General features: G+C 65.0%; 102 protein-coding genes and 1 tRNA gene (2 of these 103 cut by a window edge). 52 read left to right on the forward strand and 51 right to left on the reverse strand.

The features are described 5' to 3' along the window. A protein-coding gene (locus tag EAE28_RS14620; protein ID WP_127107543.1) for an ABC transporter permease crosses the window boundary here: on the reverse strand, nucleotides 1–111 show its start. It extends 1572 nt beyond the left edge of the window; 111 of the gene's 1683 nt are visible here — the first part of the coding sequence; its start codon is at nucleotides 109–111; its stop codon lies off the left edge, out of view. A gap of 188 nt (nucleotides 112–299) precedes the next feature. Here EAE28_RS14620 and EAE28_RS14625 point away from each other — a divergent pair, with 188 nt between their 5' ends. Continuing rightward, complete coding sequence (locus EAE28_RS14625; RefSeq protein WP_127107545.1) at nucleotides 300–1307, forward strand: extracellular solute-binding protein; 1008 nt, start codon at nucleotides 300–302, stop codon at nucleotides 1305–1307. 125 nt (nucleotides 1308–1432) lie between these two features. Further along, nucleotides 1433–2272, forward strand: coding sequence for a glutathione-dependent disulfide-bond oxidoreductase (gene yghU / locus EAE28_RS14630; protein WP_127107547.1), 840 nt, complete (start codon nucleotides 1433–1435; stop codon nucleotides 2270–2272). 312 nt (nucleotides 2273–2584) lie between these two features. On the opposite strand, the gene EAE28_RS14635 is transcribed toward yghU, so the two are convergent. From EAE28_RS14635 to EAE28_RS14680, 9 genes are all read right to left on the reverse strand, one after another. Next, a complete protein-coding gene (locus tag EAE28_RS14635) occupies nucleotides 2585–6250 on the reverse strand; it encodes a vitamin B12-dependent ribonucleotide reductase (protein WP_127107549.1) in 3666 nt (1221 codons plus the stop codon). A 443-nt stretch (nucleotides 6251–6693) separates the two neighbouring features. Further along, nucleotides 6694–7683 carry an ABC transporter substrate-binding protein gene (locus tag EAE28_RS14640; protein ID WP_181954494.1) on the reverse strand — a complete coding sequence of 330 codons (990 nt, stop codon included), beginning with the start codon at nucleotides 7681–7683 and terminating at the stop codon, nucleotides 6694–6696. A gap of 44 nt (nucleotides 7684–7727) precedes the next feature. Then, nucleotides 7728–8528, reverse strand: coding sequence for an ABC transporter permease (locus tag EAE28_RS14645; protein ID WP_246022368.1), 801 nt, complete (start codon nucleotides 8526–8528; stop codon nucleotides 7728–7730). A gap of 305 nt (nucleotides 8529–8833) precedes the next feature. Further along, entirely contained in the window at nucleotides 8834–9655 is an 822-nt protein-coding gene (locus tag EAE28_RS14650) for an ABC transporter permease (protein WP_127107800.1), read from the reverse strand. A 313-nt stretch (nucleotides 9656–9968) separates the two neighbouring features. After that, entirely contained in the window at nucleotides 9969–10772 is an 804-nt protein-coding gene (locus EAE28_RS14660) for an ABC transporter ATP-binding protein (protein ID WP_127107553.1), read from the reverse strand. After that, a complete protein-coding gene (locus tag EAE28_RS14665; RefSeq protein ID WP_127107555.1) occupies nucleotides 10769–11188 on the reverse strand; it encodes a VOC family protein in 420 nt (139 codons plus the stop codon). The genes EAE28_RS14660 and EAE28_RS14665 overlap by 4 nt, the downstream gene beginning before the upstream one ends. Beyond that, nucleotides 11188–12642 carry a dihydropyrimidinase gene (hydA, locus tag EAE28_RS14670; protein ID WP_127107557.1) on the reverse strand — a complete coding sequence of 485 codons (1455 nt, stop codon included), beginning with the start codon at nucleotides 12640–12642 and terminating at the stop codon, nucleotides 11188–11190. Before hydA ends, EAE28_RS14665 begins: the two co-directional genes overlap by 1 nt. Before the next feature lie 20 nt (nucleotides 12643–12662). Further along, nucleotides 12663–12992 carry a hypothetical protein gene (locus EAE28_RS14675; protein WP_127107559.1) on the reverse strand — a complete coding sequence of 110 codons (330 nt, stop codon included), beginning with the start codon at nucleotides 12990–12992 and terminating at the stop codon, nucleotides 12663–12665. Between the two features lie 127 nt (nucleotides 12993–13119). After that, complete coding sequence (locus EAE28_RS14680; protein WP_127107561.1) at nucleotides 13120–14370, reverse strand: Zn-dependent hydrolase; 1251 nt, start codon at nucleotides 14368–14370, stop codon at nucleotides 13120–13122. Nucleotides 14371–14648: 278 nt separating this feature from the next. Between EAE28_RS14680 and EAE28_RS14685 the strand changes: the two genes are divergently transcribed. Continuing rightward, complete coding sequence (locus EAE28_RS14685; protein ID WP_127107563.1) at nucleotides 14649–15302, forward strand: TetR/AcrR family transcriptional regulator; 654 nt, start codon at nucleotides 14649–14651, stop codon at nucleotides 15300–15302. Beyond that, a complete protein-coding gene (locus EAE28_RS14690) occupies nucleotides 15299–15892 on the forward strand; it encodes a TetR family transcriptional regulator C-terminal domain-containing protein (protein ID WP_127107565.1) in 594 nt (197 codons plus the stop codon). Before EAE28_RS14685 ends, EAE28_RS14690 begins: the two co-directional genes overlap by 4 nt. Nucleotides 15893–16094: 202 nt before the next feature. Here the strand turns inward: EAE28_RS14690 and EAE28_RS14695 are convergent, their stop codons facing one another. Together EAE28_RS14695 and irr are read right to left on the reverse strand one after the other, a co-directional pair. Further along, on the reverse strand, nucleotides 16095–16877 hold the full coding sequence (locus EAE28_RS14695; protein WP_127107567.1) for a 23S rRNA (adenine(2030)-N(6))-methyltransferase RlmJ: 783 nt from the start codon (nucleotides 16875–16877) through the stop codon (nucleotides 16095–16097). Continuing rightward, nucleotides 16878–17318 (reverse strand): Fur family transcriptional regulator Irr, encoded by a 441-nt coding sequence (gene irr, locus EAE28_RS14700; RefSeq protein ID WP_127107569.1) that lies wholly within the window; start codon nucleotides 17316–17318, stop codon nucleotides 16878–16880. Nucleotides 17319–17463: 145 nt separating this feature from the next. On the opposite strand from irr, the gene fabA reads away from it, so the two are divergent. From fabA to mbfA, 5 genes are all read left to right on the forward strand, one after another. Then, nucleotides 17464–17973 carry a bifunctional 3-hydroxydecanoyl-ACP dehydratase/trans-2-decenoyl-ACP isomerase gene (gene fabA / locus EAE28_RS14705; protein ID WP_127107571.1) on the forward strand — a complete coding sequence of 170 codons (510 nt, stop codon included), beginning with the start codon at nucleotides 17464–17466 and terminating at the stop codon, nucleotides 17971–17973. A 281-nt stretch (nucleotides 17974–18254) separates the two neighbouring features. Next, nucleotides 18255–19481: a beta-ketoacyl-ACP synthase I gene (gene fabB / locus EAE28_RS14710; RefSeq protein ID WP_127107573.1), complete on the forward strand. Its 1227-nt coding sequence runs from the start codon at nucleotides 18255–18257 to the stop codon at nucleotides 19479–19481. Nucleotides 19482–19486: 5 nt separating this feature from the next. Beyond that, nucleotides 19487–20275, forward strand: coding sequence for an enoyl-ACP reductase FabI (locus EAE28_RS14715; RefSeq protein WP_127107575.1), 789 nt, complete (start codon nucleotides 19487–19489; stop codon nucleotides 20273–20275). A 3-nt stretch (nucleotides 20276–20278) separates the two neighbouring features. Next, the gene (locus EAE28_RS14720) at nucleotides 20279–20989 is read left to right on the forward strand and encodes a hypothetical protein (RefSeq protein WP_127107577.1); all 711 of its coding nucleotides are present in this window, start codon (nucleotides 20279–20281) and stop codon (nucleotides 20987–20989) included. Nucleotides 20990–21139: 150 nt separating this feature from the next. Then, complete coding sequence (gene mbfA / locus EAE28_RS14725; RefSeq protein WP_127107579.1) at nucleotides 21140–22117, forward strand: iron exporter MbfA; 978 nt, start codon at nucleotides 21140–21142, stop codon at nucleotides 22115–22117. Nucleotides 22118–22205: 88 nt separating this feature from the next. Here the strand turns inward: mbfA and EAE28_RS14730 are convergent, their stop codons facing one another. The 7 genes from EAE28_RS14730 to pcaD form a co-directional block, all read right to left on the reverse strand. After that, a complete protein-coding gene (locus tag EAE28_RS14730) occupies nucleotides 22206–23009 on the reverse strand; it encodes an ABC transporter permease subunit (RefSeq protein ID WP_127107581.1) in 804 nt (267 codons plus the stop codon). After that, nucleotides 23006–23890, reverse strand: a complete 885-nt coding sequence (locus EAE28_RS14735; RefSeq protein ID WP_127107802.1) for an ABC transporter permease subunit — start codon at nucleotides 23888–23890, stop codon at nucleotides 23006–23008. Before EAE28_RS14735 ends, EAE28_RS14730 begins: the two co-directional genes overlap by 4 nt. A 170-nt stretch (nucleotides 23891–24060) precedes the next feature. Next, nucleotides 24061–25197: an ABC transporter ATP-binding protein gene (locus tag EAE28_RS14740; protein ID WP_127107583.1), complete on the reverse strand. Its 1137-nt coding sequence runs from the start codon at nucleotides 25195–25197 to the stop codon at nucleotides 24061–24063. A 61-nt stretch (nucleotides 25198–25258) separates the two neighbouring features. After that, on the reverse strand, nucleotides 25259–26350 hold the full coding sequence (locus EAE28_RS14745; protein ID WP_127107585.1) for a polyamine ABC transporter substrate-binding protein: 1092 nt from the start codon (nucleotides 26348–26350) through the stop codon (nucleotides 25259–25261). A gap of 164 nt (nucleotides 26351–26514) precedes the next feature. Then, on the reverse strand, nucleotides 26515–27825 hold the full coding sequence (locus EAE28_RS14750; protein ID WP_127107587.1) for an NAD(P)H-dependent oxidoreductase: 1311 nt from the start codon (nucleotides 27823–27825) through the stop codon (nucleotides 26515–26517). After that, on the reverse strand, nucleotides 27822–29054 hold the full coding sequence (locus tag EAE28_RS14755) for a TCR/Tet family MFS transporter (protein ID WP_127107589.1): 1233 nt from the start codon (nucleotides 29052–29054) through the stop codon (nucleotides 27822–27824). Before EAE28_RS14755 ends, EAE28_RS14750 begins: the two co-directional genes overlap by 4 nt. Beyond that, a complete protein-coding gene (gene pcaD, locus EAE28_RS14760; protein WP_127107591.1) occupies nucleotides 29038–29835 on the reverse strand; it encodes a 3-oxoadipate enol-lactonase in 798 nt (265 codons plus the stop codon). Before pcaD ends, EAE28_RS14755 begins: the two co-directional genes overlap by 17 nt. A gap of 106 nt (nucleotides 29836–29941) precedes the next feature. On the opposite strand from pcaD, the gene EAE28_RS14765 reads away from it, so the two are divergent. Both EAE28_RS14765 and EAE28_RS14770 read left to right on the forward strand, forming a co-directional pair. Then, on the forward strand, nucleotides 29942–30517 hold the full coding sequence (locus tag EAE28_RS14765) for a nitroreductase family protein (protein WP_127107593.1): 576 nt from the start codon (nucleotides 29942–29944) through the stop codon (nucleotides 30515–30517). Then, nucleotides 30514–31203 (forward strand): EI24 domain-containing protein, encoded by a 690-nt coding sequence (locus EAE28_RS14770; protein ID WP_127107595.1) that lies wholly within the window; start codon nucleotides 30514–30516, stop codon nucleotides 31201–31203. Before EAE28_RS14765 ends, EAE28_RS14770 begins: the two co-directional genes overlap by 4 nt. A 10-nt stretch (nucleotides 31204–31213) precedes the next feature. Here the strand turns inward: EAE28_RS14770 and EAE28_RS14775 are convergent, their stop codons facing one another. Both EAE28_RS14775 and mce read right to left on the reverse strand, forming a co-directional pair. Further along, entirely contained in the window at nucleotides 31214–31498 is a 285-nt protein-coding gene (locus tag EAE28_RS14775; protein WP_342773104.1) for a DUF1467 family protein, read from the reverse strand. After that, nucleotides 31498–31902 (reverse strand): methylmalonyl-CoA epimerase, encoded by a 405-nt coding sequence (mce, locus tag EAE28_RS14780; RefSeq protein WP_127107597.1) that lies wholly within the window; start codon nucleotides 31900–31902, stop codon nucleotides 31498–31500. The genes EAE28_RS14775 and mce overlap by 1 nt, the downstream gene beginning before the upstream one ends. 135 nt (nucleotides 31903–32037) lie before the next feature. Between mce and EAE28_RS14785 the strand changes: the two genes are divergently transcribed. Next, complete coding sequence (locus EAE28_RS14785) at nucleotides 32038–32739, forward strand: response regulator (protein WP_127107599.1); 702 nt, start codon at nucleotides 32038–32040, stop codon at nucleotides 32737–32739. A 295-nt stretch (nucleotides 32740–33034) separates the two neighbouring features. On the opposite strand, the gene EAE28_RS14790 is transcribed toward EAE28_RS14785, so the two are convergent. From EAE28_RS14790 to EAE28_RS14800, 3 genes are read right to left on the reverse strand one after another with little or no spacing between them, the layout of a single operon-like run. Continuing rightward, the gene (locus tag EAE28_RS14790; RefSeq protein ID WP_127107601.1) at nucleotides 33035–35581 is read right to left on the reverse strand and encodes a GcvT family protein; all 2547 of its coding nucleotides are present in this window, start codon (nucleotides 35579–35581) and stop codon (nucleotides 33035–33037) included. Continuing rightward, nucleotides 35578–36342: a phosphate/phosphite/phosphonate ABC transporter substrate-binding protein gene (locus EAE28_RS14795; protein WP_220443938.1), complete on the reverse strand. Its 765-nt coding sequence runs from the start codon at nucleotides 36340–36342 to the stop codon at nucleotides 35578–35580. Before EAE28_RS14795 ends, EAE28_RS14790 begins: the two co-directional genes overlap by 4 nt. Beyond that, the gene (locus EAE28_RS14800; RefSeq protein ID WP_164736641.1) at nucleotides 36339–37232 is read right to left on the reverse strand and encodes a fatty acid desaturase; all 894 of its coding nucleotides are present in this window, start codon (nucleotides 37230–37232) and stop codon (nucleotides 36339–36341) included. The genes EAE28_RS14795 and EAE28_RS14800 overlap by 4 nt, the downstream gene beginning before the upstream one ends. Nucleotides 37233–37372: 140 nt before the next feature. On the opposite strand from EAE28_RS14800, the gene EAE28_RS14805 reads away from it, so the two are divergent. Then, a complete protein-coding gene (locus tag EAE28_RS14805) occupies nucleotides 37373–38209 on the forward strand; it encodes a helix-turn-helix domain-containing protein (RefSeq protein WP_127107605.1) in 837 nt (278 codons plus the stop codon). 291 nt (nucleotides 38210–38500) lie between these two features. Continuing rightward, nucleotides 38501–40060 (forward strand): trimethylamine methyltransferase family protein, encoded by a 1560-nt coding sequence (locus EAE28_RS14810; protein ID WP_127107607.1) that lies wholly within the window; start codon nucleotides 38501–38503, stop codon nucleotides 40058–40060. Between the two features lie 24 nt (nucleotides 40061–40084). Here the strand turns inward: EAE28_RS14810 and EAE28_RS14815 are convergent, their stop codons facing one another. From EAE28_RS14815 to EAE28_RS14850, 8 genes are all read right to left on the reverse strand, one after another. Then, nucleotides 40085–41218 (reverse strand): GSCFA domain-containing protein, encoded by a 1134-nt coding sequence (locus tag EAE28_RS14815; RefSeq protein WP_127107609.1) that lies wholly within the window; start codon nucleotides 41216–41218, stop codon nucleotides 40085–40087. A 10-nt stretch (nucleotides 41219–41228) separates the two neighbouring features. Continuing rightward, nucleotides 41229–41969 (reverse strand): hypothetical protein, encoded by a 741-nt coding sequence (locus EAE28_RS14820; protein WP_127107611.1) that lies wholly within the window; start codon nucleotides 41967–41969, stop codon nucleotides 41229–41231. Nucleotides 41970–42017: 48 nt separating this feature from the next. Further along, nucleotides 42018–42878, reverse strand: coding sequence for an alpha/beta hydrolase (locus tag EAE28_RS14825; RefSeq protein WP_127107613.1), 861 nt, complete (start codon nucleotides 42876–42878; stop codon nucleotides 42018–42020). Then, nucleotides 42878–43888, reverse strand: a complete 1011-nt coding sequence (locus tag EAE28_RS14830; RefSeq protein ID WP_127107615.1) for an LLM class flavin-dependent oxidoreductase — start codon at nucleotides 43886–43888, stop codon at nucleotides 42878–42880. The genes EAE28_RS14825 and EAE28_RS14830 overlap by 1 nt, the downstream gene beginning before the upstream one ends. Nucleotides 43889–43977: 89 nt before the next feature. Next, nucleotides 43978–44313 carry a carboxymuconolactone decarboxylase family protein gene (locus EAE28_RS14835; RefSeq protein ID WP_127107617.1) on the reverse strand — a complete coding sequence of 112 codons (336 nt, stop codon included), beginning with the start codon at nucleotides 44311–44313 and terminating at the stop codon, nucleotides 43978–43980. A gap of 90 nt (nucleotides 44314–44403) precedes the next feature. Then, complete coding sequence (locus EAE28_RS14840) at nucleotides 44404–45060, reverse strand: DUF938 domain-containing protein (RefSeq protein WP_127107619.1); 657 nt, start codon at nucleotides 45058–45060, stop codon at nucleotides 44404–44406. A 33-nt stretch (nucleotides 45061–45093) separates the two neighbouring features. Further along, nucleotides 45094–46737, reverse strand: a complete 1644-nt coding sequence (locus EAE28_RS14845) for a pilus assembly protein TadG-related protein (RefSeq protein WP_127107621.1) — start codon at nucleotides 46735–46737, stop codon at nucleotides 45094–45096. 65 nt (nucleotides 46738–46802) lie between these two features. Then, nucleotides 46803–47243, reverse strand: coding sequence for a TadE/TadG family type IV pilus assembly protein (locus EAE28_RS14850; RefSeq protein ID WP_127107623.1), 441 nt, complete (start codon nucleotides 47241–47243; stop codon nucleotides 46803–46805). Between the two features lie 392 nt (nucleotides 47244–47635). Between EAE28_RS14850 and EAE28_RS14855 the strand changes: the two genes are divergently transcribed. Further along, nucleotides 47636–48274, forward strand: a complete 639-nt coding sequence (locus EAE28_RS14855) for a lysoplasmalogenase family protein (protein ID WP_127107625.1) — start codon at nucleotides 47636–47638, stop codon at nucleotides 48272–48274. Here EAE28_RS14855 and EAE28_RS14860 read toward each other — a convergent pair. Further along, nucleotides 48271–49041: an arsenate reductase/protein-tyrosine-phosphatase family protein gene (locus tag EAE28_RS14860; protein ID WP_164736642.1), complete on the reverse strand. Its 771-nt coding sequence runs from the start codon at nucleotides 49039–49041 to the stop codon at nucleotides 48271–48273. The genes EAE28_RS14855 and EAE28_RS14860 overlap by 4 nt on opposite strands. 128 nt (nucleotides 49042–49169) lie before the next feature. On the opposite strand from EAE28_RS14860, the gene EAE28_RS14865 reads away from it, so the two are divergent. Further along, nucleotides 49170–50003 (forward strand): MBL fold metallo-hydrolase, encoded by an 834-nt coding sequence (locus EAE28_RS14865; protein ID WP_127107629.1) that lies wholly within the window; start codon nucleotides 49170–49172, stop codon nucleotides 50001–50003. A 91-nt stretch (nucleotides 50004–50094) separates the two neighbouring features. On the opposite strand, the gene hemE is transcribed toward EAE28_RS14865, so the two are convergent. Further along, complete coding sequence (gene hemE, locus EAE28_RS14870) at nucleotides 50095–51135, reverse strand: uroporphyrinogen decarboxylase (protein ID WP_127107630.1); 1041 nt, start codon at nucleotides 51133–51135, stop codon at nucleotides 50095–50097. 203 nt (nucleotides 51136–51338) lie between these two features. On the opposite strand from hemE, the gene dusA reads away from it, so the two are divergent. From dusA to lipA, 6 genes are all read left to right on the forward strand, one after another. Then, the gene (gene dusA, locus EAE28_RS14875; RefSeq protein ID WP_281279601.1) at nucleotides 51339–52325 is read left to right on the forward strand and encodes a tRNA dihydrouridine(20/20a) synthase DusA; all 987 of its coding nucleotides are present in this window, start codon (nucleotides 51339–51341) and stop codon (nucleotides 52323–52325) included. Further along, entirely contained in the window at nucleotides 52322–53701 is a 1380-nt protein-coding gene (locus tag EAE28_RS14880; protein ID WP_127107634.1) for a DUF2927 domain-containing protein, read from the forward strand. Before dusA ends, EAE28_RS14880 begins: the two co-directional genes overlap by 4 nt. 20 nt (nucleotides 53702–53721) lie before the next feature. Then, a complete protein-coding gene (locus EAE28_RS23790; protein WP_164736643.1) occupies nucleotides 53722–53886 on the forward strand; it encodes a hypothetical protein in 165 nt (54 codons plus the stop codon). Next, nucleotides 53886–55070: a vWA domain-containing protein gene (locus EAE28_RS14885; RefSeq protein WP_127107636.1), complete on the forward strand. Its 1185-nt coding sequence runs from the start codon at nucleotides 53886–53888 to the stop codon at nucleotides 55068–55070. The genes EAE28_RS23790 and EAE28_RS14885 overlap by 1 nt, the downstream gene beginning before the upstream one ends. 199 nt (nucleotides 55071–55269) lie before the next feature. Beyond that, a complete protein-coding gene (locus EAE28_RS14890; protein ID WP_127107638.1) occupies nucleotides 55270–55818 on the forward strand; it encodes a peroxiredoxin in 549 nt (182 codons plus the stop codon). Between the two features lie 134 nt (nucleotides 55819–55952). Then, entirely contained in the window at nucleotides 55953–56906 is a 954-nt protein-coding gene (gene lipA / locus EAE28_RS14895) for a lipoyl synthase (protein ID WP_127107640.1), read from the forward strand. Between the two features lie 31 nt (nucleotides 56907–56937). Here lipA and EAE28_RS14900 read toward each other — a convergent pair whose 3' ends face one another. Beyond that, nucleotides 56938–57456 (reverse strand): MarR family winged helix-turn-helix transcriptional regulator, encoded by a 519-nt coding sequence (locus EAE28_RS14900; protein WP_127107642.1) that lies wholly within the window; start codon nucleotides 57454–57456, stop codon nucleotides 56938–56940. Nucleotides 57457–57670: 214 nt separating this feature from the next. Between EAE28_RS14900 and EAE28_RS14905 the strand changes: the two genes are divergently transcribed. Together EAE28_RS14905 and EAE28_RS14910 are read left to right on the forward strand one after the other, a co-directional pair. Beyond that, entirely contained in the window at nucleotides 57671–58135 is a 465-nt protein-coding gene (locus tag EAE28_RS14905; protein ID WP_127107644.1) for a hypothetical protein, read from the forward strand. Between the two features lie 247 nt (nucleotides 58136–58382). After that, entirely contained in the window at nucleotides 58383–59345 is a 963-nt protein-coding gene (locus EAE28_RS14910) for a hypothetical protein (protein WP_127107646.1), read from the forward strand. 90 nt (nucleotides 59346–59435) lie between these two features. Here EAE28_RS14910 and EAE28_RS14915 read toward each other — a convergent pair whose 3' ends face one another. Further along, entirely contained in the window at nucleotides 59436–59687 is a 252-nt protein-coding gene (locus EAE28_RS14915; RefSeq protein WP_127107808.1) for an FAD assembly factor SdhE, read from the reverse strand. A gap of 25 nt (nucleotides 59688–59712) precedes the next feature. Then, a complete protein-coding gene (locus EAE28_RS14920; protein WP_342773107.1) occupies nucleotides 59713–60108 on the reverse strand; it encodes a helix-turn-helix domain-containing protein in 396 nt (131 codons plus the stop codon). A gap of 118 nt (nucleotides 60109–60226) precedes the next feature. On the opposite strand from EAE28_RS14920, the gene EAE28_RS14925 reads away from it, so the two are divergent. The 8 genes from EAE28_RS14925 (at nucleotide 60227) to EAE28_RS14960 (ending at nucleotide 71861) form a co-directional block, all read left to right on the forward strand. Then, the gene (locus tag EAE28_RS14925; RefSeq protein WP_127107650.1) at nucleotides 60227–61429 is read left to right on the forward strand and encodes a pyridoxal phosphate-dependent aminotransferase; all 1203 of its coding nucleotides are present in this window, start codon (nucleotides 60227–60229) and stop codon (nucleotides 61427–61429) included. A 283-nt stretch (nucleotides 61430–61712) separates the two neighbouring features. Then, nucleotides 61713–62858: an FIST N-terminal domain-containing protein gene (locus tag EAE28_RS14930; protein ID WP_127107652.1), complete on the forward strand. Its 1146-nt coding sequence runs from the start codon at nucleotides 61713–61715 to the stop codon at nucleotides 62856–62858. Next, on the forward strand, nucleotides 62855–65074 hold the full coding sequence (locus tag EAE28_RS14935; RefSeq protein ID WP_127107654.1) for a hybrid sensor histidine kinase/response regulator: 2220 nt from the start codon (nucleotides 62855–62857) through the stop codon (nucleotides 65072–65074). Before EAE28_RS14930 ends, EAE28_RS14935 begins: the two co-directional genes overlap by 4 nt. Before the next feature lie 93 nt (nucleotides 65075–65167). Next, nucleotides 65168–66082 (forward strand): AAA family ATPase, encoded by a 915-nt coding sequence (locus EAE28_RS14940; RefSeq protein ID WP_127107656.1) that lies wholly within the window; start codon nucleotides 65168–65170, stop codon nucleotides 66080–66082. 85 nt (nucleotides 66083–66167) lie between these two features. Next, entirely contained in the window at nucleotides 66168–67424 is a 1257-nt protein-coding gene (locus EAE28_RS14945; RefSeq protein ID WP_127107810.1) for a vWA domain-containing protein, read from the forward strand. 424 nt (nucleotides 67425–67848) lie between these two features. Continuing rightward, entirely contained in the window at nucleotides 67849–69690 is a 1842-nt protein-coding gene (locus EAE28_RS24365) for an OmpA family protein (protein WP_127107658.1), read from the forward strand. Nucleotides 69691–69909: 219 nt separating this feature from the next. Beyond that, nucleotides 69910–70872: an XdhC family protein gene (locus EAE28_RS14955; protein ID WP_127107660.1), complete on the forward strand. Its 963-nt coding sequence runs from the start codon at nucleotides 69910–69912 to the stop codon at nucleotides 70870–70872. After that, entirely contained in the window at nucleotides 70872–71861 is a 990-nt protein-coding gene (locus tag EAE28_RS14960) for a molybdopterin-binding protein (RefSeq protein ID WP_127107662.1), read from the forward strand. Before EAE28_RS14955 ends, EAE28_RS14960 begins: the two co-directional genes overlap by 1 nt. A gap of 154 nt (nucleotides 71862–72015) precedes the next feature. Here EAE28_RS14960 and EAE28_RS14965 read toward each other — a convergent pair whose 3' ends face one another. After that, nucleotides 72016–72513, reverse strand: coding sequence for a YciE/YciF ferroxidase family protein (locus tag EAE28_RS14965; protein ID WP_127107664.1), 498 nt, complete (start codon nucleotides 72511–72513; stop codon nucleotides 72016–72018). 225 nt (nucleotides 72514–72738) lie between these two features. Here EAE28_RS14965 and EAE28_RS14970 point away from each other — a divergent pair, with 225 nt between their 5' ends. The 4 genes from EAE28_RS14970 to EAE28_RS14985 all read left to right on the forward strand — a co-directional run bounded on the left by EAE28_RS14970 (nucleotide 72739) and on the right by EAE28_RS14985 (nucleotide 77028). Then, complete coding sequence (locus tag EAE28_RS14970) at nucleotides 72739–72927, forward strand: DUF3008 family protein (protein ID WP_127107666.1); 189 nt, start codon at nucleotides 72739–72741, stop codon at nucleotides 72925–72927. A 431-nt stretch (nucleotides 72928–73358) separates the two neighbouring features. Further along, nucleotides 73359–73874 (forward strand): 2Fe-2S iron-sulfur cluster-binding protein, encoded by a 516-nt coding sequence (locus EAE28_RS14975; RefSeq protein WP_127107668.1) that lies wholly within the window; start codon nucleotides 73359–73361, stop codon nucleotides 73872–73874. Next, complete coding sequence (locus EAE28_RS14980; RefSeq protein WP_127107670.1) at nucleotides 73871–74845, forward strand: FAD binding domain-containing protein; 975 nt, start codon at nucleotides 73871–73873, stop codon at nucleotides 74843–74845. Before EAE28_RS14975 ends, EAE28_RS14980 begins: the two co-directional genes overlap by 4 nt. Further along, entirely contained in the window at nucleotides 74842–77028 is a 2187-nt protein-coding gene (locus EAE28_RS14985) for a xanthine dehydrogenase family protein molybdopterin-binding subunit (RefSeq protein ID WP_127107672.1), read from the forward strand. The genes EAE28_RS14980 and EAE28_RS14985 overlap by 4 nt, the downstream gene beginning before the upstream one ends. Nucleotides 77029–77040: 12 nt before the next feature. Here the strand turns inward: EAE28_RS14985 and EAE28_RS14990 are convergent, their stop codons facing one another. The 4 genes from EAE28_RS14990 to EAE28_RS15000 form a co-directional block, all read right to left on the reverse strand. Next, nucleotides 77041–77565 (reverse strand): sigma-70 family RNA polymerase sigma factor, encoded by a 525-nt coding sequence (locus tag EAE28_RS14990; RefSeq protein ID WP_127107812.1) that lies wholly within the window; start codon nucleotides 77563–77565, stop codon nucleotides 77041–77043. A gap of 304 nt (nucleotides 77566–77869) precedes the next feature. Then, entirely contained in the window at nucleotides 77870–78028 is a 159-nt protein-coding gene (locus tag EAE28_RS23800; protein WP_164736645.1) for a hypothetical protein, read from the reverse strand. Between the two features lie 165 nt (nucleotides 78029–78193). After that, entirely contained in the window at nucleotides 78194–78781 is a 588-nt protein-coding gene (locus EAE28_RS14995; protein ID WP_127107814.1) for an exopolysaccharide biosynthesis protein, read from the reverse strand. Nucleotides 78782–78917: 136 nt separating this feature from the next. Further along, nucleotides 78918–79187, reverse strand: a complete 270-nt coding sequence (locus EAE28_RS15000) for a hypothetical protein (protein WP_127107674.1) — start codon at nucleotides 79185–79187, stop codon at nucleotides 78918–78920. Between the two features lie 206 nt (nucleotides 79188–79393). On the opposite strand from EAE28_RS15000, the gene EAE28_RS15005 reads away from it, so the two are divergent. After that, the gene (locus EAE28_RS15005; protein ID WP_127107676.1) at nucleotides 79394–80614 is read left to right on the forward strand and encodes an MFS transporter; all 1221 of its coding nucleotides are present in this window, start codon (nucleotides 79394–79396) and stop codon (nucleotides 80612–80614) included. Nucleotides 80615–80683: 69 nt separating this feature from the next. On the opposite strand, the gene EAE28_RS15010 is transcribed toward EAE28_RS15005, so the two are convergent. Both EAE28_RS15010 and EAE28_RS15015 read right to left on the reverse strand, forming a co-directional pair. After that, entirely contained in the window at nucleotides 80684–81259 is a 576-nt protein-coding gene (locus EAE28_RS15010) for a response regulator (protein ID WP_164736646.1), read from the reverse strand. Nucleotides 81260–81529: 270 nt separating this feature from the next. After that, nucleotides 81530–81880: a PRC-barrel domain-containing protein gene (locus EAE28_RS15015; RefSeq protein WP_127107680.1), complete on the reverse strand. Its 351-nt coding sequence runs from the start codon at nucleotides 81878–81880 to the stop codon at nucleotides 81530–81532. Nucleotides 81881–82090: 210 nt separating this feature from the next. On the opposite strand from EAE28_RS15015, the gene EAE28_RS15020 reads away from it, so the two are divergent. The 9 genes from EAE28_RS15020 (at nucleotide 82091) to EAE28_RS15060 (ending at nucleotide 95239) form a co-directional block, all read left to right on the forward strand. Further along, nucleotides 82091–84199, forward strand: coding sequence for a catalase (locus tag EAE28_RS15020; protein WP_127107682.1), 2109 nt, complete (start codon nucleotides 82091–82093; stop codon nucleotides 84197–84199). 97 nt (nucleotides 84200–84296) lie between these two features. After that, nucleotides 84297–84650, forward strand: coding sequence for a PRC-barrel domain-containing protein (locus tag EAE28_RS15025; protein ID WP_127107684.1), 354 nt, complete (start codon nucleotides 84297–84299; stop codon nucleotides 84648–84650). Between the two features lie 150 nt (nucleotides 84651–84800). Beyond that, complete coding sequence (locus tag EAE28_RS15030) at nucleotides 84801–85796, forward strand: DNA topoisomerase IB (RefSeq protein ID WP_127107686.1); 996 nt, start codon at nucleotides 84801–84803, stop codon at nucleotides 85794–85796. Between the two features lie 159 nt (nucleotides 85797–85955). Then, nucleotides 85956–86960 carry a PRC-barrel domain-containing protein gene (locus EAE28_RS15035; RefSeq protein WP_127107688.1) on the forward strand — a complete coding sequence of 335 codons (1005 nt, stop codon included), beginning with the start codon at nucleotides 85956–85958 and terminating at the stop codon, nucleotides 86958–86960. Between the two features lie 534 nt (nucleotides 86961–87494). Beyond that, complete coding sequence (locus EAE28_RS15040; protein ID WP_127107690.1) at nucleotides 87495–87722, forward strand: hypothetical protein; 228 nt, start codon at nucleotides 87495–87497, stop codon at nucleotides 87720–87722. 85 nt (nucleotides 87723–87807) lie between these two features. Then, nucleotides 87808–90054, forward strand: a complete 2247-nt coding sequence (locus EAE28_RS15045) for an acyl-CoA dehydrogenase (RefSeq protein ID WP_127107692.1) — start codon at nucleotides 87808–87810, stop codon at nucleotides 90052–90054. Further along, on the forward strand, nucleotides 90051–91334 hold the full coding sequence (locus tag EAE28_RS15050) for an acetyl-CoA C-acetyltransferase (protein ID WP_127107694.1): 1284 nt from the start codon (nucleotides 90051–90053) through the stop codon (nucleotides 91332–91334). Before EAE28_RS15045 ends, EAE28_RS15050 begins: the two co-directional genes overlap by 4 nt. Further along, nucleotides 91334–93400 carry a 3-hydroxyacyl-CoA dehydrogenase NAD-binding domain-containing protein gene (locus tag EAE28_RS15055; protein ID WP_127107696.1) on the forward strand — a complete coding sequence of 689 codons (2067 nt, stop codon included), beginning with the start codon at nucleotides 91334–91336 and terminating at the stop codon, nucleotides 93398–93400. Before EAE28_RS15050 ends, EAE28_RS15055 begins: the two co-directional genes overlap by 1 nt. 3 nt (nucleotides 93401–93403) lie before the next feature. Continuing rightward, a complete protein-coding gene (locus EAE28_RS15060) occupies nucleotides 93404–95239 on the forward strand; it encodes an acetyl-CoA hydrolase/transferase C-terminal domain-containing protein (RefSeq protein WP_127107698.1) in 1836 nt (611 codons plus the stop codon). On the opposite strand, the gene EAE28_RS15065 is transcribed toward EAE28_RS15060, so the two are convergent. Beyond that, nucleotides 95210–103606 (reverse strand): glycoside hydrolase family 94 protein, encoded by an 8397-nt coding sequence (locus tag EAE28_RS15065; RefSeq protein ID WP_246022363.1) that lies wholly within the window; start codon nucleotides 103604–103606, stop codon nucleotides 95210–95212. The genes EAE28_RS15060 and EAE28_RS15065 overlap by 30 nt on opposite strands. Nucleotides 103607–104117: 511 nt before the next feature. Here EAE28_RS15065 and EAE28_RS15070 point away from each other — a divergent pair. Then, nucleotides 104118–104873 (forward strand): cytochrome c oxidase assembly protein, encoded by a 756-nt coding sequence (locus EAE28_RS15070; RefSeq protein WP_127107702.1) that lies wholly within the window; start codon nucleotides 104118–104120, stop codon nucleotides 104871–104873. Continuing rightward, complete coding sequence (locus EAE28_RS15075; protein ID WP_127107704.1) at nucleotides 104870–105346, forward strand: CopD family protein; 477 nt, start codon at nucleotides 104870–104872, stop codon at nucleotides 105344–105346. Before EAE28_RS15070 ends, EAE28_RS15075 begins: the two co-directional genes overlap by 4 nt. On the opposite strand, the gene EAE28_RS15080 is transcribed toward EAE28_RS15075, so the two are convergent. Then, nucleotides 105310–105831 carry a DUF2231 domain-containing protein gene (locus EAE28_RS15080; protein WP_127107706.1) on the reverse strand — a complete coding sequence of 174 codons (522 nt, stop codon included), beginning with the start codon at nucleotides 105829–105831 and terminating at the stop codon, nucleotides 105310–105312. The two genes, EAE28_RS15075 and EAE28_RS15080, sit on opposite strands and share 37 nt — an antisense overlap. Nucleotides 105832–105912: 81 nt before the next feature. Between EAE28_RS15080 and EAE28_RS15085 the strand changes: the two genes are divergently transcribed. The 4 genes from EAE28_RS15085 (at nucleotide 105913) to EAE28_RS15100 (ending at nucleotide 110962) form a co-directional block, all read left to right on the forward strand. Further along, entirely contained in the window at nucleotides 105913–106584 is a 672-nt protein-coding gene (locus EAE28_RS15085) for a cytochrome c oxidase subunit II (protein WP_127107708.1), read from the forward strand. Further along, nucleotides 106581–109019, forward strand: a complete 2439-nt coding sequence (gene ctaD, locus EAE28_RS15090) for a cytochrome c oxidase subunit I (RefSeq protein ID WP_127107710.1) — start codon at nucleotides 106581–106583, stop codon at nucleotides 109017–109019. The genes EAE28_RS15085 and ctaD overlap by 4 nt, the downstream gene beginning before the upstream one ends. After that, a complete protein-coding gene (locus EAE28_RS15095) occupies nucleotides 109016–109339 on the forward strand; it encodes a hypothetical protein (RefSeq protein WP_127107712.1) in 324 nt (107 codons plus the stop codon). The genes ctaD and EAE28_RS15095 overlap by 4 nt, the downstream gene beginning before the upstream one ends. A 408-nt stretch (nucleotides 109340–109747) precedes the next feature. Beyond that, nucleotides 109748–110962 carry a glycosyltransferase 61 family protein gene (locus EAE28_RS15100; RefSeq protein WP_127107714.1) on the forward strand — a complete coding sequence of 405 codons (1215 nt, stop codon included), beginning with the start codon at nucleotides 109748–109750 and terminating at the stop codon, nucleotides 110960–110962. A gap of 150 nt (nucleotides 110963–111112) precedes the next feature. Here the strand turns inward: EAE28_RS15100 and EAE28_RS15105 are convergent. The 5 genes from EAE28_RS15105 to EAE28_RS15125 form a co-directional block, all read right to left on the reverse strand. Then, nucleotides 111113–111189, reverse strand: a tRNA-Arg gene (locus tag EAE28_RS15105). Between the two features lie 70 nt (nucleotides 111190–111259). Next, complete coding sequence (locus EAE28_RS15110) at nucleotides 111260–112480, reverse strand: cysteine desulfurase (protein WP_127107716.1); 1221 nt, start codon at nucleotides 112478–112480, stop codon at nucleotides 111260–111262. After that, nucleotides 112473–113048 (reverse strand): YIP1 family protein, encoded by a 576-nt coding sequence (locus EAE28_RS15115; protein ID WP_127107718.1) that lies wholly within the window; start codon nucleotides 113046–113048, stop codon nucleotides 112473–112475. The genes EAE28_RS15110 and EAE28_RS15115 overlap by 8 nt, the downstream gene beginning before the upstream one ends. Nucleotides 113049–113057: 9 nt before the next feature. Next, entirely contained in the window at nucleotides 113058–113549 is a 492-nt protein-coding gene (locus EAE28_RS15120) for a YIP1 family protein (RefSeq protein ID WP_127107720.1), read from the reverse strand. 3 nt (nucleotides 113550–113552) lie between these two features. Beyond that, nucleotides 113553–114106 carry the final stretch of a SufB/SufD family protein gene (locus tag EAE28_RS15125; RefSeq protein ID WP_127107722.1) on the reverse strand. It continues 757 nt past the right edge of the window, so the window shows 554 of its 1311 coding nt (coding positions 758–1311); the start codon falls outside the window, past its right edge — the gene reads right to left on this strand; the stop codon is at nucleotides 113553–113555.

The following is a 114106-nucleotide window of genomic DNA, read 5'->3' on the forward strand; positions in this document are numbered from 1 at the left end:
GGGCAGGGCGATCAGGGCGGCGATGAGCAGCGCCCCCAGGCTCCAGGCACTCAGGGGGCGGCGGCGCGTTTTGACGGGCGCGCGGGTGTGCACGGCAGCTGTCTGTGCCATAGGCTTCCTCTACTCTCGCCTTGGCCGTAGCCGATCAGCGGCACAGTGTCCAGTTATCCGATTCTTATTGTCAGAATAGCGCCTGTCGGCTATCCACGACCCGTCGCGCCATTCTAGGGCGCGTGCTTGACGCCACCCAACCGCCCCCGCGCGGTCCAGGCAGGCAAGACACAACCGGAGTTAACCCCATGTTTCGTTCCCTGACCGCCCTCGGCATCGTCCTGATGGCCTCGGCCCCTGCGATGGCCGAAGAGCTGAACCTCTATTCGGCCCGCCACTATGACACCGACCTGCGGATTTATGAGAACTTCACCAATGAGACCGGCATCCAGATCAACCTGATCGAAGGCTCGGGCGAGCAGCTGATGGAACGCATCCTGACCGAGGGCGCCAACAGCCCGGCGGATCTGTACATCACCGTCGATGGCGGCCGCCTGCACCGTGCCGTCGAAGCGGGGATCTTCCAGCCGGTTGAGAGCGCCGTGCTCGACGCGCGGATCCCGGCCAATTTCCGCCACCCCGACAATCTTTGGTTCGGCCTCTCGGCCCGCGCCCGGGTGATCTTTACCCGCACCGGCGAGCGTCCCGACTGGTTGAACGATTACGAGGATCTGGCCGATCCCCGCCTTGAGGGCGAAATCTGCATCCGCTCGTCGGGCAGCATCTATAACATCTCGCTGATGGCCGAGCTGATCGAGGTTCTGGGCGCTGATGCGGCGCAGGACTGGGCGGCGGGCGTCAACAACAACCTCGCACGTGCGCCACAGGGCGGTGACCGCGATCAGCTGCGCGCGCTGGCTGCAGGCGAGTGCTCGGTTGCGGTGTCCAACACCTACTACTGGGGCGCGCTGGCAGCTTCGGATAACCCCGATGACGTCGCCGTCGCCAATGCGGTCGAGTTCTTCTACCCCAACCAGGAAGGTCGCGGCGCGCATGTGAACATCTCTGGTGCCGGTGTGGTGGTGAATGCCCCCAACCGGGACAACGCCGTGCGGTTCCTCGAATATCTGGTGTCCGATGAAGCGCAGGCGATCTTTGCCGACAGCAACAACGAATTCCCGATCGTGCCGGGGGTCGAGATCCACGGGCCGGTGGCCCCGTTCACCGAGTTCAAGAACTCGGGCGTCAACGTCTCGGTCTACGGGCTGAACGCGGCAGAGGCGACCGAGATCTTCGACCGCGTCGGCTTCCCGTAAGCCCTGCGGCTTTGAGTGGATTTCAGCGGGCCGGGGTCAACCCCGGCCCGTTTTTTATCGCTATGGCATCTTGACCTTTTGGTGCACAGGTTCAGGTTCAGGGAGCCAAAAAAAAAGGAAATCCGATGCCGACTGATACAGCCTACGTGCCGCCCAAGGTCTGGACCTGGGACCAGGAAAGCGGCGGACGCTTCGCCTCAATCAACCGGCCCGTTTCGGGGCCGACGCATGACAAGGTGCTGCCGGTCGGCGAGCACCCGTTCCAGCTCTACTCGCTGGGCACGCCCAATGGCGTCAAGGTGACGATCATGCTCGAAGAGCTGCTCGCCGCTGGTCATAAGGGCGCGGAATACGACGCGTGGCTGATCAACATCGGTGATGGCGATCAGTTCGGCTCGGGTTTTGTCGAGATTAACCCGAACTCGAAAATCCCGGCGATGATGGACCGCTCGGGCAGTGAACCCGTGCGCCTTTTTGAGAGCGCCTCGATCCTGTTCCATCTGGCCGAACGCTTTGGTGAATTCCTGCCCGCCTCGGGCCCCGCGCGCGCCGAGGTGATGAACTGGTTGTTCTGGCAGATGGGCGCGGCACCCTATCTGGGCGGCGGTTTCGGGCATTTCTACGCCTATGCGCCCGAGAAGATGGAATACCCGATCAACCGCTTCGCGATGGAAGTGAAACGCCAGCTCGACGTGCTGGACCGCACTCTGGCGGATCGCAAGTTCATCGCGGGCGACGCGTATTCCATCGCCGATATCGCGATCTATCCATGGTACGGGCGGCTGGTCGAGGGCGGGGCGTATGACTCGGCCGAATTCCTCGCCGTGCATGAATACACCAACGTGATCCGCTGGGCCGCCGACGTCGCTGCCCGCCCGGCTGTGCAGCGTGGGAAACGGGTGAACAAACCCGGCGACAGCGCGGATGCGGTGAAAGAACGGCACGCAGCCTCTGACCTCGACTGAGGCTGAGATCGGTGCAAGGGGGGCTGTCAGCCCCCCTCTTCGCTTTCAGCGAATTCACCCCCCGAGGATATTTTCAGACAGAAAATGCGCGGTTAACCTTTCGTTAACGCCCCTCTTTGCTCTGTTAAATATCCTCCAAGAGGGTCCGGGAGGATGGAAAATCCTCCCGGGCGGGTGCGGGTGGCAACCCGCGCGGGCCGAGGGGGCTCGATGCCCCCGAGGCCCGCCACCACCGCGCCGCAGAAACTGCGCCACAGAAAAGGGCCGGGGTTTCCCCCGGCCCTTTCGCACGTCACCGCCTTGGGTTGCGGATCAGCTGCAACCGCTCGTCGACCCGCAGGTGTTGCACTTCATGCAGGTGCCGTTGCGCACCAGCGTGTAGTTGCCGCACTCGCCGCAGGGGTCGCCCTCGTAGCCTTGCATCTTGGCCTTGGTGCGCGGGTCCATGCTGACCGCGACCGCCTCGACCGAGGTCTCTACGCGCGCAGCGACCGCGAGGTTCCCGGCGACTGCGCTGACCGCCGCGCCGCTGTCCAGCGCGCGGGGTTGCGAGCCGCCTTGCAACACCAGCAGCTCTTGCGGCAGGCGTTTGCGCAGGTAGCCCGTCGACGAGATCTGGCGCAGCACTTCCAGTCCGCGCGTGGCCGCTTCGTCGGACACTTGCGAGACGTTCTTCTGGCCTTCTTTCTCGCCAGCGCCCAGATCGTCGAACGCAGCACCCGTCGGTTTGACATGGGCCAGATCGGTGCGGTCCAGATACGAGATCGCCAGTTCGCGGAAGATATAGTCAAGGATCGAGGTGGCGTTCTTGATCGCCTCGTTGCCCTGCACCATGCCCGCCGGTTCGAACCGGGTGAAGGTGAAGGCGTCGACGAATTCCTCCAGCGGCACGCCGTATTGCAGGCCAACCGACACCGCGATGGCGAAGTTGTTCATCATCGCGCGGAAGCCAGCACCTTCCTTGTGCATGTCGATGAAGATCTCGCCCAGCTTGCCGCCGTCGTATTCGCCGGTGCGCAGATAGACCTTGTGACCGCCGACGATGGCTTTCTGGGTATAGCCCTTGCGACGCTCGGGCAGCTTTTCGCGGCCGCGGGCAACTTCCTTGACGATGATCTTCTCGACGATTTTCTCGGCGATCAGCGCGGCTTTTTCCTGGGTCGAGCCGGTGGCGAGGATCTCTTCGGCCTCTTCATCGTCCTCGATCAGCGCCGAGGCCAGCGGCTGCGACAGTTTCGAGCCGTCGCGGTAGAGCGCGTTGGCCTTGATGCCCAGCGACCAGCTGAGTTCATAGGCTGCCAGCGTTTCTTCGATCGAGGCCGAGTTCGGCATGTTGATCGTTTTCGAGATCGCGCCCGAGATGAACGACTGGGCCGCCGCCATCATGCGGATGTGGCTGTCTACCGACAGGTAGCGTTTACCCTTCTTGCCGCAGGCATTGGCGCAATCGAAGATCGAATAATGCTCGCCCTTCAGGTGCGGCGCGCCTTCCAGCGTCATGGTGCCGACGACGTGGTCATTGGCATCCTCGACCTGGGTCTTCGTGAAGCCGAGGTGGCGCAGCAGGTCGAACGACGGGTCGTTCAGCTTGGCCTGCGGGATGCCCAGATTTTCGCGGCAGAACTCTTCGCCCAGCGTCCACTGGTTGAACACGAAGCGGATGTCGAAGGCCGTTGCCAGCGCGGTTTCGATCTTCTTGATCTCGGCCGGGCCAAAGCCGTGGCCGATCAGCGAGGTATGGTTGATGCCGGGCGCTTGCCCCAGCGTCCCGTGGCCCACGGCATAGGCGACGATCTCTTCGATCTGTGCGGGTTTGTAGCCCAGCTTGGTCAGCGCGGCCGGGACCGACTGGTTGATGATCTTGAAATAGCCGCCGCCGGCCAGTTTCTTGAACTTCACCAGCGCGAAATCGGGCTCGATGCCGGTGGTGTCGCAATCCATCACCAGACCGATGGTGCCGGTCGGCGCGATCACGGTGGATTGTGCGTTGCGGTAGCCATGGGCTTCGCCGAGGGTCAGCGCCTCGTCCCAGGCGGTGCGGGCCAGAGCGACAAGGCTGGCATCGGGGCAGTTGGCCGCGTCGAGCACGACGGGGTTAACGTTAACGCCTTCGAAATCGGTCAGGCCTTGTGCGGCGCGGCGGTGGTTGCGGATGACGCGCAGCATATGTTCGCGGTTGCGGGCGTAGCCCGGGAAAGCGCCCAGCTCAGCCGCCATCTCGGCCGAGGTGGCATAGGCAACACCCGTCATCAGCGCGGTCAGCGCACCGGCCAGCGCGCGGCCCTCATCGCTGTCATAGCCAAAGCCCATGTTCATCAGCAGACCGCCGATGTTGGCATAGCCCAGACCCAGCGTGCGGTAGTCATAGGACCGCTGGGCGATTTCCTTGGAGGGGAACTGCGCCATCATCACGCTGATTTCCAGCGTCACGGTCCACAGGCGGGTGGCGTGCATGTAGGTTTCGGCGTCGAACTGGCCGTTGCCGAAGAATTTCAGCAGGTTCATCGAGGCAAGGTTACAGGCCGTGTCATCGAGGAACATGTATTCCGAACACGGGTTCGAGCCGCGGATCGGGCCGTCTGCCGGGCAGGTGTGCCACGCGTTGACGGTGTCGTGGAACTGGATGCCGGGATCGGCGCAGGCCCAGGCGGCGTGGCCGACCTGTTCCCACAGATCACGGGCTTTGACGGTCTTGGCGACCTTGCCGTCGGTACGGCGCAGCAGTTCCCAGTCGGCGTCGTTCTTGACGGCGGTCAGGAAAGCGTCGGTGACGCGCACCGAGTTGTTCGAGTTCTGACCCGAAACCGAGACATAGGCCTCGGAATCCCAGTCGGTGTCGTAGGTCGGGAATTCGATCGAGGTATAGCCCTGCTTGGCGTATTGCAGAATGCGGTTGGTGTAGGTGTCGGGGATCATGGCCTTTTTGGCCGCCTTGATCGCCGTTTTCAGCTCAGCATTCAGCGAGGGATCGACCGATCCTTCGGACGCGCCGTCAAACTCGCGGATCGCGGTGAAGATGGCGTTCAGGCGCTGCTCATGGGCCTTGGAGCCCGCCACCAGCGAGGCGACCTTCTGTTCTTCGATGACCTTCCAGTTGATGAAGGCTTCGACATCGGGGTGATCCATGTCGCAGATCACCATCTTGGCGGCGCGGCGCGTGGTGCCGCCCGATTTGATCGCACCGGCAGCGCGGTCACCGATTTTCAAAAAGCCCATCAGGCCCGAGGATTTGCCGCCGCCCGACAGGCTTTCGCCCTCGCCGCGCAGGCTGGAGAAGTTGGTGCCGGTGCCCGAGCCGTATTTGAACAGACGCGCCTCGCGGACCCAGAGGTCCATGATGCCACCCTCATTCACCAGGTCGTCCGAAACCGACTGGATAAAGCAGGCATGGGGCTGCGGGTGCTCATACGAGGATTTCGATTTCACCAGCTTGTGGGTGAAGGGGTCGACATAGAAGTGGCCCTGCGACGGACCGTCGATGCCGTAAGCCCAGTGCAGGCCGGTGTTGAACCATTGCGGCGAGTTGGGGGCGGCCATCTGACGGGCCAGCATCACGCGCATCTCGTCGTAATAAGCCTGGGCGTCGGCCTCGGTGGTGAAATAGCCGCCCTTCCAGCCCCAATAGGCCCAGGCACCGGCCAGACGGTCGAACACCTGCCGGGCCGAGGTTTCGCCGACGAAACGCTCGGCTTCGGGCAGGTCGGCCAGCGCCTTGTCATCGGGGATCGAGCGCCACAGGAATTCGGGGACGTTCTTTTCAGCGACTTTCTTCAGGCGCGCGGGGACGCCGGCCTTGCGAAAATACTTCTGCGCGATCACGTCCGAGGCGACCTGGCTCCAGCCCTGCGGAACCTCGACCGATTCGTTGCGGAAGACGATCTTCCCGTCGGGGTTGCGGATCTCGGATACGGTCGTCGTAAACGCCAGCGCCGCGTAGGCGTCCTGGCCCTCGGTGGTAAGTTTGCGCTCGATCTTCATAATGCCTGTCCCCTTATGTCCCAATGCGTCGTTTCTTGGACCACTGTTGACGGAAAGCAGGCTCGCGGTGGGCGGGGTGCGGTGCATAGATCCGCAGCGGCACGCTATCAAACGTGTCGAAAACCACGGTAAATCCGTGGCTGCTGCCTGTTCCTGCTACTCTAAACCCTGCCCCAGCGAGCCTTACTATATCTAGTGGCCCTTTTGTCGGCCTACACAATCTGGCGTAGGTAGCGCCCGGTCGCAAGTGGTTTTTGTTCGCGTCGGCGGCTGTAAGCGTCTTGACTTGGGCGTGCCTGAAGAAGGGGCAAAAGCGACTCAGAATGCTTGTCTAAAGTTTCTTAGAAATCAGCCACACTTGGCGGCATTGCTTAACGGCTAACAAAAAAAATCGGAGCGCCGAAGCGCTCCGAGATTCGTCATCATACTGTTGCAGTCAGGCCTCACTGCATCGCAGCATCGGTCACGACATGGGTGAAAGCCCCGGTCGGCTCGGCTGTGATCACCGGGTCCGAGCCGCCGCCCAGCAGCGTAGCAACGGTGCGGGCATAGGCTTCTTCGTCCAGCGCTCCCGTGGAACCCTGCGTCAGCAGCGCCACTTCGCCCATCATGCGAATCTGGTGGGATTCGGTCTGCGCGCCGGTCTCGTCGTTATCGAGAACGATCATCGCCGCTTCTTCGGGATGCTCTTCGGCCCAATGCCAGCCGCGCATCGATGCCCGGACGAATCGCGCCATGCGGTCAACAAACGCCGGGTCGTTGAGGTTGTCCTCAAGCACATAGAGCCCGTCTTCCAGCGTGGCGACGCCCTGATCCTCATACTTGAAGGTCACCAGCTGCTCGGGCGTGATGCCCGCGTCGATGACCTGCCAGTATTCGTTATAGGTCATGGTCGACACGCAATCGGCCTGACGCTGCAGCAGCGGATCGACGTTGAAGCCCTGACGCAGCACTTCGACGCCGTCGTCACCGCCCTCGGTCGGGATGCCCAGATGCGCCATCCACGACAGGAACGGGTATTCATTGCCAAAGAACCAGACGCCCAGCGTGCGGCCGGGGAAGTCATCGGGCGAGGTGATGCCCGATTCGGCCAGACAGGTCAGCATCATGCCCGAGCGCACGAAGGGTTGCGCGATGTTGACCACCGGGGCCCCCTGCTCGCGCGCGGCCAGCGCCGAGGGCATCCAGTCGACCATGACATCGGCACCGCCGCCCATCAGCACCTGCACCGGCGCGATGTCGGGGCCACCGGGACGGATGGTGACGTCGAGGCCTTCCTCGTCGTAATAGCCGTTCTCTAGCGCGACGTAGTAGCCGGCGAACTGCGCCTGCGTGACCCATTTCAGCTGCAGCGTGACCTCGTCATTGGCCTGCGCCATGCCGCCGACCAACGCCAGTGCCGAGGTTACCCCGGCCAGAACTAGTTTAGACATTCATCAACCTCCTTGTTGGCCGACCCCTTTTGGCGGGGCCGGAATTATCTGCTGCGCTGCGACGGGTGCCAGAAGGTCACCCGTCGTTCGAGCAGAGCCCAGACACCATAGAACGCTGAACCCAGCAGCGCGGCTACGGCGATTTCTGCCCAGACCATGTCGAGCTGCAAGCGCCCGACCTCGGTGGAAATGCGAAAGCCCATGCCATAGGTGGGCGAGCCGAAGAACTCGGCCACGATAGCCCCGATCAGGGCAAGGGTCGCACAGATTTTCAGCCCGTTGAAGACAAAGGGCATCGCCGCCGGCAGGCGCAGGCGCAGCAGCGTCTGGCCCCAGCTGGCGGAATAGGTGCGCATCAAATCGCGCTGCATGCTGTCGGTCGCGGTCAGGCCCTGCACGGTGTTGACCAGCATGGGAAAGAACACCATCGCCACCACAACCGCCGCTTTGGACGGCCAGTCAAAGCCGAACCACATGACGAAAATGGGGGCCGTGCCGATGATGGGCAGCGCGGCCAGAAAGTTGCCGACCGGCAGCAGGCCCTGACGCAGGAAGCGGTAGCGATCGACCACCAGCGCAAACACAAAGGCCGAGCCGCAGCCGATGACATAGCCGCTGAGCGCGCCACGCCCGAAGGTCTGCACAAGGTCGATCCACAGCGTATCGGTGGAATCGGCCAATCGTGCGGCGATCGAGGACGGTGCGGGCAGGATCACCCGTGGCACCCCCAGCGCATGCACCACGCATTCCCACGCCCACAGGATCGTCGCGCCAAAGATCAAGGGCGCGATCAGCCCCATCAGCCCGCCCTTGCGCGGCAATTCGGCCACGAAGGCCACCAGCATCCACGCGCCCAGCCAGACGGCGATCATCGCGGCCCAGAAGGCCCCGGCCTCGCCCCCCTGTTGCACGGCGGCCAGATCGACGGCAGCGAAGCCCAGGGCGAGGCCAAGGGCGATCAGCAGCGCGACCCGCTCAGGCGTCCCGCGCAAGGCGTCAAAGGCAAAGCCGAGCGCCACCGCAACGAGCAGCGCCACCAGCACGGCAGTCGTCGGCTGCGCCGCGCCCGCCTTGGGCAACCATGCTGCCAACAGCACGGCGGCGCTCAGCCCCAGCCGCAACCACCCGCCGTTTACACGCATCAGCCCGCTCATTGCGCCATCCCCATCCGCTTGAGCACCCGCCGCTCGATCAGCGCCACGATGCCCACCAGCCCCGCTGCCAGAATCGCCGCGGCAAACAGCGCGGCCCAGATCTGGATGGTCTGGCCGTAATAGCTGCCCGACAACAGACGCACGCCAAGCCCCCCCTCCTGCACCGGCAGCTCGCCAACAATGGTGCCGACCAGCGCGGCGGCGATACCGACTTTGAGCGAGGCGAAGAGATAGGGCATCGAGGTCGGCAGCCGCAACTTGGCAAACACATCATTGCCCGAGGCCGAATAGGTCTTCATCAGATCCAGCTGCATCGCATCCGGCGCGCGCAACCCCTTCACCATGCCAACAACGACCGGGAAGAAGCTGAGATAGGCCGCAATGATCGCCTTGGGCACCAGCCCGGAAATCCCCACCGAATTGAGTACCACGATAATCATCGGTGCCAGCGCGATGATCGGAATCGTCTGGCTGGCAATCGCCCAGGGCATCACGCTGGTATCCATCGCCTTGTTATACACGATGCCGATGGCCAGCAGGATACCGCCGCCGGTGCCGATGACAAAGCCCAGCATCGTGGCGCTGAGCGTGATCAGCCCGTGGTAAACCAAGCTGCGGTTCGACAGCGAGCCGCTGCGCCACAGGCCCCGGCGGCCGGTGGCTTCCTCGACCACGGTCGAGCGCCAGAGCTCGGCCACCACCTGATGCGGCGCGGGCAGCACCGGGCGCTCTTGTGCCATCGTATTGGCGACCATCTCGCCAAACGGCAGATCGCGCCCGGCGCGGCTGGCCTGATCGTATTCCCATTGCGCGTTCATCGGGATGACCGCGATGTACCACAGCGCCAGCAATGCTGCGACGACGGTGAGGACGGGGAAGCTGCGTGACTTCAAGGCAATAGCCTCCAGTATCCACGCCTGCTTGTTTTATCAAGCTTTCCTGCCTTCACGAGCACGTTGCCCGCCCAACGCATTTCGTACTGCCACTTGTATAGGAGATCCCCGGACGCAAGGATATCTCGCTCATGGTTTACCCAAATGTGTTTGGCGATTTCGACGATGCTTGCCGTACCACCTTTGGCTGCAACGGCGTCGCTCACCCATGGGACCATGTCAGCTCTCGTGACCATCGTCACACCCCCTCGTGTTGATCATACCCCGCCCGCAGCCCTTCGCGCACGCGGTGCGCAATCGCGATAAACTCGGGACTGTCGCGGATTTCCAGCGGGCGTTCCTTGGGCAGCGGGCTGTCGATGATGTCGGTGATCCGGCCCGGACGCGGCGACATGACGACGATCTTGGTGCTCAGATAGACCGCCTCGGGGATCGAGTGCGTGACAAAACCGATGGTCTTCTGGGTGCGCGCCCAGAGCTTGAGCAGCTCCTCGTTCAGCCGGTCGCGCACGATCTCGTCGAGCGCGCCGAAGGGTTCGTCCATCAGCAGGATGTCGGCGTCAAAGGCCAGCGCGCGGGCGATGGAGGCGCGCTGCTGCATGCCCCCCGACAGCTGCCAGGGGAATTTCTTCTCGAACCCTGACAGCTCGACCAGCTCCAGCACCCGCTTGGCGCGCTCGGCCTGATCGGCTTTGGAAAACCCCATGATTTCAAGCGGAAGCCGGACATTTCCCTCGATCGTGCGCCAGGGATACAGCCCCGCCGCCTGAAACACATAGCCGTAAGCGCGCGCCTTGCGGGCCGCGGAGGCGCTCATCCCGTTGACGCTGAGCGTCCCCCCGGTGGGCTGCTCCAGATCGGCAATCGTGCGCAGAAAAGTCGTCTTGCCACAGCCCGAGGGGCCGATGAAGCTGACGAACTCGCCTTTGTGGATGCTCAGGTTGATATCCTTGAGCGCATGGACGGGGCCGTCATTCGTGGTGAAGGTCAGGTTCAGACCTTGAGCTTCGATGACAACAGGCGGGGCAGCGACATCGCTCACGCAGGGATCTCCCAAAGTTTCGGTTCGGCGAATTCGACGGAATTGCCCGCCGGGTCGCGCACATAAATCGACCGCGCCCCGTTGGGCCAGCGAAAGTCGGCTTCTATGGCGACCCCCGCCGCCCTCAGGTGCGATGCCCAGTGGTCAAGCGCCGGCCCCTCTGCGGCAAAGCAGATATGCCCTGCCCCCTCAGCCCCGTGCGGCGGAACCGGCAGCGGCCCCTTCCCCGCTTGTGCGCGGGTAAAGCCGGGAAGAAAGGTCAGCACGATCGTGCGCCCGCAGCGGAAAAAGACGTGCTGGCCGGGCGTCTTGAGGACGATTTCAAGGCCCAGCACGCCAGCGTAAAACGCCTCGGCGGTGTCGAGGTCATCGACATAGACCGCCGTCTCCAGCACCCTGTCCAGCGTCGGGCGCATCACACCCCCGTCGCCGGAATGCCCGCGCGCTGCACCGGGCGCGGCGCGGTCAGTTCTTTCCAGCTGGACAGCGCCTGACTGACCGAGCTGTTGGGATCGCGCTTGACGAATTTGCCATGGCCCTCTTCGGTGCGGATCTCACCGTCATGCACGGCTACCTTGCCCCGCGTCAGGGTAAAGCGCGGCAGGCCCTTGACCGAATGCCCCTCGAACACGTTGTAATCAATCGCAGATTGCTGGTTGCCCGCGCTGATCGTCTTTTCCTTGGCCGGGTCCCAGACCACCAGATCGGCATCGGCACCGACCAGAACCGCACCCTTTTTGGGGTACATGTTCATGATCTTGGCAATGTTGGTCGAGGTCACGGCGACAAACTCGTTCATCGTCAACCGCCCGGTGTTGACGCCGTAGGTCCACAGCATCGGCAGCCGGTCCTCAAGGCCGCCAGTGCCGTTGGGGATCTTCGAGAAGTCACCGACGCCATAGCGTTTCTGTTCGGTGGTAAAGGCACAATGGTCGGTCGCCACGCAGCTCAGGCTGCCTGACTGAAGCCCCGCCCACAGGCTGTCCTGATGCTGTTTGTTGCGGAACGGCGGGCTCATCACCCGGCGGGCTGCATGGTCCCAGTCGGGGTTGAAATACTCACTCTCGTCCAGCGTCAGGTGCTGGATCAGCGGCTCACCCCAGACGCGCTTACCGGCCTGCTTGGCACGGCGGATGGCCTCGTGGCTCTCCTCGCAGCTGGTGTGCACGACATAGAGCGGGACGCCGGCCATATCGGCGATCATGATCGCGCGGTTGGTCGCCTCGCCCTCAACCTGCGGCGGGCGGGAATAGGCATGGCCCTCGGGCCCGGTGTTGCCTTGGGCCAGCAGCTTGGTGGTCAGCTCGGCCACCACATCGCCGTTCTCGGCATGCACCATCGCGATCGCGCCCAGCTCGGCCAGCCGCTGGAACGAGGCGAACATCTCGTCGTCGTTCACCATCAGCGAGCCCTTATAGGCCATGAAATGCTTGAACGTGTTGATGCCGCGGTCCTGCACCACCGTCTTCATCTCATCAAAGACCTGCTCACCCCACCATGTCACCGCCATGTGGAAACTGTAGTCGCAATTGGCCCGCGTCGATTTGTTGTCCCACATCTGCAGCGCATCCAGCAGCCCCTGCCCCGGACTGGGCAGCGCAAAATCGACCACCATCGTGGTGCCCCCGGCCAATGCCGCTCGCGTGCCGCTTTCGAAATCATCGGTGGAATAGGTGCCCATGAAGGGCATCTCCAGATGCGTGTGCGGATCAATGCCGCCGGGCATCACGTAACACCCCGTCGCGTCCAGCTCGGTGTCACCCGTCAGGCCCTGCCCGATCTGGGTGATCACGCCGCCCTCGACCACCACGTCGGCCTTATAGGTCAGATCCGCTGTTACGATGGTGCCGTTCTTGATGACCGTGCTCATTGTCGCTCCCCTGTTCTTCGTCAAACCGATGCAAAACAGCCCAAGGCCGCGCCATGCACCCCAATGTCCAGCGGACCGAAATCGCTGTCCACGCACAGCGAGAAATAGCCCGCGTCGGGCAGAAAAATCACGCTGTAGCAGCCATCCGACCGGATCACCGTCCAGCAGGTCTGCGTGATCCCGCCCGAGAAATTCACCGTAATCGCCCGGTGCCGCTTCACCCGGCGTCGCTGGAACGCTTCCAGCGTCAGCACCGCAACCGCTGAGGACGCATCGAACGTCGCGATCTCGGCGGCCAAGAGCCGCCCGATCCGCCGTTCCATCCCGTCACTCACCGCCTGCTGCGCCATCTTTGCTCTTCAAATATCCTCCAGGAGGGTCCGGGAGGATGGAAAATCCTCCCGGCGGGGGTGTGGGGGCCTGCGCCCCCACCGGCGCGGCGAGGGGCCATCCGGCCCCGAGCCGCGCCGCACCCGCTCACCCGACAACCACCGCCGTCTCCAGCACCGCGTGCAACAACACATCCGTGCCCGCCGCCGCCCAGTCCTTGGAAATCTCCTCGGCCTCGTTATGCGACAGCCCATCGACACACGGACACATGATCATCGCCGTGGGTGCCACGTCATTGATCCAGCAGGCGTCGTGCCCGGCGCCCGAGACAATATCCATATGGCTGTACCCCAGCCGCTCCGCCGCCCGCCGCACCGCAGACACACAGCCCTCGTCAAACGCGGGCGGATCGAACTGCCCGACGATCTCGGCCGAGAATTCCACACCGATATCCGCGCAAAGCTGCGGCGCGCGGGCCATCAGCTCGTCAACCATACCGTTGAGTTTGCTCAGGATATGCGTGCGCATGTCGATGGTGAACACCACCTTGCCGGGGATGATGTTGCGCGAGTTCGGATAGACGTCGATATGCCCGATCGCCCCCACCGCGTTCGGCTGGTTCTTCATCGCGATCTCGTGCACCAGCTCGGTGACCAGCGCCAGGCCGCGCCCGGCGTTCTTGCGCATCGCCATGGGCGTCGAGCCGGTGTGGCTTTCCTTGCCGGTTACCGTGCATTCGATCCAGCGCAGGCCCTGCCCATGGGTCACCACGCCGATATCCTTGCCCTCGGCCTCCAGAATCGGCCCCTGCTCGATGTGCAGCTCGAACAGCGCGTGCATCTTGCGGTCGCCGACTGTCTCGGTGCCCTTCCAGCCGATCCGTTCCAGCTCGTCGCCAAAGCGCTTGCCCTTGGCATCCACCCGGTCATTGGCCCAGTCCAGCGTGTGCCGCCCCGAAAACACCCCCGAGGCCAGCATCGCCGGGGCAAAGCGCGTGCCTTCTTCATTGGTCCAGTTGACGATGACGATGGGATGCTTGGTCCGGATGCCAAGATCTTCCATCGTGCGCACCGCTTCCAGTGCGCCCAGCACCCCCAGCACGCCGTCGTATTTGCCGCCCGTGGGCTGGGTGTCCAGATGGCTGCCCATATAGACCGGCAGCGCGTCGGGGTCGGTGCCCGGGCGGGTGGCAAACATGTTGCCGATCTGGTCGACCCCCATGGTCATTCCCGCCGCCTCGCACCAGCGCTGGAACAGCGCGCGGCCCTCACCGTCTTCATCGGTCAGCGTCTGGCGGTTGTTGCCGCCGGCAATACCGGGGCCGATCTTGGCCATGTCCATCAGGCTGTCCCACAGCCGGTCAGGGTTAATGCGCAGGTTTGCGGCGGGGGCGGTCATGGCGTTTCCTTCTTTGCTACGTCTCGCGGACCCTCTGTCAGCGTATCCGCTGGCCTCTGGCGCTAAATTGAGCAGCGCGCGCGGCACACGCCGGGGGATGATCGAGGCGCATCATTCTCTCCAAAGCACCGCGGCAGGCCGGGTTGTCACGGCGCACGCCCGGGCCTATTCTCAACAAAACTCAGGCATAAAAGGCCGGGTATGGGACGACGCTAGCAGACCTGACCAACCAGTCAAGGTCGTTTAGGGGCGGCGGAAAAACGAGGAGCAGAGCGCGCATGGCTCAGACCGAGGGCGCTGAAAAATCGGGCACCCGCGCCGAAATGCGCGAAGAAACCGAACGGGCTATCCTCGACGCAGCCGAGGGTATTTTCGCCGAGGCCGGGTTCGGCGGGGCCACGATGCAGGCCATCGCCGATTCCTGCGGGCTGCCCAAGGCCAACCTGCATTACTACTTCTCGTCCAAGGAAAAGCTCTACCGCCGCGTGGTTGAGCGGATCTTCACCGTCTGGCTCGAGGCTGCCGACAGCTTCGATACCGACGCCACGCCCGAAGTCGCCCTGCGCCGCTACATCGAGCGCAAGATGCAGCTGTCGCGCGACTACCGCTATGGCTCGAAGGTCTGGGCGAACGAGGTGCTGCACGGCGCGCCGATCATTCAGGACTATCTGGAAACCACGCTTCGCAGTTGGACAGAGACTCGCGTCGCGGTCATCCGCCGCTGGATCGCCCAAGGCGCGATCCGGCCGGTCGAGCCGCGCTGGCTGCTGTACATGATCTGGGCCACGACCCAGCATTACGCCGATTTCGCCCATCAGATCGAAACGCTGAACCATGGCCCGCTTGAGGCCGACCAGTGGGACGATGCCACCGAGACCGTGTGCAGCATCATCCTGCGCGGAATCGGCATCGACCCCGGCGCGCCCGCATGACGACCCGCATTCAGCGCCGCAACCGGCGCAAGATCCTCGACGCGGCGCTCGAAGTCTTCTCTGCACAGGGGTTTCGCGGCGCGACACTGGACCAGATCGCGGGCGTGGCGGGTCTGTCGAAACCCAACCTGCTCTATTACTTCGACAGCAAGGAAGCGATGCACCGCGCCCTGCTGGACGAACTCCTCGATATCTGGCTCGCCCCTCTGCGTGCGATGAACCCCCAAGGCGATCCGCGCGGCGAGATCATGGGCTACATGCGCCGCAAGCTGCAGCTGTCGCGCGACTATCCGCGCGAAAGCCGCCTCTTTGCCAATGAAGTGCTGCAAGGGGCACCGCGGCTGTCCGATGAAATAGCGGGCGATCTGAAAGACCTTGTCGATGACCGCGCCGCGCTGATCCGCCGATGGATCGCCGACGGACAACTGGCCGCCGTTGACCCCTATCACCTGATCTTCTCGATCTGGGCCCTGACCCAGCATTACGCCGATTTCGATGCCCAGATCCGCCTGATCCGCGGCGACAAGGACCCGATGGACGGCGCCGAGGGTTTCCTGGACTCGCTGTTTGACCGCCTGCTGCATCCCTGAGAGCAGGTGGCGGCGCTCGCCCCCATCGAGGGGGCTCGCGCCGCGCGGGGGGCGCTGCCCCCCGACCCGGGCCGTTCCGGCCCGCCCCCCGGGATAGTTCAGGCATAAAGTTGGTTAACAGAACCCTAACGCCCAACTTTATGCTGCAAATATCCTCGGGGGGTGAATTCGCGACAAGCGAAGAGGGGGGCTGAAAGCCCCCCTACTTTTTAACTGAACCGAAAACAGCCGCCACGCGCGCCGCTTCTTCGCTCAGCCCCCAGGGAGGGTTGATCACGAAGAGACCCGAGCCGATCATGCCGTGTCCCTCGCGCGCTGGTGGAAAGCGCACTTCGTGACGCAGCGCGCCCTGATGCGCTTCGACCAGCGCCGACAACATCGGCTTGTGCCGCCCGTCCTGCAAGATCGGATACCACAGCGCGATAATCCCGACGTTCCATTTGCGGGCCACCAGTCCGATATAGCGCGCCATGCCGTCGTAATCGGCCGCCGTCTCAAAGCTGGGATCGATCAGCAGCATCCCGCGCCGGGGCGTCGGCGGCGTCAGTTCCTGCACTTTGGTGAACCCGTCCGCCGCGTGCACCCGCACCGCATAGGGCATCATCGCCTCGGACAGCGCGGCGAATTCCTGCGGGTGACGCTCGGCCAGATGCACCGAATCCGTGCTGCGCAACAGCTGCGCCGCGATCATCGGCGAGCCGGGATAGGCATCCGGGCCGTTTTCCGCCCGCACTGCCGCCAGAACGCGCCGGTAGGGGTGATCGGGGTCAAAGGCCCGTTCGAGCCGACCGATCCCTTGTGCCGCCTCGCCGGTTTTCAGCGCTTCGGGCGCACCAAGGTCATACAGGCCCCGGCCGGCGTGGCTTTCGAGATAGGTGAGCGGTTTATCCTTGGCCGCCAGATAGGCCAGCGTCCAGGCCAGCAAGGCGTGCTTATGCACATCCGCCAGGTTACCGGCGTGATACAGGTGCTGGTAGGACAGCATTCAGGTGCTGCGACGCAGGCGGATCACCACATCAACGCGCGAGACCTCGCAGCCCTCGGGCGCTTCGGGCAGGCGCAGGATTTCCAGCTGGTCAGAGGGCGCATCGGTCAGCAATTGCGTGTCTTCCCAGAAATAATGCGGATGGTCGTCAATCCGCGTGTCGAAATAGCTGCGCGAGGCATCGACGGTGATCTCGTTCAAAAGCCCGGCCGCGCAGAACGCCCGCAAGGTGTTGTAGACCGTCGCCAGCGACACCTTCTCATCCGCGTCGAGCGCAGCGGCATAAAGGCTCTCGGCTGTGACATGCCGGTTCTGGCCATCACCGATCAGCAACGCGGCAAGCGTCTGGCGTTGACGGGTCGGTCGCAGACCCGCAGCGGTCAGCCAATCGGCAGCGCGGTCCTGGGCCTGGGCGGTCTGGGGAGCGAATTCACGGATCATCCCTTCTTATAAGGCCTACAGACATATAACTTCAATGCCTGAGGCGCGCGCGCCCTTCCCCGGCGTCCTGCGCGCGCCGCGAGCCTTGTCACGCCGGAAACTTGGGTGCTAGAGGGGTTGAAACAGACCCGGAGGATCCCGATCAATGTCGCAATACCCCAGCCAGTTCGACAAAGAGGCCCTGCTGGCCTGCGCGCGCGGCGAGTTGTTCGGCCCCGGCAATGCCCAGTTGCCCGCCCCGCCGATGCTGATGATGGACCGCATCACCGAGATTTCGGGCGATGGCGGGCTGCACGGCAAGGGGCATGTGGTCGCCGAGTTCGACATCACCCCTGATCTGTGGTTTTTCGAGTGCCACTTTCCCGGCAACCCGATCATGCCCGGTTGCCTTGGCCTCGATGGCCTGTGGCAGCTGACCGGCTTCAACCTGGGCTGGCGCGGCTGGCTGGGGCGTGGCTATGCGCTGGGTGTCGGTGAGGTCAAACTGACCGGCATGGTGCGCCCGGATCGCAAGATGCTGACCTACAAGGTGGATTTCACCAAGGCGATCCAGACCCGGCGGCTGACGATGGGCGTCGCGGATGGCATCGTCGAGGCGGATGGCGAAGTGATCTATATCGTCAAGGACATGAAGGTCGCCCTGTCCGAGAGCTGAGAGCAGACAGAAGCGAGGGGGCTAGCCCCCTCGGGCCGTACCGGCCCTCACCCCCAGGATATTTAGGGAGCAAAGAGGCGCATGGTTAACCCTTTATTAACGCGCCCTCTTTGCTCTGCAAATATCCCGGGGGAGTCGGGCAAGGCCCGTCCGGGGGCAGCGCCCCCGTCCGCAGCCGCACCCTCTGGCACCGACCGGCGCTAGGCGCGCCCGCAATAAAGCGGTAGCGTTTTCGGCGCAGGGTTTGTAAACACCCGATGCTAGGAAAACAGGGAGTTCCCATGCGCCGTGTCGTCATTACCGGTATCGGTATCATCTCGCCCATCGGCAACACTGCTGCCGAAGTTGAAGCCAGCCTGCGCGCTGGCCGTTCGGGCATTGTCGCGGCACCGGACTATGTCGAGCACGGGTTCCGCAGTCAGATCCACGGCATGCCGCAGATCGATCTGGCCGCCCATATCGACAAGCGCGACCTGCGTTTCATGGGGCCGGGTGCGGCCTATAACTTTCTGGCGATGCAGCAGGCGATCACCGATTCCGGCCTGACCGAGGCTGAAGTGTCGAACGAGCGTTCGGGTCTGGTCATGGGCTCGGGCGGGCCGTCGACCTCGAACCTGTTCGTGGCGCATAACATCGTCGTCGAGAAAGGCGCGCCCAAGCGCATGGGCCCCTTCATGGTCACGCGCGGCATGTCCTCGACCAATTCGGCCTGTCTGGCCACGCCGTTCAAGATCAAGGGCGTCAACTATTCCATCACCTCGGCCTGCTCGACCTCGGCGCATTGCATCGGCAATGGCACCGAGCTGATCCAGATGGGCAAGCAGGACATCGTCTTTGCTGGCGGCGGCGAGGAACTGGACTGGACGCTGTCGTGCCTGTTCGACGCGATGGGCGCCATGTCGTCGAAATACAACGACGCGCCGACCACGGCCTCGCGCCCCTTCGACGCCTCGCGCGACGGGTTCGTCATTGCCGGCGGCGGCGGCGTTGTGGTGCTGGAAGAGCTGAACCACGCGCTCGCCCGCGGTGCCAAGATCTATGCCGAAGTCACCGGCTACGGCGCCACCTCGGATGGGCATGACATGGTCGCCCCCTCCGGTGAGGGCGGCGAACGCTCAATGAAGCTGGCGATCGACACGCTGCCCGAAGGCCGCAAGATCACCTATGTCAACGCGCATGGCACCTCGACCCCGGCGGGCGATGTCACCGAGGTCATGGCCCTGCGCCGCGTCTTCGGCGAAGGCAAGGTGCCGCCGATCTCGTCGACCAAGTCGATGACCGGCCACAGCCTTGGCGCGACCGGCGTGCACGAAGCGATCTATTCGCTGCTGATGATGCAGGGCGGCTTCATCGCGCCGTCGATCAACGTCACGACGCTGGATCCGGCGATCAACCCCGGTGAGATCTGCACCGAGTTCCGCGAAGTCGAGCATGATTCGGTGCTGTCCAACAGCTTTGGCTTCGGCGGCACCAACGCCACCCTCGTCATGTCGAAATTCCAGGAGTAAACGGCATGGCCGATCTGATGAAGGGCAAGCGCGGGCTGGTGATGGGCGTCGCGAACGAACGGTCGATCGCCTGGGGCATCGCCTCGGCCCTGCATGCCGAGGGGGCCGAGCTGGCCTTCAGCTATCAGGGTGAGGCCTTTGGCAAGCGGGTCGAACCGCTGGCAACCTCGGTCGGGTCGGATTTCCTGATCGACGTCGATGTGACCAATGACGACAGCCTCGACGGGGCTTTCGCCCAGCTCAAGGACCGCTGGGGCAGCATCGACTTCCTGATCCACGCCATTGCTTTTTCGGATAAATCCGAACTTGCAGGCCGCTTCATCAACACCTCGCGCGCCAATTTCAAGCATTCGCTGGATATCTCCTGCTATTCGCTGATCGACGTGTCGCGCCGCGCGTCCGAGCTGATGCCTGAGGGCGGCTCGATCGTCACGCTGACCTATGGCGGCTCGAACCGGGTGACGCCGTTCTACAACGTCATGGGCGTCGCCAAGGCCGCGCTTGAGGCTTCGGTGCGCTATCTGGCCAATGACCTCGGCCCGCAGGCAATTCGCGTCAACGCCGTCTCGCCCGGCCCGATGAAAACGCTGGCAGGCGCGGCCATCGGCGGCGCGCGCAAGACCTTCCGTCACACCGAGGCCAACGCGCCCCTGCGCCACAACGCAACGCTGGACTCGGTCGGGGGTGCTGCGGTCTTCCTGTGCTCGGACTATGGCAACTGCACCACCGGCGACATCATCATGGTTGACAGCGGCTATCACGTGCTGGGCATGCCCCAGCCCGAGAACATCTGACCCATGCCGCCGCGGTTTCTGCTGCGGCGGGTTCTGGCCTTTGTCGTCGACCACACGCTGGCGTTGATCCTGGTGATGGTGGCGTTCCTGCCCCTTGCCGACAACGGGTGGCGGCTGCCGGATCCGCTGATCGCACACAGGACCATTGCGTGCCAAGCCTTGGATCTCCCGCCTGACTGGCTGCCCGCCGATGCCAGCGGGGCGCAGTTTTCCGCCCTGCGCATCTGCCGGAACCGGCTCTTCGGCCTGCCCAACGGGCGCGATCTGGTCGCGGTCTATACCATGTCACAGCCCGACAACGGCCTGCGCATCACGCGCAATCTGCGTATTGCCCTCACCGCAGACAATCAGCCGTCGGATTTCCCTGATCTGGCCGACCTTCTGGTCATCGTCGTTCTGGGCGTCGGCACGGGGTTGCTGACGCTGTGCGGTTTTCCCAGCCCCGGTAAGGCGCTGCTGGGTTTGCGGCTGGTGGGGCCGCCTCGGCGCGGGTTCCTGCGCGAAGCGCTGCGTCTCGGGCCCATGGTCTTGATCAGCGCCAGCCCCGTGATCGCGCCCGCACAGCTGGTTTTCGCGCCGCTTCCGGTGATCGCGGGCTTGGTCGCGGTGATCCTCGCGGCACTGCTCTGGTTCTACCTGTGGCCGCTGTTTCGCTGGACTGGACAAATGCGGTATGACCGCGTCGCCGGATACCACGTTTGGCTGAAAGCGTAAGCGCGCGGCCTGAAGCGCGCGCAAGTCGCTGAAATTGTGACGGCGTTTCCCCCTTTCGACCATGCGTTGCGATTGCCGTTCGTCAGCCCCCTTGCCGCTACCTTCCGGCCAGTTTAGAGTCATTCCAAACTCCAGACGCGCAGGCCCCTCATGCTTCTCAACTACGGCTCCCGCCGCCGGTTTCGCGATCTTTCCGAACAGGAGATCCTCGCGCTGGCGATCTCGTCCGAAGAGGATGACGCCCGCATCTATCGCACCTATGCCGAGCGCCTGCGCGTCGAATACCCGGCCTCGGCCGCCGTGTTTGACGGCATGGCCGAAGAGGAAGACCGTCACCGCCAGCGTCTGATCGCGCTGCACCGTATCCGCTTTGGGGACGTCATCCCGCTGCTGCGCCGCGAGCATGTCGCGGGCTATTACGCGCGCAAGCCGGTCTGGCTGATGGAAACCATGTCGCTGGACCAGATCCGTGCCGAGGCCGAGGCGATGGAGCGTCAGGCCCAGCGGTTCTACGAGGCCGCTGTGCAGCGCACCTCGGATGCCGCCACGCGCAAGCTGCTGGGTGATCTCGCCGCTGCCGAAGCGGCGCATGAAGAGGCCGCGCATGTCCTTGAGGGCCAGTTGCTCGACGGCGAGACGCGCTCGACCGAGGATGACACCGCGCATCGCCAGTTCATCCTGACCTGGGTGCAACCGGGGCTGGCGGGCTTGATGGATGGTTCAGTGTCGACCCTTGCGCCGATCTTCGCCACCGCTTTCGCCACCGAGAATACCCACACCACCTTCCTCGTCGGCCTTGCCGCCTCGATCGGCGCCGGGATCTCGATGGGCTTCACCGAAGCCGCCAGCGATGACGGCCAGCTCTCGGGGCGCGGCTCGCCCTACAAGCGCGGCATCGCCGCCGGGGTGATGACCACGCTCGGCGGGCTGGGCCACGCCCTGCCCTACCTGATCCCGCATTTCTGGACCGCCACGGTGATCGCCATGGTCGTGGTGTTCATCGAACTCTGGGTGATCGCCTGGATCCAGAACCGCTATATGGAAACGCCCTTCGTCCGTGCGGCGCTGCAGGTGGTTCTTGGCGGCGCTCTGGTCTTTGCCGCCGGTGCAATCATCGGCGGCGGCTGACCGCGCCACATCATCTGTCCGAAAATATCCTCGGGGGGTGAATTTGGCGTCAGCCAAAGAGGGGGGCTGACAGCCCCCCTTCTTCCTTTTACCGCGCCGTCTTCGACTGGCGCATCAGCAACACCCCCGCGATGGTCACCGCCACCGCCACGATCACGATGATGATCGTTGCCAGCGCGTTCACGTCCGGGCTGACCCCCAGCCGCACCTTCGAGAAGATCACCATCGGCAGGGTCGAGGCCCCGGGGCCGGAAACAAAGCTCGCCACCACCAGATCGTCCAGCGACAGAGTGAAGGCCAGCAGCCAGCCCGAGATCAGCGCCGGGGTGATCACCGGCAGGGTGATGTCAAAGAACACCCGCACCGGCCCTGCCCCCAGATCGCGGGCCGCTTCCTCAAGGCTCTCATCCATATCACGCAGCCGCGACTGGGCGATCACCGCGACATAGGCCGCGCAGAACGTGGCATGGGCGATGACCACCGTGGTCAACCCGCGCCCGGCGGGCCAGCCCAGCAGCATTTCCATCGACACGAACAGCAAGAGCAGAGACAGGCCGGTGATCACCTCGGGCATCACCAGCGGCGCGGTGATCATCCCGGTCATCAACAGCTTGCCCCGAAACTTGCCGAACCGGGTCAGCACAAAGGCCGCCAGTGTACCGATCACCGTGGCCAGTGTCGCCGCGATGGTGGCCACCTTCAGGCTGATCCACGCCGCGGCCAGCATCTGCCCGTCGTTGAGCAACTCGCCGTACCAGCGGGTCGAGAAGCCGCCCCAGACCGTCACCAGCCGGCTCTCGTTGAACGAGAAGACGATCAGCGACACAATCGGCGCATAGAGAAAGCCAAAGCCCAGCGTTGCCACAATCGGCAGGAACCATCCGCGTTTCATGCGTTTTTCTCCTGCCGGTTCTGCACCGCTTGCAGCCACATGATCGGCACCACCACCAGGATCAGCATGACAATCGCCACCGCCGAGGCCACGGGCCAGTCGCGCGACGAGAAGAACTCGTCCCACAGCACCCGTCCGATCATCAGCGTATCAGGTCCACCCAGCAGCGTCGGGATAACGTATTCCCCGATCGCCGGAATAAACACCAGCATCGAGCCCGCGATGATCCCCGGCAGCGACAGCGGCAGGGTCACGGTCAGGAAGGTCACCGTCGGCGTGGCGCCCAGATCACTGGCCGCTTCCAGCAGCGCGTCGTCCAGCTTCACCAGCGTCGCATAGAGCGGCAGGATCATGAACGGCAGGTAGGTGTAGACGATGCCGATATAGACCGCGAAATCGGTCTGCATCATCACCAGCGGCTCGTCGATCACGCCCAGCCAGCTGAGGATGTTGTTGATCACCCCGTCGCGGCGCAGAAACCCGATCCACGCATAGACGCGCAGCAGGAACGAGGTCCAGAACGGCAGGATCACCATCAACAGCAGGATCGAGCGGCGCGGCTCGGGCGAGCGGGCGATGTAATAGGCGATGGGATAGCCCAGCAGCAGTGCCAGCACGGTCGAAATCGCGGCGATCTTGATCGACGACAGATAGGCGCTGACGTAGAGCGAATCGCTGAGCAGGAACAAATAGTTGTCAAAGCTGGCGATGATCTCCAGCGTGCCGTCGGGGGCGCGTTCCCACAGCGATGTATAGGGCGGGATGGCAATCGCCACCTCGGACAGCGAAATCCGGCCCAGCACGAAGAACGGCACAAGAAAGAAGGTGACGAACCAGACCAGCGGGATGGCGATGACCATCCAGCGGTCGGACCAGCCCATGAAGCGCGTGAAGGCCAGACAGGCCAGCGCCACGGCGACAAGACTGGTGAGCAGCACGGCGATATTGGCCGGCAGCGCCAGCCAGCCGATCAGCGCCACGGCGACAAGGCCCGCCAGCCCCATGAGCACCGGGCGCAGCAAGCTGGCTTGCGGGGGGGCGTCCAGAGCGCTCATTCGGTCAGCACCCGGATGTCGGCGGGCTCGAAGCTGACGGTGACCTGCTCGTCCCAGCTGATCGGGTTCTCGCGGCGGCCCTCATTGGCCTGCGTCACGCGCACCAGCCGGCCATTGGCCAGCCGCACGACGTAAGACGACATATGCCCGACATAGCCCATATCGCGCACCACGCCGGGGACCGAGTTGATCGCCTCGGGCGGGCGGGTGCGGGTCAGCCAGGCGCGTTCGGGGCGGATCGCAAGCCAGACGGTCTGGCCCTGCGTCAGACCCGGCACCGGCAGCACGTTCAGCGGTCCCAGATCTTCGGTCTCGACCCGCATGAAGTCGGGGGCGGCGGGGCCGACCTTGCCTTCGAACAGGTTCACCGAGCCAATGAAATCAGCGACAAACCGCGATTTCGGAGTCTCGTAAATATCACGCGGCTCGCCGATCTGGGTGATGATACCCTCGCTCATCACGCCGATGCGGGTGGCGAGTGTCATCGCCTCGTCCTGATCGTGGGTCACCACGATAAAGGTCACGCCCAGCGTTTCCTGAATGTTGATCAGCTCGAACTGGGTCTCTTCGCGCAGCTTCTTGTCCAGCGCGCCCAAGGGCTCGTCCAGCAACAACAGCTTTGGTTGCTTGATCAGCGCGCGGGCCAGCGCCACGCGCTGGCGCTGGCCGCCCGACAGTTGGTGCGGCTTGCGGCGGCCAAAGGCTTCCAGCTTGACCAGCTTGAGCATCTCGGCGACGCGGGCATAGGCCTCGGCCTTGGATTTCCCTTCGCGCAGAAGGCCATACGCGACGTTCTTCTCGACGCTCATATGCGGGAACAGCGCGTAGGACTGGAACATCATGTTGGTGGGCCGCTTGTCGGCAGGCACGCGCGCCATGTCCTGACCGTCGATCAGGATCTTGCCCGCCGTCGGCGTCTCAAACCCGGCGAGCATGCGCAGCAGGGTGGACTTTCCGCAGCCCGACCCGCCCAGCAGGCAGAACAGCTCGCCCTGATAGATGTCCAGACTGACATCGTTCACAGCGGTGAAATCGCCAAAGCGCTTGGTAATATTCTGGATGGAAATAAAGGGCTTGGCAGCTGGATTGGTCCAGGGCCGGGTATTCGCTGCAATCGCCGGATTGCTGGTCATCGCGTCGCCTCCACCGAAAGGGAAACCCCGCCCGCACCTGGGTGCGGACGGGGTGCAGGACTTATTGGCCGGTGCGCAGCCGCGTCCAAAGACGCGAGATCAGCCGGTCGGTGCGCGCGTTATGCGGTTGCAGGGTCCAGAAATTGGCCTGCGCAGCCGCCGAGGGATAGATCGACGGGTTGCCGAGCACTTCGGCGTCGATCATCGGCGTCGAGGCCGCGTTGGCGTTGGGGTATTGCACGTAGTTGGTGTTGGCGGCAGCGACTTCGGCGTCCATCATGTAGTTGATGAAGGCATGCGCGGCTTCGGGGTGCGGCGCATCGGCGGGGATCGCCATCATGTCGAACCACAGGTTCGCACCTTCATCGGGGATCGCATAGCCGATCTCGATGCCATTGCCCGCTTCTTCAGCGCGCGCGGCAGCTTGCAGAATGTCGCCCGACCAGCCCACGGCGACGCAGATCTCACCATTGGCAAGGTCCGAAATATACTGCGACGAGTGGAAATAGCGCAGGTTCGGGCGGACCGTTTCCAGCATCGCCACCGCCGCTTCCAGATCGTCCGGATCGGTGCTCAGCGGATCGAGGCCCAGATAGCGCAGCGCGGGCGGCAGGATCTCGGTGTGGTCATCAAGGAACGAAATGCCGCAATCGGCCAGTTTCGAGGCGATCTCAGGATCAAAGACCATGGACCAGCTGTTGACGACGTAATCATCGCCCAGACGCTCGCGCACGGCGGCAAGGTTATAACCGATGCCCGTGGTGCCCCACAGATAGACCACCGCATGTTCATTGCCCGGATCGAAGGCTGCGGACAGCTCCATCAGATGCGGGTCCATGTTGGCGAGATTCGGCAGCAGGTCGCGGTTCAGCGGCTGATAGACACCTGCCGCGATCTGGCGTTGCAGGTAGTTGCCGGTCGGCACCACCACATCAAAGCCCGACGAGCCCGCCAGCATCCGCGCTTCCAGCGTGTCATTCGAATCATAGACGTCATAGTTGACCTGAATGCCGGTCTCGGCTGTGAAACCTGCCAGCGTCTCTTCGGCGATGTAGTCGGACCAGTTGTAGACGTTCACAACCTCTTGCGCCTGGGCAATGCCAACGGTCGCAGTCAGGGCGACCACAGCGGTCGTCGTCAGAAGTTTGGTCATCCGTTTACTCTCTGTTGGGCCCCTTGCGGGGGAGCGGGGTGCGGACTCTGAAGGTCCCTGCCAAAACACTGCGAAAATGTGATCAAAAGCTCAAGTACGGATTTTCAAACAGGCACTTCTTTGCGGCCCGAACCGGCTGCCGAACACGCGCCACCCCGTGCAGCCTAGACAGCGCCCGATGCCGCGACAAGCATCTCGCGCCGCAGCCGCACGCCGGTCAGGGATTCGTCCAGTTCCACGTCGTCCATGCTCAAAATCTGGCCGATTGGAATATCCCGACGCAGACGCACCTTATGCGCCAGCCCGATGGGCAGCAGCGCCTTTCGGGCCGAGTGGCTGGCCGGGCAGGCCTTGCCCCAGACGGTATAGCCGCCCTCGCCATCCAGCATCTCACCGGCCTTGAGGTCTTTCTTGGCTACTGCCACCGCGTCCCCACGCCATGCGCGCGTGGCGCCGGTGGGTTCGCCGCGCAGGGCTGCCGACAAGACGCTGATCGACAGCTCCATGCCGATCAGGTGGAAGGGCTTGTACATTGCGGCGTATTGCCCGGTCTCGTCGGTCGGCAGCCCGTATTGCTTGAAACACGCTGCTGCATAGTCGTTCTGCGCCTTGAGGATCACATAGACGCCCCAGCGCAGATCGCGGAACACCGGTCGCCCGTCGCGCTCCAGCGACGAGACCACCTCGACCAGACCCTCGCCGTCCAGTTGCCCACCGACAGAACGGGGCCGCAGCACCTGCGCCAGATCATCAACGCCACAGGGCGGGAACTGCAGACCCGAGGCCGGGACATCCAGCCCGCAGGCATTGGCGATCGCCGACATCTCGATCGCGGATTTGGTGCCATCGAGGAAAGAGTTGAACATCTGCGGGTTCATCCCCGCCGCCGCGGCTTCCTCGGGCGTCAAGCCGTAATGCGGCCAGACGCCGTCCGGGGTGACGTGGTGATAGGCGGGCAGGTATTTCGTCCCCTTCCCCGCCGCCGCCACGCTGAACCCGGCAGCGCGGGCCCAGTCGACCATCTCGGCCACCAGCGCGGGCTGATCGCCGTAGGCCATGGAATAGACCAGCCCCGCTGCGCGCGCCTGCGCGGCCAGCACGGGACCGGCCAGCACGTCAGCCTCAACATTCACCATCACCACATGCTGCCCGGCATCGAGCGCGGCGCGGGCGTGGTTCAGACCGGCCTCGGGCACGCCGGTCGCCTCGATCACCACCTCGGCGCCGCTTTGCGCCACGGCCAGCCCGTCATCAACGAACACCGTCGCAGCGATCCGCTCTTGCGACCAACCCACGGCGCGGCAGGCGGCGCGGGCGCGGTCGGGGTTCAGATCGGCGATATGAGTAACCTGCAGCCCCGCGATATGCGGCACCTGCGCCAGAAACATCGAGCCGAACTTGCCCGCGCCGATCAGCGCCGTGCGGACAGGGCGGCCCGCGTCGGCGCGTGCAAGGGCGAGAGAGGACAGATTCATACCGGGCTCCGTTCTTGGGCGGGGCGCAGCAAGAGCAGCGCCAGCAGGCTGAGCAGTGCCGGTATGATGAACACCATGCCCGGCAGGTCAAGGATCGCCTGATCCCCGCTGAAGCGCGCAAAGACCTGTGTATAGACCAGCGGCGCGCCGATCATGCCAATGGCGTGTAACGAAGCCAGCGCGCCTTGCAACTCGCCCTGCTGGTTGGCCGCGACCCGGTCCGACATCTCGGCCCGCAGCGCGGGGGACACCAGCCCGGCCAGCGACGACAGCGGGATCAACATCATCGCCACGGTGCCATTGTCGATCACCGCCAGTGCGCTGAACGACACCAGAGCGGCCAGCGTACCGACAAGCATTGCGCCCCTGCGGCCCAGCAACCGGATGGCAACGCGGATCAGTACCCCCTGCACCAGCACCATGCCCAGCCCGTAAAGCGCCAGAGACCCGCCGACCTGACCCGGCGTCCAGCCAAACCGGGCGATGGCGAAATAGGTCCAGATGACGGGATAGACGATGAAGGCGAACTCGAACGCGGCGTAGATCGTCAGAAAACGCCCCAGCCCCGGCAGCTTGCCGATGGATTTGAACGCGCCGAACGGGTTGGCCCTGCGCCACGAAAACGGACGGCGGTTGATCGGCGTCAGGGATTCGCGCATCACCAAAGCACCGAAACCCAGATTGAGGGCAGCCACGGCGGCGGCGGCATAGAACGGCGCGCGGGTGCCGAGCTCGGCCAGTATCCCGCCAAGCGCCGGGCCCATGATGAACCCCGCGCCAAAAGCCGCGCCGATCAACCCGAAGCGCTGCGCCTTTTGCTCGGGCGTCGAGATGTCAGCGATATAGGCCGTCGCCGTGCCATAGGTGGCCGATGTCACGCCATTGATCAGCCGGGCCAGAAACACCAGCCAGATGGTCCCGGCCAGCGCCAGCACCAGATAATCCGCCGACAGCACGGCCAGCGACAGCAGGAGCACCGGCTTGCGCCCGAAACGGTCGCTCAGATTACCGATCATCGGACCGCACAGCACCTGCATCACCGCGAACCCGCCGGTAAGCACCCCGCCCCACAGCGCAGCATGGGCCAGATCCTCGCCCGTCACTTCGCGCAGCAGATCCGGCATCACCGGCATGATCAGGCCAAAGCCGATGGCATCCAGCGCCAGCGTGATCAGAATGAACAGAACAGGCAGGGTCTGGCCCGCGGGGCGCTCAGGCTGGGCGGACATGCCCGGTCTCGTGCAGGAACTGGGTGAGGGTTTCCGCATAGGCCTGCGGCTGGTCCACACAGGGCAGATGCCCCGCGCCCCGGATCAGCGCAAAGCGCGAGCCGGGCACCAGATCGGCGGTCTCGCGCACCAGATCGGGCGGGGTCGAGCCATCCTCAGAACCCGCAATGGCCAGAAGGGGCAAGCGCAGGCCCGAGGTCGGCGTGTAAAAATCCGTTCCCGCAATCGCCGCCGCACAGCCGCAATACCCGTCAACCGGCGTGCTGATCAGCCGCTCGCGGCAGGCCAGCGCCTGAGGCGTCTGGCGGAAACTGCGGGCGAACCAGCGTTCCAGCGTGGCGTCGGCGATGCTGTCCAGACCCTCGGCCCTGATCCCCTCGATCCGTTGCTGCCACATCCCGGCCGTGCCGATCTTGGCGGCGGTGTTCGACAGCACCGCCGCACGCACCAGATCCAGCCGCTTGACCGCCAGCCCTTGCGCGATCAGCCCGCCGATGGACAGCCCGACCACCAGCGCATCGCGCATGCCGACATGGTCCATCATCCGCTCGGCATCACGCACCAGCGCGCCCATGGAATAGGGCGCGGGCGGCACGCTCGACTCGCCATGGCCGCGCAGCGAATAGCGCAGGATCAGCAGGCCCGGCGGCAACAGGGGCACCAGTGCATCCCACAGGTGCAGGTCGGTTCCCAGCGCGTGGATCAGCACCACAGGCGCGCCTTTGGGGTCGCCATCCAGTCGGTAGTTCAGGCGCACATCGCCCAGATCGGCCATCACCATGCGGCACCCTCCCTGTTACCCGACACCATCCCCAGTTTCGCCCGGCTCGGCAAGCGGCCTTGAACTTGCGGGCGTTAGTTGCGATCTGAGAGCCCGGAGGTGCTTTATGAGCCAAACGAACCCCGTGATGGAATTTCTGCTGACGCGCCGGTCGCGCCCGGCAGCCGCGCTCAAGGCCCCCGCGCCTGAGGGCGCTGAGCTTGATCTGCTGCTGACCGCCGCCTCGCGCGTGCCCGATCACGGGGCGCTGGTGCCGTGGCGGTTCCTGATCCTTGAGGACGCGGCCCGCCTTCGCCTTGCCGGACTGATCCGCGAGCGTGGTCCGGTGCTGGGCATCGACCCCGCCAAGATCGAGAAATCCGCCAAAAGCTGGGAGAATGCGCCGCTGATCGTGGGCGTCGTCTCCTCGCCGGTGCCGTCGGAGAAAGCGCCTGAGCTGGAGCAACTGCTGACCGCCGGGGCGGTGTGCACCTCGCTGGTCAACGCGGCGCTGTCGTCGGGCTGGGGGGCGGCGTGGATTACCGGTTGGGCGGCGTTTGACCGGGTGTTCATGGAAGCCGGCCTTGGGCTGAAAGCGCATGAAAAGATTGCCGGGTTTGTGCATCTGGGCAGCTGCGAGACCCCGCCATCCGAGCGGGCGCGCCCGGATCTGTCGGCCCTCATCACCCGGGTTGCGCGATGATCTTTACCGCCTTTTACCGGGCACTGACGCAAATGGCCGACCCGCGGTTTCGGCGGGTGATCTGGTTCGGGCTGGCTCTGGCGGTGGCGTTGCTGTTTGCGATGTACGCCGCGGTGCTGATGGTGGTGCAGGTCTTCACCCCCGACGCGATCACCTTGCCATGGGTCGGTGAGGTCAGCGGGCTTTCAACCCTGCTCTCGATCGGTTCGATCGCGGTGATGCTGGTGCTGTCGGTGTTCCTGATGGTGCCGGTCGCCTCGGCGTTTACCGGGCTTTTCCTTGACGACGTCGCCGACGCGGTCGAGGACCGCTATTACCCCAACCTGCCCGACACGCCGCGCACCCCCTTCTGGCCCGCCCTGCTCGACAGCCTGCGGTACTTCTGGCTGCTGGTCGTGCTGAACCTGCTGGGGCTGGTCGTGGTGATCTTCAGCGCCGGACTGGGGATGGTCGTGCTCTGGGCGATCAACGGTTATCTGTTGTCGCGCGAATATTTCGTGATGGTCGCCCTGCGCCGCATGCCGCCCAAAGACGCGCATGCCATGCGGCGGGCAAATTTCATCCGTCTGTGGATCGCGGGGGTGCTGATGGCGATCCCGCTCAGCATCCCGCTGGTCAATTTGCTGGTGCCGGTCGTCGGCGCAGCTGTCTTTACGCATCTCTTTCACCGCATCGCGCTGCGGTGAAAGCGACGCCTCAGGGGGCGCCGTAAACCATCCGGTGAGTCAGGTCATCCAGCGCCTGCACGGTGACGAAACCCGAGATGATCACATAAGCCAGAACCGCCCAGATACAGACGGCGGCGATGGTCGTGGTGATCATCTTGCGCTTGAGGTTCAGGTTCGCCGGGGCGGATTCAGGCGTACCGTTGACCACCTGCCCGACGTCGCCCTGAGTTTTCAGGCGCAGCGGCAGCACGACCAGCAAGGTCAGAAACCACACAAAGGCAAAGAGCACGAAGCCGGAAACAGGGTTCATCATCAGACTTGCTCCAGTTCGACCAGACAGCCGTTGAAATCCTTGGGATGCAAAAAGAGCACCGGCTTGCCATGCGCCCCGATGCGCGGCTCGCCCGAGCCCAGAACCCGCGCACCCTTGGCCAGCAGCTGATCGCGGGCGGCGAGGATATCGTCGACCTCGTAGCAGATATGGTGAATGCCACCCGCCGGGTTCTTGTCCAGAAAGCCCTGAATCGGGCTGGCGTCGCCGAGCGGATACAAAAGCTCGATCTTGGTGTTGGGCAGCGTGATGAAGACCACCGTGACGCCGTGATCGGGCTCATCCTGCGGCGCGCCGACGTCTGCGCCCAACGTGTCGCGGTATTGGGCGGCGGCGGCCTGCAAGTCAGGCACGGCGATGGCGACGTGATTCAGGCGTCCGATCATGACGATCCTCCTTGGAGTGTTGGGGGCATTCCATAGACCAGAGCGCGCAGAAAGCAAGCGACGCGAGGCCGCAGGGGATTAACCGCGCCTTAGTCTTCCTGCGCCACAGTCAGAAGGTGAATGAGGGAGACGCCGATGCCCAACCCTGTCGAGCCTGACTTTGCCACCCGACCGTCTGCCGCGATTGTCCCGGGATGCGCCCTGCCGCCGCGCACCTTGCTGCTGGTCGAGGACAGCCGCTTCGCCGCGGAAGCCGTCCGTCTGATCTGCCGACGCGCGGGGATCAGGCTCAGGCGGGCAGAGTCGCTCACCGCCGCGCGGTTGCATTTGCGCGTGTACCGCCCCGATATCGTGCTGGTCGATCTGGGATTGCCTGACGGGTCGGGACTGGATCTGATCGCCGGACTGGCGACCGCCGGACCGCGCCCGCAACGACTGATCGCGGTCAGTGGCGACGCGACACTGGAAGGCGCGGCGCGCGCGGCGGGGGCGGATGCGTTCCTGCTCAAGCCGGTCACGCTGACACAGCATCTGTCGCTGATGACCGGCGATGCCGATTTGCGCCCGGCATCAGCTGAGGATTGCGAGGCACGCAGCCGCAACGCCGGGGCAGACCCCCTGGCGCTGCGGGATGATCTGCGTCTGGTCCATGATCTGCTGAGCGGGACGGGCGCACCGGAGCGGTTGCATTATGCCGGCCAGTTTCTGGCCTCAGTGGGTCATGCGCTGCACGACAGCCCACTCGCCACTGCCGCAGAAGCCGCGACCCGTGCCGGGGATCGCCGCTCGCTGATGGCACTCGCGCAGGCAAAATCGGCGCAGGTGCCGATGATCTGAGCAGGCACCGGCGGGGTTTCGCCCTCGGTTAAGGCGGCTGACGCCGCCTCGCCCTCACGCGACCCGGTGCGCCGCTAGCGCGGCGCGCAAGAAGGGGGGCTTTCCGCCCCCCTCTTCGGCTAACGCCGAATTCACCCCCCGAGGATATTTTCAGAGCAAAGACAGCGCGGTTAACGACTTCTTAACGCGCCTTCTTTGCTCGCTAAATATCCCGGGGGCGGGCCGGAACGGCCCGGTGGGGGCAGCGCCCCCAAGCGGCGCGAGCCCCCTCGATGGGGGCTCGCGCCGCTGCTCCCTACAGGCGCATCCGCGATCCGCTCGGGTCAAAGGGTGGCTCCAGCGCAATCACCGCCGGGCGGCGTTCGCCCATGATCTCGACCTCGAACATGCCCGCACTGCCGTCCTCAGCCAGTGCCGCCGGGACATAGCCCTGCGCCATGGATTTCTCGACGTAATGCGCGTAGCCGCCCGAGGTGACCCAGCCGACCACGCGCCAGTCGCCATCGCGCGACGGGTTGGGGCTGGGCATCGCGGTCCCCGAGGCGTCAAAGCGCGGCGCGCCGTAGCCATGGGGGGCGCTGATCGTGCCATAATCGGTGTCCCCGACACGCGCCCAGATCGGCTCGTCGCCCAGCACATCCGCCGTGCCCGCGTCGACGATCAGCGAGATGCGGCGCAGTTTGGGGCCGTCGTCGCGCTCTTTCACCGCCGCCTCGCGCCCGATGAAATCGGGTTTCTGCAGCTTCACGAAACGGTCCATCGCCCCCTCGAACGGGCCATAAATCGGGCGCAGCTCGGCGAACCAGGTCGGGAAGTTCTTTTCCAGCCGCATCGACAAGAGCGCGCGCATGCCGAAATCGACGATGCCGAACTCGGCCCCTGCCGCCTTGATCGCCAGATACACCCGCCGCTGAGCCGCCGGTTTCATCCAGATCTCATACCCAAGATCGCCGGAATAGGTGATCCGGTTGACCATGCAGGGCGCGCCTGCGACGTCCATCTCGCGGAAGTCCATGAAGCGGAAGCCCTCGGCCGAGACATCCTCATCGACCAGCTGCGTGAGCACTTCGCGTGCCTTGGGTCCGCAGACCGACAGACCGACCAGATCCATGTGGAAGCGTTTCACCGCGACCGAGCCGTCAGCGGGTAGATGCTGCTCGAACCAGCGCATGTGATACTTCGATGCCCCCAGCGAGCCCCAGATCACGAAGCGCCCCTCGGCGGCCTTGGCGATGGTGAAATCGCCGATCAGCTTGCCGTTGTCGTTCAGCATTGGTGTCAGCACCAGACGCCCCACCTTGGGCATGGTGTTGGTCATCAGGTGATCCAGCCAGGCCTCGGCCCCTGCCCCGGTCACCTCGTATTTGGCGAAGTTGGCGATCTCGGTGACACCGACGCTCTCGCGCGTCGCTTTCACCTCACGCGCGATATGCGCAAAGTCGTTCGAGCGGTGGAAGCTGGGCACATCATGCGCCTCATCCGCCGAGGGGGCGAACCACAGCGGCGTTTCCAGCCCCCAGCTGTCGCCCATCACCGCGTTCTGCGCGACCATCAGGTCATAAAGCGGCGTGGTCTCGGCCGGGCGGGCGGCGGGCAGTTCCTCGTTCGGAAAGCGGATCGAGAAGCGACGCGAGTAGTTTTCGCGCACTTTGGCGTTGGTATAGCGCAGCGTCGCCCATTCACCGTAGCGCGACACATCCATGCCGAACACGTCGTGGCCCGGATCGCCCTGCGTCATCCAGTTGGCCAGCACCAGACCGACACCGCCGCCCTGTGAAAAGCCCGCCATCACCGCGCAGGCTGACCAGTAGTTCGTCAGCCCCTGCACCGGCCCGACCAGCGGGTTGCCATCCGGAGCGAAGGTAAACGGCCCGTTGATGATCTGCTTGATCCCGGCCTGCTCGACCGCCGGGAAATGGCGGAAGCCAACCTCAAGCGAGGGGGCGATGCGGTCCAGATCCGGCGCCAGCAGCTCGTGCCCGAAATCCCACGGCGTATTGACCGGCGACCACGGTTTGCAGGCTTTCTCATAGGTGCCCAGCAGGATGCCCTGCCGTTCCTGTCGCGTGTAAATCTCGCCCTTGAAGTCGATGACGCCGACCAGCTCGCGGCCCGTCGACTGGTTGAACTCGATCACCTCGGGCATGGCGTCGGTGAGCAGGTACATATGCTCCATCGCCAGCACCGGCAGTTCCAGCCCGACCATGCGCCCGACTTCGCGCGCCCACAGGCCCCCGGCATTCACCACATGCTCGCAACGGATGGTGCCGTTGACGGTGTGCAGCGTCCACATGCCGTCGGGGTCTTGCGTGATGTCCTTGACCGGGTTGCGCAATTCGATCTCGGCGCCCAGCACCTTGGCCGCCTTGGCGTAAGCGTGCGTGGTGCCCGAGGGGTCGAGGTGGCCCTCGACCGGATCCCACAAAGCGCCGACGAACTGCGTCTCGTCCATCAGCGGGAACATCGCCTTGGCCTCGGACGGGGTGATCAGCTCGGTCTCCATCCCCAGCGCGCGGCCGCGCGCGTGGGTCATGCGCAGGAAGTTCATCCGTTCCGGACTGTCGGCCATCATCACGCCGCCGGTCAGGTGCAGCCCGCAGGACTGGCCGCTGATGCGCTCAAGCTCTTCGTACAGTGACACCGTGTAGGCCTGCAGCCGCGCCACATTGGGATCGCCGTTCAGCGTGTGAAACCCGCCCGCCGCGTGCCAGCTGGAGCCCGAGGTCAGTTCCGAGCGCTCGATCAGCAGTACGTCCTTCCAGCCGGCCTTGGCCAGATGGAACAGCACCGAGCAGCCGACGACGCCGCCCCCGATCACTACGGCCCGATAGGTTCGCGTCATGCGTCTCTCCCTGCGGCTACCGGGTGGCAGCCCATGCTGATAAGGTGTTGGGTCAGAATGTCCGCCGTCTGCGGATCGGTCGCGCGGCTGGTTACATAGGGCAGACCCGGGCGCTCGGCTGTCCAGCCGACGACGCGTAGACCGATCGCGTTGATCTCGACCCGGCGCGCCAGATCCCATGAACGGCAATCGACGGCGGCAATATCGGCGCGCCCCTTTGCGACGGCGATGACCGAGCCGCGATGACCGCCGGTGTCGAGGACATCCTCAGCCAGCTCCAGCGGGTCCGCGCCCAGATCCGCCTTGAGCGCCAAATAGCCCGAGAGCGACTCGCGCCCGTTGAGGCCAAAGCGCTGCCCATCGAGCAGGCCATCGGGCAGATCAGCGCCGGGATGGTCGGGCACGGGCACATCGGCGCTCAGGCCGAGATCAAGCGCCGTCTCTGCCCGCGCGATCACGGCTGAGCGATAGAACGGCCCCCTGCCCCCCAGAAAGGCCGAATAATCCGGCTGCGCCAGCGGCAGCAGATGCGCGATCAGCCCCAGCCCCAGCGGCCCCCAGCAGGTCTGGCTGAACACCAGCGCCGGGTCGCGCCAATAAGCGTCAATATCGCCCCAGTCGGGCGCGGTGATCTCGTCGGGCAACGCAAGGCCGCGCGCACGCGCGCCGTCGCGGATCTGCGCCCACAGGCCAAGGGTCTCATCGCGAACCTCGGGCCAGTCGTACATCGGCAGGCTGGCGTGCAGGGCCTTCTCGCTCATACCTGCCCCGGGTCGCGGCGCAGCGTGGGATGGGCGACGGGCTCTTTCGCCGTCAGACCCCAGCGACGCCAGAGCGCCAGATAATTGGGAAACACATAGCCTCCGTTGAGCTGCTGCCATTCCTCGCGCCGCTCGGCGTAGAGCCGGGGCAAGGCATACCACGGGGCCGAGGGCAGTTTATGGTGCACGATATGCAGGTTGTTGTGCAAGTAGAGCCAGGCCAGCGGCGAGCGCTCGACGATGATCGTGCGGCCCTCGGGGGTTTCATGCCAGCGGTGCTCAGCAAAGCTGCGCAGGGCGATCAGGCCCAGACCCGGCCAGCAGACAGCGACAACATAAAGCCAGAGCGGTATGCCCATCGCCCAGACCAGCGCGAGGATCAGCGCAGCGGCAGGCAGATGGATCGCCCAGGCCAGCCGCACGCCATGAGCGTCGGCGCGGATCTGGCGCAGTTCATCGGCGTAGAAACCGATGGCCACCAGCCACGGCCCCAGCGTGACACGGCCCAGCAGGGTGTTGTTCAGGCCCAGCAGGTATTTCAGCCAGCCCGGCAAGGCATCGTATTGCCAGTGAGCCCGGTAATAGGTCTCGGGGTCGTCGAACGGATCGGTCAGCCGTGTGTCGTGATGATGCGCCAGATGCGAAGCCTTGTAGCGCCGGTACGGATAGGCCAGCGAGACCGGCAGCGTGACCAGCGCCTCGTTGACCAGACGTTTGCGGGTGGGATGGCCGTGCAGGCATTCGTGGACCAGCGAGGAATGCAGCGCCGCACAGAGCGCCATCAGGGCCAGCGCGAGGATGGGCACCAAGGGCCAAAGCCAGAACCCGGCAAACAGCCAGCCGCCATAACACAGGGCGATTAACCCTAAAGTGGGCCATTCCAGACGCATCACGACTCTCATTGTGGACATGGACAGGAGTGTCCACCTTCGCCGCCCATGGAACAAGGCGCGTTTGCGCGTCACCTCCGACCCCGATTGACGTTTGCAGTCACGTTTGTTTACTAAAGACAACAGATCAGGACCGTATCATGGGTAAACGAGAGACCGCCGCGCTGTTCCGCACCCGCCTGTCCCAGTTGCAAACGCAGTCGGGGATGACGCAATCGGGCTTCGCCGAAGAGATCGGCATCGACCGCTCGGCGCTGTCGCAGCTGACCTCGGGCCAGAACCCCCGCCTGCCCCGCGCCGAAACGCTGTTGGCGCTGGCGGCGCGGTTTCAGGTCTCGGCGGACTGGCTGCTGGGGCTGACCGATGATCGCGGGATCGCGACGCAGGTGCTCAACACGGTGGAAACCGAACAGGCGCTGGACGAGGAAAACCGCACCGCCATGGAACGCTGGCACACCGATGCGACCGGCCAAAAGGTGCGCTACGTGCCGGCCTGGCTGCCCGACCTGATGCGCACGCCGGCGGTGATCGCGTTCCAGGCGGCCAGTTCCGAGCAGGAGCGCCGCCGTCTGCAACGCCAGACCGACCGACGGCTGATGGTGTCCCGGATGCCGGAAAGCGACATCGAGATGTGCATGCCGCTGCAATCCCTGGAGGTTTTCGCACAAGGGCGCGGCAACTGGACCGGCATCAGCGCCGACGCCCGGGCCGAGCAACTGACCCACATTGCCAGCACGCTGGACGAACTCTACCCCGCGTTCCGCATGTATCTCTTCGACGGCCGCAAACGCTTTGCACCGCCGATGACCATCTTCGGCTACCAGCGCGCTGCGGTCTATGCCGGCGAGACGTACCTGCTGGTGCGCTCGAAACCGCTGGTGCGCGATCTGGCACAGGGATTTGACGCGCATATCCGCCATGCCGAGGTGCATGCGCATGAAGCCGCCAATTGGGTCCGGGCGCTGCGCGTGACATGAGCGCCGCAAGGGGGGCTTTCTGCCCCCCTCTTTGGCTAAAGCCAAATTCACCCCCCGAGGATATTTGAGGCATAAAGTTGCAGGGTTAATGAAACGTTAAGCCCCAACTTTATGCCTTAAATATCCACAAGGGGGTCAGGGGGACGCGTGCGTCCCCCGGGGCTTGCCGCCCCGCGCGGCGTCAACAGTCTTTTTGCCCTGCGATTTTGCGCAACGCCCATGCTCACAAGACTGCGCTTGCCCGGTGCCGCGGCGCGGCACTAGGCTGCGCCAGAGGCAGCGGAGATGGCCATGACGGATCAGAGCGCAGGACGAAAGAAGCGCAGCGGCGGGCGTGAGGGCAATGCCCGGCGCAGCCACGGGTTTCAGCTGGACCAGATGCCCTGGCGCATCCCCAAGAACCCAGACCGTCCGACTGAACCCGTTGACGAGGCCGGGGTTCTGGCAATCCACAAGGGCGCTATGCGCATCCTGTCGGAAATCGGCATCGAGTTCCTGAACGACGAGGCGCTGGCGCTGTTTCGCGAAGCGGGCTGCAAGGTGACCGGCCAGAACGTCCGCATGGATGAAGACTTTGTCATGGAAATGGTGCGCCGTGCGCCTGCCAGCTTCACCATCACCCCGCGCAACCCCGACCGTCAGGTCATCCTCGGCGACGGGCACATGGTCTTTGTCAACGTCTCCAGCCCGCCCAATTCATGGGATCTGGTGCGCGGCAAGCGTTCAGGTGATTTCGAGACATTTCGCGATTTCATGAAACTTACGCAGGCCTTCAATTGCATCCATATTGCAGGCGGTTACCCTGTCGAGCCGATCGACATTCACCCGTCCATTCGCCATCTCGATTGCCTGTATGAAAAGCTCACGCTGACCGACAAGGTCTGTCACGCCTATTCTCTGGGCCGTGAGCGGGTCGAGGATGTGATGGAGATGGTGCGCATCGCGGGCGGCCTGACCCATGAGGAATTCGACGCCACCCCTCGGATGTATTCCAACATCAACTCGGTCAGCCCTCTGAAGCACGATTTTCCGATGATCGATGGCGCGCTGCGTCTGGCACGGCGCCGTCAGCCGGTGGTGGTCACGCCCTTCACGCTGGCCGGGGCCATGGCACCGGTGACGATGTCGGGCGCTGTCACCCTGTCGATTGCCGAAGGGCTGGCGGCGGTCGCGCTGCTGCAATACGTCTCGCCCGGCTGTCCGGTCGCGATCGGCACCTTCACCTCGAACGTCGATATGCGCAGCGGCGCGCCCGCCTTTGGCACGCCTGAATACATGCGCGCGACGCAGATCACCGGCCAGTTGGCGCGGTTCTACGGCCTGCCGCTGCGCTCGTCCGGGGTCTGTACCGCGAACGTGCCCGACGGACAGGCCATGTGGGAGACCTCGAACTCCCTGTGGGCCGCCGTGCAATCGGGCAGCAACATGGTGTATCACGCCGCCGGGTGGCTGGAGGGCGGCTTGATCGCCAGCCCTGAGAAATTCGTGATGGATTGCGAAGTGTTGCAGATGATCCAGCGCTATTTCGAGCCGGCGACCTTTGCCACCGACCCCGATTCCATCGCCTTTGACGCGGTGAAGGAAGTCGGCCCCGGCGGCCATTACTTTGGCTGTGCGCACACGCAGGCGCGCTACACCGATGCGTTCTACAACCCCATCGCCAGCGACTGGCGCAACTTCGAGGCCTGGGAACAGGACGGTGCGGTCGAGGCACCCGAGCGCGCCCACAAGATCGCGCGCGGCGTCATCGACAGTTTCGAGGCCCCGCCGATGGACGAGGCGATCCGCGAAGAACTTGCCGCCTTTGTCGCCCGCCGCAAGGAAGAGGGCGGCGCGCCGACGGATTTCTGAGGTCGCGTCGGTCCGCCTGCGGTTTCAACCGCCGGACGGACGGCCAAAGGCGTTGAGCAATTCCTCATCGCATTTGATGTCTTCGTCGCTCAGCTGAGGCGCGGCACCATCCGGCGGTGCCCGCCGTGGGGCCGGTCGTGGCGCGTCAGCGGGCGACTGCGCCGCGGCAGGATCGGCGGCGGGCAGCGGCAGGGCGAGCGCGGGTTTCTCGCCCGGCACATGCTCGGCCAGAAAATGGCGCATGACATAGTCCACGCCTTCGGCGGTGACTTCACGCATGCCGGGCTTATAGAAACTGCCCCGCGCGGCGGGTCCGGTGACCATGTCATACGAGGGAAAGTAGTCAATGTTCTCATGCGCATCGAACAATTCCCCGGCCACGGCACGCAGGACGGATTTTGTATAGACCGTCGCCACTGACACCTGCCGCGGCGTTGCCGTTGCCATCATCGACACCGGTGACACCGTCAGCAGGATTTCCAGCCTGGGATTAATCGCGCGCACCTTGGCGAGGAATTCTTCCATATCGGCGCGAACATCACCCGAGCCGAGATTATGCAGCCGGTGCAGGCTGTCGTCATAGGTGCCCCCTGCGGTGCCCGGACAGAGCGGGTAACAGGCACCGTCACGCTTTGACAGCCACGCTTCGGTCAGGCCCATGGTAAAGACCAGCACATCGGCGGTGGTGAACACTTCGGACACGGCCTCGAGATGCTCTTTGCGCAGTGCCCGCATCTCGTCGACCGAGCCGAAGGGCTCGGGTTCGATGGTCGGGCGGAAGGGATCGACGATGCCGCCGTCCTTTTCCCACCAATCCTCGACCGGTGAAAACCGCCCCTCGGCGCGGTCGATCAGCTGGACCAGCTGGCGCGAGGTATAGATGTTGCCATAGCGCGCCGAATACATCGAATAGCCCCAGTCGAGGTGCTCTTCGGCGGGCAAACCGGCCGGCGGCGGCTCTTTGTCGACATAGGCGAAACCGGCATCGCGCAGCTGGCGGCCGATGTGTTGGGCAAAGCAGCTGCCTGCCGTCGCGATGACCTTGCCATCGAGCGCGAAGCGCTTGGTGTACCAGCCGCCGATCTCTTCCGGTGCGCGGTCGCCAATGGCGCGCCGCCAGAAGGCGCTGTCGGGCTGGCTGTTGTAGGGATGATCCATGCTGGTCTCCTCAGCCCGCGACCGGGGTTTTTGCGCCCTGCCCCATCAGGCTTTGCGCCATCGGGACACACTGGTGCAGCATGCGAATGCCAAACGCGGCATTGGCGTGATGGGTATCGGCGGGGTCTTCGTGACCGTAAGCGTCGATTAGATACCCCGCGTCGTCAGTCGCATCCTTTGGCATCCAGACAACCGGTATCCCTGCCTCGGTCAGCGCTTCCAGCTGGACCTCGCGGATCTCTGCCAGCAACGCCAGCGTGGTGGGCGCACCCAGCAGCGCAGCCATCCGGTAAGAACGGCGCAGGGTTGGCGGCTCGATGGCAAAGACCGGCAGGCCACGCTCTTTGAGGAAAGTGCCAAGACCCAGCGTATAGCGCATGTCGGCGCGGATCATATGACGCCAGAGCTTGGGCGACAGGCGTCGCCCCGGGCCGTCATAGCCATAGGGGAGCACGTCGTGTTCCAGCAGCCCTCGGATCAGCCGCCCCCACCAGAGCGGCATTTGCAAGCCGACGACATCGGTTTGCCCCACCACCGGCGGAATTCTGGCAAGGCGCTGGCGAAATCTGGGGTCGAGCACCCGCGCGCGGCCGTCGACGATATCCCAGAACGGCGCGTTCATCGCCGCCCCCATCCCCAGCGGCGCGATGCGCCACGAGACACCCTTGGGCAGCCCGCCGTCGCGCTTGAGCTGAACGCGACCACGTTCAAGCGCGCCGGTATGGGAGTCGCCGATGATCAGGATGTTCATACACACCGCCTTTGTGACGCCCAACTATCCCAAGGCGGGCTCGCGGGGTCAAGGCGATGGCGCGCCGAATGCTGCACCTGCGAAATCGGTGATCAGCGGCCCAAGCCGGTCGTCATCCGCGCCCAGAAACAGCGCGGGCGAGACGTGATTGTGCCCGGCCAGCCAGTGCAGCCGGGGCAAGCGCCCGTGGCGGGCCATCATCGCCTCGACCAGAGAGGCGGCCTGTTGCTGGAACTGCGGCGGATCGAGCTCGGAAATTGTGAACATCAGCGGCAGGTCACAGTCCACCAGCGCGCTCAGCGTCGATTGCGGGCCGGGGTTGTCGCCCTGATAGGCGCTTTCGTACCCCATGCGATCCTCACGGGTGAAATCATAGCGTCCCGACATCAGCACCGCGCCCTTGAGCTGCGGTGAGACCGCCCCCGCGCGCCCGGCCAGATAATCCGCGACATGCACCGCCCCCGCCGATTGCCCGACCAGCAGGATCTGCGGTGCGTTCAGCACGCCCCCTGCCCCCGCCGCCAGCCAGTCCACCGCCTTGGCGACGTCCTCGGCCCCTGAGGGCCAGCGCGCCTCGGGCACCAGCCGGTAGGTCATCGCCGCCCCGGCCCAGCCCTGCGTCAGCGCGAAGGCCCCGGTGTTGGCGTAAAACGGCGATCCGGGTTTGCCCTTGTCACCGGCAACAAAGCCGCCGCCATGGACATAGACCATCACCCGGTCCGGCGAGCCCCCGGGCGGCAGGAACAGGTTGAGCCCCTGACGCGGGTTGTCGCCATATGCCAGATCCCACAGCGCGCGGGCGGTGTCGGGCAGACGCAGACGGTGCTCGGTCAGGGCAGCATAGGTGCCCTCGATCATCGCGGGGTTCAGAACGGGCCCGAGTGGGCGAAGGGCGTCGAGAGGGGACATCAGCGAAACTCCGGCATGACGTGTTGGGCGAAAAGCTCGACCGAGCGGATGGTTTCATCGGCGCTCAGATCGCCGAACGCGAACCATGAGAGCAGGTAATTCACCCCGCAACGCGCGGCCTGATTTCGGGTGAAGGCCAGCACCGTCTCGGGCGATCCGGCGCAGGCGTTGCCGATGGCTTCCAGATCGGCCCAGCTCTCGGGATAGAAATCGGCCAGCGGCGTACCAAGCCCGCGATCCACCCAGAGCTTACGAAAACTGGCCAGCCAGCGCGCATAGGCCCGCTCGGCCAGCGCACGGGCTTCGGCGTCGGTCTCGGCGACAACGATGTGGCGGCTGACACCGATCAGCGGCAGATCGGCCAGATCCTTGCCCTGCGCCACCCATGTTTCGCGGTAGATGTCGGTCAGCGCGCGGACCTCATCGCCCAAGGCGAGCGTGACGGTATTTGCCCCGGCCTGCGCGGCCCAGACAAAGCTCTCGGGCGTGCGGCTGGCGTACCAGAGCTCTGGCATCGGTTGCTGGACCGGACGCACGACCATCGGCACCTTGTCGAACTGATAGAACGCGCCGTGATGATCAAGCGTGTCGTTCTGAAGCGCCTTCATCAAAACCTCGGTCGCCTCGAAATAGCGCGGCTGCATGTCGGGGCCGGGCACGCCAAAGAACCCCGCCTCGATCGGCGAGGCCCCGCGCCCGATGCCCAGCATCAGCCGCCCCTGCGACAGCGCGTCGAGCAGGCAGACCTCCTCGGCCAGACGCAGCGGGTGGTAGAGCGGCAGGATGTAGATCAGCGGCCCCAGCCGGATGCGCTGCGTGTGCTGCGCCACCGCTGCCAGCCAGACCGAAGGCGCGCCCGCCACACCCAGCGGCGTCGCGTGGTGTTCGGCGACGTGGTAGCCGCGAAAGCCCAGACGGTCGTAGGCCGCAACGACCCGCAGCCGGTCGGCCAGCTGCTGCGCCAAAGGCTGCCCCGAGGCATCCATATGATCGAAAACGCCAAATTCCACAGGCTCCTCCCCAGGCCACCTTGCAGGGCGAAGGTGGCGGAAATCCGGGGAGGGTGCAACATATATCAGGGAGCCATACTTATGGTCCCTCAGGCGGCCAGCTGATCCCAGACCTCAAGCGCGCGCCCGGCGTTCATCACTACCGGACCACCGCCCATCTGCAGGCACATGCCCAGCACCTCGCAGAACTCCTCACGCGTCGCGCCCAGCTTCATCAACACCTCGACATGGAAATTCACGCAATCATCGCAGCCCTGCGTTACGGCGATGCCGACGGCGATGTATTCCTTTTCCTTGGTCGACAGCGCGCCCGGCTCCTTGACCGCCGCGCTCAGCTGGCCGAAGCCCTTCATCGGCGCGTTGACCGCCTTGATCAGCGCGCGTGAGCGGTCCTTGATGGCGGCGAGTTCGGCTTTGGCATCCATGATATTCTCCTTGGTGAATATTTGGATCGTGATGCCATGGCTGCCGCCCTTGCACCTTGATGCAGGTCAATCGCCCTGACCTCGCCAGACCTACGGGCGCCGCGTCACCAGAAGCAGATTGCCCGCTGGCATCTCGACCAGCCGGTCGCTCACCAGCCCTGCAGCGTGCAGCCGCCCCTCGACCCAGCCGATGTCCTTGTACCCGATGGCGGGGTCTTGCCCCTTGAGCCGCGCCTCAAAGGCGACGTCCCCCTCGGTGACCAGCGCGCCGTCGCGGCGAAACGGGCCATAAAGACAAAACACCCCGCCCGGCGCCAGCGCCTGCGCAGCCTCGGCCAGCAGCAGCTCGGCCTCGGGCGTCGAGATCAGGTGCAGCAAATTGGCCAGCAGCACCGCGTCCTGCCCCGCATGCGCCCTGCCCCAGCCCTTCGCACAGGCGTTCAGCACCACGGGCGGCAGGATGTTCGCCACCCCCTCGGCCCAGTCGGCAATCGAAGCTAGGTTGTCACCGTTGCCATCCGTCGGCTGCCAAGTCAGCGCAGGCCACAGCCGCGCAAAGGCCGCAACATGCTGGCCCGAGCCGCTGGCCAGTTCCAGCACGCGCCCCGCCTGCGGCAAGACATCCGACAACGCCTCGGCAATCGGTTCGACATTGCGCGCCGCCGAGGGCGAGAAGCGGCGACCGTTCTGCTCATGGCTCCACGAGGACGGCAGCGCGGCGGGGCGCAGATCAGGCTTGTGGGTCATCGGTGGCACCTCACGAGGGACAGGCAGGCACGTCTAGCGCACCAGACGCGGCAGGTCACTGCCGCAGACCACCTCTAGCAGCTCCAGATCCGCCCGCGCCAGTTGCAGCCCGATGAGATCAGCCAGCAACGCGTTGGTCAGGGTTCCGTCGGCCCCCAAGCCGTTGGCGATATTGACCGATGTGACCAGAACCGAGGACGCGATTGAGCTCAATAATGCCCCGACAGCGTCGACCACATTGCCCAAACACCCCAGAAGCGACGTGCATTGCTGCACCGAGTGTGCGTTCTGGATGGTCTCGGCGGTCTGGTCGAGCATGCTGGACAAACGATTGGTCAGCAGATCGACTGCCGCCTCTTCCGCCGCGATACCCGTCGGCCCAAACCGCACCACCGGATCGTCAAGATACTGCTGGCGGGTGAAGGAAACCCGCCGCGTTTCGCGCGTGCTTTCTGTCTCGGCATGCATACCCAGCGCCTGACTGCCCACCGGCAGCCCGGTTACCTGCGTCATCAGGTCCAGATCGATCAGACTGGCATCGACCGGATCGAAAACGGCAATCTCGGCACCTCCGTCCATCGCGCAGGTGTCACCCTCATCGCTGAGCGTGGCGCGAGCATTGGCCAGACGCAGGTTCAGGCGCAGGGTGAAGATCCCCAGAATAGACAAGCGATCCAGTTCGACGCGAATCTGCGAGGTCTGAGCATAGGCCTCGGGCGATCCGGGGAGAACGTTCATCACGATGCGGCGCGGCTCGCTGACGCGCACGGCCGCCTGAACATTGGCAAAAGGGCCCAGTGTGAGCGTGGTGTCGACACTGACAACGTTCATCGCCAGCAGTTCGGCCGAGGCCAGCACCAGATCGCCGGCCTGCACCTGTGCGGCGTGAACCGGCGTATCGACACGCACGTCCCGCAGGTCGGCGGGCACGACCAGCACGTCGCCCAAACGGATCGCGCGGCCCTGCGCCGGGGGGACCGGAATGCCGGTCAGCGCGGTCAGGATCGAGGCGACGGGGAGGTCTGCATCCAGAACCTCGCCATACGTCACCGGATCGCCCGAGGGGGTCAGCAGGTTGGCCGACACCGCCAGATCGCTCAGCATCGGAAACAGATCCACCCGTGTATCCAAGCCGCGCCCGCTGCACAGCGCATCCACCGCAACACCGATCAACGGACGCAGGATCGGGTCCAAAAGGCGCAAGGTGGCCAGACAGTTGGACAGCGAGAAACTGACACGGGGCGGCTCGACAGCGGCAACGGCGCTGCGCTCGACGATCAGCGCGTCTTCCGACATGAAAAGATTGAGCAGATAAAGCCGCGCAGGCGCGCGGATCTGCACCTGCACCGCCGTGACGCCAACGGTCGAGGTCTGGTCGGCGGCGGGCACAAAGCGGCCCCGTTGCGGACTGCTGCCAAAGACAATATCAGCGTCGGTTATCTGATATGTGGGATAGACCGCATTCGCCGCCACGGTACGCCGGGCGGCGGAACGCGCGTCCTCGGCACTGGTCAAATGATGCGCTGCGGACAGAGCCGCCAAATCAGCGCCGGACTGAACATAGCGCCGCTCGGCGTTAATCTGGGCAAGATCAATTGCAGCGCCGGCTGCGACCAGCAAAACCGGCAGGATCACAATAAAAAGAACGGCAACCGCGCCAGAGGTCTCGGCGCGCATCTGCAGTATTGTCTGAAAGAGGCCCCGCCTTAAACCGGCTACCACTGCGGATCTGATCCTTTGTCTCACCACTGAATAAACGACGACCGCTGGAACGAATCGAACTGCAATCCGATCGCCGATCCCAAGATCTCACCCAGCGTGCCGCGCGTATCGTAGAGCACCGTAACGCGCAAAAGGCCCGACGCCTGATCGCGGGCACAATCGACGGCGGAAACGCGCTCGGGGTTCAGCGTTGGCAGGTTTTCCGCCAAGGCTGTCGCCCTTGTGGTGCGCAGATCGTCGCACCAGTTTCCGTCATCGACGACCGACAAAGACGCGCGTGCCAGTTCATGAGCCAGTTGCTGGACATCGCTGGAAACTGCGAAATAGAGACTTGCCGACCCGATCAGTCCCAACATGCCAACGAGAAACGGCAACAAGACGACAAACTCGACAGTCGACGCCCCGTTTTCGTCACGGGCCCAGGCTTTAAAGCCAATGCCTTGTGATATCTGACGTTTCATGGTCCACCTTCTGATCGACACCGTCTGTTAAGAAGTACTCCACAAGGGGCACCGCTCAAGGGGCATTGTATTTCAAGCATAAAATTTGAAGATACCCCGCGAGAGGCGGGTTATTGGCATTTTAACAGTCAGGTAGATCCTCAGGGTTCGTTAACGATTTGAATTTGATAAGAATGCTTGCTTTTTCGCAGCATGCAGCCGAGGATTTTTCCAAGGCGACCCTCAATTTCGCGAAAAGACAATGCGACCATAGTCTAGAGTCTGACCCTGGATAAAGTTGCGCGACGTCGACGTCCGCAAACTGGACAGAGCCTGCCAAGCCGCTTCGCCGGACCGGTACTCGCCCTTCGGCGCGGCACCGGGCACTGTGGCGCGATCAACCGGAGAGCCTGATGCAAACCCTGTTCCTGCTTGCCGCCGTCCTCAGCGCGGGCGTTTTCTGGCTGCGATACGCGGGCGATGATGCATCCTCGGCGGGGGGCACAACCGTCAAAACCCTGTCCACCGCTTTGCTCGCACTGATCGCGCTGCAGAGCGGGGCACCCGGCTGGGTCGTGGCCGGGTTGGCCTTGGGATCCTTGGGCGATTTCGCGCTGGCGCGGCCCGGGACAGCGGCGTTTCTGGCCGGAATGCTGGCCTTTGCGCTGGGGCATCTGGCCTATGCCGGCGGGTTTGCGTCACAGGTGACGGTACTGCCGGGAGCAGTGTGGCCCATACTGGCGGCCATGCTGGGACTGGTGGCGGTGACCGCGCTGTGGATTGCCCCAAAGGCTGGCGCTTTGGCGTGGCCTGTGCGGCTTTACGCGGTGATCATCGGCGCGATGGTCATCGCGGCGGCGGCACTGCCCAACATCGCCGGACGCGGGGCGATCCTGACCGGCGTGGCGCTGTTCGCCGCGTCGGATTTCATTCTGGCGATCCGCCTGTTCATCCTGAACGACCCTAGGCTTCGGCTTATCGGCGCAAAGGTGCTCTGGCCGCTCTATTGGCTGGGTCAGGCGCTGATCCTGTGGGGCGCGATGGCTGCTTAGCCGATCACTGGCTCGGCCGCCTCATCGAGCACCCGCTGCACCCGCGCCGCAGGCGTGACCGCCAGATCCATCGCCACAAGCGGGGACAGCCGGGCGGAAAGATCCAGCTGCAATGCGTCCAGCGACAGCGCCGGTGCCAACCGCCATGCGGCGCGGTGCGGGCCGCCGGGCCAGTCCGGCGCAAGGGCCGCTGCCCGGTCGCCCAATGTCACCACGATATCCATCTGCGGCGCACCCTCGCCCTGCCATGTGCCCAAGGGTTTGGACCACAGTAGGCCCGTGTCATGATCGCCTTGCGCCAAAAACGTCATCACCTCGGGGGCCGGTTCGTCGACAGACTCGATCCCGGCTGAGAAGACCTCGAACGCCTCACCCGCGTGCCGCCGCAGCAAGGCTTCAGCGATCAGGCTGGGACCGGTGTTGCCCACGCCGATGAACAGCAGGTTGCGCACGCGGGCACCGGGCGAGCCTGTCTCGGGCCATCCACGCCCGCCGCAGACATCCCCCATCCACGCGGCGTTGAGCAGACTGACCCCCTCGACCGAGGCTGCATAGAGCAACGAGGTCGCGCGGCGTTCCTGCGTGATCAGCCCCGCCTCCATCAGCTGCGCCAGATAACCCGACAGCGTGCTGGGCCGCAGTGCCAGCACCGCGCCGATCTCTCCGGCCGGAATGCGGCGCGGATAGTGGCGCATCAGCAGGCGCATCACCTGCAAACGGTGGGGATGGGCAAGGGCGGCGAAGCCAAGGACAGGGTCATGTTCCATCCTGTCCCAAATACTGCGCCGCAGCATGCGCCACAAGCGACGCGTGTGTCCGGCCCGGACATGGTGGGACATGGTTGCCCGAAGGACACGACGTGCTAGCTTTGCGCGATCCAAGAGGGAGGACCCATATGACCCGCATCGCGACCCGCGCCATCGGTGACGCTACCGTCACCATCCTGACCGACGGCGGCACGGAATTCGGCGCCGAGATGTTTCCGAGCACGCCGGAAGCCCACATCACCAAGCTGCTTGCGACGCATGACGCAACCAAAGCCGCGACCAATTTCAACGCGGTCCTGATCCGCAACGGCGGGCGCACGGTGCTGTGCGACGCCGGGCCGCGCGACCTGTTCGGCCCGACCTGCGGGTTCCTGCCGCAGGCGATGGAGGAAGCCGGCGTCGGCGCCGCCGGGATCGACACGCTGTTTGCCACGCACCTGCATCCCGACCACATCGCCGGGATGATCACCGCCGAGGGCGCGGCGGTGTTCGGGCAGGCCGAACTGGTGGTGACGCGCGACGAGGTCAACTTCTGGTCGGACGAGGCGCTGACCGACTCGCTGCCCGAGCCCCTGCCCGGCTGGGCCGGACTGGCCCGCGCGGTTCTGGCCGCCTACAACGACCGGCTGCGGATCATCGAGGCAAACGGCGAGATCGCGCCGGGCCTGACGGCGATGGCGCTGCCCGGTCACACGCCGGGGCACGGTGGCTGGCGGCTGTCGAGCGGGGCGGGCCATCTGATCCATGGCGGCGACATCATCCACGCGCCAGAGCTACAGGCGGCGGACCCCAACATCGCCATTGTCTTCGACATCGACGCCGACACCGCCCGTGCCACGCGCAAGCGGTTGCTTGATGAGCTGGCAACGGATGGCGTGCTGTTCACCGGCGGGCATTTCCTGCACCCGGCGTTTCATATCGCGGTGCGGGATGGCGAAGGATATCGTCTGGAGCGGCCCTGAAAGCGGGGGGCTGCGCGCCCCCCGCACCCCTGCGCCAAAGGGGGGCACGCCCCCCTTTGGAAACCCCGTGGATATTTAGGGACAGAAAATGTCAGGAGCGGATGGCGTCGATCATCCGTTGCACATTGTCAGGGTCGGCATCGGGCGTGATGCCGTGGCCGAGATTGAAGATATGCGGGCCCTTTGAGAAGGCTTTGACGATACGCTTGGTCTCGCTGACCAGCGCCTCGCCGCCGGTAACCATGTGGCTGGAGGCAAGGTTGCCCTGCACGCAGCCATCGGGCTGGACATGCTGCGCCGCCCAGTCGGCGCTGACCGAGTTGTCGAGGGCGACGCAATCGGCACCGGTGGCTTTGGCGAAGCCGATATAGCGCGCGCCTGCCTCACGCGGGAAGGCGATGATCGGCGTATCGGGGTGGCGTGCCTTGAGGGCGGCGATGATCCGCGCGGTGGGCTTGAGGGCGAAATCGTCGAAATCGGCGCCTTTCAGGCTGCCCGCCCAGCTGTCGAAGAGTTTGACCACCTCGGCCCCGGCCTCGATCTGGGCGGAAAGGTATTCGACCGTGGCGTCGCTCAGCGTGTCAATAAGTGCGGCAAACCCGGCCCGGTCACGGGCGATGAACGCATGGGCCGGGGCCTGATCCTTGGTGCCACGACCGGCGACCATATAGGTAGCGACGGTCCAGGGCGCGCCGGCGAAGCCGATCAGCGTAGTCTCGCGCGGCAGGGCGCGGCTGAGCAGGCGCACCGTCGCATAGATCGGCGAGAGGGTCTCGTGGATGTCGGCCACCGGGCGCAGGGCGGCGACCTGCGCGGCATCGGTGACGGTGTGCATGCGCGGGCCTTCGCCCTCGGCGAACCACAGTTTGAGCCCCAAAGCCTGCGCAATCAGCAAGATGTCGGCAAAGAGGATGGCAGCGTCAAAGCCATAGCGGCGGATCGGCTGCAGGGTGACCTCGGCCGCCAGCTCGGGGTTGTAGCACAGCGACAGAAAGTCGCCGGCCTGCGCGCGGGTGGCGCGGTATTCGGGCAGGTAGCGCCCCGCCTGCCGCATCATCCAGACGGGTGGAATGGCCTGAACCTCGCCGGCCAGAGCGCGCAGGATGGTCTTTTGGGGGGCGGATTGGGTCACGGCGGCGTCCTTTTTCAGCTGCGAGACTCGATGCGGTGCGGGGCCCGGGATGTCAAGAACTGCCGCCGTGGCAGGCCGTCACACCCCGGCCCGATCACGCGCCGCTCACGGATGCGCGATCCTTCGCGCGCCTCGCCCGCGCTTTATGGACGCTTGAGCGCCCCTCGTTTATAGTCACACGCATCCTTAGGACGAGACCCCGCGTGAACACGACCCCGCCCGACTGGCGCCTTTCGGTGGCGCCGATGCTTGATTGGACGGACTCGTCCTGCCGCCAGTTCCACAGGCTGCTGTCGCGGCATGCGCTGCTGTACACGGAAATGGTAACCTCGGCAGCGCTGGTGCGCGGCGGGGCACGGCATTTGCTGCGCTTCGATCCTTGCGAGCATCCGGTCGCCCTGCAGCTGGGCGGGTCTGATCCGGTCGAGCTGGCGCAGGCGGCGCGGATGGGCGCGGATGAGGGCTACCGTGAGATTAACCTTAACGTCGGCTGCCCCTCGGACCGGGTGCAATCCGGATGCTTTGGCGCGGTGCTGATGAAGACGCCGCTGCTGGTGGGCGAGTGTCTGGCGGCGATGAAAGCCGCCTGTGACGCGGAAATCACCGTGAAATGCCGCATCGGCGTGGACGATCAGGACGCCGAACAGGCGTTGCCCGCGTTTCTGGAAGCGACGCGGGATGCCGGGATCACCCGGGTGATCGTGCATGCGCGCAAGGCATGGCTCAAGGGCCTGTCGCCCAAAGAGAATCGCGAGGTGCCGCCGCTGGACTATGATCTGGTCGCGCGGATGCTGACCGCCTTCCCCGACCTGACCATCAGCTTGAACGGCGGCGTCGGAACGCTGGACGAGGCCGAAGCGCTGCTCGACCGCGGGTTCCACGGTGTGATGATCGGGCGCGCAGCCTATCACCGCCCGGCCGAGATCCTCGCCGCTGCCGATCGCCGCCTGTATGGCGCGACGCGGCCCGATGCGCTGGCCGAGGACATCGCCCGCCAGGTCGAGCCGATCATCGCCGCGCATCTGGAACGCGGCGGGCGGCTGATCGGCATCACGCGGCATTTGTTGGGCCTTTTCGCCGGACAACCCGGCGCGCGGCACTGGCGACGGGCTTTGTCCGAGCTACCTAACGGCACGTTGAGCGATTACCGCGCGGTCGTCGCAGGGTTGAATGAAAGGCGGGCGGCATGAAGTCGCATCTTCTGGCGCTGTCGCTGGTGGCTCTGGCCGCCTGCACGCCGACGAGCGAGGTTGCGCGTCTGCAGGCTGTGCCGCCCGCGACCACGGCGCTGGCGGTCTATCGCCCCGGTGCCGCGCACCCCCTGCCCCCGCGTCGCCCCAACGCCGAAATGGCGCGCGATTTCATCGAGTTGGGCTTTGCGATGGAGAGCGGGCGGGCGATCCCGGCGTTCTCGCGCTTTGAGGGGCCGGTGACGATCGTCACGCGCGGCGCGGTGCCCGCGACGGCGATCGCCGATCTGGACCACCTGATTGCGCGCCTGCAGGGCGAGGCTGGCATCGACGTCAGCCGCGCGGCTGAGGCCGCTGACGGTGCGAACCTGATCACCGTCGAATTCCTGCCGCGCCGCCAGATGCAGGCCGTGGTTCCCGCCGCCGCCTGCTTTGTGGTGCCCAATGTCTCGACATGGCAGGATTTTGTCGCCAACCGGCGCAGCGCTGCGATCGACTGGACGCGGGTCGTCACGCGCACGCGCGCGGCGGTGTTCATTCCCGATGACACCACCCCGCAAGAGATCCGCGATTGTCTGCACGAAGAAATCGGGCAGGCTTTCGGGCCGCTCAACGACCTGTTTCGGCTGTCGGACAGCATCTTCAACGACGACAATTTCCAGACCACGCTGACCGGCTTCGACATGCTGCTGCTGCGCGTCTGGTACGCGCCTGAACTTCAGCCGGGCATGACCCGCGATCAGGTCGCCGCGCGCCTGCCGACGCTGTTCAATCGCCTGAACCCCGCCGGGCGCGGCAGCGCCGGGGCCGTCGCCGGGATTACGCCGCGTGCCTGGCAGCTGGCGGTGGAACAGGCACTGTCGTCGGACGGCGGGCTGGGCCAGCGCCGCGCGGGCGCCGAACGCGCGCTGGAGATGGCGCGCGCGCAGGGCTGGACCGATGCACGCTATGCGCTCAGCCTGATGCTGAACGCCCGTCTTGCCCCCCGCACGCAGGGCGAAAGCGCGCTCGACTCGCTGCTGGATGCCGCCTCGATCTACCGCCGTTCGCCGGGCGGAGAAGTCCACGCCGCCCATATCGACATGCATCTGGCGGTGCAGGCGCTGGCCACCGGCCAAACGCAGCTGGCCCTGGATCTGACCGCGCAGGCGATGCCGCTGGCCGAGCGGACCGAGAACGCCGCCTTCCTTGCCTCACTCGGATTTATCCGGGCTGAGGCGCTGGCGCAGGCCGGGCGCGAGAATGAGGCTGAGCGCCTGAGGCTCGACTCGATGCCCGCCGCGCGCTATGGCTTCGGCTCCGAGGACGCGGCGCGCGCCCGGATGGAAGAAATCGCCCGGATCGGCGGCGCGGCCCAGCGGCTCGCGCGCCTGTAGGGCAGGACGCAGGGGCAATCATGGTCATTCTCGCAGGGATTCTGCTGGGCGCAGTCTGGGGCGGGTTTTATGCCCGCCGCAAAGGCGGTTCCGGCCCGGACATGGCGCAATACGCCGGAGTCTGGGGCATCATCGGTGGACTGCTGTTTACCTTCATCGCCGTGGGCCTCGACAGGTTTATCTGATGTTCCTGCCCTTCCTCGAACAGCTCCGCCAGCACAGCGTCCCGGTGACGCTGCGCGAATACCTCGGGTTCCTTGAGGCGCTCAAGGTCGGGCTGGCGCAGTTCGACGCGGAAGGGTTCTACTATCTCGCCCGCACCACGATGGTGAAGGACGAAAAGCACATCGACCGCTTTGACCGTGCCTTTGCGGCGACGTTCAAAGGGCTTGAGTCGATCACGCCCGAGTCGATGCTTCAAGCCATCGACCTGCCCGCCGACTGGCTGGAAAAGCTGGCCGAAAAGCACCTGACCGAAGAGCAGCGCGCCGAGATTGAGGCGATGGGCGGCTTTGACAAGCTCATGGAGACGCTGAAAAAGCGGCTTGAAGAGCAAAAAGAACGCCATCAGGGTGGGTCGAAATGGATCGGCACGGCCGGCACCTCGCCCTTCGGGGCCTATGGCTATAACCCCGAAGGCGTGCGCATCGGCCAGAAAGAGGGCCGCCATGGCCGCGCCGTCAAGGTCTGGGACAAGCGCGAGTTCAAGAACCTCGACGATTCGGTGGAATTGGGCACCCGCAACATCAAGGTGGCGCTCAAACGGCTGCGCCGCTGGGCGCGGGACGGCGCGCATGAAGAGCTGGATCTGGACGGCACGATCCGCGCCACCGCCGAACAGGGCTGGCTGGACGTCAAAACCCGGCCTGAGCGGCGCAACGCGGTCAAGGTGCTGCTGTTCTTTGACGTTGGCGGCTCGATGGACCCCTATGTCAAGGTGATGGAGGAGCTGTTCAGCGCCGCGCGGGTCGAGTTCAAGCATCTCGAACACTTCTACTTCCACAATTGCCTTTATGAATTCCTGTGGAAGGACAACGCCCGCCGCTGGAACGCCCGCACCCCCACCTGGGAAGTGCTGCGCACCTATGGCGCTGATTACAAATGCATTTTCGTCGGCGATGCGAACATGTCGCCCTATGAGGTCGCGCATGCGGGCGGAGCGAATGAGCATTGGAACGACGAAAGCGGCGCAACCTGGCTGAGCCGCGCGCGCGAACACTGGCCGCAGAACCTGTGGATCAATCCGACGCCCAAGCAATACTGGCACCACTCGCATTCGATCCGCATGATCAACGAGATCTTCGAGGAACGCATGGTGCCGATGTCGCTGGAAGGGCTGACCGAAGGTATGAAAATGCTGGGCAGATAAGCCCGGCCCGGCCCGGGCTGCCGATTTCGCTGGCAGCGCACTGGGACCAAGCGCCGCAGCGCGGCAATCGGCCAATTTGCGGTTGCATCATCACTTGGAATGATTCTAGACCGTGGCCAAGGACGCGACTCGCCAGCCGCCCTTGCGGGCCCTCGCCAATCGCGCCGCGTCCGAGACATGTCTCAAGGATATCAAGATCATGAAAACCGGCTATCGCCTTCCCGAGGTGACCTTCCACACCCGTGTCCGCGACGAGAGCGTCGGCGGCCCGAACCCGTTTCGCTGGCAAGACCTGACCACCGCCGACTATTTTGCCGGCAAGCGCGTGGTGCTGTTCTCGCTGCCCGGCGCCTTCACGCCGACCTGCTCGACCTACCAGCTGCCCGGCTTTGAGAACGGCTTTGCCGATTTCGCCGCCGAAGGTATCGACGCGATCTACTGCATGTCGGTTAACGACAGCTTCGTGATGAACAAATGGGCGCTGGATCAGGGCCTCAAGAACGTCAGCGTGATCCCTGACGGCTCGGGTGAATTCACCCGCCGCATGGGCATGCTGGTGCGCAAGGACAACCTGGGCTTCGGCCTGCGCTCGTGGCGCTATGCCGCGATCATCAACGACGGTTTGATCGAAGCGTGGTTCGAAGAGCCGGGCCTGTGCGACAACCACGGCGAAGACCCCTATGGCGTCTCGTCGCCCGAGACGGTGCTGAACTGGCTGAAAGAAGCCAACGCCGAAAAAGCGGCCTGAGTTTTGAGGGCTGGCCTTGCGGGGCCAGCCCTTTTGCCATGCAGTTGATGCATGGCGCCAAGGCGCAGCAATTGTTGCCTTTGCGGGGGCCTCGGCCTATGTAAAAGGGACCGAAACGCCTGGGGAGGAACCCGATGCGCGATCTCAAGCTGCCCGACCAGCGCCACCCGGAAAAGGCGCATCGTCCTGACAATGCGCAGCCGAAAAAGCCGTCGTGGATTCGCGTCAAGGCACCGGGCGGTGAGGGCTACAACCAGACCCGCCAGATCATCCGCGAGCACAAGCTGAGCACCGTCTGCGAAGAGGCGGGTTGCCCCAATGTCGGCGAATGCTGGAGCCAGGGCCACGCGACCATGATGATCATGGGCGAGGTCTGCACCCGCGCCTGCACCTTCTGCAACATCGCCACCGGCAAACCGCCCGAGGCGCTGGATGCCTTTGAGCCGGGCCGCGTTGCCGATGCGGTCAAGAAGCTGGGGCTGAACCATGTGGTGATCACCTCGGTCGACCGCGACGATATCGAGGATGGCGGCGCCGAGCATTTCGCCCAGACCATCCGCGCGATCCGCCGTCAGGCGCCCGGCACCACGATCGAGATCCTCACCCCGGACTTCATCCGCTGCGACCCTGCGGTGCTGGAGATCGTGGTCAAGGCAAAGCCCGACGTCTTTAACCACAACCTCGAAACCGTGCCGGGCCTTTACCCAGAGGTCCGCCCCGGCGCGCGCTATTTCCATTCGCTGCGGCTGTTGCAGCGGGTCAAGGAAATGGATCCGAGCATCTTTACGAAATCCGGCATCATGGTCGGTCTGGGTGAGAACCGGCAGGCGGTCCTGCAGGTGATGGAAGACATGCGCGCCGCCGACATCGATTTTCTGACGATCGGCCAGTATTTGCAACCGACGCCCAAGCACCATGCCGTCGACCGCTTTGTCACGCCCGAGGAATTCGCCAGCTACGAAAAATCGGCCTATGGCAAGGGCTTCCTGATGGTTTCGGCCACACCGCTGACCCGCTCGTCCTATCATGCGGGCGATGATTTCGCCCGGCTGCGGGACGCACGTCAGGCCAGGCTCGCGCGCGGCTGACGCGCGTGAGGTTGCAGCGCGTGAGGCGGCGTCAGTAAATATAGCGGATCTGATCGGTCCAGTAGCGCTCCATCCGTTTGAGCGTGGCGTTGATACCGTCGAGATCGGCATCGCTAATCACCGCCTTGCGTAACAACCCGTCGGCATGCCGCGCAAAGAGATCCGACACCACGGCGCGAACGTCATGCCCTTGCGGCGTCAACCGGACCCGGACGCTGCGCCGATCAATCGCGCAGCGAGCGTGGTGCATATAGCCGTTTTCCACCAGTTTCTTGAGATTATACGACACGTTCGAGCCCTGATAATACCCGCGCGTTTTCAGCTCCCCCGCTGTCACCTCATTATCGCCGATGTTGAACAACAACAGTGCCTGCACGGCGTTGATATCCAGAATGGCGAGCCGTTCAAATTCATCCTTGATGACATCCAGAAGCAGCCGGTGCAGCCGTTCGACCAGCGAAAGGCTGTCCAGATACCGGGCCAACAGATCGGCGTTGGCGCCTGCATCACCGCGGGCTGCGGGGGTTCTGACGGGGCTGTGAAAGCTCATGCGTGACCTCGGCAATCAATTCCGGCCTTTAGCATGCAATGCAAAAAGCAAAGACGAGGTTAAGCTGCGGGATATTTTCTGCAGACACTGACACCTGTTTCACCAATTCACGCCGTCTCCTGAATTTTTCACAAAAAAGTCAGACGCTTGAAACCGCATTGACCGATTTATAGGGGTATGGTCTCTGTCGCCCTGTTCCTAAAGGAGTTTTCCCATGAACGCGTTTTCCAAAGCGGCAGTGGCCGGTCTTTTCGCCCTTATTGCTCCCGCCGCGGCCTCGGCTGCCTGCCCGACTTACGCCCAACACGGCGCGCCGCTCTCCTACACCGCTGAAACGGTCTGGACCCCGCAATCCACGACCGTCATCGCGGGCGGGGACCAGGATCTGAGCACCTGCGCCGAAGTTCCCGGCGCTGGCTATGTGATCGAGAACCCGGACTTCACCCTGACCTATGATGCCCTCAACATGGGCCGTGCGCTGGAATTCCGTGTCACCGGCTCGTGCGACACCGTGCTTTTGGTGAACAGCGCCACGGGCGAGTGGCTGTTCAATGATGACACCAACGAGATGCACCCGGTCGTGCGCCTCAACAACGCGCCCAGCGGTCAATATGACCTGTGGGTCGGCACTTATGGCCCGGAAACCTGCGAAGCAACGCTGACCGTCGAATCGTTCTGATCCGACGTCACGGCTGAGACAGAGGGCGGCGCCACAACGGGTGCCGCTCGCGATCGCCCCCGAACTACCGCCTGGATGCGCGTTCGATTTGGAGCGCGCCGCCAGGCACCCGACCGACACGATGATCGGCGGCAATTTATTACAAGACTGTCACCAAAAGCTGAGAGTTCGGCGCACTTCTAGGCTCTTGACTGACATCTCATATCGTTCCACGCTCGCGCCGCATCTTATTTTCAAGGAGGATTCCATGACGTTTTTCACCCATTTCAAAACCGGTTTTCTGATTGCCGCCACCGGGGCCGCCGTCAGCGTTGCCGCCTCGGGTTCGGCGATGGCGCAAAGCTGCCCGGACTGGCAGCTGGGCGGCGTTCCGATCACCACCGACGCCGAGACGGCCTGGGCACCGCAACAATACGCGATGTTCGCCGGCGGTGGCGTCGATCTCAGCCAGTGCTCGGCGTTTCAGGCCTATGGCCGCGTGACCGCCCAGCCGTCTTTCAGCATCAGCTATGATGCCCGCTCGATGGGCCGCGATCTGGAATTCCGCGTGCAGTCCGAATGCGACACGACGCTGCTGATCAATGATTCCACCGCCCAGTGGCATTACAACGACGACGAAGACGGCACCCTGTCGCCGCGCCTGCGTCTGTCCGCCGCCGCGACCGGTCGCTATGACGTCTGGGTCGGCACCTACGGCGAGCAGGCCTGTCAGGCCACGCTGGTTCTGGAAACCTTCCCGCCCTCAGGCGGCATGCCCACCACGCCGACCCAGCCAGCAACGCCGGTCTGCCCCGATTGGCAGCTGGGTGGTGCAGAAGTGAACCTGACTGCCGGTAGTTCGGACACCCGTTCGGTCGTCGCCGGTGGCTCGATCAACCTGCGCGAAAGCCAGTGCAACGTGCCGGGCGGTGGCTATGTCGCTCAGGCCCCCGACTTCACGCTGTACTATGACCCGCAAGGCACGGATGCCACGCTCAACGTCAGTGTTGACGGCACCTGCGACACCACGCTGCTGATCAACGACCAGTCGGCGCAGTGGCTGTTTGACGACGACACCAACGCCCTGCAACCGGCGCTGTCGATCGCCAGCGCCCCGGCTGGCCGCTATGACATCTGGGTTGGCACCTATGGTGCGTCGACCTGCCAGTCGAACATCTCGTTCTCGGCTGCTGCGCCGACGCCGGTGCAACCGACCTCGCCCAGCAAGTAAGCACGGCGGATCAGCCCCAAAGGAAAGGCCGGGTCATCTGACCCGGCCTTTTCCATTCAGCCCCGTAAGGCTCGTGCACCGTGGTGCCGCTCAGCGCTCCAGCCGGGCCGCAGCATGCACCGCGATCCGGTCGAGCAGCCCCGCATAGGCCCCCGGCCCCACCGGTTGAGCATTGCCCTTGCCGATCCGGGCGGTGACCCACTGATAGAGGTCGTGGTCATTCTCGCCCAGAAGCGCCTCATAGACGTCCAGCGCCTCGTCATCCAGCGTAACCGCCTGTTCATCCGCCCAGGGGCCAAGGATGAGGTCCATCTCCTTGATCCCGCGCCGCCAGGATCGCATCTTCAGGCGCTTCAGCCGGTTTTCGTCACTCACGCGTCACCTCATTGGACATCTGCAACCGCAGCGCTTTCTCCAGCCGCCCCAGCCGCTCGCTCATGTTGAGCATCTCGGCCCGCAGGCTGCGGATCTCGACCAGCGCGGGCTTCAGTGCCGCGTCGCCCGCCTCTTCGCTGGCCGGAGGCGTGACGTCATCGCCCTCGCCCGTCAAGAGCCATCGCAGCGACACGCCCAACATGGCGGCCAGCATCTGCAAGCGGTTGGCACGCGGCTCGGACACGTCGTTCTCCCAGTCGCGCAACGTCTTGGCGCGCACGCCCAGGCGTTGGGCCAATTGGGTCTGTGTCATGGAAGCGGCTTCGCGCGCGGCGGCCAGCCGGTCGCCCAAAGTTGCGTGATCGTCGGTGAACCAGGTATCGCTCATCGTCATCTCCTCTGTCTGGGGGGCGCTGCAATGCGGCACCGAGCGCCGCTTCGCCCTTGAACGGGATCGCGGCGCACCCTATGACATGGCTCCGGGAAACACAAACCGGAGGCCCCTGATGCCGTTCCTTTCCGACACCCTTTCGCGCGTCAAACCCTCGGCGACTATCGCCGTCACCAACATGGCCGCCGAAATGAAGGCCGCGGGCAAGGACGTGATCGGCCTCGGCGCTGGCGAGCCCGACTTCGACACGCCCCAGAACATCAAGGACGCGGCAAAGGCGGCGATTGATGCGGGCAAGACGAAATACACCGCCGTGGACGGCATTCCCGAGCTGAAAAAGGCGATCTGCGCCAAATTCGCCCGCGAGAACGGCCTGACCTACGCGCCCAATCAGATCACCGTCGGCACCGGCGGCAAGCAGACGCTCTACAACGCGCTGATGGCCACCTGTAACCCGGGCGACGAGGTGATCATCCCTGCGCCCTATTGGGTGAGCTATCCCGACATGGTGCTGCTGGCAGGCGGCACGCCGGTGGCCGTGCCCGCCGGGATCGAGACCAATTTCAAACTGACGCCCGCAGCACTTGAGGCGGCGATCACGCCCAAAACGAAGTGGTTCATCTTCAACTCGCCGTCCAACCCGACCGGCGCGGGCTATACCCGTGACGAACTCAAGGGGCTGACCGACGTGCTGATGCGCCACCCGCATGTCTGGGTGATGGCCGATGACATGTACGAACACCTCGTGTTCGACGATTTCGAATTCACCTCGCCCGCGCAGGTCGAGCCGGGCCTCTACGACCGCACGCTGACCTGCAACGGCGTCTCCAAGGCCTATGCGATGACCGGCTGGCGGATCGGCTATGCCGCAGGCCCGGTGGCGCTGATCAAGGCGATGGCGACGCTGCAATCGCAGTCGACCTCGAACCCCTCGTCGATCTCGCAATACGCCGCGCTTGAGGCGCTGAATGGCCCGCAGGACTTCCTCGTCCCGTTCCGCGAGGCCTTCCAGCGCCGCCGCAACCTCGTGGTCGACATGCTGAATGCTGCCCCCGGCATCACCTGCCCCAAGCCCGAGGGGGCCTTCTACGTCTACCCCGACATCTCGGGCTGCATCGGCAAGACCTCGGCCGGCGGCACGCTGATCGAGAATGACGAGATCTTCGCCAAGACGCTGCTGCAGGAAACCGGCGTCGCGGTGGTCTTCGGCGCGGCCTTCGGCCTCAGCCCCAACTTCCGCGTCAGCTATGCGACCTCCGACGAAGCCCTGACCGAAGCCTGCACCCGCATCCAGTCCTTCTGCAACGGCCTGAAATAGCACACCGCGCGACTCAACCCAAACACAAGCCCAAACGCCCGCCCCCTCCGGCGGGCGTCTTTCGTTTCGCCCCCCTTCATCTTGCCCTAAATACGCCCCCTTCCCCTCACCTTGTCCCAAATACTCACGCCAACGACTCCACCCAGCACGCGCTCTCCAACGAGGCACCGCGCGGGGGAACCCCGCGCCGGCGCGAGGGGGCTCGATGCCCCCGAGCGCCGGCCCCCGCTGGACAAGCCCACCCCTGCACCCTAGCCTGACAGCGCATCACCGGGAGGGCAGGATGCCGACAGAGGTTCTGCACGTTGCCGAATGTCCGGCCGACGACCCGCGCGCGGCACAAACTCTCGTGCGTGCCCTGCACCCTTCCGGCTTCGCGCTGGTCGTGGTCTTCGTCTCCCCCCTCGCCCCCGACCCTGCCGCGCTCATCCGCGATCTCTCGCAACGCCTCGCCCCCGCGCCGGTGATCGGCTGCACCACCGCCGGTGAGATCGGCGCGCAAGGCTATGCCGAGGGGCTGATCGTCGCCATCGGCTTTCCCGCCGCGCATTTCGCCGCCGAAACGCTTCTGATCCCCGACCTTGCCCGCCTTGATGCCCAAGCCGCCATCGGCGATCTGATCCGCCTGCGCGGTGCGCTGGCGCAAGCCAACCCGGACCGCGAGCATGAATTTGCCTTTCTGCTGGTCGATGGTCTGTCCGCCAAAGAGGATGAACTCGCCTCGGCCCTCGCCCCCGGTCTTGGCGCCACCCAGCTCTTCGGCGGCTCGGCGGCGGACGGGGTGCGGTTTCTTGAGACTTTCGTCTTCCACAACGGCGAAGCCCTGCGCAACGCCGCCGTCGTCACCGCCCTGCGCACCGATTGCCCGGTCCGCGTCTTCCGCTTCGACCATTTCCAGCCCAGCAACACGCGCATGGTGGTCACCAGCGCCGATCCCTCGCGCCGCCGCGTGCAAAGCATCAACGCCGCCCCCGCCGCGCAGGAATACGCGCGCCTTCTGGGCAAAGACCCCCACCAGCTGACCCCCTTCACCTTCGCCGCGCATCCCGTCGTCGTGCGGGTCGGCGGGCGGCATCATGTGCGCTCGATCCGGCAGATGGACGAAAACGGCGATCTGATCTTTTTCTCGGCCATCGACGAGGGGCTGGTGCTGACCCTCGCCGAACCGATGGACATGGTCGAGCACCTGTCGCGCTCGCTGGGTAGCCTGACCACCCACGCCCCGCCCCGCGCGATCCTCGGCTGCGACTGCATCCTGCGGCGGATCGAGGCGCAGGAGAAGCAGCTTTCGGGCCAGATCTCGACCCTGCTCCGCCTGCATAACGTCACCGGCTTTTCGACCTACGGCGAACAGCTCAACGCCATGCATGTGAACCAGACGCTCACCGGCGTCGCCCTCTACGCCCCGCCCGCCAAAGCCCGACCATGAGTCCCACCCGCACCGCCCAGACCCTGCTCAACCCCGCCGACTCGGCCGAGCGTCAGAATGAAAAGCTTCTGCGCATCGTCGAGGTGCTGATGCGCCGTGTCGAGCAGGGCACCGACCTTTCCGGCGCCGCTTATGCCCAGTTCGAGCGCGCCGCGATGCTCGAAGATCAGGTCCGCGCCCGCACGCGTGAGCTGGAAGCAGCGCTCGATCTGCTCAACGAATCGAACGCCCGCCTCGCCTCGGCCAGCCGCGAAGCCGAAGCGACCCGCCGCAACCTTTCGGACGCCATCGAGACCGTGCAGGAAGGCTTCGGCCTTTTCGGTCCCGACGACATCCTCGTAATGAGCAATTCGCGCTTTGGCCTGCAATTGCAGGACATCCGGCCCGGTCTGGTCCCCGGTCTCAGCTTCGCCGGCTATGTCGATCTGGTCAGCAGCTCGGGCCAGCTGTCGCTGCCCGAGGGCATCACCCAGCAAGACTGGGTGCTCCACCGCCTGCAACGCCACCGTGAGAACAGCACCGTGTTCATCGTCGCGCTCAAGGGCGACCGCTGGCTGCAGGTGTCCGAGCATCGCACCGGCGACGGCGGCACGGTAATCTTGCAGACCGACGTCACCGACATCATCCGCGCCGAGCGCAAGGCGCGTGGTCAGCTGCTCGATGATCAGGCCCGCGTCATCCGCGCCACGCTGGACCATATCACCCAAGGCGTGTGCATTTTTGATCCCGAGGCCCGGCTGATCGGCTGGAACGCCCGCGCCGCCGAGTTGCTTGCTGTCAGCCGCACCCGGTTCCGCCCCGGTCTGGCCTTTGACGACCTTGTCGAGCGCCTCAACGAACGCCTGCGCCCCGGAGAGGAAACCCGCATCATTGGTCTGCGCGACTGGGTGGCCAGCCCCTCGCCCCGCGCGGCGCTGCGGTTCGAGGTCACGCGCAGCGGTGATGTGGTGCTGGATGCCTTCGCGCAGGAAATGCCCGACCGGGGGTTCGTCATCTCCTTCACCGACATCACCACCGAGCGCCGTGCTATCGCCGCCCTGAGCCGCGCCAATGAAACGCTGGAGGTCCGCGTCGCGGGCCGCACGCTGGAGCTGCGCGACGCGCTGGCACAGGCCGAGCGCGCCAATGCCGCCCGCTCGCGCTTCGTGGCCGCTGCCAGCCACGACCTGTTGCAACCGCTGTCTGCCGCCAAGCTGTTTCTGGCGTCGATGGAGGATGAATCCCTCAACCCCCGCGCCCTGGACGCGCTGTGCAAGACCCGCTCGGCGCTGCAATCGGTCGAAACCCTGCTCGACGCCCTCCTCGACATCTCGCGCCTCGAAAGCGGTCGCCTCAGCGTCTCGCCTCAGCCGGTGAGGCTCGCCACGCTGCTGGCCCGTCTGGGCGAGGAGTTCGCCCCTATCGCCCAGGAGCGCGGCCTCTCCCTGCGGCTGCGTCCGACCGATAGCGTGGTGATCTCGGACCCCACCTGGTTGCGCCGCATCCTGCAAAACCTGATCGGCAACGCCCTGCGCTACACCGCGCGCGGCGGCGTGCTTGTCGGTGTTCGGCAGGGCGCGGCAGGCCTGCGGGTCGAGGTGACGGACACCGGCCCCGGCATCCCCGAATCCGAACGCGAGGCGATCTTCCGCGAGTTTCACCGCCTCAACGCCCGCGCCTCGGCCTCCGAGGGCATGGGCCTTGGCCTCGCCATCGTCGAGCGCGCCGCCGCCCTGCTCGGCCATGCCGTCACGCTGGATTCTCACGTCGGCCAAGGGTCGCGCTTCGTGCTCCACCTTGGCCCGACCGCCGACTGCACCCCGCCCGGCCCCGTCGCCGACGCGCCCCCCCGCCCCGATCTGCCGCAGGATCTGATCGGCCTTCTGGTCGCCGAAGACGCCGACATGCGCCGCGCGCTGGCGCATCTGCTCGAAGGCTGGGGCGTCAATGTCTTCGATGTCCCCGACGGGGCAGAGGCCCTGTCCCTGCTCGACGAAACCGGCCTCGCCCCCGATTTCGTGCTGATCGACACCCGCCCCGGGGCCGAGGACGCGGGCCTCGCCCTGATCCGCGACCTGACCGCCCGCTACGGCCCGCTGCACGCCCGGATGCTCGCCACCGCGCGCGCCGAACCCCTGCGACTGCGCGCTATCCGCGCCGGTGCGCCGCTGCTCTACAAACCCGTCGATACCGGCCTTCTGCAGCGCTTCATCGCCGGGGCGCGCCGGTCCGGCTGACCCTGTGCTTTGGTCGCACCCGCCGCTCACAGCGCTTGACCTTGCCCCGTTGCCCACCCAGCATGCCCCCGGATCAGCCAGGGAGGAACCGGCGTGAGCCAGACCACGATTGCCAGCATCGACGATGTGCAAGCCCTTCTCGCCTCGCAGAACTACGTCTGCGGTCGCCCGCTGGCGACGGTGGGGTTTCTGGCGCTCAAACTGGGCCGTCCGCTGTTTCTTGAGGGCGAGGCAGGCACCGGCAAGACCGAGATCGCCAAGGCCATCGCCACCGGTCTGGGCCGCCGCCTGATCCGGCTGCAATGCTATGAAGGCCTCGACGCCTCCAGCGCAGTCTATGAATGGAACTTCGCTGCGCAAATGGTCGCCATCCGCACCGCCGAAGCCAGTGCCGCCACCGACCGCGCCGCGCTCAAGGATGAACTCTTCGGCCCCGACTACCTGATCGAGCGCCCGCTCCTGCAAGCCATGCGCCCGCAACCCGGCGGCGCGCCGGTGCTGCTGATCGACGAGATCGACCGCACGGATGAGCCGTTCGAGGCTTTCCTGCTCGAAGCCCTCAGCGATTTTCAGGTCACCATCCCCGAACTCGGCACCATCACCGCGCCCGAACCGCCCATCGTCATCCTCACCTCGAACCGCACGCGCGAGGTCCATGACGCCCTCAAACGCCGCTGCCTCTATCATTGGGTCGACTACCCCGATTTCGCCCGCGAGATCGAGATCCTGCGCGCCCGTGTGCCGCAGGCCGCCGACAGCCTGAGCCGGGAAATCGTCGCCTTCGTCCAACGCCTGCGCGGCGAGGATCTGTTCAAGAAACCCGGCGTGGCCGAGACGATCGACTGGGCCAAATGCCTGCTGGCGCTCGACGTGATCAGCCTCAGCCCCGAGGTCATCGCCGACACCCTTGGCGCGATCCTAAAATATCAGGACGACATCGCCCGCATTCAGGGCTCCGAGGCAAAGAAAATCCTCGACGAGGCGCGCAAATCTCTGGCCCCGACGTGACCCCCGCCTCATCATCTTGTCACAAATACTCGACGGGGGTCCGGGGGTGTCAAACCCCCGGCGCGCGCCACGGGCGGGCGGCCCGCTGATGCAGTACCCAGACCTCCCCCTGCCCGAAAACCCCAAGCTGGTCGAAAACCTCACCCATTTCGCCCGCGCCCTGCGCAAGGCCGGGCTGCCGGTGGGACCGGGCCGGGTGATGACGGCGATCGAGGCGGTCGAGGTCGCCGGGTTCACCTCCAAGCCTGATTTCTACTGGACCCTGCACGCCGTCTTCGTGTCCCGCCCCGAGGAACGGCAGGTCTTCAACCAGATCTTCCGCCTCTTCTGGCGCGACCCGCGTTACATGGAGCACATGATGGCGCTCTTGCTGCCCACGGTGCAGGGCGCGCAGGATGACACACCCGCCGCGCCGGGGACCAAACGCGCGGCGCAGGCGCTGCTGGACGGGGTGATCGAGCCGCCGCCCCCACCGCCCGAGGATGAGGAAACGACCGAGATAGAGATCGACTCGACGCAAACCGCCTCGACCGAGGAACGCCTGCGCCGGCTCGATTTCGAGCAGATGTCAGCCGAGGAAGTCGCGCAGGCCAAGCGGATGCTGGCGCGGCTCTCGCTGCCGGTCAAACCCCTGAAAACCCGCCGCCTTTCCCACGATCCCACCGGCCAACGCGCCGACTGGCGGCGCACGCTGCGCGCCTCGATCCGCACGGGTGGCGAGATCAACGCCATCGCCCGGCGCAGCCCCGGCACGCGCTGGCCCGCCCTGGTGGTGCTGTGCGATATCTCCGGCTCGATGTCGGATTATTCCCGCATGGTCCTGCATTTCGTCCATGCCGTCGCCAACCGGCAGGGTCAGGGCTGGGCCCGCGTGCACGCGTTTACCTTCGGCACCCGCCTGACCAACATCACCCGCCACCTGCGCGCCAAGGATGCCGACGCTGCGCTCAACGCGGCGGGGCACGAGGCACAGGACTGGCAGGGCGGCACGCGGATCGGCGCCTGCCTGCACGACTTCAACCGCGACTGGTCACGCCGGGTGCTGGGTCAGGGCGCGGTGGTGTTGCTGATCACCGACGGGCTGGAACGCGATGACCCCGCGCTGCTGGCGCATGAGATGGAGCGCCTGCATCTGTCGGCCAAGCGGTTGATCTGGCTCAATCCGCTCTTGCGCTGGGACGGGTTCGCGCCGCGCGCCCAAGGCATCCGCGCCATGCTGCCCCATGTCGACACCTTCCGCGCCAGCCATTCGGTTGAGTCGTTGCAGGCGCTGGCGCAGGCGCTGTCCGACCCGCGCGACCACGGCGAAAAAGCGCGCCTGATGGCCCTGTTGGCCCGCTAGGTTTTCGAGCTGCGCCTAATTTGCGCGCAACAGACCGGCAATCTTAAGGGAAAATTCAGACGTTGCGCTAAAGATGTGACGGATTGACACATATTCGTGCGCAGATCTTGGACTTCGCCAGTGAAGCGCATAGGTGAGCGTCAGAGCCGGGATCCTCCCTCCCTGGCTCTCCCCGGGCCCTCCCCCGGGTGGTAGAGTGGCCGCCGCGCATCCTCCCCGTCGCGGCGGCCCCAAACCCCCAACCACTCCTGTTTCAGCCCCGGTGCAGCGCGGTCACGTTAAGATGACCTCGCAATAAAGCGTCATCATTTCAGCCTGTTAGCCCCTGTTCAGCTCGATCACTGACGGCCTGACAGACGAAACGGCGGAACGTTTCCGGCGCATGGGCCGTTTCCTCTCCAACACAGGATGAGTCGGAGTCCCTATGAAACGCAGTCTGTCCACCACCACCGCCCTCGTCACCAGCTTCGCGCTGGCCGTCCCCATCACCTTTCCGCTGAGCGCGCAGGAAGTCTCTGGCAGTGCCGAGGCCTCCGGCTTTGTGTGCGACGACTCGTTGAGCGCCGAGGAGTGCGCAGCGGCCGAAGCCGAAGCGCAGGCGCAAGGAGGTCAGGACGAGGACGAGGGTGTGCTCGACTCGATCGGTGAGGCGGCAAATGGCGCGCTCGAAAGCGCCAGCGAAGCCATTGGTGGGCTGTTGGGCGGCGCTGAAGAAACCGCCGATGACGCGGCGGATTCGACCGGCGAGGCCGTCGGCAACGCCGCAGAGGCCACGGGCGATGCCATCGATTCCGCCGCTGAAGTCACGCAAGACGCCGCTGAAGCGACCGGTGAAGCGGTTGACGAGGCTGCCACAGCCACCGGCGACGCGGTTGAGCCCGCGCTCGACGCGACCGAAAACGCTGCCGAGGGTGCTGTCACCACCGCCGAAGATCTGGCCCAGCAGCTTGAAAGCCAGTCGGAAACCGGCGGCGCAGACGCAACCGTAGAGGCCGATGTCACGACCCAGACTGAGGCGCAGTCCGAACCCGCCCCCGCCAGCGGCGATGACACCGTTGTCTCGGCCCAAGGCGATGAAGCTCCGGCCACAGCCCCCGCTGAAACGCAAGAGCAAGCCCAGACCGAAACGCCCCCCGCAGCCGACCCTTCCGCTGAAGCCCAAGGCGATCTGATCGTCGAAGGTCCGTCCGAGGCTGCGATGGAAGCCGCGACCGGACAGGCCGACGAGAGCATGGCCACCTCGGGCGATGCCACCGTGGTTGACGAAGTGACCGAAACCGTCACCGAAGAAAACGCCCGCAGCTCGGATCAGGATTTCGCCCCGGCGCAATCCAACGCCCAGGCCGATGCGCAGGCGAATGCTGAAGACGACAACGACACCCGCTTCCTGCAAGGCGCGCTGCTGGGCGCTGCCGGTGCTCTCGTTGTCGGCGCACTGCTGAACGGCAACCGTGAGGTCGTCAGCACTGCCCCCGACCGCGTTGTCGTGCGTGACCAGAACGGCAACCTGCAGGTGCTGCGCGACGATGACGCGATCCTGCGCCAGCCCGGTGCCGAGGTTGTCACGCGCAATTACTCGGACGGCTCGGCCCAGACCATTGTCACACAGCGGGACGGCAGCCAGATCATCACCGTCCGCAGTGCCGAAGGCCGCGTGATCAAGCGTGTGGTGGTCGCGACCAACGGCACCGAAACCGTGCTGTTCGACGATACCGTGCAATATGACCCGGTCGACGTGGCCACCCTGCCCGAGCCAGTGCGCAACACCGCGCCGCAGGTTGACCCCACCAACGAGGACGCTCTGCGCTCCGCGCTGATGCAGCAAAGCGCCGTGGGTCGCCGCTTCTCGCTGAACCAGGTGCGCCAGATCGACCGCGTTCGCTATCTGGCCCCGTCGGTGCAGGTTGAGAACATCACCTTCGCCACCGGCTCGGCGGCCATCTCGCCGACCGAAGCACAGGATCTTCTGGCGCTGGGTGAGCTGATGACCGGCCTCATTCAGGACAACCCCAACGAGGTCTTCCTGATCGAGGGTCACACCGACGCCATCGGCAGCGCCGTGTCGAACCTGACGCTGAGCGACCGCCGCGCGGAATCGGTGGCGCGGGCGCTGACGGAATATTTCGGCGTGTCCCCGGCCAATATGGTGCCGCAGGGTTACGGCGAAAGCGATCTGCGCGTCTCGACGCAGGAAGCCGAACGCGCCAACCGCCGTGTGGTTGTGCGCCGTATCACGCCGCTGCTGCAGGTCACTCAGGCCAACTGAACCGCCTGAGACAACCGCCCCGGCACCCAAGCGGTGCCGGGGCTTTTTGCTGCGCGCGTCAATGTCCCATCAGGGGACAGCGGCATGGATCGTTTATTTTCAGCGGCTTGCCCCCCGCCGTTAACCCTTTCTTAACCCCGCTTGCCGTCTTGTGCCCGGCGAACGTCGCACTGGCATTCTGCTGCCCGTGGCCTCATATTACCCGCGGGAGGACCCGCCATGCAGCATGACCGTATCCCTGAAATCGCTCTGGACTGGCACCGTGAGGGCCGCGGCGCCGCGCTGGCCACGGTGATCGAAACCTGGGGCTCGGCCCCCCGCCAGCCGGGCAGCCAGCTGGCGATCTCTGGCGCGGGTGAGATCATGGGCTCGGTCTCGGGCGGCTGCGTCGAGGGCGCGGTCGTGGTCGAGGCGCTTGAGGCGCTGGCCGATGGCAAGCCCCGCCTGCTGACCTTTGGCGTCAGTGATGAAACCGCGTTTTCCGTCGGTCTGGCCTGCGGCGGCACGATCCGCGTGCTGGTTGAACCGATTGGCAAAGCGATGCCGGTCGCCATGCTGGAAGACGTCGTCGACGCCCGCGCGGCGCGCAAGCCGCTGGCCTATGGCGTGGCGATTGAGAGCTGGGAACGCCGGCTGATAAGCCCCGACGAGCTGCCCGACCGCTTCCGCAGCGACCGATCGGGGATGGAGGAAACGGGCGAGTTCATCGCGCTCTTCAACCCGCCTCTGCGCATGCTGATCGTCGGCGCGGTCCATATCGCCCAAGCCCTTGTTCCGATGGCGAAACTGGCGGGTTACGACCCGGTTCTGATCGACCCGCGCGATGCCTTCGCCAGTGCCGAACGCTTCCCCGATACCGTGATCCGCCACGACTGGCCCGATGAGGGTCTTCTGGCCGAGGGGCTGGACATGCGCACCGCCGTGATCACGCTGACCCATGACACCAAACTCGACGATCCGGCGATCCTCGAGGCGATGAAGTCGGACGCCTTCTACATTGGCTGCCTTGGCTCGACCCGCACCCATGCCAAACGGCTGGAGCGGTTGCGCAACGCCGGGATCACCGACGCGCAGATCGACCGCATCCACGCCCCCGTCGGCCTGAACATCGGCGCGAAATCCCCGGCCGAGATCGCGGTGTCGGTGCTGGCGCAGATCACCCAAGTGTTGCGGCAGGCGTAATGGAGTTCGGTCCGGTCCCGCTGGATCAGGCCTTGGGCGCGGTGCTGGCCCATTCGGTGCCGCTGGCGCGCGGACGGCTGAAAAAGGGCAAGGTGCTGGAAGCGGCTGATCTGGCCGCGCTGGCCGACACCGGGCGCGACAGCGTGATCGCCGCGCGGCTTTCGCCCGCCGACATGGGCGAGGACGCCGCAGCACTGGCGGTGGCTCAGGCGCTGGTGACGGGGGCTGAGGGGCTGAGCCTGCAGATCGTCGGCACCGGGCGGGTGAATGTGCTGGCGACCGGGCCGGGACTGGCGCGCATCGCCGCCGATCAGGTCCACGCGGTCAACGCCGCCGACCCGGCGATCACGCTGGCCACGGTGCCGGAATGGCAGCGTATGGAGCCGGGCGGCATGGTCGCCACCGTTAAGATCATCGCTTACGGCCTTGATAAAGCGTCGGTTTCCAAGGCTTGTGTGGCCGGAAAATCAGCGCTGTCGCTCGCAGGCCCGGTACTGACAAACGCCGTGATGATCGAGACCACGGTCGGCAAGGGTCTGGGCGACAAGGGGCACCGCGTGACCGAGGCACGCCTCGCGCGGCTGGGTGTCAGCCTCGCGCCCGAATGCCTCGTCGCCCATGAAGAAAGCGCGCTGGCGCAGGCGCTCACGCAGGCCACGGGCGATCTGATCCTGATCCTCACCGCCTCGGCCACCTCGGACATCCGCGATGTCGCCCCCTCGGCCCTGCGCCGTGCGGGGGGGACGGTGGCGCATTTCGGCATGCCGGTCGATCCGGGCAACCTTTTGTTCATCGGCATGCTGGGCGCGCGCCCGGTTGTCGGCCTGCCCGGCTGCGCGCGCTCCCCGGCGCTGAACGGCGCGGACTGGGTGCTGGAACGGCTGATCTGTGGCGTCGCCATCACCGCCTCGGACATCCGCCGCATGGGCGTCGGCGGTCTGCTCAAGGACATCCCGACCCGCCCGCGCCCCCGCAGCGATCCCGGTTAACAAACCCTTAACGCCCAACTTTATGCCTCAAATATCCTGGGGGGTGAATGCGCGGCACGCGCAGAGGGGGGCTAGCCCCCCTCCACCTCGTTTCATCCCGATGCCGGTAGGCTGCAGGCGCAAAGCCGCGCACCTGCAACCCTTTCCACCCCCCCTAGCCTGCCGCGACCGCTTCCCGGTTCGCGCCATCCTCGGCGATGCCTGTCAGGGTCTTGTCGGCCTTCATCTCTTCGGCCAGCGTTTCGTCGAAAAGCGCCACAACCGCGCTGGGGTACAATTCGACCGCCCATTGGCGCAGGGCACCGTAGCGCGCGATCTCGTAATGCTCGACCGCCTGCGCTGCCGCGATGAGCCCAGCGTCCATGGCGGGCGAGTCCTTGTAGGACGACAGGTGCTCCTCGCCTTCCTCGATGATCCCGTCGATCGCCGGACAGGTCTTGCCGCGTGCCGCCTTGCCAAGATGCTCGAACACCTTTTGCAAGCGCTCGACATGGGTTTCGGTCTCTTCGCGGTGGTCTTCGAACGCCGTGCGAAGTTCGGGCGACTGCGCCCCGCGCGCCATCTTGGGCAGCGCTTTCAGGATGCGTCGCTCTGCATAGTAGATGTCGCGCAGCGTGTCGTAAAAAAGGGTTTCAAGGGTCTTGTCAGCCATGGGAAGTCTCCTTGGTGAAACGTCTGCTCAGGGGGCCATCGGGCCCGCGCTGTCACAACAGGGTTGGTGCCCGGATGTTCCCGGCGGCACGATCATCCGGATGCTGTCAGGGTTTTGAGACCCTGCTGCGCCGCGGCGTGCGCCCTGAGGGCCGCTGTCGGGAACATTGCGCGCGGCGGGTTGGTTGAACCTGTATCACCCCCACTTTGTCACAAGGAGCCAGCCATGCCCGCCCAGTCAAAAGCCCAGCAGAAAGCCGCCGGAATGGCGTTGTCGGCCAAGCGCGGCGAGACGCCGAAAAGCGATTTGAAGGGTGCCGCGAAGGAGATGCTCGACTCGATGACCGAAGCCGAGCTTGAAGACTTCGCCACCGGCTCGCGCAAGGGAAAGCCCGAGCACAAAGCTACGTCGTAGCACGCCATCGGAAGCCGTGCATGACACCCCCGGACAACACTCCGCGAGCGTCGGGACCGGCGACAACGTCGCGGTCAGCGATCCCTGCTGGGAACCGATGACGAGGCGGTGAGCACCCCGCCGACGCCGCTGCAGGTCCGCACGGCGCGTTCGCACGAAGCCGGGCGCGCGCCAGCCCATTGCCCACAAACCGACACCCGCCGAGATCAACGGTGGCGTGCGGTGGTGGACGGCAGCCGTGGTTATCCACATCGCGTCGGCGGTTTTGGGAGCCGCGTGGGCGCTGATCGGCTGACACCGCCCCTTTCGCATCCCGGCCGCAAGCGCGCCCGACAAGGGAACATTCCCCAGCCTGAGCTGTTGCCCCTTGTATGGAATTCGCAACAGGAGCACCCGATGCCCTTAGCCACCCTCAGCCCCGCGCCGCAGCCATGAAGCTGTCGTTCAGTGTGAATGGAACCCCCCGGACGCTGGATCTGGACCCGCGCGTCACCTTGCTGGACGCGCTGCGCGAGCATTTGCAGCTGACGGGCAGCAAGAAAGGCTGCGACCATGGGCAATGCGGCGCCTGTACGGTGATCGTTGGCGGGCGGCGGATCAACGCCTGCCTGAGCCTTGCAATGATGCATGAGGGCGACGAGATCACCACCGTTGAGGGGCTGTCTGGCGAGGGGCTTTCCGTTCTGCAACAAGCGTTCATCGAGCATGACGGCTTTCAATGTGGCTATTGCACGCCGGGGCAGCTGTGCTCGGCGCAGGCGATGCTGGACGAAGTGGCCGAAGGGTGGCCCAGCCACGTGACCGAGGATCTCAATGCCCCCGCCCAACTGACCCAAGCAGAACTGGCGGAACGGATGAGCGGCAACCTGTGCCGCTGCTCCTGCTACCCCGGCATCAATGCGGCGATCCTGCAGGCGGCGGGCACAAAAGCGGCGGACCCGGCATGAGACCCTTCGACTACAGCCGCGCCGCCGATGCCGACACCGCCTGCACTGCGGCCTGCGCGCCGGATGCGGCGTTTATCGCGGGCGGTACCAACCTGATAGATCTGATGAAGCTTGAGGTGCTTGCGCCCAGCGCGCTGATCGACATCGGTCATCTGGGGCTGGATCAGATCGAGGAGCAGGGTGACGACCTGCGCATCGGGGCGACGCTGACCAATGCAGAACTGGCAGCGGATCACCGCGTGCGTCGGCGCTGGCCGGTGTTGTCGCGTGCCCTGCTTGCCGGAGCCTCGGGCCAGCTGCGCAACAAGGCCACCACCGGGGGCAACCTGCTGCAACGCACACGCTGTCCGTATTTCTACGATACCGACACCGCCTGCAACAAACGCAACCCCGGGACGGGGTGCAGCGCCATCGGCGGCGAGCAGCGCAATCATGCCATTCTGGGCACGTCCGAGGATTGCATTGCCCTACACGCCAGCGACATGGCGGTCGCGCTGCGCGCCTTGGATGCGAAGGTCGAGGTGCGCACCGCCGGGGGTAGCCAGCGCCGGATCGACCTTGCCGATCTCTACCGCCTTCCGGGCGACACGCCGCATATAGAGACCTGTCTCGCGCCCGGAGATCTGATCACGGCGGTGCATCTGCCCGCCGCGCGCGGTGATCGGCAGCAGTATCGCAAGGTGCGCGACCGGGCCTCGTACGCCTTTGCGCTGGTCTCGGTCGCGGCGGTTGTCGGCATGAAAAATGGACGCATCGACCATATCGCGCTGGCCTTTGGCGGGCTTGGCACGCTGCCGTGGCGCGACCCCGACATCGAGGCGCTGCTGACCGGAGAAGTCCCCAGAACGGCCCTGTTCGAGCGGGCGGCCGACACGTTGATGCGCGACGCCGAGCCGCAGGACGGGACTGCCTTCAAGGTGGCTCTGGGAAAACGGGTGCTCAAAGCGGTGCTGACGGAGGTGACGGCATGAGTGTCGAGATGAAGATTGACGGCCCCGAGCAGGCCCAAGGCGATCAAACCGGCGCGCAAGCGGTGCTGGGGTACGCGGCTGACCGTCCCGAGGGTGGCCTGAAGGTTACCGGTGCCGCCCCCTACGCCGCCGAACCCTGCCCTGCGAACATGGCGCATGGCTTTCTGGTGCGCGCACCCGGTTTGGGAAAGGTGCGCTTGACGAACCTTGAGGTCGTGCAGGGCATGGCCGGTGTGCTGACCGTCCTGCGCGACGACCGCATGATCCGAAACGCTGCGCAGGGCACCAGCGAAGGCGCACCGGTGCAGGGCGTCGATCAGGCCGAGTATGTCGGCCAGCCCATCGCGCTGGTTGTGGCCGAGAGTTTCGAACAGGCCCGCCATGCAGCGCTTGCCCTGCGTGTCGACACCGCCGGGGACGATCTGGTGGTGAACCCGCAGGATGCTGTAGCCGCCGATGACGACATCGACGAAACCGCGCAGGGTGATCTGGAGAGCGCCTTTGCCAGCAGCGCGCACCGGATCGACCAGACCTATACCACGCCGTCCCTTATCTCGGCGGCGATGGAACCGCATGCGGCGCTGGCCGAGTGGGATGGCGACAAGCTGGTGCTGCGTGCCTCATTGCAGATGCTCAAATACAGCCGCACCGAGATTGCCGATTGTGTCGGGATCGCCCCCGAGGATGTCCGGGTGCTGGCCCCCTATGTCGGCGGCGGCTTTGGCTCGAAGCTGGGCATTTGCGCCGAAGCGGTTGCGGCGGCGCTTGCCGCGCGCCAGCTTGGCAGGCCCGTGCGGGTGGTTCAGCACCGCCGGCAGGTGTTCGAGGTGAACACAAGGCGCTCGGAAACCACCCAGCGCATCCGGCTTTGCGCCGATATGAACGGGCAGCTCACCGGGATTGGTCATCAGGCGCTTGTGTCGAACCTGCCGGGCGAGGATTTCGCCGAGCCCGTGCTTCAGGCCACGCATTTCGCCTATGCCGCGCCGAACCGATTGCTGCGCCGCGAAGTGCTTCGCCTGCACCGGCCCGCCGCAGGATCGGTGCGCGCGCCGGGCGAGGCTGTCGGGGTAACCGCTTTCGAGATCGCGATGGACGAGCTGGCCTGCGCTGCCGGGATCGACCCCGTGGCGCTGAGGTTGCGCAATATCCCCCGCAACGATCCCGAAAGCGGCCTGCCCTTCTCGTCGCACCGGCTGGCGGAGTGCCTGACGGATGGGAGCCGCCGCTTTGGCTGGTCCAAGCGCCCCACCGCCCCACGTCAGCAGCGCGAGGGGGAATGGTGGATCGGCACGGGCATGGCCGCTGCGTTCCGGGTCAATTCGATGATGGAAGCCGAGGCGCGCGTGGTGCTGTCCGCGCAGGGCGTCAGGGTGGAAACCGACATGACCGATATCGGCACGGCCAGCTACGCCATCCTGGGACAGATCGCGGCGGAGCGGCTGGGCCACCCTTTGAGCCGGACCGAGGTGATCCTTGGTGACACGGATCTGCCGCCCTCCTCGGGTTCGGGCGGGTCGTTCGGGGCCGCGTCGACCGGAACGGCGGTGTGGCTGGCCTGCGAAGAGCTGCGCCGCATGCTTGCAGGCAGGATGGGCTGCGACGCGGCGGATCTGACGCTCAAGGACGGTTACGCGCTGTGCGACAACCGCCGCCGCGCGATTGCGGACCTGCTGGACGGCGCGTCTGTCACTGGCCATGGCCGTGTCCAACCCGGTGAGGCGGGCGACAAGGTTCGTCAGGCCACCACCGGCGCGCATTTCGCCGAGGTTGCGGTCAGCGACATGACCGGTGAGGTGCGCGTGCGCCGCCTTGCCGGGACCTATGCCGCCGGGCGCATCCTGAACCCGCGTACCGCGCGCTCGCAGTGTCATGGCGGCATGACCTGGGGCATTGGCATGGCGCTGACCGAGGCCTTGATTCATGACCGCCGCGACGGCCATGTGGTGAACCGCGACTTTGAGGCGTTCCATCTGCCGGTCAATGCCGATGTCCCCGATCTTGATGTCGCCTTTGTCGAGGACCGCGACGACTGGCTGGGCCCGCTGCGCGCCAAGGGTCTGGGCGAGTTGAGCATTTGCGGCGCGGCGGCGGCAGTGATCAACGCGGTCCACCACGCCTGCGGTGTCCGCGTGCGCGATCTTCCCGCCACGCCGGACCGTGTGCTTGAAGGGTTGGTGTGAGGGCCGCGGCCCTTACAGCTCTTTGTCGCCGAGGTCCGCGATGATCATCGCGCGGGCCCGGTTGACCCGGCTTTTCACCGTGCCGATGGCCACGTCGCAAATCTCGGCGCTGCTTTCGTAGCTTTCGCCCAGCATCACGACCAGAATGAACATCTCACGGTAATGCAGCGGTAGGCGATCGACAGCGCGCAGCACTTCGTTGCCGCGAATGGCCCATTCCTGCGTCGGCGGGGTCGAGGCCTTGTCCGCGACGCAATCCGCCTCGCCGGGGCTTTCGCGCATGGCCTTGACGCGGGCGTTGTAAAACGTGTTGCGCATGATGGTGAAGAGCCAGGCGCGCAGATTGGTGCCATGGCGGAACTTGTGCTTGTGTCGGATCGCCTTGAGAAGCGTCTCCTGCACCAGATCATCCGCCTCGGCGACGTTGCGGGTCAGGGTGCGGGCGAAAGCACGCAGGGCCGGGATCCATTCAAGGGTCAGGTCCGGGTCCAGCGGCTGGTTCCTTTCCTCGAATTCCTCACGCTTTTCTTGCCGCATCGGCCCGCTTCTCCCTTGGCGCTTGTTGGTGTGCGCCGCCCCCAGACGGTTCTGGCTGCCAGACGAGGGTGAAACGGCACGACGGACCTGACGATCAGGACGCATCGAGGCGAGTCAGTGCCCCGTTCCCCTGTGTCCGTTGCGTTCCCGGTACTGGCAGCACCCTCAGACACAACGCTGGCAGCGCTGTGGCGGTTCCACGACGGCGGGGTCTGTTTACAACTTTTTGGCTAGTGGGCGCTCGGCCGCATCCACGCGCTGACGGCACAGCGCCGGTTGCGCCGGGCACAGGCAGAGCGAGGGATCAGGACCGGCCCTGGCGCAGCAAGCGCTGAAGCTCTGTCGCCAGCTTCAAAAGCCGCTCAGGCGTTTCCTCGCGTTCGATCTCGGCCAGATGTTTCCTGAGGGAAGCGTCTATCTGCGCATCAGCCTTTGCATCGGTCGCCTTGTCGTCCTCGCTCATGCTCTGGACCCTTTGCCGTCTTTTTCTGTCTGCGCCGGATACGGCGGACCGCCGTGTCTGGATCATAAAAACCATGGCAAGACAAGTATACCACGATTTTTGAATGTGTTCGACGATGACTGTGCGTGTTCCCTTCGTGTTAGGCCCGACACCGCGATCCCCGGCCTAGCCGCTGAGACCGAGGTACACGGCCACCGGCACTACAGCGAGCAGCAGCGCCGACAGGATGACCAGCAAACCGTCGCGGGTCAGCAGGCCAGCGGCGCAGAGCGCAATGGCGGCAGCGGCGATCGAGCCGGATGCCGGCACCAGTTCCATGAACGGCATGAAAAGCGTGAGCAGTGCAATCAGCGACAACGGCAGCCAGATCAACGGGCGGTGACACAGAAAGGTCAGCCGCGCTTTCAACAGGCCTTCGACCTTCAGGGCCGGGCGTCGCACCGCCCGCAATCCCTTGCTCAGCATGGCGCTGCTGATTTCCTGACGGGTGATGATCTGTGGCAGCCAGACCCTGTCGCGGCGCGCCATCATCTGCACCGCCAGCAGGAAGACGGTAACGGCGACCACCGTCGTCACCCCCGGCACCGCGCTGGCTGGCGAGACGGCGATTAACGAAAAGATCAAAATAAGGGCAGGAAACGACTTTGCGCCCAAGGTTTCAACGACGTGCTCGACGCTTACCCTCTCGCCGTCGATTGACGCGTCCAAGGTCTCAAGAACATCCGACAGCCGCTGGTCTGCTTGCTCTCCCATGCGCCGGCCTCCTTTCTCTTCGTCCCGCACTCTGCATGAAAGGCAACAGCAAGCGGGGACGTCTGTTCCCGGGCAAACGCAATCGCCGCCAGGAAATGCGCCCCCTTCGCCGATTGATCCGCCTGATTTCAGTAGTTTACGGTTTCCCCCGCGATTGGCGCACCAGCGCCAGAATGTCCTCCATCTCAGCCGCGCGCGTCATGCCACCCAAAGCGGCGGGCACACCGGCGATGCTCACCGCGCTGGGATCTTCCTGTCCATCAGGGGCCATTGAGGTCTGAACCAGCCAGTCGCAGAGCGTCTGACACTCTGCGTCAGGCAACAGCGCCGCCATGCGCGCCACCACCGATTGCAAGGCTGCGATGCGCGTTCGCAGTGCCTGAAGCTCCATTTCTTGCGGTGTCATTGCGACCCTCCGGTCCTTTCTGTTAGCTGTTGAGAAGATCAACGCATCCGGGCGTGATCGGGTTGCGTGCGCGCGCCCGGACGATCCCCACGCCCGCCGACACATCGGCGGCGACCGGAACCATACCATACCCGGGTCGTTGACCCTGAGAACTCTGGCGACAGCCGGGGTCTTGCCACGCATAAAACGGAGCAACGACAGGTCTCGTGACACGCAACTTCATGCCCTTGGTGGCCCTCTTCGCGGGCACAGCCCTTTTACTTTTCGCCGGTGGCATCAACGGATTGATCCTGCCGATCCGTGGTGACGCCGAGGGGTTCAGCGCCACGTCGCTGGGCCTGCTGGGCACCGGCTGGGCCGTGGGCTATGTCGGCGGCTGCATGCTTACGCCGCGGCTGGTGGCGCGGGTTGGCCACATCAGAACCTTCGGCGCGATGTGCGCGCTTGCTGCCATCGCGGTGCTGGTGTCGCTGCTGGTGATCTCGTCCACGGTGTGGATCCCGGTGCGCGCGCTGTCGGGTTTTTGCTTTGCAGGCTCGGCGATGATCGCGGAAAGCTGGCTGAACGAGAAAGCCGACGCGCGATCGCGCGGACGCATCTTTGGCATCTACACGATGGTCAATCTTGCCGCGACCACGGCGGGGCAGATGGTGCTGACGCTGGGCGACGCTTCCGGGATCTTCTTTTTCGTGCTGGCCGCCATTGTCTATTGCCTGGCGCTGCTGCCCACGGCCATCGGCGCGACCACCAGCCCGACCCCGCTGACCGAGGTAAAGCTGGACGTCTTCAGCCTGTGGGCAAACTCGCCGGTGGCGGTGTTTGCCGTGTTGATGGTGGGGATCTCGAACTCGGCCTTCGGGACGCTGGCGGCGGTCTATGCGGGCCGGGTCGGCTTTTCGCTGGGCGACATCGCGCTGTTTGCCAGCATCCCGATCCTGTCGGGCGCGCTGGCGCAGATCCCGGTGGGCATCGCATCGGACCGCTTCGACCGTCGGCACGTGCTGGTCGTCATTTCGGTGCTCGCCGTGGTGACCGATCTGTGTTTCCTGACCATCGGCAGCACCGATCCGACGCTGTTGCTGATCCTGTCGGGCTTTTTCGGCGCGACGGTGTTCGTCATGTATCCGGTGATCGTGGCCCATGCCAACGACCATGCCGCCCCCGGAACCTTCATTCAGGTCAGCGGCGGGTTGTTGCTGGTGTCGGGCATCGGCTCGATCGTCGGGCCGACGGTGGCGGGGATTGCCATGGCGTCGATCAGCGCCGCCGCCCTGTTCCTTGTCACCGGCATCTGCCACGTGTGCATCACCCTGTTCACGCTATACCGGATCAAGAAATCGGCAGCGCCCACCGAGAAGGGCAGCTTTCAGGCATCGCCGATGTCGCGGGGTTTGACGCCCGAGACCATAGCCCTTGCCGCCGAGTAGGCCCCATGGGAACGCGATTTGCCTGCGCGCCTTTGGCCATCGCTTGACTGGGTTGAACGCAAAGCGTGGTCAGTTCAGGTGGCGCGGGTAATCGTTGCGGATTTCCTGATCCAGCAGATCGTGCAGCCAGAATGCCATCCGGTCACGGCGGCGGGTCTTGATATCGGCCAGCGCGCGATGCAGGACGGATTCGACGATCCGTTCTGCCGCCGTGGTGTCGCTGATCCGCTGGCGGGCACTGGCGAGCAGGTCGCGCACCAGGGTTTTAGCGGGTTCGGCGCCCGAGCGTTCAAGACTATGCGACAGCGAGGTCAGGAATTCGGTGCGCAGCGCATACAGCAGCGCCGGAACGCCGATTGGCTTTGCGTATAGCTCGATATGGTTATGGCGTTGCGGCAATGTCACCTTTTCCAAGCCTGACACAAAGATAAAGGGAATCCCGGCCACGGTCAGCAGATCGGCCATCTCAAAGCATTGCTCGGTCCCGATCCAGATATCCAGAATGGCGGCATCCGCCTGCGACAAATGCCGGGCAGCCTGAGCCAGAGACGGAAACGGTCCGACCACGCTTTCACCGCAGGCCCGGATCTCGCGCGCCATTTCGCTGGCACTGTGGTGCTTGTTTTCCACGATCATGATCCGCACGCTGGTCTACCCCTGCCTTCCTTTTGACTGACTCTGTCACGAACCAACGCCCAGAACCGTTACGCAGTTCCCCTGCCCCGGTTTGCGCGGTGCCGCTCAGGGGGCGGGATTTACGGGATTTGCGGTGATATTTTCCGGCTGTACCGGCGCAGCGCGGCGGGTTTCGCGCGCTGATGTCGTAAAACAAACCCCGGATCGCAGGCGATCCGGGGTCGTGCAGTGCGGGACCGGCAAAGCCCTCAGAAGAAGGCCGCCGGTCAGTTCGGTGGCTCAGATCCAGTACGGGGCGATCCCGTAGGCGCGGTGGGTGCTTTCTTCCCACGCGCGATCACCATGCCATTCGCGGGCGGGCGTCGGGGCATCGTTCAGCTGCTGCTCGGTGATGTTGGTGCGAAACCCGCCAAGCCCGGTGTCATAGGTCAGCGTGTTCCACGGCACGGGCCGTTCCGACCCGCCGATGCCCAGAATGCCGCCAAAGGACATGATCGCGTAGGCGACCTTGCCGGACACCTTGTCGATCATCACCCGGTCGATGCTGCCCACCTTGCTGTCGTCTGCGCCATAGACAGCCGTCCCGGTGACGTCCGAGGCGGCAACGAGAGTCGCGTTGTGCGTAGCCATTGGTTTCTCCTTCTGAAGTTGAAACGCCGGTTGAAGCGTCGACGGTAAAACAACCGTACCGCGCCGATGTTCCCGCCCGCTGCATCGCGGTGTGCGCCTTGGGCAAAGAACCGTCGTCTGCGGCGGGAACATATCGCGCGGCTTGCGGTTTCGAGGTCCGAGCACGGCGCTCACGCATCCCCGCGACAGCCCCCCAGACGGAGACACACGATGACCGACGAACCGCTCTATCGCCCGACCAGCGACAGCCAGACCGGCACCGAGACCGTGGACCATCCGGTCCAGCGCGGCGACGGCGGTGAGCTGCATCAGCGCCCCGACGGTGACACGCCCCGCCTGACAACCGCGCAGGGCGTTCCGGTTGCGGACGATCAAAACAGCCTGAAAGCCGGGGCGCGTGGCCCGTCCCTCATGGAAGACTTCCACTTCCGCGAAAAGATCTTTCACTTCGATCACGAGCGCATCCCCGAGCGTGTCGTCCATGCAAGGGGTTACGGTGCGCACGGCTATCTTGAAGTGACCGACGCGATCCCCGAGCTGACCGCCGCGAGCCTGTTTCAAAAGAAAGGCAACCGCGTTCCCGCCTTCGTGCGGTTCTCGACCGTGGCGGGCAACAAGGGCTCGGCGGATCTGGCCCGCGACGTGCGCGGCTTTGCGGTCAAGCTTTACACCGATGAGGGCAACTGGGACATCGTCGGCAACAACATCCCGGTGTTCTTCATTCAGGACGCGCTGAAATTCCCTGACCTGATCCATTCGGTCAAGGCGGCCCCCGACCGGGGCTTTCCGCAGGCGCAATCGGCGCATGACAATTTCTGGGACTTCATCTCGTTGATGCCCGAGGCGATGCACATGGTGATGTGGACCATGTCCGACCGCGCCATCCCCCGCTCGTTCCGCTTCATGGAAGGGTTTGGCGTCCACACTTTCCGCTTCGTCAACGCCGAGGGTCAGGGGACTTTCGTCAAGTTCCACTGGAAGCCCAAGCAGGGCCTGCAATCGGTGGTCTGGGACGAAGCGGTCAAGATCATGGGTGCCGATCCCGACTTCCACCGCCGCGATCTGTGGCAGGCGATCCAGAGCGGCGATTTCCCCGAATGGGAACTGGGGGTGCAGGTTTTTGACGACGCCTTCGCCGATGACTTCGAATTCGACGTGCTGGACGCCACCAAACTGATCCCCGAAGAGCAAGTGCCGGTGCGTATCGTCGCGCGGCTGGTGCTGGACCGCATGGTGGATAATTTCTTTGCCGAGACCGAACAGGTCGCCTTTTGTACGCAGAACATCGTGCGCGGCGTGGATTTCACCAATGACCCGCTGCTGCAGGGCCGGAACTTCAGCTATCTGGACACGCAGATCAAACGGCTGGGCGGGCCGAACTTCACCCATATCCCGATCAACGCGCCGAAATGTCCGTTCCACCACTTCCAGCAAGACGGGCATATGGCGATGCATGGCCCCAAGGGCCGCGCCAATTACGAGCCGAATTCCTGGGCGCAAGGGGGGCCGCGCGCCGATCCTGACGCCGGGTTCCGCTCACTGGCCGAGCCGATGGAGGGCGACAAGCGGCGGGTGAGGGCCGAGGATTTCGCCGATCACTACAGTCAGGCGCGGCAGTTCTACCGCAGCCAGACTGCCGTCGAACAAGAGCATATCGTCTCGGCCCTGACTTTCGAGCTGTCGAAAGTGGAAACGCCCGAGATCCGCGAACGGGTGGTGTCGCATCTGCCCAATATCGATACGGATCTGGCAAAGGCGGTCGCCAAGGGGCTGGGGCTGGCCAAGATGCCCAAGGCGCAAAAACCGGCCAAGGAGCCGATTGACCTGCCGGTTTCCGACAAGTTGTCGATCCACAAGAACCAGCGCGCCACCTTCAAGGGTCGCAAGCTGGGTCTGCTGGTCAGCGACGGGGCCGATGCCGCGCTGGTCGAGGCGCTGACCAAGGCTGTCAAGGCTGCGGGCGGTTTGGTCGAGGTGGTCGCGCCGGTGATCGCCGGGGTCGCGCTGTCCGATGGCACCAAACTGGCGGCGCAACAGAAGGTCGATGGCGGCCCGTCGGTTCTGTATGACGCGGTGGCTGTGGTGGTGTCGGCAAAGGGCGCGACGCAGTTTGCCGCGATGCACCCGGCCAAAGCCTTTGTCGCGGATGCGTATGCGCATGCCAAGTTTATCGCCTACTCACCCGAGGCCGAGACGCTGTTCGATGCGGCCGGCGTCACCGAGCGCGACGACGGTATGGTCTCGCTGGACGCGGCGGACGAAGCGAAGGCGTTCCTTGACGCCTGCAAGGCGCTGCGGTTCTGGGATCGCGTGGCCTGACCGCCCTTGCGCCGCGCCGGAACATTTGCCGGGGCGGCGTGTTCAGCCAGTGACCAGCGCCGCCGGAAATCCGGACGCGCACCAACGGGAGAGTACAATGGCAGACCATTCGTCGACTCTGGTTTCGGCCAGCGATGTTATCGGAGCCACGGTTTATGGCCCCGATGAGAGCAAGATCGGGTCGATTGACCGGGTGTTGATCGACAAGACGACCGGCAAGGTCGCCTATGCGATCATGAGTTTCGGTGCCATTCTGGTCGGAATTGGCGGACAGGAACGCCCGGTGCCCTGGGGTGCCCTGCGCTATGACCCGTCGCTCGGCGGGTTTCGCACCGATATCACCCAGCAGCAGTTGGCCAACGCGCCCGAGACCAAGGAGCGCTGGCAGAATGACCGCGACTGGGAGGAACGCACGCATCTCACCTTCGGGCTTGCGCCCTACTGGATCTGACCCTGTGACGCAGTGACAGACGCCCCGCCCGCTTGGGTGGGGCGTTTCTTTCCGTCGTAAGCGCTTGGGAAAGGATCAGCCGATGCGCGCCAGTACCGCGATGTTACCCCTGCAAGCGGGCACGTCCCTGCCCCGGAGCGGCTGAGCGCGATGGCGTCCCGGCGGGCCGCGCTGGTGTACTACCCTGACGACCGGCCCGGCATCCGCCGACAGCGCCGGGGTCGCGGGTTCAGTTATTACGCCCCGGATGGCGCGCTTATCCGCGATACGACCGAGCGTGCGCGCATCGCTGCGATGGCGGTGCCACCTGCGTACACGTCGGTCTGGATCAGCCCCGAACCACAGGGGCATCTGCTTGCCACCGGGCGTGACGCCAAGGGACGCAAGCAGTACCGCTATCACCCGGAGTGGGCCGAACAACGCGCCCAGAAGAAATACGACAGCCTCGCCGCCTTCGGACGCTGCCTGCCGCGCTTGCGCGCGCGCATCGCGGCGGGTCTTTGCGCGCCTGCCGGGTCGAGGGATCTGGCGCTTGCGGCGGTGTTGGCGTTGCTGGACCGCGCCTCGCTGCGCATCGGAAGCGAGGATTACGTCCGCGAGAATGGGACCTATGGTGCCACGACCCTGCTGGCGAAACACATCAGCTTCGATGACAGCGGCATCACGCTGGATTTCCCGGCCAAGCGCGGCACGCCGGTGACGTGCCATCTGCACGGGCCACGTCTGCAACGCGCCCTGCACAAGGTTCAGGACCTGCCGGGCGCGGACCTGATCGCGTGGTCTGACGCCGAGGGCGTCTCGCACCCGCTGCGCTCGGACGAGGTGAACGCCGTGCTGGCCGAAATCTGCGGCGCAGGAACCAGCGCCAAGACTTTTCGCACCTGGAATGGCACGCTGGCTGCTTTCAGCGTCGCGGTTCGGGATGGCCCGCTGACCATCATCGACATGGCAACGGCTGCCGCCGAGCGGCTGAGCAACACCCCGGCCATCGCGCGGAAAAGTTATATACATCCGACAGTTATCGCGCTGTCCGAGCTTCCCGAGGCTGACCGCGCGCGGCAGTTGAGCACGCTGCGCCCGCCGCCCCTGCACCGGCTCCGCGCCCACGAGGGGCTGTTGATCGCCCTGCTCGACACGGCGACCTGAGCGTCGTGTCCCCTGCCGCAGGCGGGCGGAATTTGCCCGCCGAACGGACTCGTCGCCAAAATTCTGTGCGGAAATGTTGGAACATCCCCGCGCCTCGCCGGTTTACCATGCATCCCAGGCACATGTCTGGAGAACGTTTCTTACCTACTGGAGGATACCATGAAGAAGCTGCTCCTCACGACGGCCGTGGCCGCAATTCTCGTCGCCCCGGCTTATGCCCAAACCACGACCCAGCCGGTCGGTGTCGCCACCCAGCAACCCGCTGATCAGATGAACAACAGCGCCGCAACCGATCTGACCGCGCAGGCGAGCAACCTCAACGCGCACGCCAGCAGCAACATCACCATGATGGGCGGCGGCGAAGTCAGTGCCGACGAGCTGATCGGCCACCGGGTGCACGCCCCTGACCCTGACGCGACCGAAAACTCGGATCTCACGGTCGGTATCGCGGATGCGCCCGACGGTTGGGAAGACATCGGTGAAATCGGTGACGTGATCGTCGACGGCTCTGGCGGTGTCAGCGCGGTCGTGATCGACGCGGGCGGGTTCCTGGGCATGGGTGAGCGCCACGTGCGTATCCCTTACAGCGATCTTCAGTTCGTGGCCGATACCGATGACGAAGATGACTACTATGTCGTGTACACCGGCAATCGTAACCTGCTTGAAGACGCGGATGAATACGATCCCGCGACCGAAGAGACGGGTATGATGTCGCTGCGTGACCGTTCGGCCATGTCCGATGACGCGGCGGGTGGCACTGCTGCGATGACCACGATGCCGGCTGAAACCACCATGCCGAGCGATGCGGACACCAACACCACGACCGACCATGCCGCGATGGACGGTATGGAGCGTCCTGACCGCGACGGTCTGATGGCTGTCGATGTTGCGACGATCACCGCGGACGAGGTCCAAGGGGCGCGCGTCTACGGCACCGAGCAAGACTGGATTGGTGACGTCAACGACGTTGTGCTTGGCGATGACGGTCGTGTCTCGCAGGTCGTGCTGGATATCGGCGGCTGGCTGGGCATCGGCGAGCACCGGGTTGCGCTTGGTTTCGACCAGGTTGACCTGCGCCGCGACGGCGACGGTGGCTCGGTCTACGCTTATGTGGACTTCACCAAGGAAGAGCTGGAAGCGATGCCCGAGTGGGAAGCGCAGTAACGCCTGCCTTGATATCGTGGCCGCTGATTTTCGGCACAGCCGATTGATCAGCACCGTTCACGGAAAAGGGGTCGCCTTGGGCGGCCCCTTTTTTCTGCCGCGACCGCAATAAAGAGCGGATCGGGCGGAAACTTTCAGCGCGCTTACGGGTTCTGTTTTCAGCGCGGCAAGCGCCGCCGGACTGTCTCCCTCGTTCCCATACTGTCTGAGAACAGACGCGGCCTCACCCTTGATGGTGGGGCCGCTTTTTTTCACCGCTTCCCGCGGTTTTAGGCATAAAATACGGGAACTTAACCCGCTGCCATCGGTTGAACCAACAGATGTCGATACCCTGTCAACCGGGCGCGACGGTACGAAGAACACGGTGGTTTTCCCGGTTTCACACCGTGGCCAACGCAATGGCAGTCGAGCTTCTGTCCCGTCGGGTGTCGACATCTCCCCACCCCTCCGACCACGCCTTGCGGTTGTACCCGTGAACGGAACATTTGGCGGCCTGAGTGGTTTTCTCTGCAAGAGCAAAGAAAGGAAACCACGATGTCCGCACCCGACACCAACCCCAAGAAGCAAGCCTGCCGCCACGTAGGCCCCTTGATAGGGATGGCTGTTGCCGTGTTGGTCGGCGTCCTTCTGATTTTCTTCTGGATCTTTGAAGAGACCGCCGAATCCGACCCGCCCGCTAACCCGTCAGCCCAACAAACCGAGGTCGCACCACTTCCGCAAGCCGTCGAGCCTGAACAGATCACCCGGCCCGAAACCGAGTGATCCAGCCGCCGGGCAGCGGCACCGCCCTGCCCGGCCAAGGAACTTTTGTGCCCTGGGGACGTTTTTCTACCTTGGAGGACATGACATGACGAGTTTTCGCGCGCGCATTCTAACCAAGCCGATCCATCGCTGGGCGATGAAGGCCCTTCCCCAACTCTCCGAAACCGAAAGCGAGGCGTTGGAGGCCGGCGAGGTGTGGTGGGAGGCCGAGCTGTTCTCTGGCAACCCGGACTGGGCGAAGCTGCACGGCGTCAAGCGTCCGGTGCTGAGCGATGAGGAACAGGCCTTTCTGGACGGTCCCTGCCGCGAGCTTTGCACGATGATCGACGACTGGTCGATCAATCAGCTTGATGCAGACCTGCCTGCGCCCGTCTGGGATTTTCTTCGTCAGAACAAGTTCTTTGGCATGATCATCGCCAAGGATTATGGCGGTCTGGGTTTTTCAGCCTACGCGCATTCCGAAGTGATCCGCCTGATCTCCACCCGCTCGATTGCGGCGGCGGTCACGGTGATGGTGCCCAATTCGCTGGGACCGGGCGAGCTGCTGCACATGTTCGGCACGCAAGAGCAAAAGGACAGCTGGTTGCCGAAACTGGCGCGCGGTGACGCGCTGCCCGCCTTTGGGTTGACCAGCGCCGAGGCGGGCTCGGATGCCAGCGCGATGGTGGATGAGGGCGTTGTTGAAAAGGGACTATGGCAGGGTGAAGAGGTTCTGGGCATCCGCCTGAACTGGTCCAAACGCTATATCACCCTTGCGCCGGTCTGCACCGTGCTTGGCCTGGCGTTCCAGTTGCGCGACCCCGACGGGCATCTGGGCGGCGAAGCCGATATCGGCATCACCTGCGCACTGGTGCCGACCGATCTGCCGGGCGTCGAAACCGGTCGCCGTCACATCCCGTCGGACACGATGTTCATGAACGGGCCGACGACCGGCACCGATGTGTTCATCCCGCTCGATCATATCATCGGGGGCACCGATTATGCCGGTCGCGGCTGGATGATGCTGATGAGCGCGCTGGCCGCCGGTCGCGGGATTTCGCTGCCGTCGATGTCTTGCGCCGCGATTGCGCTCTGCGCCCATACCTCCGGCGCCTATGCCCGCATCCGCCAACAATTCGGCCTGCCGATCGGCAAATTCGGCGGTATCCAGGAGCGGCTGGGCCGCTTGGCCGCTGATGCCTATGCGCTGGATGCCGCGCGTCGGCTGACCTGTGCGGGGCTGGATGAGGGACGGTCGCTGTCGGTCATCTCGGCCATCATGAAGGCCCATGCGACCTTCCGCATGCGCTCGGCCATCGACGACGCGCTGGATGTGCATTCGGGCAAGGCGGTGATTGATGGGCCGTCGAATTACCTGCTGCCGCTGCACCGCGCAGTGCCCATCGGCATTACGGTCGAGGGCGCCAATATCGTGACCCGCTCGCTGATCATCTTCGGACAGGGCGCGATCCGCGCGCATCCGCATCTGCTGGACGAAATGAACGCGCTGGCGATAAAGGATCAGGATGAGAGCCTGGCCGCGTTCGACACATCGTTCTGGGCGCATGTCGGCCACACCACGCGCACCGTGTTCCGGGCTCTGGGGCGCGGCTGGAGCGGCGGGCGGATCGGCCCTGCCCCCGATGCTGGTCCCGTCACCGACATCTATCGCCAGCTGGCGCGCTGGTCTGCCGCCTATGCGCTGACCGCTGATATGGCATTCCTGACCATGGGCGGCGCGCTCAAGCGCAAAGAGATGATCTCGGGCCGGATGGGCGATATTCTGTCCGAGATGTACATCCTGAGCGCCACGCTCAAACGCTGGCAGGATGAAGGGCAGCAGGCCGCCGATCTGCCGGTCGTGCGCTATTGCGCTGAGCGCAGTTTCGCCAAGATCCGCCAATCGCTGAACGAAGTGCTGGCCAATTTCCCCAACCGCTTTGCCGCTGTTCTTTTGCGCGCGATCACCGTGCCGGGCGGCAGCGTCGCCGGGCCGAGCGATGCGCTGTCCGAGGACTGCGCCGATCTGATCTACGAGGCATCGGCGGCGCGCGACCGTATCCTTGGGCAGACGCCGGGCGGCGTGGCGCGCGACGGGGTCAAGGTGCTTGACGATTGCTATGCCATGGTCACCCGTTGCGCCCCGCTGATGAAGCGGCTGCGTGAGGCTGGGCAAGACCCCGATGCCGGGCTCGAAGCCGGGACCATCACCCAGGTTGACCGCGACTCCATCGCCGAAATGCAGGCGCTGGTCGCCAAGGTGGTCGCGGTGGATGATTTCACCCCCGAGGCGCTGAGCACGCTCTATCCCCGCCTCGAAACCCGTGAACCCCAGCGCGAGGCCGCAGAATGAGCCGTCCTGTCTATCTGGTCGATGGCGCGCGCACGCCGTTCCTCAAGGCGCGCGGCACGCCCGGTCCCTTCACCCCGGTGGATCTTGCCGTGCAATGCGGTCGCCCGCTGCTGGCGCGGCAACCCTTTGACCGGCGCGCCTTTGATCTGGTCATTCTGGGCTGCGTCAATGTCATACAGGATGAGATGAACCCGGCCCGTGTCGCCGCGCTGCGGCTTGGGCTGGGGGCCGAGATGGTCGCCTTTACCGTACAGATCAACTGCGGATCGGGGATGCAGTCCATCGACACCGCCTACCGCTATATCCGCGATGGCAGCCATGAGATGATCCTTGCCGGCGGGGCGGAAGCGCTCAGCCACGCGCCGCTGGTGCTGCGCCAGTCCGCTGTCGAATGGTTCGGCGGCATGGCGCAGGCCAAGGGGATTGCGGCGCAGGCCAAGATGCTGACCGACCTGCGGCCTGAGTTTTTCAAGCCGGTCGTCGGGCTGGAACGCGGCCTGACCGACCCGATCACCCATTTGAACATGGGCCAGACGGCCGAGGTACTGGCCCACCGTTTCGGCATCGACCGCCAGACCGCTGATGCCTATGCGATGCAAAGCCACCACCGCCTTGCCCGCGCTCAAAGCGAAGGCTGGCTGGACAGCGAAGTCATGCCCGCCTTTGCCGACGATGGCACGGCCTATGACCATGACGACGGCGTGCGCCCCGACAGCGACATGGCCGGACTGGCCAAGCCGAAACCGGCATTCGAGCGCCCCTATGGCAAGGTGACGGCGGGCAACGCCAGCCAGATCACCGATGGCGCATCCTGGGTGATTGTCGCGTCCGAGGCGGCGGTGGAAAAGCACGGCCTTACCCCGCTCGCGCGGATCGTTGACAGCGAATGGGCGGCGCTCGACCCGTCGGTGATGGGTCTGGGGCCGGTGCTGGCCTCGACCCCCATCGCGCAGCGGCAAGGGCTGAGCCTGTCGGACATCGACCTGTGGGAGCTGAACGAGGCCTTCGCCGCGCAGGTGCTGTCTTGTGTCGAGGCCTGGGCGGACGAGGCGTTCTGCCGCGATGTTCTGGGGCTTGAGACTGCCTTCGGGCGCATCGACGCCGAGCGGCTGAACATCGACGGCGGCGCGATTTCGCTGGGTCATCCGGTTGGTGCCAGTGGAAACCGCATCGTGCTGCATCTGGCCAATGCGCTCAAACGGTTGGGAAAAACCCGTGGCATCGCCACCGAATGCATCGGTGGTGGTCTGGGCGGTGCAATGATGCTGGAGGTGGCGTGATGACGGGACCGGTCTTGCAACATCTCGGCACAACCAAGCTGGAACTCGGTCCGGTTGGACCCGGTGACGGCCCATGGCGGCGCGGCGAGGCGGATGGCATCGTCTGGCTGGTGCTCGAGCGCGCCGATGCGGCGGTAAACACCGTGGATCGCAGCGTGATGACCGGGCTTGCCGCCGAACTCGATACGCTGGAGCGTACCCCACCCCGCGGCGTGGTGATCCGGTCGGCCAAACTGGCTGGCTTCGCCGCCGGGGCAGACATCACCGATTTCGAGGCGATGAGCGCCGAAGGAGCCGCCGATCTGCTGCGCCAAGGGCATGACGTGCTGGACCGGCTGGCATCGCTGAAATGCCCAACGCTCTGCGTGGTGCATGGTGCAGCCTTGGGCGCGGGCTTCGAGATCGCGCTGGCCTGTGACTGGCGGATCGCCGTTGACGGCGCGTCCTTTGGCTTTCCCGAGGTGCAGCTGGGCCTGCATCCCGGTCTTGGCGGCACCTTCCGCCTGCCCGCGCTGATTGATCCGACCGAGGCGATGACGCTGATGCTGACCGGCAAGACCGCGCACACGGCTAAAGCGAAAGCGCTGGGGATCGTCGATGTCGTGACCGAAGAACGGCACATCCGGGCGGCGGTCGATGCTATCGTGGCAGGCGACGTTGAACGGGGCCAACCGGGGCTTAAGGCGCGTGCCTTTGGCCTTGATGCGGCGCGCTCGCTGGCCGCGCGGCAGATGCGCAGCGAAACCGAAAAGAAAGCGCCCAAGCAGCACTACCCCGCCCCGCATGCCTTGATTGACCTCTGGGAAAAGCACGGCGATGACCCCAAAGCCCTGCAAAAAGCCGAGATCGACAGCTTTGCGGCGCTGCTGGATACCGACACCTCGCGCAACCTGCGACGCGTGTTCTTCCTGCGTCAGGGCCTCAAGGATGGCGCGCGCGGCGACGACGCGATTGCCCATGTCCATGTGATCGGCGGCGGTGCCATGGGGGCCGAGATTGCCGCCTGGGCCGCGATCAAGGGCAAGAGCGTGACGTTGGGCGATGTCCAGCTCGACCCGCTGGGACGCGCGATCAAACAAGCGCGGGAGACCTGCAAAGGCCAGCACCTGAGCGCCATCGAAACCCGTGACGCGCTGGACCGCCTGATGCCGGACCCCAAGGGATACGGCATCGCGCGGGCCGATCTGGTGATCGAAGCGGTGCCCGAGTCGGCTGAGCTGAAGGCCAAGATCTATGCCGATCTGGCCGGTCGGATGAAGGCGGGTGCCATTCTGGCGTCGAATACGTCAAGCCTGCGGCTGAGCGACTTGCAGGCGTCCGCACCGGATGCCACGCGCTTCGCAGGCCTGCATTTCTTCAACCCTGTCAGCAAGATGCAGCTGGTCGAGGTGGTGCGCCACGACGGCACGGACCCGGCCGTGGTCCAACGGCTCGCGGCGTTCTGCGGGGCACTTGACCGTTTGCCAGTGCAGGTCACCGACTACCCCGGCTTTCTGGTGAACCGCGCCCTGACGCCCTATCTGATGGAATCGATGGTTCTCATGGACGAGGGCGTCGCCAAAGAGACCATCGACGCCGCCGCGATGGAGTTCGGCATGCCGATGGGACCGGTCGCGCTGAGCGATCAGGTCGGTCTGGACATCTGCCTGCACGTGGCCGAAAGCCTGAAAGAGACGCTGGACAAACCCATGCCCGAGATCAGCCGCCGCCTGCGCGACAAGGTCGAGGCGGGCAACCTGGGCAAGAAGACCGGGCAAGGGTTTTACGACTGGTCCAAGGGCACACCGCGCCCGCAAGCCGCGGGCGAGACGCCCGAGGATCTGATCAACCGGCTGATCCTGCCGATGCTCGACGCCTGCGTCGAATGTCTGCGCAAGGGCGTGGCGCGCGATGCTGACGACGTGGATGGCGCGATGATCTTCGCCACCGGCTTTGCGCCGTTCCGGGGCGGTCCGCTGCACTACGCCCGAGCACGCGGTGTTGGGGACGTCGCGCAACGGCTGACGGACCTGGCCGACCGCTACGGCGCGCGCTTTGCGCCCGATCCGGGCTGGAAGGACCTTTGATCCGTGCAACGTGATACCGACGCCGATGCCATCGTCCGCGAGATCATCGCGCGGACGGGTGGCGACATCCGTCTGGCGCTGCCGCTGGGGTTGGGCAAGCCGGTCACGCTGCTCAACGCGCTGGTGCAGGCCGCCTGTGACGATCCCGGCGTGACGCTTGCGATCTTCACGGCCCTGACGTTAGAGCGACCGAGCCCCGGCTCGGACGTCGAACGGCGGTTTCTGGAACCCGCGATGGACCGGCTTTTCGGCGCCTATCCAGACATCCTGTATGCCCGCCTGAGGCGAGAGGGCAAGTTGCCGCCCAACATCAAGGTCAGCGAATTCTTCATGCTTGCCGGGCGCTGGCTGGGCAATGAGGCGGCGCAGCAGGCCTATATCTCGGCCAATTACACCCATGCGCGCGACGTCTTGCTGCGTCAGAGGCCCAATGTCCTGATGCAGCTGGTGGCGGAAGAAGGCGGGCGCTTCAGTCTGTCGTCGAACACCGATATCTCGTCCGATCTGTTCCGCTTCCGGGCGCAGGGCGAGGCCGATTTCATCACCGTCTTCGAGACCCATCCACAGCTGCCGTTCCTGCAGGGGCCGGGCGCAACGCTGGGTGTGGATGAGGTCGATCTTGTGCTCGACCCTGTTGAGCCGTTCGAGCTGTTCTCGGCCCCCCGCCGCCCGCTTGCGCTGGAAGATCACGCCATCGGCCTGCATGTCGCGCGGCTGATCGTTGATGGCGGCACTTTGCAGATCGGCATCGGAACCCTTGGCGATACCGTCGCGAATGCCTTGCTACTGCGCGACCGGGGCGCGGCAGCGACCGTGCAGGCCGACTGCCCCTTCCCTGTCGCGCAGGACGCGGGCGAACCCTTCGCGGACGGCCTCTATTGCGTGACCGAAATGCTGGTTGCCGGGCTGATGGCGCTGTTCGATGCCGGGGTGATCCGCCGCGAGGTGGACGGCACCGCGATCCACGCGGGTTTCTTTGTCGAGACCCGGGATTTCTACGCCAGCCTGCGCAGCCTGCCGCCCGAACGGCGCGCAAAGATTGGCATGATGCCGGTCAGCTTCACCAATGCGCTGTACGGTGACGAAGCACAAAAGCGCGCGGCACGGACCGATGCGCGCTTCGTCAACGCGGCGATGAAGGTCTCGGCGCTGGGGGACGTGATGTCCGACAGCGTCAAGGACGGTCAGGTTGTCAGCGGAGTCGGCGGTCAGTTCAACTTCATCGAGCAGGCCTTTGCGCTGGACGGTGCGCGCTCGATCATCACCCTTCCCGCGACGCGGATCAGCCATGGCAAGGTCGAGAGCAATATCAGCTGGGTTCTGCCCAGCGTTACCGTGCCGCGCCACATGCGCGATATCGTGGTGACGGAATACGGTATCGCGGATCTGCGCGACCGGACGGATGCCGAGGTGATCGCGGCCCTGTTGGCGATCACCGACAGTCGCTTTCAGGACGATCTGATGGCCAAGGCCAAGGCGGCGGGCAAGCTGCCAAAGGACTATCAGATCCCGCCCGCGCACCGACGCAACCTGCCGCAGACGGTCGCCGACTGGCTTGTACCACACCGCGCGGCGCTGCCCGATTTCCCCTTTGACAGCGACTTTGACGCAATCGAGCGCGTCCTTTTGCCCGCGCTGCAAGAGCTGGCAAACCTGTCGCCCACGCTGAGCGGCAAAGCCAAGCTGCTGGCAGCCTCGCTCACATCCCCGCCGCATCCGCAGGAAGATGAGGCGATGGCCCGCATGGGCTATGAGGATGATCGCGGGCTGACCGCGCGTGCGCTGCGCGGGGCCTTGCGCCGCGTCGCCTCAGCCAAGCGTGACAACCAGATCCTGTGATCCGGGCTGGACGGGCAATGTCAGGACGCCGTCTGCAACGGGCAAAGCCGCGCCGTTCAGCACCGCCGCGCTGACGCCCCGGCCCTTGCCGCCGGTGTTGCGCACCACTACCGTCAGGACCATGGCGCCCAGGGTGACGCGCAGGCTCACCTCGGGCCAGTCCGGCGGCAGGCAGGGATCAAGCATGAGCGCATCGCCATGCCGGGTCAGCCCGAGTATCCCCTCGATCCCCGCCCGGTACATCCACCCCGCCGAGCCGGTATACCACGTCCATCCCCCGCGCCCGGCATGGGGGGCGGTGGAATAGACATCGGCGGCGATCACATAGGGTTCGACCTTGTAGCGCGCGGCCTCTTCGGGCGTGCGGGCGTGGTTGACCGGATTGAGCAGCGCGAACAGCGATTGTGCCGCCGCGCCGTTGCCTTGCCGGGCGAAGGCCAGAATGGCCCAGAGCGCCGCGTGCGTGTACTGGCCGCCATTCTCGCGCAGGCCGGGCGGATAGCCCTTGATATAGCCGGGGTCTTTGGGCGTGCGGTCAAACGGCGGGGTGAACAGCAGCGCGATGCCCGGATCGGGACGGATCAGGTGCGTTGTGACCGACTCCATCGCGGTTTTTGCCCGCTCGGGGTCGCCAGCCCCCGACAGCACCGACCAGGACTGCGCGATGCTGTCGATCTGGCATTCGTCGGACTCGGCCGATCCGAGCGGCGTGCCATCGTCGAAGGTGCCGCGCCGATACCAGGCGCCGTCCCATGCTTCGCGCTCGATCGCCTCATGGACACGGGTTGCGTGCTCCAGCCAGCGCTCTGCCCGCGCATCGCCGCGCGCTTGCGCGAAGGGGGCCATGCGGCGCAGCGTGGCGATCAGCAGCCAGCCAAGCCAGACCGAGGTGCCCTTGCCCGCCTCACCAACCCGGTTCATCCCGTCATTCCAGTCGCCGGTGCCGATCAGGGGCATGCCGTTCTCGCCGGTCAGGGCGATGGCCTGATCAAGCGCGCGGGCACAGTGTTCGTACAGGCTGGCGGCCTCGTCCGATTTTTCCGGCAGAAAGAAATCATCATGCGCGCCGGGGGCTAGGTCAGGGCCTTCGATGAACGGAATGACCTCATCCAGAATTGCCGCGTCTCCGGTCACCGCGATATATTGCGATACGCCGTAGCCCAGCCAGACCCGGTCATCCGAGATGCGTGTGCGAACGCCCTGCCCCGAATGCGGCAGCCACCAGTGCTGCATGTCGCCCTCAGGGAACTGCCGGCCGGCGGCGCGCAGCAGGTGTTCGCGCGTCATGTCGGGACGGCTGAAGGACAGCGCCATGCCGTCTTGCAGCTGATCGCGGAATCCATAGGCCCCGCTGGCCTGATAGAACCCGGCACGCGCCCAGATCCGGCAGGCCAGCGTCTGATAGAGCAGCCAGCCGTTGAGCATGATGTCCATCGCGCGGTCCGGCGTCGTGACCTGCACCGCCCCCAATAGACCGGTCCAGTGCTGCGTGACCGCGTCCAGCATGGCGTCGACGGGGCTGTCGCGTATCCGCTGGATCAGCGCGCGGGCGTCCTCGATCGTTTCGCATTGGCCGAGCAGAACGACCACATCGACCGAGTGTCCGGGCGCTATAGTCACCTCGCGTTGCAGCACGGCGCAGGGATCCAGAGCAGCCCCGACTACGCCGTCAAGCGGCTTGCTCAGGCCCATCGGGGCCGAGCGTCCGCCCAGATGGCCGAAAAAGCTGGCTCTGTCAGCGGTGTAGCCGGTAACCTGCGCGCCCATATCGGCAAAGGCTATCCGCCCGGCAAAGGCGGTGGCCCAAGGATTGCGCGCCATCAGCGCGCCGGTTTCGGGGTCACGTTCGGTGGTCACATGGGCCAACGTGGCACTGCGCGAGGTGCCCAGAACCCATTCGGTATAACTGGTCACGGCGATGCGACGCGGGGTCTGGCCGGTGTTGGTCAACGTGAGCCGCGAGACCTTGACCGGATCGTTCAGCGGCACGAACTGGGTCAGCGTCGACGCGATGCCGCCCCGCGCATACGAGAACCGGCTGTAGCCGAAGCCGTGGCTGGCGGTATAGGTTCCCGGCCCGCGGATCGGTTGGGCGGTGGGTGTCCAGACCTCGCCGCTGTCGAGATCGCGCAGATAGAGCGCCTCTCCCGCCGGATCGGTGACCGGGTCGTTGGACCAGGGCGTCAACTGGTTTTCGCGGCTGTTTTCCGACCAGGTAAACCCGCTGCCCTCGGCCGAGACCTGAAAGCCGAAGGACGGGTTGGCGATGACGTTGATCCACGGCGCGGGCGTGTTGGTGCCGTCGCGCAAAAGCGTGGTGTACTCGCGCCCGTCTTTGGCAAAACCGCCGGTGCCGTTGAAGAACTCCAGATCCTGTTCGGGGGCATCGAGCCCGTCGGGTTGCAATGCCGGGCGCAACGCGGTGGCGGCCTTCTCACGCGGTTTGGCCATCTCTGCAGCCGCCTGCTGCGCCACGCGGCGCAGCGTGCCAAGCTGCGTGCCAATTGAGCCACGGCTGGCCACCAGCACCACCCGCGCCGCTGCCATCAGCAAGGCGCGGGTCGGTGCCATCATCAGATCCGAGCGCAACACATGCACCGTGCCATCGGCCCGCGTGTCCGAGGCGCGGGGCCGCGTTCCCGCCGAGCGCACCGCCGCCTCGATCATGATTTGCAGATCCTGCACATAGCTGGACGAACGGTCATTCACGATGACCAGATCAACGGCCATCTGCCGCGCCCGCCAGTATTCATGCGCGGCCAGAATCTCGCGCAGCGCGCCTGCGTCCTGCGCATCGTCGATCAGGAACAACACGATCGGCAGATCGCCCGAAATGCCTTGTGCCCAAAGCCCTGATTGCGGCCCGGCCCCGGCGATGATCCGCTCTGAGCCCGGACGCAATCGCGAGTCGTTGCGCAGGATCATCCCGGCCAGCCGTTGAAAGTCTGCGGCCTGCGCATGCGTTATGCCCAGATGGCGCAATTGCACCTGCGCCTCGGTCCAGGCCAGCGTGCTGGCGCGGCCAAAGGCCGACGGGTCGCGGTGTCGTTCGAGCAGATCGAGCAAGGCGGCGGGTGTCTCGGCGACGATGGTCCAGAAGGTCACACGCGCCATGCCACCTGCTGGGACCGTGACGCGGCGACGGATCGCGAAGATCGGGTCCAGCACGGTGCCGGTGGTGCCCGAAAGCGGCGCGTCAGCCATCACCGGATTGGCCATCGAGCGCCCCCGGCCGATGAAGCGGGCGCGGTCGGTCTCGTATTGCATGGGCGCGGTTTCCTCGCCCTCGACCACGGCGATATGCGCCGCCCAGACCGACGCTTCGTTGCCTGAGCGCGGGCGGCGGGTGGCGATGATAGCGCCCAGTTCGGGGAAGTGATCGGTGACCACGAACATCTTGGAAAACGCCGGATGCGCCAGATCTGCCGCCTGCGGGGCCAGCACCAGCTCGGCGTAGGATGTCAGATCAATCTCGCGCGCCTGATGGCCGGTGTTGGTCAGCGTCACGCGGCGCGCTTCGCTGTCATCCTCGGCCGACACGACGACCTCGGTGGTCGTGGTCAGGCCCGCGTCCTTGTGCGTGAACTCGGCATGATGCTCGCAGAACACCGCGCTGTGGGTGCCGCTCGTCTGCGCCAGCGGGCGCATCGCGGCGGACCATGTCTTGCCGGTGCCGACGTCGCGGGCATAGAGGAACGTGCCCGGCGCATCCTGCGTCGTTTCGGGCCGCCAGCGCGTGATCGCCATAGTGCCCCAGCGGCTGTAACCGCCGCCCGGCGGGGTGAGCATGACACCGTAGCGCCCGTTTGACAGCAGATGCGCGGTAGGGATGGTGTCTGCGGGCCGGTCAAAGCGCCGCAACACCGGCGTCGTTTCCACCGTCTTGGGGCCGACCAGCACATCCTCGGCGCGCGGCGGCGCGGCAACCGCGTGACGCGGCACCCGTTCTTGCAGCAACAGCTCGACCGATTGCACCATCGGGTCGGCGTGGAACCGCGCGCGCAGCAGGCCGTCGCGCACTGTGTTCGCGATGGCCGTGATGGTCATGCCCTGATGATGCGCCATGTAATTGCGCACGATGGCGACCTTGGCCCCGGCAGGCAGGCGCGAAGGGCTGAAATCGAGCGCCTCATAGAACCCATACCGGCCTTCGGCGCCCAGCGCGCCCAGCGCGCGGTAGTTGTGCAACGCGCCGACGGGGTCGACCATGCTGGCCAGACCGGTGGCATAGGGGGCAATCACGCGGTCCTCGCTCAGGCCGCGTTTCAGGCCCAGCCCCGGCACGCCGAAGTTTGAATACTGGTAGGTCATTTCCAGATCGCGAGCGTTGAAGGCAGATTCCGAAATGCCCCATGGAATATCCTTGGCCTTTCCATAGGCTTGCTGACGCGCGACGATGGCGCGGTTGGTGCGCTCTAAAAGCGAGCCGGCAGGCGCGCGCATCACCAGCGACGGCATCAGATATTCAAACATCGACCCCGACCACGAGATCAGCGCCGTATCGGTGCCGACCGGCGTCGCGGTGCGGCCCAGCCGGAACCAGTGACGGGTCTCGACATCGCGCTTGGCGATGGCAAACATACTGGCCAGCCGGGCTTCCGAGGCGAGCAGGTCATAGCAATTGGGGTCAAGACGGTTGCTATCGGCGGCATAGCCGATGGAGAGCAGCTTTTTCTCGGGATCGACGAGGAAGGCGAAATCCATCTCCATCGCAAAGCGGCGGCAAAGCGTCTCGATCCGCTTGAGGCGGGCAAGGTCCGTGCTGTCCCCGATATGGTCGCGAAGCCGCTGCCGGATCGCGGCGACCAAGTCGGCGGTATCGTCGTCTGCATCGGTTGCCATCGCATCGGCCAGCGATAGCAGGTCATCCGCGTCGGAACCGGCGGCCAGTGCTGCCGCGAAGGCGGCGGTCTTGCCCCCGACCGGGGCGGCCTGAAGGCCCAGCGCATCGGTCAATCCATCGCGCAGCACGTCCTCGGTGACCGGCTGTTCGCCCCACGCGCGACAGCTTTGCGCGACCGCGATCAGATGACCGGCCAGATTTCCGCTGTCTACCGATGACACATAGGGCGGTGTCAGCACCCGCAGATCGCGGGTGTCGTACCAGTTATAGAAATGTCCCCGATGACGCGGCATGCGCTGCATGGTGGCCAGAGTGTCCTCAAGCCGGGTCAGTGCGGTCGATTGCGCGATCCAGCCCATGTCGCGGGCGGTCACGGTGGACAGCAGGTACAGACCGATATTCGTCGGCGAGGTGCGATGCGCCACCACCGGGCGCGGCGTTTCCTGAAAGTTATCGGGCGGCAGATAGTGCTCTTGCGGCGTCACGAAGGTTTCAAAGAACTGCCATGTCCGCCGCGCGATCTGCCGCAGGGCGAGACTGTCTTGCGCACCCAAAGGCTCGGCCACCTGCGTGGCCCCCGGCTCGCTGAGACGTCGCACAACCGCCGGGGCACTGATCCAGAGGGCAAGGAAGGTCAGCGCCAGCGGCCAAAGCGGTGGATTGACGGCCAAGATCGCGGCGACAAGCGTGACCGACACGACCACCCCGCCCAGCATCAGGCGGTACTGGCCAAAGGTGCCGGGAGGCGGCGTGCCTTCGGCCGAGGCGGCAGTGACCCATTCCAGCAAATGACGACGGGACACGCCGAGGCGATAGAGGGTGCGCAGGATGGCATCCATCATCAGCACAGCCGTATAGGGCAAAAGCAGGACGGACAGGCCAAAGTTCAGAGCCGCTGAAAGCACATCGCGGCCATAGGCATTCAGCTGCAGGGGCGAAAACTGCGAGCGCCGCACGGGAATGAGCGTCGAGAGCAGCGGCAACACGTACGGGACCGCCAAAAGCCCCAGCAACAGCCCGCTCCAGACCAGCGCGACCGGCAGTGGCAAGGCCCAGCCCGCGACCAGCGCCAGCAGTGTGAGTGGCGCGGTCAGCGAGCGGCGAAGGTTGTCGATCAGCTTCCATCGGCCCAGCGGCGGCACGCCGTCGCCGCGACGCCCGGTAATCCACGGCAAAAGCTGCCAGTCGCCGCGCACCCAGCGATGCTGACGCTTGGCGGCGACATCGTAGCGCGAAGGGAAATCCTCGATCACCTCGATATCCGAGGCAAGCGCAGCGCGCGCATAGACGCCCTCGAACAGATCGTGGCTGAGCAGGGTGTTCTCGGGCACCCGCCCGGCCAGCGCCGCCGAGAAGGCATCGACGTCGTAAATGCCCTTGCCCGCAAAAGACCCCTCGCCGAACAGGTCCTGATACACATCAGAAACCGCAGCGGCATAGGGATCGATCCCGCCGTTGCCCGATTGCAGCCGCTGGAACATCGAACCCGCTGCCCCCATCGGCAGCGCCGGGGTGACGCGCGGCTGCAGGATGCCGTAGCCGTCGGTCACGCGCTGCAAGGCAGGATCAAACACCGGCCGGTTGAGCGGGTGGACCATCTTGCCGATCAGGCGGTGCACCGTGTCGCGCGGCAGGCGCGTGTCGGCGTCTAGGGTGATCACATAGCGAATGTCTTGCGGCACCGGGGCATCGCTTGGCAAAAAACTCGTATCGGTCGCGCCGCGCAGCAGGCGGTTCAGCTCTTCCAGCTTGCCGCGCTTGCGCTCCCACCCCATCCAGCGGGACTCGCCGGGGTTATGTTTGCGCGCGCGGTGAAGGAACAGGAAGCGGTTGGCGGCGCCGTTGGGATAGCGCGCGTTCAGCGCGGCAATCGCGGCCCGCGCGGCGGTCAGCAGCGCGTCATCAGCGGGCATGTCGGCAGCGTCACTGTCGGGACCGTCCGAAAGGATGGCGTAATGCACAGCACCCGGCGCGCTGGCCAGATAGTGCACTTCCAGCCGTTCGACGATCTCGGTCAGGGCGGTTGTGCCCGACAGGATAACCGGAACGGCAACCAGAGTGCGGTAGTCATCTGGGACGCTCTCGGACAGATCCAGCGCTGGCAGGCGCTGTGGGGCCTTCAGGCGCGTGACCAGCAGGTTGACCAGTGCCGTTGCCGCCTCGGCGCTGGGCATCAGCAAGAGCAACCCCAGCCCGAGAAGCGGCCAGACCGACAGCCCGGCGGCAACCAAGGGCAGCAAAAGGGCGATAAGCGCCAGTGTCACCACACAAAGCGACGCCAGATACCCGCCGAGCCCGACCCGCGCCACGGCGCGCGACAGGCGCAGGCTTGCGGGCGGTGTGTAGCCGATGCTGGCGGCAAACGGCTGACGGTTCTTCCCGATCAGCCAGTGCCCCGGATCGCGCTCTCGCGCGCTGGCGCCGGTGGTAGTCTGCGACACAAGCGCCTGCGTGATGGCGATCTCGTCATGCGGCGCGTGGCGGGCCAGCGTTTCGATTTCGTCGCGGTAGCGGTTGCGCGTGGCAAAATCCAGCGCGTCGAAATCGGTGGTCTGGCGCAGCAGCGCGTCAACCAGACTGACCGATTCAAAGAATTCGGCCCAGTCCAGTTCAGACAGCACGCGCATGCTGGCAACCAGATTGCGCATGGTGACATTGGCGGCGCTCTGTTCGTGTTGCACCCGTTCGACAACCGCGTCCAGACTGGTGCCCTGACGCTGCAAGCGATCGTGCAGCCACGGCAACAGCGGCGTCGTATCAGGGTCGAACCCGCGCAGCCGGTTGCCGATCTGTGCCGCCAGAAAATCGGGCAAAGGCGCGGCTTCATACGGGGCAACGGCTTGATGCAGGGGTGTCGGCGCGCGCTCGGCAGCGCCCATCACGCTGTCAACCAAGGCATCCGCCGCGCCTTTCAGCGCATGGGCGCGGGTGATCTGCACGACAATACGGCGCATGTTCTCGACCAGAACGATGCGCAAGGTGATGGCCAGCGCCCAGAGCTCACCGATGGTGAGCGGCTGAACCGTCTGATACGCCGCGACAAACCGCGCGAGGACGGACCCCACGACCAGGCTGTCGGTATGCGCGACATAGGCCCAGGCAATGCCAAAGACGCGCGGGTAACCGGCGAACGGGCCTGAGGCCAGTTTGGGAAGTTGGCGATAGTAGCCAGCGGGCAGATCTTGGGTGATCTGGCGCAGTTGCAGCTCGACCAGATGATAATTGTCCAGCAGCCATTCCGCTGCCGGAGCGACCGTCTCGCCGCGCCGCAGGGCATCGGCGCTGAACTGATAGGCCGAGAGCAGCTCGGCCGCGTTGTCGCGCAACCGCCGGGAAAGGTTGAGAACACGGACCGGACGGTCTGCGATGGCCTGTTCGGCTGCCAGACTGATGGCGTGGTGTTCAAGCCGCTCGACGCCGAACAGATCGCTGCGGATCGGGGCGGTGTCATCCCACAGTGCAGGGCCGCGCGGGTTAGGCAGCACAGCGTGCAAAACGCCCTGCCAGGCGGCAGGGCGTTTCAAAGGCGACCCTCTCATGTGTCAGAGGCTACGGCGTGCAGTGTTTCTGCCTCGGGCCGTGGCATGGCCGTTTGCAGCCTGCAGCTGGTGATGCTCGTGGTATCCCGGATCACCGTGACGGACCCCGGCGGGGATGCGCGAAGTGTCATCTCGGCCCATCGCTTTTCGATTTCCAACCAATTCATGGCAGAACCCCCTCTGTCGGCATGTGTGACTGTGATGCTTGGCAGTGCATGTACCGGTTGAACAATGCTGCTGCGCGGAAGTTCCCGTCGCGCAGAGCATAAACGCCCGTGCACGCGACGGGTTCAGCTGGGCAGGCGGAAGTCCGCCGGATTTGCCCCAAACCCTGCTGCGTTGCGCTGAAATCGCGCCAGCTTCGGCAACCCCACGCCAAAGCGCAGGATTGTGGTCGACCGCACGGAACCATCGCGCAGATGCGGGGTTGGCTTGATACCGGGCGCGGCCTGCCGCGTCTGCCGACCTGACCTGACCGCCGAAAGTTGGTGCGCCTATGGAACAGCTGAGTTTTCCTGACACGCCCGGGCGTATCTCTCAGCCTGTTCCGTATTGCGGCCCGGCCCCCTCGCCCGGCGCGCTTTGGCTGGACTGGAACCTCTCCCCTGTGCTGCTTGCCGTTCTGACCGGGTTACTGGCCGCCGGGCTGTGGCGCGGCACCCACCGGGGAGCCTTTGCCCTGGGGTGGGCGGGGCTGGTCATCGCCTTCGTTTCGCCGCTCTGCGCGCTGACCACCGCGCTCTTTCTGGCACGCACCGGTCATCACCTTGTCCTTCTTGCCCTCGCCACGCCTGCGCTGGCCATCGGCTGGCCGCTGCGCTGGCCCGGCCGCGTGCCCGGCTTCTTGCTGACAGCGGCAGCGTTGGTGCTCTGGCACCTGCCTGCAGCCTATACGCTCGCCTGGGACAGTCACGCGGCCTATTGGGCGCTGCAAGGCGCTCTGCTTGTCGGCGGCTGGAGCTTCTGGTCCGCCGTGCTGGCACCCGAGCAGGCGCGCGGCGACTCGGTGCTGGCGGATACGGCGTTTGTGCTGGGTCTGGGCAGCGTGATGAGCCTGCTGGGCGCGCTGCTGACCTTTGCGCCACGCCCGCTTTACGGCGAGCATCTTGCCACGACCGGGGTCTGGGGCCTGTCGGCGCTGGCCGATCAACAGGCCGCGGGTCTGGTGATGTGGGTGCCGGGCATGGTGCTGATGTCAGCGGGTGTCGCACTCACGCTGGTGCGCGCCTGGCGGCGGAGCGCGACCGCATGATCGCAGCCCTGAAATTCGTGCATCTGGCCGGGATCAGTTGCTGGGCAGCCGGGTTGATCGCGCTGGCGCTGTTGATGCTGGTGTTCGGCACCACCAATGACGAGGACGATTACGTCGAGTATCGCCTGTTCACCCATGTCACCTATATCTCGTTCGTGACGCCCGCCGCGCTGATCGCCATCGTATCGGGCACAGCGCTTTGTTTCGCGGCGGGGATCTTCGAGCCCTGGCTCTTGCTGAAACTCGCCTTCGTCGCCGGGATGGTGCTGGTGCATACGTGGCTGGGCCATCTGATTCAGCGATCGGGCGAAGAGCGGCGCAGCAAGTGGTTTACCGCGCCCTTCGCAGGTCTGGCGCTGGTGCCGCTGATTTGCGCGGTGATCGGCCTTGCTTTGGTCAAACCGCAGGCCGCCACGCTGAGCGACCTTCTCCCGGCTCAGCTTTTGTCGGTACGCGAGGGGGCCGCGCCATGAGCCTCGTGCCCGCCCAGACCGTAGTCGAACACCAGCTTGCCACCGTGCCAGCCTGTCATGCCGATGAGCGCGGCGGAAAGCGCCGACAACAAAATGCCCCAAGGCAGGATTTCGCCACCCTGCAGACGCAGCCCCCAGTTCACCCCCAAAAGGCCCAACAGCATCACCGCCAGAATGGAATGCGTCCAGCTGGCAGCCCGGATGCGGATACCGGCCACCAGCAGCAACTCGGCAAGGCCGGTCAGACCGGCCAGAAGGCCCATGACGAAACTGCCACCCGCCGCCCACAACCCGGCCCGCAGCCAGAAATCATCCCCGCTCCACCAATAGAGCGCATCTGCCGCCAGCGTGGAAAAACCCAGCGCAATGGGAAAAGCCACCAGCATCGCGTGAACCGGGTGGCCGGCGATGGCGACGCGGGATTCGGTCAGGTGAAAGACGCGGTGCTGATGGATCGGATCGCGGAAGCGGCGGCGTGGGGGCATGGGGAACCTTTGTTGACGCGGGCCAGCGCCCGGTCGGCGCGTGTGTACAGTCAACGGGGTGCGGCGCTCTTGGTTCCCTTTATGCTGGCCGGATGCGACGGCGCGCTGTCCACCCTTGCCCCGCGCGGGCCCGAGGCCGAGGCGATAGCCACCCTGTGGTGGATCATGCTGGCGGGCAGTATGGCCATTTCGCTCATGATGTTTGCCTTGTTGGGGCTGGCGTTCCGCAAGAACCGGCGCCCGCTGTCCGACCGCTTCTGGACGCATGGCATGGGGCTGGGTTTCAGCTTTACCATCCTGAGCGTTTTGCTGGCCGCCGCGATCATCACCGGCGACCGGCTGATCGCCCGCCACCAGAGCGCCTCGGTGCGGGTCGAGGCCATCGCCAGCCAATGGCAATGGCGCTTCGTGCAACCCGGCCCCGATGGCGCGCCGGTCGAAACGCAGGGGCGGCTGTACATCCCCGCGGGCGTGCCCGTCGAGGTGTTCATCCGCAGCGAGGACGTGATCCACAGCTTCTGGGTGCCGACACTTGCCGGAAAGCTGGACGCGATCCCCGGACATGAGAACCGCCTGCGCTTTGAGGCGTCAGAGCCGGGTGTCTATCAGGGACGCTCGGCCGAATTCTCGGGCGTGGGCTACGCGGACATGCTGTTCGAGGTGCTGGCCTATCCGCCCGATGACGTGCCCGCGCAGTTCACCAACCGGGGCGAATCCGCCCCCGCAGCACAGGCCGGGGAACCCGACGAATGACGCTGATCCCCCACCCGCCGCAACGCGCCCTGCCCCTGCACCGCGAGATGGAGCGCGTCTGGAGCCGTCCGCCGGGGCTCAAGGGCTTTCTGACCTCGGTCAACCATTCCGAGATCGGATTGCGGTTCATGGCGCTGGCCGGGATCTATTTCGGTATCGGCGGCATTCTTGCCATGCTGATCCGCACCCAGCTAGCCACGCCGCAGGGCGCGTTTCTGGATACTGCGCTGTATAACCAGATCTTCACGATGCACGGCAGCATCATGATGTTCCTGTTCGCCATCCCCATGCTTGAAGGGCTGTCGATGTATCTGCTGCCCAAGATGCTGGGCACGCGCGACATGGCCTTTCCCCGCCTCTCGGCCTTTGGCTGGTGGTGCTATCTGTTCGGCGGGCTGATCCTGCTGGTCGCTCTGGCCGCCGGTATGGCCCCCGATGGCGGCTGGTTCATGTACACCCCGCTGTCGTCGCGCACCTATACGCCCGGTGTGAATGCCGATGTCTGGCTGCTGGGCGTCACCTTTGTCGAAATCTCGGCCATCGCCGCCGCCGTCGAGATCACCGTCACCATCCTGCGCCTGCGTGCGCCGGGGATGCGGCTGACGCAGATGCCGCTGTTCGCGTGGTACATGCTGGGCACCTCGGCGATGATGCTGGCCGGGTTTCCGCCGCTGATCCTGGGCTCGGTGCTGCTGGAGCTGGAGCGCGCGTTTGACTGGCCGTTCTTCGACGTGGCGCGGGGGGGTGACAGTCTGCTGTGGCAGCACCTGTTCTGGCTTTTCGGCCATCCTGAGGTCTATATCATCTTCCTGCCCGCCGCCGGTGCGATCTCGACCATCCTGCCGGTCATGTGCCGCACCAGGATCCTGGGGTACGAGGCCATCGTTGCCGCCATCGTCGGGCTGGTGTTTCTCAGCTTCGGGCTTTGGGTCCACCATATGTTCACCGTGGGCATTCCGCAGATGGCGCTGGCGTTCTTCTCGGCTGCCTCAACGCTGGTGGCGGTGCCGACTGCGGTGCAGATCTTTGCCTGGACCGGTACGATGTGGAAGGGCACGCCGCGACTGTCCCTGCCGATGCTGCACCTGCTGGCCTTCTTTGCCACCTTCGTTCTGGGTGGGCTGACCGGCGTGATGCTGGCGGTCGTGCCTTTCAACTGGCAGGCGCATGACACCGCCTTTGTCACGGCACACCTGCACTACGTGCTCATCGGCGGGTTCGTCTTTCCGATGATGGCCGCCGCCGTGTACTGGCTGCCGCTGATGTCGGGCAGGGTTCGGGTGCGCGGGGTGGGAGAAGTCGCCTTTGCGCTGATCTTCATCGGTTTTCACGGCACCTTCCTGATCATGCACCTGACCGGCCTTCTGGGCATGCCCCGGCGCATCCCGGTCTATCCCGACAACCCGGAATGGGCCTTGCCGAACCTGATCAGCACCCTGTTCAGTTTCATGATGTCGATCGGCTTTGTGCTCTTCGCGCTGGACCTGTTGCTGCACGCCCTCTTTGGTCGGCGCAGCACGCGCGATCCGTGGCAAGCGAACACGCTGGAATGGAAAATGGCGCTGCCGGTGCCGAGCTACAACATCGCCGCCCTGCCCGTTTCGACTGACATCACCGCCGTGTCGCTGGCGCGCGGTGAGGGAGCGCTGCCGGGTGCGCCGCGGGGCCGACGCGAGGTTCTGGCGGTGTCCTCGCTCGATGGTAAAGCCCAGCATGTCGCGGTTCTGCCGGGGAATACCCTGCTGCCGGTGGTGACGGCGGCAATGGTTGGCGTCTTTGTGCTGCTCATGCTGTTCGGGGCGTATATCCTCGCCTGTACAGCGATGCTCGGCGTGCTGGTTTGCGGCTGGACGTGGCACCGGTTTGGCCGCGATCTGCGCCCTGCGCGGATCGAAATAACACCGGGCCAAACCTTGCCCGATCAGACAGGCGTCGAGGGGTCGCTGACCCGCAGCGGCATGATCGCGCTGATCATCGCCGACGCCTCGCTTTTCGGGTCGTTCCTGTTTGCGCTGGGGTTTCTGAGCGTGATCGCGCCCGGTTGGCCGCCCCCTGACAGCGGGCTGGGCCTTGGGGCGCTGCTGCTGGGCGGCGTTGCCTTGGGAGCGCTGGCCGTGGCCTCGGGCCTTGCCCGCTGGAGCCGGGGACCGCTGCCCGGTGCGCTGGCGGGCGTTTTGGCGCTGGTCGCGGTGCTGGGCGTGGCCCTGCTGCTGGACGACCCCACACGCCACGCGCGCGATGCGTTGCGCGCGGCGGCCACGGGTTATGCGGCGCTGCATATCGGCATCGGTGTGCTGCTGGCGCTGATCGCCCGAACACGCGCCCCCGCGACGGCAGCGGCAAGCCGGTCCATCTGGCGGCTGTGGCAGGATTTCACGCTGATCACTGTGGCGATCCTCACCCTGCTCGTCGTCGCGCAAGAGGTCCTGTCGTGATCTGGCTCCTGCGCGTCATCGCCGGGCCGTTGGTCTGGGCGGCGGGCTTCTCGGCGGTTTATGCGCTGCACGGGATCGGCTGTGCACGGGGCTGGCCGGGCGTGATAACCCCTTTGGGAACGCTGCATGATGGGGCGCTGATCGGCGCGCTGGTCGTCGCCTTAATTGCCGCCACCCTGATCTTTGTGCGCCGTCCCCGCCCGCCGATGGCACCCGAGGACCGGCTGATCGCCTATGGCGCGTGGATCGGACTTATCTCGGTCGCCTTCACGCTCTTCCCGGTGATCGCTGTCAACACCTGCAGCGTCACTGGCACTTGATGCCCTTGGGGTCAGGCCCAGCATCACCACGCGGCGCCAATCCTCCAACGGTTCAAACAGGGGCGCGGTCCGGTTTCACCATTTGCCGCAGCGCTTGTCGGATCTGACAATCGTCGCGCGCGATTTATGAGCCGGGATGAAGGCCGTTCTTTCTTTGCCTTTTAAGGCGATACGGACCATATCCGCACCTAATCCCCTGTCGACTGACTGTCCGCGATTGTGCGCTTATCAACACATCTCGTCGCGCAGCCCTGCTCGCGCAGAATGCTGAAAATCAAGACGCCCTGAGCCTAGAAACTTCTGGCTGTCGCCGATAACCTGTCGGGGGTTCGGGCGCATAAATGCGACAACGCTGGATCGACCGGGAAAACCGCGCCCGACGCGCGGTGCTATTGAGGAACACATCGCATGCCCGATACGAGCGAGCCCAGACGGGAAGCCGCCGATACCCGTTTGGGCAGGTTGCCGGGGATGGTGTCTTTCGAGAATATCCTCGTGCAAGGGTACACCCGCTCGTTTTCCCCAGGAGTATTCTGGCCGGATTTTCACGCTGACGGCGTTCAACGGCATTTTCGCAACGGCGCTCCGATTTGCCAGCCCCCTGTGCCGGCTGAAGAGCCGCCCGTTCGGTTTCCCGGTGAGGCTGTTTTCCTAGGGGCGAACGGCTCGCATTTCGGGCACAGCTGTGCGGAGATCGTACCGCGCTTCCTGCAAAGCAAAACAGAACACCCTGACCTGCCGTTCATCCTGACGGGAAGGCTGGGCCATGCGGAAGAAACTTCGCCGACGCCGGTGATGTCTGCGCTTCTTGGTTGGTTCGGCATCGATCAACAGCGCGTTAAGATCATCACTGCGCCAACGGTTTTTGACCAACTGCATGTCGCGGCACAGGCCGAACACCTCAACGGCGCGCAACCGTATGACGAGTATCTTGACCTGCTCGATTCTCTCTACGCTGAAAACGGTCTGGAAAACATCGCCAACGACTTCGTTTACGTTTCACGCGCGCAACTGCGGCCCGGTTACGGGATCCATGCCGGTGAAAGCTATCTATGCTCGCTGCTTGAGGCCGCTGGCGTCAGAATTCTCTATCCGGAACGCAGTCCGCTGCGCCTGCAACTCGCGCTGTACGCTGGCGCCAAGCGTCTGATCTTTGCCGAAGGTTCTGCGCTTCACGGGCGCCAGCTTCTCGGGCGTTTTCCGCAGAAAATAGACATTCTGGAGCGGCGCAAGAAAAAGAAGAAATTCGCGATCAATCAGCTCGCCCCACGATGTGACGCGTTGACCTATGTTTCCGCCACGGCTCGAAACCTGACCTACAAGACAGAGACAGATGATGGCGATCTGTTTCGCGCGCTCGCTCTTTACGACGTCGACACCGTGCTGAACTACTTCGAATCCATCGGTTTGCCGTTGAAAGACCTGTGGGATCAGGCCGCCTTCTTAACCTCGCAGGACGACGCGATCCTGGCCTGGGTCCGCGCCATCCACGGCCTGCGCAACAAGAGCCACCGGGCAGCGGGCACCGGAGACCATGTGATCGACCAACTGAACGACGCAGGCCTTGGCCATCTCGAAGCTGAGGTAAGGCACATTGTCGCCGACCTAAACCGCGCCGATTGATCGCAATCTGCCTCCCGGTGTTGTGTTCCCCGCTGGAAAGGCCCGGGTGGAAATCGAGAGTTCATGGTCGGCTTTTCTAAGCGGACCCGTGCCCCGCATACGCATGGCTTTGGTCTCCGACCATCCAACATCTTGGAACTATAAAGGAAATGGTGCACCCAAGAGGATTCGAACCTCTGACCTCTGCCTTCGGAGGGCAGCGCTCTATCCAGCTGAGCTATGGGTGCAGCTTGCGCCGATATAGGCGAAAGGCGGGGGCGCTGCAATGGTGGAAATTGCTAAAGACCGGTCCTGAGATCAGCCGAAAAGCTCGTGGCAGAACTCCAGCGCGTCGATCAGCGCATCCACTTCGGCGGTGGTGTTGTAGAGCCCGAACGAGGCGCGGCACGAGGCGTTGATGCCCAGATGCTCCATCAGCGGCCCGGTGCAATGCTGGCCCGCGCGCACCGCGACGCCCTTTTTGTCGAGCACGGTCGAGATGTCATGCGCATGCGCGCCGTTGTTCATGGTGAACGAGAAGATCCCGCCCTTGCCCGGCGCGTCGCCCTGAATGTTGAGCCAGTTCAGCCCCTTGAGGCGCGTTGTTGCGTAGGCTGCCAGCGCCTTTTCATGCGCGGCGATGTTCGCCATGCCCAGCGATTGCATGTACTCGATCGCCACGCCCATGCCGATCTGCTGGACGATACCGGGCGTACCGGCCTCGAACTTGTGCGGCGGGTCGTTATAGATCACCGCGTCGCGGGTGACCTCGCGGATCATGTCGCCGCCGCCGATGAACGGCCGCATCTCGGCCTGCCGTTCGCGGGTGACGTAGATCGCGCCCGAGCCGGACGGGCCATAAAGCTTGTGCCCGGTGACCGGATAGAAATCGACGCCCAGATCCTGCACATCGACGGGCATATGCACCGCGGCCTGACTGCCATCCGCCAGAATCGGCACGCCCTTGGCATGGCATCCGGCGGCGATGGTCTTGATGTCCACGACCGTGCCCAGAACATTGGACATATGCGTGACAGCCACCAGCCTGGTGCGTGGGGTGATCGCGGCGAGCACGCGGGCGGGGTCGAGGGAGCCATCGGCCTCGGTCTCGACCCAGACCAGCTTGACGCCCTGGCGTTCGCGCAGGAAGTGCCACGGCACGATATTGGCGTGGTGTTCCATGACGGACAGGACGATCTCATCCCCCGCCTGCAGGCGCGGCATCGCCCAGCCATAGGCGATCAGGTTGATGCCTTCGGTGGTGCCCGAGTTGAAGAGGATCTCGTCCTCATGCTTCGCGTTCAGGAAATGCCTGACAATTCCGCGCACCGCTTCATACTTGTCCGTCGCCAGATTGGACAGGAAATGCAGGCCCCGGTGGACGTTGGCATATTCCATCGAATAGGCCTGCGTGATCGCGTCGATCACCACCTGCGGCTTTTGCGCCGACGCGCCATTATCGAGATAAACCAACGGCTTGTTGTTAACTGTTCGCGACAGGATCGGAAAGTCGCGGCGCACCGCCTCAATGTCATACATTGGAAACCTCGGCGGGCGAGAAGCCAAAGAAGAGCAGCACCATGGCGATTACGAAGCTGCTCAGAAGAAACACCATCAGCCCGGCAACCATCACGGTGATCCGCGACTTGAACCCGTGAAGGGCACAGATGAAGCCGACCAGCAGCCAGATCGACACGGCAATCGACGCAATGGCCACGATGACATTGGCCAGCGGCAGAACCAGCATGACCACGATCTGCGCAATCAGCAGCCCGGCGGTGATCAACTGCATCCAGCCGACCAGCCAGACGGCATCAGCAAAATTGCCCGTACCGCCGAAAGCGCGGCCGACATGGGTGATCAGCGCGATGACAAGCAGGTTCATCGCCGCCTGCGTGCCGGCAAAAGCGAAGGGCGACGGCAACATCGACACCTCGCCCGTCAAGACCGGCAGCAGGTACAGCAGCACCACCGAGCCCAGCACGCTGGCCGCCAGCAGCATCCAGCGCGTCGCCATCGGTGGGTTCAGCGCCATCAGGTGCTGCGCCCCCGTCTCGGGGTCGGTAAGCGATTGGCGGATCAGCGCGAAAAACTCGGTGCGTGTCATGCCCTGTCCCTATGCCGCCCGGTGGGGCGCTTCAAGCGCCACCCGCAGGCCCGCGATCAACACAGCGAAAAACGCCACAGCCGCGGGCAGCCCGGCCACGTTTGCCTGCAAGCCCGGACCGATAAGCCCGGCGACAAGCCCTTGAAACAGCATCAGGGGCGCCGCCACCAGCAGCGCCCAGAACAGCCCCAGCCGCACGGCGAAGGCATCCACCGGCCCCGCGATACGCAGGACCAGCGACAGCACCCCACCCAGCGCGTAAAACGCCAGCGGCGCGATGAAGATCCACGCGAACAGCGCGCCCGAGAGCAGCGCGTCGAGCGGAATCGTCTCATCCATATGCGCGTCACGCGCCAGACGCGGCCATTGTGCGACGAAGATCAGCGCGCAGGCGAGCATCAGGTACACCAGAATGCGCGCCTCGCGCCGGTCGCCCTGCAAGCGGCGCAGCACGCTGCGCGGGCGGCGGTAGCTGCCAACGATGTCTGTGGTCAGGGCCATGGCTCAGCTATGCCGTTCCAGCCAGCGCCGCAGGCGCAGGCGCATGTCCTGCGCGATGTCCTCGCGCTCGATCTCGTCCAGCGTTTCAGCCAGAAAAGCCAGCACCAGCAACATCTTGGCCTCTTGCTCGGGGACGCCACGGGCACGCAGGTAGAACAGCTGATCCTCGTTGATCTCACCCGAGGTCGAGCCGTGCGAGCATTTCACATCGTCGGCGTAGATCTCAAGTTCGGGCTTGGCGAGGAACTGGCAGCGCTCGTCCAGCAGCAAGGACTGGCTTTTCTGGTAGCCATCCGTGAGCTGGGCGGCCTGTTCGACCAGGATCTTGCCCTGAAACACCCCGATCGCCCCGTCGCGCAGCACCTTCTTGAACACCTGACGGCTTTCGCAGCCCGGTGCCTCATGGGTGATGAACACGGTGTCGTCGTGATGGAACATGCCGTCGCCCATCGCAGCACCGGCCAGATGCGCGGTGCCGCCTTCGCCGCCGAGCCAGATCATCGCCTCGTTGCGCACGAGGCGGCCGTTCATCGACAGGGTGAAACTTTTCAGCTTCG

Source organism: Pararhodobacter zhoushanensis (assembly GCF_003990445.1).
Lineage (GTDB): Bacteria > Pseudomonadota > Alphaproteobacteria > Rhodobacterales > Rhodobacteraceae > Pararhodobacter > Pararhodobacter zhoushanensis.

Excerpts from the sequence above, each read along its gene's own strand:
- EAE28_RS15120 (WP_127107720.1), bottom strand. The coding sequence starts at position 113,549 with ATGGCCCTGACCACAGACATCGTTGGCAGCTACCGCCGCCCGCGCAGC.
- EAE28_RS14665 (WP_127107555.1), bottom strand. The coding sequence starts at position 11,188 with ATGCGCCCGACGCTGGACAGGGTGCTGGAGACGGCGGTCTATGTCGAT.
- EAE28_RS15085 (WP_127107708.1), top strand. The coding sequence starts at position 105,913 with ATGCTGGCCGGATGCGACGGCGCGCTGTCCACCCTTGCCCCGCGCGGG.
- EAE28_RS14750 (WP_127107587.1), bottom strand. The coding sequence starts at position 27,825 with ATGAATCTGTCCTCTCTCGCCCTTGCACGCGCCGACGCGGGCCGCCCT.
- EAE28_RS14775 (WP_342773104.1), bottom strand. The coding sequence starts at position 31,498 with ATGATGAACCCTGTTTCCGGCTTCGTGCTCTTTGCCTTTGTGTGGTTT.
- EAE28_RS14730 (WP_127107581.1), bottom strand. The coding sequence starts at position 23,009 with ATGAAACGCGGATGGTTCCTGCCGATTGTGGCAACGCTGGGCTTTGGC.
- EAE28_RS14795 (WP_220443938.1), bottom strand. The coding sequence starts at position 36,342 with ATGAGCGAGAAGGCCCTGCACGCCAGCCTGCCGATGTACGACTGGCCC.
- EAE28_RS15070 (WP_127107702.1), top strand. The coding sequence starts at position 104,118 with ATGGAACAGCTGAGTTTTCCTGACACGCCCGGGCGTATCTCTCAGCCT.
- EAE28_RS15110 (WP_127107716.1), bottom strand. The coding sequence starts at position 112,480 with ATGTATGACATTGAGGCGGTGCGCCGCGACTTTCCGATCCTGTCGCGA.
- EAE28_RS14855 (WP_127107625.1), top strand. The coding sequence starts at position 47,636 with ATGCAAACCCTGTTCCTGCTTGCCGCCGTCCTCAGCGCGGGCGTTTTC.
- EAE28_RS14790 (WP_127107601.1), bottom strand. The coding sequence starts at position 35,581 with ATGACGCGAACCTATCGGGCCGTAGTGATCGGGGGCGGCGTCGTCGGC.
- yghU (WP_127107547.1), top strand. The coding sequence starts at position 1,433 with ATGCCGACTGATACAGCCTACGTGCCGCCCAAGGTCTGGACCTGGGAC.
- EAE28_RS14985 (WP_127107672.1), top strand. The coding sequence starts at position 74,842 with ATGAGTGTCGAGATGAAGATTGACGGCCCCGAGCAGGCCCAAGGCGAT.
- EAE28_RS14970 (WP_127107666.1), top strand. The coding sequence starts at position 72,739 with ATGCCCGCCCAGTCAAAAGCCCAGCAGAAAGCCGCCGGAATGGCGTTG.
- EAE28_RS14845 (WP_127107621.1), bottom strand. The coding sequence starts at position 46,737 with ATGCGCGCCGAGACCTCTGGCGCGGTTGCCGTTCTTTTTATTGTGATC.
- EAE28_RS14645 (WP_246022368.1), bottom strand. The coding sequence starts at position 8,528 with ATGCTGGTGGCCTTCGTGGCCGAATTGCCGCGCAAGGGCGGGCTGATG.
- EAE28_RS14885 (WP_127107636.1), top strand. The coding sequence starts at position 53,886 with ATGTTCCTGCCCTTCCTCGAACAGCTCCGCCAGCACAGCGTCCCGGTG.
- EAE28_RS14925 (WP_127107650.1), top strand. The coding sequence starts at position 60,227 with ATGCCGTTCCTTTCCGACACCCTTTCGCGCGTCAAACCCTCGGCGACT.
- EAE28_RS14675 (WP_127107559.1), bottom strand. The coding sequence starts at position 12,992 with ATGGCGCAGCAGGCGGTGAGTGACGGGATGGAACGGCGGATCGGGCGG.
- EAE28_RS14695 (WP_127107567.1), bottom strand. The coding sequence starts at position 16,877 with ATGCTGTCCTACCAGCACCTGTATCACGCCGGTAACCTGGCGGATGTG.
- EAE28_RS14960 (WP_127107662.1), top strand. The coding sequence starts at position 70,872 with ATGGAGTTCGGTCCGGTCCCGCTGGATCAGGCCTTGGGCGCGGTGCTG.
- EAE28_RS15015 (WP_127107680.1), bottom strand. The coding sequence starts at position 81,880 with ATGGCTACGCACAACGCGACTCTCGTTGCCGCCTCGGACGTCACCGGG.
- EAE28_RS14715 (WP_127107575.1), top strand. The coding sequence starts at position 19,487 with ATGGCCGATCTGATGAAGGGCAAGCGCGGGCTGGTGATGGGCGTCGCG.
- EAE28_RS15000 (WP_127107674.1), bottom strand. The coding sequence starts at position 79,187 with ATGACACCGCAAGAAATGGAGCTTCAGGCACTGCGAACGCGCATCGCA.
- EAE28_RS14785 (WP_127107599.1), top strand. The coding sequence starts at position 32,038 with ATGCCCAACCCTGTCGAGCCTGACTTTGCCACCCGACCGTCTGCCGCG.
- EAE28_RS14770 (WP_127107595.1), top strand. The coding sequence starts at position 30,514 with ATGATCTTTACCGCCTTTTACCGGGCACTGACGCAAATGGCCGACCCG.
- ctaD (WP_127107710.1), top strand. The coding sequence starts at position 106,581 with ATGACGCTGATCCCCCACCCGCCGCAACGCGCCCTGCCCCTGCACCGC.
- EAE28_RS14820 (WP_127107611.1), bottom strand. The coding sequence starts at position 41,969 with ATGAACATCCTGATCATCGGCGACTCCCATACCGGCGCGCTTGAACGT.
- EAE28_RS14805 (WP_127107605.1), top strand. The coding sequence starts at position 37,373 with ATGGGTAAACGAGAGACCGCCGCGCTGTTCCGCACCCGCCTGTCCCAG.
- EAE28_RS14640 (WP_181954494.1), bottom strand. The coding sequence starts at position 7,683 with ATGTCTAAACTAGTTCTGGCCGGGGTAACCTCGGCACTGGCGTTGGTC.
- EAE28_RS15075 (WP_127107704.1), top strand. The coding sequence starts at position 104,870 with ATGATCGCAGCCCTGAAATTCGTGCATCTGGCCGGGATCAGTTGCTGG.
- fabA (WP_127107571.1), top strand. The coding sequence starts at position 17,464 with ATGTCGCAATACCCCAGCCAGTTCGACAAAGAGGCCCTGCTGGCCTGC.
- EAE28_RS23790 (WP_164736643.1), top strand. The coding sequence starts at position 53,722 with ATGGTCATTCTCGCAGGGATTCTGCTGGGCGCAGTCTGGGGCGGGTTT.
- pcaD (WP_127107591.1), bottom strand. The coding sequence starts at position 29,835 with ATGGTGATGGCCGATCTGGGCGATGTGCGCCTGAACTACCGACTGGAT.
- EAE28_RS15020 (WP_127107682.1), top strand. The coding sequence starts at position 82,091 with ATGACCGACGAACCGCTCTATCGCCCGACCAGCGACAGCCAGACCGGC.
- EAE28_RS14765 (WP_127107593.1), top strand. The coding sequence starts at position 29,942 with ATGAGCCAAACGAACCCCGTGATGGAATTTCTGCTGACGCGCCGGTCG.
- EAE28_RS14680 (WP_127107561.1), bottom strand. The coding sequence starts at position 14,370 with ATGACCGCCCCCGCCGCAAACCTGCGCATTAACCCTGACCGGCTGTGG.
- EAE28_RS14745 (WP_127107585.1), bottom strand. The coding sequence starts at position 26,350 with ATGACCAAACTTCTGACGACGACCGCTGTGGTCGCCCTGACTGCGACC.
- EAE28_RS14850 (WP_127107623.1), bottom strand. The coding sequence starts at position 47,243 with ATGAAACGTCAGATATCACAAGGCATTGGCTTTAAAGCCTGGGCCCGT.
- EAE28_RS14635 (WP_127107549.1), bottom strand. The coding sequence starts at position 6,250 with ATGAAGATCGAGCGCAAACTTACCACCGAGGGCCAGGACGCCTACGCG.
- EAE28_RS14735 (WP_127107802.1), bottom strand. The coding sequence starts at position 23,890 with ATGGGCTGGTCCGACCGCTGGATGGTCATCGCCATCCCGCTGGTCTGG.
- EAE28_RS15080 (WP_127107706.1), bottom strand. The coding sequence starts at position 105,831 with ATGCCCCCACGCCGCCGCTTCCGCGATCCGATCCATCAGCACCGCGTC.
- EAE28_RS15025 (WP_127107684.1), top strand. The coding sequence starts at position 84,297 with ATGGCAGACCATTCGTCGACTCTGGTTTCGGCCAGCGATGTTATCGGA.
- EAE28_RS14905 (WP_127107644.1), top strand. The coding sequence starts at position 57,671 with ATGAACGCGTTTTCCAAAGCGGCAGTGGCCGGTCTTTTCGCCCTTATT.
- EAE28_RS14815 (WP_127107609.1), bottom strand. The coding sequence starts at position 41,218 with ATGGATCATCCCTACAACAGCCAGCCCGACAGCGCCTTCTGGCGGCGC.
- EAE28_RS14990 (WP_127107812.1), bottom strand. The coding sequence starts at position 77,565 with ATGCGGCAAGAAAAGCGTGAGGAATTCGAGGAAAGGAACCAGCCGCTG.
- EAE28_RS14915 (WP_127107808.1), bottom strand. The coding sequence starts at position 59,687 with ATGCGATCCTGGCGGCGCGGGATCAAGGAGATGGACCTCATCCTTGGC.
- EAE28_RS14975 (WP_127107668.1), top strand. The coding sequence starts at position 73,359 with ATGAAGCTGTCGTTCAGTGTGAATGGAACCCCCCGGACGCTGGATCTG.
- EAE28_RS14865 (WP_127107629.1), top strand. The coding sequence starts at position 49,170 with ATGACCCGCATCGCGACCCGCGCCATCGGTGACGCTACCGTCACCATC.
- mbfA (WP_127107579.1), top strand. The coding sequence starts at position 21,140 with ATGCTTCTCAACTACGGCTCCCGCCGCCGGTTTCGCGATCTTTCCGAA.
- EAE28_RS15050 (WP_127107694.1), top strand. The coding sequence starts at position 90,051 with ATGAGCCGTCCTGTCTATCTGGTCGATGGCGCGCGCACGCCGTTCCTC.
- EAE28_RS14890 (WP_127107638.1), top strand. The coding sequence starts at position 55,270 with ATGAAAACCGGCTATCGCCTTCCCGAGGTGACCTTCCACACCCGTGTC.
- EAE28_RS14840 (WP_127107619.1), bottom strand. The coding sequence starts at position 45,060 with ATGACCCACAAGCCTGATCTGCGCCCCGCCGCGCTGCCGTCCTCGTGG.
- EAE28_RS14920 (WP_342773107.1), bottom strand. The coding sequence starts at position 60,108 with ATGAGCGATACCTGGTTCACCGACGATCACGCAACTTTGGGCGACCGG.
- EAE28_RS14980 (WP_127107670.1), top strand. The coding sequence starts at position 73,871 with ATGAGACCCTTCGACTACAGCCGCGCCGCCGATGCCGACACCGCCTGC.
- EAE28_RS14910 (WP_127107646.1), top strand. The coding sequence starts at position 58,383 with ATGACGTTTTTCACCCATTTCAAAACCGGTTTTCTGATTGCCGCCACC.
- EAE28_RS14810 (WP_127107607.1), top strand. The coding sequence starts at position 38,501 with ATGACGGATCAGAGCGCAGGACGAAAGAAGCGCAGCGGCGGGCGTGAG.
- EAE28_RS14995 (WP_127107814.1), bottom strand. The coding sequence starts at position 78,781 with ATGGGAGAGCAAGCAGACCAGCGGCTGTCGGATGTTCTTGAGACCTTG.
- EAE28_RS14755 (WP_127107589.1), bottom strand. The coding sequence starts at position 29,054 with ATGTCCGCCCAGCCTGAGCGCCCCGCGGGCCAGACCCTGCCTGTTCTG.
- EAE28_RS14860 (WP_164736642.1), bottom strand. The coding sequence starts at position 49,041 with ATGGAACATGACCCTGTCCTTGGCTTCGCCGCCCTTGCCCATCCCCAC.
- EAE28_RS24365 (WP_127107658.1), top strand. The coding sequence starts at position 67,849 with ATGAAACGCAGTCTGTCCACCACCACCGCCCTCGTCACCAGCTTCGCG.
- EAE28_RS14800 (WP_164736641.1), bottom strand. The coding sequence starts at position 37,232 with ATGCGTCTGGAATGGCCCACTTTAGGGTTAATCGCCCTGTGTTATGGC.
- EAE28_RS14720 (WP_127107577.1), top strand. The coding sequence starts at position 20,279 with ATGCCGCCGCGGTTTCTGCTGCGGCGGGTTCTGGCCTTTGTCGTCGAC.
- EAE28_RS14880 (WP_127107634.1), top strand. The coding sequence starts at position 52,322 with ATGAAGTCGCATCTTCTGGCGCTGTCGCTGGTGGCTCTGGCCGCCTGC.
- EAE28_RS15035 (WP_127107688.1), top strand. The coding sequence starts at position 85,956 with ATGAAGAAGCTGCTCCTCACGACGGCCGTGGCCGCAATTCTCGTCGCC.
- EAE28_RS15040 (WP_127107690.1), top strand. The coding sequence starts at position 87,495 with ATGTCCGCACCCGACACCAACCCCAAGAAGCAAGCCTGCCGCCACGTA.
- EAE28_RS23800 (WP_164736645.1), bottom strand. The coding sequence starts at position 78,028 with ATGAGCGAGGACGACAAGGCGACCGATGCAAAGGCTGATGCGCAGATA.
- lipA (WP_127107640.1), top strand. The coding sequence starts at position 55,953 with ATGCGCGATCTCAAGCTGCCCGACCAGCGCCACCCGGAAAAGGCGCAT.
- EAE28_RS14625 (WP_127107545.1), top strand. The coding sequence starts at position 300 with ATGTTTCGTTCCCTGACCGCCCTCGGCATCGTCCTGATGGCCTCGGCC.
- mce (WP_127107597.1), bottom strand. The coding sequence starts at position 31,902 with ATGATCGGACGCCTGAATCACGTCGCCATCGCCGTGCCTGACTTGCAG.
- EAE28_RS14685 (WP_127107563.1), top strand. The coding sequence starts at position 14,649 with ATGGCTCAGACCGAGGGCGCTGAAAAATCGGGCACCCGCGCCGAAATG.
- EAE28_RS14930 (WP_127107652.1), top strand. The coding sequence starts at position 61,713 with ATGCCGACAGAGGTTCTGCACGTTGCCGAATGTCCGGCCGACGACCCG.
- EAE28_RS14935 (WP_127107654.1), top strand. The coding sequence starts at position 62,855 with ATGAGTCCCACCCGCACCGCCCAGACCCTGCTCAACCCCGCCGACTCG.
- EAE28_RS15100 (WP_127107714.1), top strand. The coding sequence starts at position 109,748 with ATGCCCGATACGAGCGAGCCCAGACGGGAAGCCGCCGATACCCGTTTG.
- hydA (WP_127107557.1), bottom strand. The coding sequence starts at position 12,642 with ATGAGCACGGTCATCAAGAACGGCACCATCGTAACAGCGGATCTGACC.
- EAE28_RS14690 (WP_127107565.1), top strand. The coding sequence starts at position 15,299 with ATGACGACCCGCATTCAGCGCCGCAACCGGCGCAAGATCCTCGACGCG.
- irr (WP_127107569.1), bottom strand. The coding sequence starts at position 17,318 with ATGATCCGTGAATTCGCTCCCCAGACCGCCCAGGCCCAGGACCGCGCT.
- EAE28_RS14825 (WP_127107613.1), bottom strand. The coding sequence starts at position 42,878 with ATGTCCCCTCTCGACGCCCTTCGCCCACTCGGGCCCGTTCTGAACCCC.
- EAE28_RS15055 (WP_127107696.1), top strand. The coding sequence starts at position 91,334 with ATGACGGGACCGGTCTTGCAACATCTCGGCACAACCAAGCTGGAACTC.
- EAE28_RS15045 (WP_127107692.1), top strand. The coding sequence starts at position 87,808 with ATGACGAGTTTTCGCGCGCGCATTCTAACCAAGCCGATCCATCGCTGG.
- EAE28_RS14900 (WP_127107642.1), bottom strand. The coding sequence starts at position 57,456 with ATGAGCTTTCACAGCCCCGTCAGAACCCCCGCAGCCCGCGGTGATGCA.
- EAE28_RS14740 (WP_127107583.1), bottom strand. The coding sequence starts at position 25,197 with ATGACCAGCAATCCGGCGATTGCAGCGAATACCCGGCCCTGGACCAAT.
- EAE28_RS15115 (WP_127107718.1), bottom strand. The coding sequence starts at position 113,048 with ATGACACGCACCGAGTTTTTCGCGCTGATCCGCCAATCGCTTACCGAC.
- EAE28_RS14965 (WP_127107664.1), bottom strand. The coding sequence starts at position 72,513 with ATGGCTGACAAGACCCTTGAAACCCTTTTTTACGACACGCTGCGCGAC.
- EAE28_RS14835 (WP_127107617.1), bottom strand. The coding sequence starts at position 44,313 with ATGGATGCCAAAGCCGAACTCGCCGCCATCAAGGACCGCTCACGCGCG.
- EAE28_RS14955 (WP_127107660.1), top strand. The coding sequence starts at position 69,910 with ATGCAGCATGACCGTATCCCTGAAATCGCTCTGGACTGGCACCGTGAG.
- fabB (WP_127107573.1), top strand. The coding sequence starts at position 18,255 with ATGCGCCGTGTCGTCATTACCGGTATCGGTATCATCTCGCCCATCGGC.
- EAE28_RS15030 (WP_127107686.1), top strand. The coding sequence starts at position 84,801 with ATGGCGTCCCGGCGGGCCGCGCTGGTGTACTACCCTGACGACCGGCCC.
- EAE28_RS14650 (WP_127107800.1), bottom strand. The coding sequence starts at position 9,655 with ATGAACGCGCAATGGGAATACGATCAGGCCAGCCGCGCCGGGCGCGAT.